Origin of the sequence: Delftia acidovorans NBRC 14950, from assembly GCF_001598795.1 — a bacterium.
GTDB lineage: Bacteria > Pseudomonadota > Gammaproteobacteria > Burkholderiales > Burkholderiaceae_C > Comamonas > Comamonas acidovorans.
The window spans coordinates 282,137-384,601 of sequence record NZ_BCZP01000003.1 but is presented as its reverse complement, the minus strand read 5'-3'; the positions used below and the strand labels follow the sequence as shown (position 1 = coordinate 384,601).

The 102,465-nt window shown below is 67.7% G+C and carries 92 protein-coding genes, 1 tRNA gene and 1 pseudogene (1 of these 94 running past the window's edge); 43 read left to right on the top strand and 51 right to left on the bottom strand.

Features of this window, described 5'->3' with window-relative positions; translation table 11 throughout:
• Window positions 1-899, bottom strand: a pseudogene (locus DA1_RS06130) (hypothetical protein); the annotation flags it as partial.
• A 478-nt stretch (window positions 900-1,377) separates the two neighbouring features.
• On the opposite strand from DA1_RS06130, the gene DA1_RS06125 reads away from it, so the two are divergent.
• A complete protein-coding gene (locus DA1_RS06125) occupies window positions 1,378-2,697 on the top strand; it encodes a L,D-transpeptidase Cds6 family protein (RefSeq protein ID WP_230590728.1) in 1,320 nt (439 codons plus the stop codon).
• Window positions 2,697-4,211, top strand: a complete 1,515-nt coding sequence (locus tag DA1_RS06120) for a L,D-transpeptidase family protein (protein ID WP_034391066.1) — start codon at window positions 2,697-2,699, stop codon at window positions 4,209-4,211. The genes DA1_RS06125 and DA1_RS06120 overlap by 1 nt, the downstream gene beginning before the upstream one ends.
• A 71-nt stretch (window positions 4,212-4,282) precedes the next feature.
• On the opposite strand, the gene DA1_RS06115 is transcribed toward DA1_RS06120, so the two are convergent.
• The 12 genes from DA1_RS06115 to DA1_RS06060 form a co-directional block, all read right to left on the bottom strand.
• The gene (locus DA1_RS06115) at window positions 4,283-4,672 is read right to left on the bottom strand and encodes a hypothetical protein (protein ID WP_013803741.1); all 390 of its coding nucleotides are present in this window, start codon (window positions 4,670-4,672) and stop codon (window positions 4,283-4,285) included.
• A gap of 128 nt (window positions 4,673-4,800) precedes the next feature.
• Entirely contained in the window at window positions 4,801-5,877 is a 1,077-nt protein-coding gene (locus DA1_RS06110; RefSeq protein ID WP_034391068.1) for a GntR family transcriptional regulator, read from the bottom strand.
• Window positions 5,878-5,947: 70 nt separating this feature from the next.
• Window positions 5,948-7,138 carry an ABC transporter substrate-binding protein gene (locus DA1_RS06105; RefSeq protein ID WP_034398271.1) on the bottom strand — a complete coding sequence of 397 codons (1,191 nt, stop codon included), beginning with the start codon at window positions 7,136-7,138 and terminating at the stop codon, window positions 5,948-5,950.
• Window positions 7,139-7,161: 23 nt separating this feature from the next.
• Window positions 7,162-8,262, bottom strand: a complete 1,101-nt coding sequence (locus DA1_RS06100; RefSeq protein ID WP_034391071.1) for a CobW family GTP-binding protein — start codon at window positions 8,260-8,262, stop codon at window positions 7,162-7,164.
• Window positions 8,259-8,603, bottom strand: coding sequence for a hypothetical protein (locus tag DA1_RS06095; protein WP_230590729.1), 345 nt, complete (start codon window positions 8,601-8,603; stop codon window positions 8,259-8,261). The genes DA1_RS06100 and DA1_RS06095 overlap by 4 nt, the downstream gene beginning before the upstream one ends.
• Window positions 8,604-8,794: 191 nt before the next feature.
• Entirely contained in the window at window positions 8,795-9,553 is a 759-nt protein-coding gene (locus DA1_RS06090) for an SDR family NAD(P)-dependent oxidoreductase (protein ID WP_034391076.1), read from the bottom strand.
• Window positions 9,554-9,564: 11 nt separating this feature from the next.
• Window positions 9,565-10,341 (bottom strand): SDR family NAD(P)-dependent oxidoreductase, encoded by a 777-nt coding sequence (locus DA1_RS06085; protein ID WP_034391078.1) that lies wholly within the window; start codon window positions 10,339-10,341, stop codon window positions 9,565-9,567.
• A 7-nt stretch (window positions 10,342-10,348) separates the two neighbouring features.
• Window positions 10,349-11,794, bottom strand: a complete 1,446-nt coding sequence (locus DA1_RS06080) for an MFS transporter (RefSeq protein WP_034391080.1) — start codon at window positions 11,792-11,794, stop codon at window positions 10,349-10,351.
• A gap of 28 nt (window positions 11,795-11,822) precedes the next feature.
• The gene (locus tag DA1_RS06075; RefSeq protein WP_013803733.1) at window positions 11,823-12,698 is read right to left on the bottom strand and encodes a polysaccharide deacetylase family protein; all 876 of its coding nucleotides are present in this window, start codon (window positions 12,696-12,698) and stop codon (window positions 11,823-11,825) included.
• 1 nt (window position 12,699) lies between these two features.
• The gene (locus DA1_RS06070; RefSeq protein ID WP_034391083.1) at window positions 12,700-14,133 is read right to left on the bottom strand and encodes an amidase; all 1,434 of its coding nucleotides are present in this window, start codon (window positions 14,131-14,133) and stop codon (window positions 12,700-12,702) included.
• A 132-nt stretch (window positions 14,134-14,265) separates the two neighbouring features.
• Window positions 14,266-15,048 carry a siderophore-interacting protein gene (locus tag DA1_RS06065; protein WP_034391085.1) on the bottom strand — a complete coding sequence of 261 codons (783 nt, stop codon included), beginning with the start codon at window positions 15,046-15,048 and terminating at the stop codon, window positions 14,266-14,268.
• The gene (locus DA1_RS06060) at window positions 15,041-16,249 is read right to left on the bottom strand and encodes an arabinose transporter (protein ID WP_034398272.1); all 1,209 of its coding nucleotides are present in this window, start codon (window positions 16,247-16,249) and stop codon (window positions 15,041-15,043) included. The genes DA1_RS06065 and DA1_RS06060 overlap by 8 nt, the downstream gene beginning before the upstream one ends.
• A 60-nt stretch (window positions 16,250-16,309) precedes the next feature.
• Between DA1_RS06060 and DA1_RS06055 the strand changes: the two genes are divergently transcribed.
• Window positions 16,310-16,969 carry a TetR/AcrR family transcriptional regulator gene (locus DA1_RS06055; RefSeq protein WP_016449798.1) on the top strand — a complete coding sequence of 220 codons (660 nt, stop codon included), beginning with the start codon at window positions 16,310-16,312 and terminating at the stop codon, window positions 16,967-16,969.
• 197 nt (window positions 16,970-17,166) lie between these two features.
• Window positions 17,167-17,685 (top strand): hypothetical protein, encoded by a 519-nt coding sequence (locus DA1_RS06050; RefSeq protein ID WP_034391087.1) that lies wholly within the window; start codon window positions 17,167-17,169, stop codon window positions 17,683-17,685.
• A gap of 24 nt (window positions 17,686-17,709) precedes the next feature.
• Here the strand turns inward: DA1_RS06050 and DA1_RS06045 are convergent, their stop codons facing one another.
• The 9 genes from DA1_RS06045 to DA1_RS06005 all read right to left on the bottom strand — a co-directional run bounded on the left by DA1_RS06045 (window position 17,710) and on the right by DA1_RS06005 (window position 29,831).
• The gene (locus DA1_RS06045) at window positions 17,710-19,242 is read right to left on the bottom strand and encodes a glycosyltransferase family 39 protein (RefSeq protein WP_332840455.1); all 1,533 of its coding nucleotides are present in this window, start codon (window positions 19,240-19,242) and stop codon (window positions 17,710-17,712) included.
• 306 nt (window positions 19,243-19,548) lie between these two features.
• A tRNA-Ser gene (locus DA1_RS06040) sits at window positions 19,549-19,636 on the bottom strand.
• A gap of 101 nt (window positions 19,637-19,737) precedes the next feature.
• Entirely contained in the window at window positions 19,738-22,035 is a 2,298-nt protein-coding gene (locus DA1_RS06035) for an NADP-dependent malic enzyme (protein ID WP_034391088.1), read from the bottom strand.
• Between the two features lie 185 nt (window positions 22,036-22,220).
• Window positions 22,221-23,708 carry a nucleobase:cation symporter-2 family protein gene (locus DA1_RS06030; RefSeq protein WP_013803717.1) on the bottom strand — a complete coding sequence of 496 codons (1,488 nt, stop codon included), beginning with the start codon at window positions 23,706-23,708 and terminating at the stop codon, window positions 22,221-22,223.
• Window positions 23,709-24,119: 411 nt separating this feature from the next.
• Window positions 24,120-25,412 carry a M20 family metallopeptidase gene (locus tag DA1_RS06025; protein WP_034391090.1) on the bottom strand — a complete coding sequence of 431 codons (1,293 nt, stop codon included), beginning with the start codon at window positions 25,410-25,412 and terminating at the stop codon, window positions 24,120-24,122.
• A complete protein-coding gene (uraD, locus tag DA1_RS06020; protein WP_034391094.1) occupies window positions 25,409-27,184 on the bottom strand; it encodes a 2-oxo-4-hydroxy-4-carboxy-5-ureidoimidazoline decarboxylase in 1,776 nt (591 codons plus the stop codon). The genes DA1_RS06025 and uraD overlap by 4 nt, the downstream gene beginning before the upstream one ends.
• Before the next feature lie 6 nt (window positions 27,185-27,190).
• Window positions 27,191-28,147: an allantoinase PuuE gene (puuE, locus tag DA1_RS06015; protein WP_034391096.1), complete on the bottom strand. Its 957-nt coding sequence runs from the start codon at window positions 28,145-28,147 to the stop codon at window positions 27,191-27,193.
• Complete coding sequence (locus tag DA1_RS06010) at window positions 28,144-28,821, bottom strand: GntR family transcriptional regulator (protein WP_012204034.1); 678 nt, start codon at window positions 28,819-28,821, stop codon at window positions 28,144-28,146. Before DA1_RS06010 ends, puuE begins: the two co-directional genes overlap by 4 nt.
• An 86-nt stretch (window positions 28,822-28,907) precedes the next feature.
• Window positions 28,908-29,831, bottom strand: a complete 924-nt coding sequence (locus DA1_RS06005) for a LysR family transcriptional regulator (protein ID WP_034391097.1) — start codon at window positions 29,829-29,831, stop codon at window positions 28,908-28,910.
• 124 nt (window positions 29,832-29,955) lie between these two features.
• On the opposite strand from DA1_RS06005, the gene DA1_RS06000 reads away from it, so the two are divergent.
• The 3 genes from DA1_RS06000 to DA1_RS05990 all read left to right on the top strand — a co-directional run bounded on the left by DA1_RS06000 (window position 29,956) and on the right by DA1_RS05990 (window position 33,522).
• Entirely contained in the window at window positions 29,956-31,062 is a 1,107-nt protein-coding gene (locus tag DA1_RS06000; RefSeq protein ID WP_034391100.1) for a tartrate dehydrogenase, read from the top strand.
• Between the two features lie 52 nt (window positions 31,063-31,114).
• The gene (locus tag DA1_RS05995; protein WP_034391103.1) at window positions 31,115-32,095 is read left to right on the top strand and encodes a tripartite tricarboxylate transporter substrate binding protein; all 981 of its coding nucleotides are present in this window, start codon (window positions 31,115-31,117) and stop codon (window positions 32,093-32,095) included.
• Between the two features lie 104 nt (window positions 32,096-32,199).
• A complete protein-coding gene (locus DA1_RS05990; protein WP_034391105.1) occupies window positions 32,200-33,522 on the top strand; it encodes a glycerate kinase type-2 family protein in 1,323 nt (440 codons plus the stop codon).
• 83 nt (window positions 33,523-33,605) lie between these two features.
• Here the strand turns inward: DA1_RS05990 and DA1_RS05985 are convergent, their stop codons facing one another.
• Window positions 33,606-34,523, bottom strand: a complete 918-nt coding sequence (locus DA1_RS05985; RefSeq protein ID WP_012204039.1) for a LysR family transcriptional regulator — start codon at window positions 34,521-34,523, stop codon at window positions 33,606-33,608.
• 121 nt (window positions 34,524-34,644) lie between these two features.
• Here DA1_RS05985 and gcl point away from each other — a divergent pair, with 121 nt between their 5' ends.
• From gcl to glxR, 3 genes are all read left to right on the top strand, one after another.
• Window positions 34,645-36,435 (top strand): glyoxylate carboligase, encoded by a 1,791-nt coding sequence (gene gcl / locus DA1_RS05980; RefSeq protein ID WP_034391107.1) that lies wholly within the window; start codon window positions 34,645-34,647, stop codon window positions 36,433-36,435.
• A 115-nt stretch (window positions 36,436-36,550) separates the two neighbouring features.
• Entirely contained in the window at window positions 36,551-37,351 is an 801-nt protein-coding gene (gene hyi / locus DA1_RS05975; RefSeq protein ID WP_012204041.1) for a hydroxypyruvate isomerase, read from the top strand.
• Between the two features lie 50 nt (window positions 37,352-37,401).
• Complete coding sequence (gene glxR, locus DA1_RS05970) at window positions 37,402-38,316, top strand: 2-hydroxy-3-oxopropionate reductase (protein ID WP_034391108.1); 915 nt, start codon at window positions 37,402-37,404, stop codon at window positions 38,314-38,316.
• 96 nt (window positions 38,317-38,412) lie between these two features.
• On the opposite strand, the gene ggt is transcribed toward glxR, so the two are convergent.
• Complete coding sequence (gene ggt, locus DA1_RS05965; protein ID WP_034391111.1) at window positions 38,413-40,233, bottom strand: gamma-glutamyltransferase; 1,821 nt, start codon at window positions 40,231-40,233, stop codon at window positions 38,413-38,415.
• A gap of 339 nt (window positions 40,234-40,572) precedes the next feature.
• Between ggt and uraH the strand changes: the two genes are divergently transcribed.
• A complete protein-coding gene (uraH, locus tag DA1_RS05960; protein WP_012204044.1) occupies window positions 40,573-40,923 on the top strand; it encodes a hydroxyisourate hydrolase in 351 nt (116 codons plus the stop codon).
• Window positions 40,924-41,041: 118 nt separating this feature from the next.
• On the opposite strand, the gene DA1_RS05955 is transcribed toward uraH, so the two are convergent.
• The gene (locus DA1_RS05955) at window positions 41,042-41,431 is read right to left on the bottom strand and encodes a DoxX family protein (RefSeq protein ID WP_034391114.1); all 390 of its coding nucleotides are present in this window, start codon (window positions 41,429-41,431) and stop codon (window positions 41,042-41,044) included.
• Between the two features lie 318 nt (window positions 41,432-41,749).
• Between DA1_RS05955 and DA1_RS05950 the strand changes: the two genes are divergently transcribed.
• Window positions 41,750-42,334, top strand: coding sequence for a BPSL1445 family SYLF domain-containing lipoprotein (locus tag DA1_RS05950; RefSeq protein ID WP_012204046.1), 585 nt, complete (start codon window positions 41,750-41,752; stop codon window positions 42,332-42,334).
• A 65-nt stretch (window positions 42,335-42,399) separates the two neighbouring features.
• Here DA1_RS05950 and DA1_RS05945 read toward each other — a convergent pair whose 3' ends face one another.
• Entirely contained in the window at window positions 42,400-42,729 is a 330-nt protein-coding gene (locus DA1_RS05945) for an Arc family DNA-binding protein (RefSeq protein WP_012204047.1), read from the bottom strand.
• Window positions 42,730-42,822: 93 nt separating this feature from the next.
• Here DA1_RS05945 and DA1_RS05940 point away from each other — a divergent pair, with 93 nt between their 5' ends.
• Window positions 42,823-43,212, top strand: coding sequence for a hypothetical protein (locus DA1_RS05940; protein WP_034391116.1), 390 nt, complete (start codon window positions 42,823-42,825; stop codon window positions 43,210-43,212).
• 13 nt (window positions 43,213-43,225) lie between these two features.
• On the opposite strand, the gene DA1_RS05935 is transcribed toward DA1_RS05940, so the two are convergent.
• Complete coding sequence (locus DA1_RS05935) at window positions 43,226-43,714, bottom strand: hypothetical protein (protein WP_034391118.1); 489 nt, start codon at window positions 43,712-43,714, stop codon at window positions 43,226-43,228.
• A 130-nt stretch (window positions 43,715-43,844) separates the two neighbouring features.
• Between DA1_RS05935 and xdhC the strand changes: the two genes are divergently transcribed.
• Together xdhC and DA1_RS05925 are read left to right on the top strand one after the other, a co-directional pair.
• A complete protein-coding gene (gene xdhC, locus DA1_RS05930; protein ID WP_034391120.1) occupies window positions 43,845-44,729 on the top strand; it encodes a xanthine dehydrogenase accessory protein XdhC in 885 nt (294 codons plus the stop codon).
• 186 nt (window positions 44,730-44,915) lie between these two features.
• Entirely contained in the window at window positions 44,916-46,247 is a 1,332-nt protein-coding gene (locus DA1_RS05925) for a urate hydroxylase PuuD (RefSeq protein WP_034391122.1), read from the top strand.
• Window positions 46,248-46,344: 97 nt separating this feature from the next.
• On the opposite strand, the gene DA1_RS05920 is transcribed toward DA1_RS05925, so the two are convergent.
• Window positions 46,345-48,228 (bottom strand): EAL domain-containing protein, encoded by a 1,884-nt coding sequence (locus tag DA1_RS05920; RefSeq protein WP_034391126.1) that lies wholly within the window; start codon window positions 48,226-48,228, stop codon window positions 46,345-46,347.
• 140 nt (window positions 48,229-48,368) lie between these two features.
• Here DA1_RS05920 and DA1_RS05915 point away from each other — a divergent pair, with 140 nt between their 5' ends.
• The gene (locus DA1_RS05915) at window positions 48,369-49,004 is read left to right on the top strand and encodes a Crp/Fnr family transcriptional regulator (RefSeq protein ID WP_062794108.1); all 636 of its coding nucleotides are present in this window, start codon (window positions 48,369-48,371) and stop codon (window positions 49,002-49,004) included.
• A gap of 120 nt (window positions 49,005-49,124) precedes the next feature.
• Window positions 49,125-51,407 carry a sensor domain-containing diguanylate cyclase gene (locus DA1_RS05910; protein ID WP_034391128.1) on the top strand — a complete coding sequence of 761 codons (2,283 nt, stop codon included), beginning with the start codon at window positions 49,125-49,127 and terminating at the stop codon, window positions 51,405-51,407.
• A 16-nt stretch (window positions 51,408-51,423) separates the two neighbouring features.
• On the opposite strand, the gene DA1_RS05905 is transcribed toward DA1_RS05910, so the two are convergent.
• Both DA1_RS05905 and DA1_RS05900 read right to left on the bottom strand, forming a co-directional pair.
• A complete protein-coding gene (locus DA1_RS05905; RefSeq protein ID WP_034391130.1) occupies window positions 51,424-52,116 on the bottom strand; it encodes a Crp/Fnr family transcriptional regulator in 693 nt (230 codons plus the stop codon).
• A 114-nt stretch (window positions 52,117-52,230) separates the two neighbouring features.
• The gene (locus DA1_RS05900) at window positions 52,231-54,555 is read right to left on the bottom strand and encodes a DUF6351 family protein (RefSeq protein WP_034391132.1); all 2,325 of its coding nucleotides are present in this window, start codon (window positions 54,553-54,555) and stop codon (window positions 52,231-52,233) included.
• Between the two features lie 276 nt (window positions 54,556-54,831).
• Between DA1_RS05900 and DA1_RS05895 the strand changes: the two genes are divergently transcribed.
• The 8 genes from DA1_RS05895 to DA1_RS05860 all read left to right on the top strand — a co-directional run bounded on the left by DA1_RS05895 (window position 54,832) and on the right by DA1_RS05860 (window position 64,351).
• On the top strand, window positions 54,832-55,764 hold the full coding sequence (locus DA1_RS05895; protein WP_012204057.1) for a LysR family transcriptional regulator: 933 nt from the start codon (window positions 54,832-54,834) through the stop codon (window positions 55,762-55,764).
• 120 nt (window positions 55,765-55,884) lie between these two features.
• On the top strand, window positions 55,885-57,474 hold the full coding sequence (locus DA1_RS05890) for an ABC transporter ATP-binding protein (protein ID WP_034391134.1): 1,590 nt from the start codon (window positions 55,885-55,887) through the stop codon (window positions 57,472-57,474).
• A complete protein-coding gene (locus DA1_RS05885) occupies window positions 57,461-58,567 on the top strand; it encodes an ABC transporter permease (protein WP_034398274.1) in 1,107 nt (368 codons plus the stop codon). The genes DA1_RS05890 and DA1_RS05885 overlap by 14 nt, the downstream gene beginning before the upstream one ends.
• Window positions 58,567-59,487, top strand: a complete 921-nt coding sequence (locus DA1_RS05880; protein WP_016452615.1) for an ABC transporter permease — start codon at window positions 58,567-58,569, stop codon at window positions 59,485-59,487. The genes DA1_RS05885 and DA1_RS05880 overlap by 1 nt, the downstream gene beginning before the upstream one ends.
• Before the next feature lie 48 nt (window positions 59,488-59,535).
• Window positions 59,536-60,708, top strand: coding sequence for a BMP family ABC transporter substrate-binding protein (locus DA1_RS05875; RefSeq protein ID WP_012204061.1), 1,173 nt, complete (start codon window positions 59,536-59,538; stop codon window positions 60,706-60,708).
• A gap of 250 nt (window positions 60,709-60,958) precedes the next feature.
• Window positions 60,959-62,116 (top strand): BMP family ABC transporter substrate-binding protein, encoded by a 1,158-nt coding sequence (locus DA1_RS05870; protein WP_012204065.1) that lies wholly within the window; start codon window positions 60,959-60,961, stop codon window positions 62,114-62,116.
• Window positions 62,117-62,303: 187 nt separating this feature from the next.
• Window positions 62,304-63,302 (top strand): aromatic ring-hydroxylating dioxygenase subunit alpha, encoded by a 999-nt coding sequence (locus tag DA1_RS05865; protein ID WP_034391137.1) that lies wholly within the window; start codon window positions 62,304-62,306, stop codon window positions 63,300-63,302.
• Window positions 63,302-64,351: an adenosine deaminase gene (locus DA1_RS05860; RefSeq protein WP_034391139.1), complete on the top strand. Its 1,050-nt coding sequence runs from the start codon at window positions 63,302-63,304 to the stop codon at window positions 64,349-64,351. The genes DA1_RS05865 and DA1_RS05860 overlap by 1 nt, the downstream gene beginning before the upstream one ends.
• A 6-nt stretch (window positions 64,352-64,357) precedes the next feature.
• Here DA1_RS05860 and DA1_RS05855 read toward each other — a convergent pair whose 3' ends face one another.
• Entirely contained in the window at window positions 64,358-64,798 is a 441-nt protein-coding gene (locus tag DA1_RS05855; RefSeq protein WP_034391141.1) for an HIT family protein, read from the bottom strand.
• A 194-nt stretch (window positions 64,799-64,992) separates the two neighbouring features.
• On the opposite strand from DA1_RS05855, the gene DA1_RS05850 reads away from it, so the two are divergent.
• The 3 genes from DA1_RS05850 to dcd all read left to right on the top strand — a co-directional run bounded on the left by DA1_RS05850 (window position 64,993) and on the right by dcd (window position 68,145).
• A complete protein-coding gene (locus tag DA1_RS05850; protein ID WP_034391143.1) occupies window positions 64,993-66,099 on the top strand; it encodes a BMP family ABC transporter substrate-binding protein in 1,107 nt (368 codons plus the stop codon).
• A 112-nt stretch (window positions 66,100-66,211) separates the two neighbouring features.
• Window positions 66,212-67,504, top strand: a complete 1,293-nt coding sequence (gene guaD / locus DA1_RS05845; RefSeq protein WP_013803687.1) for a guanine deaminase — start codon at window positions 66,212-66,214, stop codon at window positions 67,502-67,504.
• Between the two features lie 68 nt (window positions 67,505-67,572).
• The gene (gene dcd / locus DA1_RS05840) at window positions 67,573-68,145 is read left to right on the top strand and encodes a dCTP deaminase (RefSeq protein ID WP_013803686.1); all 573 of its coding nucleotides are present in this window, start codon (window positions 67,573-67,575) and stop codon (window positions 68,143-68,145) included.
• 134 nt (window positions 68,146-68,279) lie between these two features.
• Here the strand turns inward: dcd and nadB are convergent, their stop codons facing one another.
• The 4 genes from nadB to DA1_RS05820 all read right to left on the bottom strand — a co-directional run bounded on the left by nadB (window position 68,280) and on the right by DA1_RS05820 (window position 73,784).
• Window positions 68,280-69,782 (bottom strand): L-aspartate oxidase, encoded by a 1,503-nt coding sequence (gene nadB / locus DA1_RS05835; RefSeq protein ID WP_034391145.1) that lies wholly within the window; start codon window positions 69,780-69,782, stop codon window positions 68,280-68,282.
• A 10-nt stretch (window positions 69,783-69,792) separates the two neighbouring features.
• On the bottom strand, window positions 69,793-70,926 hold the full coding sequence (gene nadA / locus DA1_RS05830) for a quinolinate synthase NadA (protein ID WP_034391148.1): 1,134 nt from the start codon (window positions 70,924-70,926) through the stop codon (window positions 69,793-69,795).
• Window positions 70,927-71,069: 143 nt separating this feature from the next.
• A complete protein-coding gene (locus DA1_RS05825) occupies window positions 71,070-72,821 on the bottom strand; it encodes a sensor domain-containing diguanylate cyclase (protein ID WP_034391151.1) in 1,752 nt (583 codons plus the stop codon).
• Window positions 72,822-72,836: 15 nt separating this feature from the next.
• The gene (locus DA1_RS05820; protein WP_034391154.1) at window positions 72,837-73,784 is read right to left on the bottom strand and encodes a delta(1)-pyrroline-2-carboxylate reductase family protein; all 948 of its coding nucleotides are present in this window, start codon (window positions 73,782-73,784) and stop codon (window positions 72,837-72,839) included.
• A gap of 101 nt (window positions 73,785-73,885) precedes the next feature.
• Between DA1_RS05820 and DA1_RS05815 the strand changes: the two genes are divergently transcribed.
• The 3 genes from DA1_RS05815 to DA1_RS05805 all read left to right on the top strand — a co-directional run bounded on the left by DA1_RS05815 (window position 73,886) and on the right by DA1_RS05805 (window position 76,963).
• Window positions 73,886-74,242, top strand: coding sequence for a hypothetical protein (locus DA1_RS05815; protein ID WP_224986416.1), 357 nt, complete (start codon window positions 73,886-73,888; stop codon window positions 74,240-74,242).
• Between the two features lie 108 nt (window positions 74,243-74,350).
• Entirely contained in the window at window positions 74,351-75,229 is an 879-nt protein-coding gene (gene ypfJ / locus DA1_RS05810; RefSeq protein WP_012204077.1) for a KPN_02809 family neutral zinc metallopeptidase, read from the top strand.
• Window positions 75,230-75,448: 219 nt separating this feature from the next.
• Window positions 75,449-76,963, top strand: coding sequence for a DEAD/DEAH box helicase (locus DA1_RS05805; RefSeq protein ID WP_034391156.1), 1,515 nt, complete (start codon window positions 75,449-75,451; stop codon window positions 76,961-76,963).
• Window positions 76,964-77,048: 85 nt separating this feature from the next.
• Here the strand turns inward: DA1_RS05805 and DA1_RS05800 are convergent, their stop codons facing one another.
• Window positions 77,049-77,894 carry a symmetrical bis(5'-nucleosyl)-tetraphosphatase gene (locus tag DA1_RS05800; protein ID WP_034391159.1) on the bottom strand — a complete coding sequence of 282 codons (846 nt, stop codon included), beginning with the start codon at window positions 77,892-77,894 and terminating at the stop codon, window positions 77,049-77,051.
• A gap of 24 nt (window positions 77,895-77,918) precedes the next feature.
• On the opposite strand from DA1_RS05800, the gene DA1_RS05795 reads away from it, so the two are divergent.
• The 4 genes from DA1_RS05795 (at window position 77,919) to DA1_RS05785 (ending at window position 81,209) form a co-directional block, all read left to right on the top strand.
• Window positions 77,919-79,232, top strand: a complete 1,314-nt coding sequence (locus DA1_RS05795; protein ID WP_012204080.1) for a hemolysin family protein — start codon at window positions 77,919-77,921, stop codon at window positions 79,230-79,232.
• A gap of 100 nt (window positions 79,233-79,332) precedes the next feature.
• Window positions 79,333-79,623 (top strand): H-NS histone family protein, encoded by a 291-nt coding sequence (locus DA1_RS05790; protein ID WP_012204081.1) that lies wholly within the window; start codon window positions 79,333-79,335, stop codon window positions 79,621-79,623.
• A gap of 123 nt (window positions 79,624-79,746) precedes the next feature.
• On the top strand, window positions 79,747-79,926 hold the full coding sequence (locus DA1_RS30270; protein WP_143290083.1) for a hypothetical protein: 180 nt from the start codon (window positions 79,747-79,749) through the stop codon (window positions 79,924-79,926).
• A gap of 74 nt (window positions 79,927-80,000) precedes the next feature.
• Window positions 80,001-81,209 (top strand): FAD-dependent monooxygenase, encoded by a 1,209-nt coding sequence (locus tag DA1_RS05785; protein WP_013803678.1) that lies wholly within the window; start codon window positions 80,001-80,003, stop codon window positions 81,207-81,209.
• 18 nt (window positions 81,210-81,227) lie between these two features.
• Here the strand turns inward: DA1_RS05785 and DA1_RS05780 are convergent, their stop codons facing one another.
• Window positions 81,228-82,529 (bottom strand): MFS transporter, encoded by a 1,302-nt coding sequence (locus DA1_RS05780; RefSeq protein ID WP_034391162.1) that lies wholly within the window; start codon window positions 82,527-82,529, stop codon window positions 81,228-81,230.
• Between the two features lie 91 nt (window positions 82,530-82,620).
• Window positions 82,621-83,496, bottom strand: a complete 876-nt coding sequence (kynA, locus tag DA1_RS05775) for a tryptophan 2,3-dioxygenase (protein ID WP_034391164.1) — start codon at window positions 83,494-83,496, stop codon at window positions 82,621-82,623.
• A 163-nt stretch (window positions 83,497-83,659) separates the two neighbouring features.
• On the opposite strand from kynA (DA1_RS05775), the gene ada reads away from it, so the two are divergent.
• The gene (gene ada, locus DA1_RS05770; RefSeq protein WP_062794107.1) at window positions 83,660-84,568 is read left to right on the top strand and encodes a bifunctional DNA-binding transcriptional regulator/O6-methylguanine-DNA methyltransferase Ada; all 909 of its coding nucleotides are present in this window, start codon (window positions 83,660-83,662) and stop codon (window positions 84,566-84,568) included.
• Entirely contained in the window at window positions 84,565-85,569 is a 1,005-nt protein-coding gene (locus DA1_RS05765; RefSeq protein ID WP_034391166.1) for a DNA-3-methyladenine glycosylase family protein, read from the top strand. Before ada ends, DA1_RS05765 begins: the two co-directional genes overlap by 4 nt.
• A gap of 17 nt (window positions 85,570-85,586) precedes the next feature.
• Here DA1_RS05765 and kynU read toward each other — a convergent pair whose 3' ends face one another.
• The 9 genes from kynU to DA1_RS05720 all read right to left on the bottom strand — a co-directional run bounded on the left by kynU (window position 85,587) and on the right by DA1_RS05720 (window position 94,606).
• A complete protein-coding gene (kynU, locus tag DA1_RS05760) occupies window positions 85,587-86,891 on the bottom strand; it encodes a kynureninase (protein WP_034391168.1) in 1,305 nt (434 codons plus the stop codon).
• 67 nt (window positions 86,892-86,958) lie between these two features.
• Entirely contained in the window at window positions 86,959-87,588 is a 630-nt protein-coding gene (kynB, locus tag DA1_RS05755) for an arylformamidase (RefSeq protein WP_034391170.1), read from the bottom strand.
• 4 nt (window positions 87,589-87,592) lie between these two features.
• A complete protein-coding gene (locus tag DA1_RS05750) occupies window positions 87,593-88,981 on the bottom strand; it encodes an amino acid permease (RefSeq protein ID WP_013803671.1) in 1,389 nt (462 codons plus the stop codon).
• 111 nt (window positions 88,982-89,092) lie between these two features.
• Window positions 89,093-89,878, bottom strand: a complete 786-nt coding sequence (locus DA1_RS05745) for a helix-turn-helix domain-containing protein (RefSeq protein WP_034391173.1) — start codon at window positions 89,876-89,878, stop codon at window positions 89,093-89,095.
• Window positions 89,879-89,890: 12 nt separating this feature from the next.
• Complete coding sequence (locus tag DA1_RS05740; RefSeq protein WP_062794106.1) at window positions 89,891-90,511, bottom strand: LysE family translocator; 621 nt, start codon at window positions 90,509-90,511, stop codon at window positions 89,891-89,893.
• A gap of 105 nt (window positions 90,512-90,616) precedes the next feature.
• On the bottom strand, window positions 90,617-90,994 hold the full coding sequence (locus tag DA1_RS05735; RefSeq protein ID WP_013803668.1) for a RidA family protein: 378 nt from the start codon (window positions 90,992-90,994) through the stop codon (window positions 90,617-90,619).
• Window positions 90,995-91,034: 40 nt separating this feature from the next.
• Entirely contained in the window at window positions 91,035-91,895 is an 861-nt protein-coding gene (gene kynA, locus DA1_RS05730) for a tryptophan 2,3-dioxygenase (RefSeq protein WP_034391176.1), read from the bottom strand.
• Window positions 91,892-93,097: an amino acid aminotransferase gene (locus DA1_RS05725; RefSeq protein ID WP_174549369.1), complete on the bottom strand. Its 1,206-nt coding sequence runs from the start codon at window positions 93,095-93,097 to the stop codon at window positions 91,892-91,894. Before DA1_RS05725 ends, kynA (DA1_RS05730) begins: the two co-directional genes overlap by 4 nt.
• 75 nt (window positions 93,098-93,172) lie before the next feature.
• Window positions 93,173-94,606, bottom strand: coding sequence for an amino acid permease (locus tag DA1_RS05720; protein WP_034391182.1), 1,434 nt, complete (start codon window positions 94,604-94,606; stop codon window positions 93,173-93,175).
• A 138-nt stretch (window positions 94,607-94,744) separates the two neighbouring features.
• On the opposite strand from DA1_RS05720, the gene DA1_RS05715 reads away from it, so the two are divergent.
• Window positions 94,745-95,215 carry an Lrp/AsnC family transcriptional regulator gene (locus tag DA1_RS05715; protein WP_012204096.1) on the top strand — a complete coding sequence of 157 codons (471 nt, stop codon included), beginning with the start codon at window positions 94,745-94,747 and terminating at the stop codon, window positions 95,213-95,215.
• Window positions 95,216-95,252: 37 nt separating this feature from the next.
• Here the strand turns inward: DA1_RS05715 and DA1_RS05710 are convergent, their stop codons facing one another.
• Complete coding sequence (locus DA1_RS05710) at window positions 95,253-95,573, bottom strand: YkgJ family cysteine cluster protein (RefSeq protein ID WP_034391185.1); 321 nt, start codon at window positions 95,571-95,573, stop codon at window positions 95,253-95,255.
• Window positions 95,574-95,772: 199 nt separating this feature from the next.
• On the opposite strand from DA1_RS05710, the gene DA1_RS05705 reads away from it, so the two are divergent.
• Genes DA1_RS05705 through DA1_RS05695 form a run of 3 tightly spaced genes read left to right on the top strand, consistent with a single transcriptional unit; the run spans window position 95,773 to window position 98,263 of the window.
• Window positions 95,773-96,114 (top strand): FeoA family protein, encoded by a 342-nt coding sequence (locus DA1_RS05705; protein WP_012204098.1) that lies wholly within the window; start codon window positions 95,773-95,775, stop codon window positions 96,112-96,114.
• Complete coding sequence (gene feoB / locus DA1_RS05700; RefSeq protein ID WP_034391188.1) at window positions 96,111-98,054, top strand: ferrous iron transporter B; 1,944 nt, start codon at window positions 96,111-96,113, stop codon at window positions 98,052-98,054. Before DA1_RS05705 ends, feoB begins: the two co-directional genes overlap by 4 nt.
• Window positions 98,055-98,068: 14 nt before the next feature.
• Window positions 98,069-98,263, top strand: coding sequence for a hypothetical protein (locus DA1_RS05695; RefSeq protein WP_034391191.1), 195 nt, complete (start codon window positions 98,069-98,071; stop codon window positions 98,261-98,263).
• Between the two features lie 85 nt (window positions 98,264-98,348).
• Here the strand turns inward: DA1_RS05695 and argF are convergent, their stop codons facing one another.
• Together argF and DA1_RS05685 are read right to left on the bottom strand one after the other, a co-directional pair.
• A complete protein-coding gene (gene argF, locus DA1_RS05690; RefSeq protein WP_012204101.1) occupies window positions 98,349-99,281 on the bottom strand; it encodes an ornithine carbamoyltransferase in 933 nt (310 codons plus the stop codon).
• Window positions 99,282-99,291: 10 nt separating this feature from the next.
• Window positions 99,292-100,488 carry an aspartate aminotransferase family protein gene (locus DA1_RS05685; RefSeq protein WP_034391194.1) on the bottom strand — a complete coding sequence of 399 codons (1,197 nt, stop codon included), beginning with the start codon at window positions 100,486-100,488 and terminating at the stop codon, window positions 99,292-99,294.
• A gap of 350 nt (window positions 100,489-100,838) precedes the next feature.
• Here DA1_RS05685 and DA1_RS05680 point away from each other — a divergent pair, with 350 nt between their 5' ends.
• A complete protein-coding gene (locus DA1_RS05680; protein ID WP_034391197.1) occupies window positions 100,839-101,156 on the top strand; it encodes a DUF3579 domain-containing protein in 318 nt (105 codons plus the stop codon).
• Window positions 101,157-101,386: 230 nt separating this feature from the next.
• On the opposite strand, the gene rpsT is transcribed toward DA1_RS05680, so the two are convergent.
• Entirely contained in the window at window positions 101,387-101,680 is a 294-nt protein-coding gene (gene rpsT, locus DA1_RS05675) for a 30S ribosomal protein S20 (RefSeq protein ID WP_012204104.1), read from the bottom strand.
• A 180-nt stretch (window positions 101,681-101,860) separates the two neighbouring features.
• Between rpsT and murJ the strand changes: the two genes are divergently transcribed.
• Window positions 101,861-102,465, top strand: partial view of a murein biosynthesis integral membrane protein MurJ gene (murJ, locus tag DA1_RS05670; protein ID WP_034391199.1) — the beginning only. It continues 961 nt past the right edge of the window; 605 of the gene's 1,566 nt are visible here — the first part of the coding sequence; the start codon lies at window positions 101,861-101,863; the stop codon falls past the right edge of the window.

Sequence of the window (102,465 nt, the reverse complement as noted above, 5' to 3'; positions counted from 1 at the left end):
GGGTTGGTTGGGTTCGTGGGATCCGTGGGATTGGTCGGATTCGTAGGATTGGTCGGATTTGTCGGGTTCGTGGGATTGGTCGGATTCGTGGGATCCGTGGGGTTGGTCGGATTGGTCGGGTTCGTTGGGTTTGTTGGATTGGTGGGGTTGGTCGGGTTCGTAGGATCCGTGGGATTGGTCGGATTCGTAGGATTGGTCGGATTTGTCGGGTTCGTGGGATTGGTCGGATTCGTGGGGTCCGTCGGATTGGTGGGGTTTGTCGGATTCGTGGGATCCGTCGGATTCGTCGGGTTGGTGGGGTCGGTCGGGAGCGGGGGCGCCGGATCGTCGTCGCTGCTGTTGGCTGCTGCGATCAGGCCTACGCCGCCCGCGCCGATCAGGCCGGCCAGCAGGAAGTCGCTGAGCACGGAGCCACCGGCTGCGGCCGCGGCGCTTTCCTTGGTGACGATCAGGCCCAGGGCGTCGCCGTCATTGGCGGGTGCCACCTGGACGTTGCCAGAGGCCAGGTCCAGCACCATGGCCCCGGCGCCGTCGCCGTCGCGCTGGGTCAGCGTGGCCTGCGTGCCGCCCTCGAAGGTGCCGACCAGGGTCTGGCCGTCCTTGCCCTGGAACAGCGCCTTGGCGCTGCCGTCGGCGGGCACGATGATCTTGTCGCCCACCTGCAGCGCGCTGCCGGGCTGGGCCATCAGGGTTTCTCCGTTGCGCACGATCTGCACGCCCGGGCTGACCTGGGACATCGTGGCGGGGCCGGCGCCCCGGGGCATGAGCACCGCAGCCGCGCCGGGCTGCGTGTTCGATGTGCCCAGCTGTGCAAGCACAACGGTGGAGGGCTGCTGGTCAGCAAACTGCACGGGGCTGACGGTGGTGTTGCCAGTGGGCTGCATCGATTGGGCGGTCATTTGCTCTCTCCAGACAAGGGTTGAAACGACAAGGTCAGACGGTGGCTTGGAAGCCGTGAAATCTGTCGAGCCCTTTTGTGCAACATGCATGCCATGTGCCGGTGGCAGGTCTGGATGGCCTAGGAATCTTCCTAAGATATTGATTTGTATGGTTTTTGTTATTGATCACAATGTCTCAGCAACGGTCTGTTACGGCACACGTTACGTAACGCCGCCCGGTCCGCTCCGTTACCTCGGAGCAGGCTTTGCGCCGTGTTTCATGGCCCTTGTCTCAAGGACCCATGCAGCGGGGCAAGGTGGCTTTCGCCTATAAAATCGCTGGCTTTTGGCTGCAGGCGCATATCGGCGTGTGCAAGAAGCCCAAAAGCGAACAGGCCCGTCTTCCAACTTTCATTGCGTAGAGAGCGCCCATATGCTGATTTCGTCCAGAGTTCCGTCGCGAGTGCCGGGTCGTACCTATTTGCGGATAGCCCGACCTGTGGCCATTGCCGCCTTCAGCCTGGGGGCCGCTTTGTGCGGGGCGTTTGCCCATGCGTCGCAGGAGGCGGTGGACGAGGTCTCCCGGCTGCTGGAGCAGGGCAAGGCGCCCCAGGCCGCCAAGCAGGCCGAGGCCTACCTCAAGCAGAACCCGGCCGATGTGCAGATGCGCTTTCTGCAGGGCGTGATCGCGGCGGAGCAGCGCCAGAACGCCCAGGCCATCAAGATCTTCACGGCGCTGACCCGTGATTACCCCAGCCTGCCCGAGCCCTACAACAACCTGGCCGTGCTGTACGCTGCCGAGGGCCAGGAGCGCAAGGCCTCGGAAGTGCTGGAGCAGGCCATTCGCACCAACCCCAGCTACGCCACGGCGCATGAGAACCTGGGCGACCTGTATGCGCGCATGGCCAGCGATGCCTATGCCAAGGCCTTGCAGCTGGACGGATCGCGCCAGGCCATCCAGCCCAAGCTGGCCCTGATCACGCAGATCTTCCCCAAGCAGGGCGGCGCCCAGGTCAAGACGGCCCAGGCCACGGCCACAGCGACGGCCGCCTCGACCAAGGTGGCCGATGCCAAGGCAGCCCAGGCCCGCGAAGCCGACGCCAAGCTGGCCGAGACCCGCGCCGCCGAAGCCAAGGCCGCAGAGGCCAAGGCTGCCGAATTCAAGGCCGCTGAAGTGAAGGCCGCCGATGCCAAGGCCGCCCAGGCCAAGGCGGCGGAAGCCAAGGCTGCCGAGGCCAAGGCTGCAGAAGCCAAGCTGGCCCAGGCCAAGGCGGCGGAAGCCAAGGCGGCAGAGGCCAAGCTGGCGCAGGAAAAGGCAGCTCAGTCCGCACAGGACAAGGCCCGCGCGGCCGAGGAAGCCCGGCAGGCAGCGGCCAAGGCCGCTGCTCCGGCCACCGCAGCCGCCGCCACCGCCGTGGCCGCCGCCGAGCCTGCCAAGGCAGCGCCTGCCGTCGATGAGAAGAAGGCCGCACAATCGGCTGCCGCGCAGGAAGTGGAAGCCGCCGTCAAGGCCTGGTCCACCGCATGGGCCGGCCAGGACATGGACCGCTACCTGGACGCCTACAGCGACCACTTCTCCCCGGCCGATGGCAGCAGCCTGGCCAAGTGGAAGGAACAGCGCCGCCAGCGCATCGTTGGCCGCACCGCCATCGTCGTCAATGTGCGCGACCTGAAGGTGACCGTGGATGGCGACAAGGCCACGGCCCAGTTCCGCCAGTACTACGCATCGGGCGCGCTCAAGACCACTACCCGCAAGACCCTGCGCATGCAGCGCGAAAAGGGACAATGGCGCATCACCCATGAAGGAACCGGCTCCTGATGCCTGAAAAAGCGCGTCCCCTGGCACTGCCACCCACCGGCCTGCTGCGCCTGCATGCGCGGGCCGCCGGGGTGGCCGTGCTGCTGGTCGCGCTGTCCGCGGTGTCCTTCAGCCCGGCAGCCCATGCCAGGCAGGCCAAGGCCAAGGCATCCAAAACGGCAGCTGCCAAGCCTGTCTCCTCCAAGCCTGCCTCCGGCAAGGCGGGCGCAGCCAGGCTGCGCGCGGCATCGGGCAAGCCCGCCCTGGCCGCCGCTGCGGTGGCCACGGCGGGCGGTGCCGCTGCCGTGGCAGCCACCCATGCCAAGGCCGCCGCCCCCGTACAGCAAAGCCAGGCGGAGGCGCGCCTGCTGGCCATCATCCGCCAGGTGGAGCAGCGGGATCTGGACGGCGCGCTGAAGGCCGCCGGCGATCTCACCGCCGAGGTTCCCAATTTCCGCGCAGCCCAGCTGGTGTATGCCGACCTGCTGCGCTTCAAGACCGGCCGTGCCGGCGAGGTGCTGGCGGGCACGCCCGTCGCCGCCTCCTCCGCTCCCGGCCATCCGGGCCAGGGCGTGCTGGTGCGGCACAACCTGTCCGTGGGCAGTGTCGCGCGGCTGGAAGGCCCGGCCAGTCCCACGCAGGCCCAGCTGCAGGATCTGCAAAACGAACTCAAGCGCCGCCTGCAGGCCGACAGCGGCGCGCCGCCCGCGGGCTCCGTTCCCGGCGAGTTCCTGATGCTGGGCGCGTCGGTGCGGCATGCGATTGCCATCGACGCCAGCAAGTCACGGCTGTACCTGTTCGCCCATGAGGCGGGCGGGCTGCGGCTGGTGGGGGATTTCTATGTCTCCGTGGGCAAGCTGGGCACGGACAAATGGCAGGAAGGCGACCAGCGCACGCCGCTGGGCATCTACTTCGTGGGCCGCCACATCCCCGGACCCCGGCTGCCGGAGTTCTATGGCAAGGGTGCGCTCACGGTCAACTTTCCCAACGACTGGGACAAGGCCGTGGGCCGCTCGGGCAGCGGCATCTGGCTGCATGGCTCGCCGCCCGACCAGTTCTCGCGCGCGCCCGAGGCCAGCGATGGCTGCCTGGTGCTGGCCAACCCCGACCTCACCTTGCTCATGCAGACCGTGGACCGGCAGACGCCGGTGCTGATCCGCGAGAAGCTGCAGTGGGTGGCCCCCAAGGCCCAGGCCCAGCAGAAGGCGGCAGATGCCTTTGTGCGTGTCGTCGAGGAATGGAAGAGTGCCTGGGACGGGGCCGACCCGCGCAAGCTGGCCGCGCTCTACGCGCCGGACCTGCTGCAGTCGCCCGCCTCGCGCGCATCGCAGGAACGGCTGGCCGCCTACCTGAACCGCCCCGGCGTGACGCTGCAGGACATGTCCATCTATTCCTGGAAAGATGCCAAGGGGGAGATCCGCGTGGTCAACCTGCGCGCCAGCAGCAAGGCCTTCGCCGAAGGCCTGCCGCTGCGCCAGTACTGGCGCAAGACGGGCGGGCGCTGGCAGCTCTTTTCCGAAGACGTGATGGGCTGAACCGGGCCGAGTCCGGTTGCTCCCGATAGCGTCCGATAGCGCCCGATAGCGTCAGGCGGGGCCCGGCCGGCTCAGGTGGTCTCGTTCTTGCGGTTGCTGTCGAACCGGCGCTCCGCATCGAACAGATGCTGTATCAGCACATGCGAGGTCATGTTCACGCCGATCCCGCCAATCATGGCCGGCAGCAGGTACAGCGCCGTGGACAGCTCCGAGACGAAGATGGCGTTGTCCGACAGCGACGGCGTCTGCCGGGCCGCCGATGCCAGGCTTTGCAGCAGGTAGACATCCACCCCCGCCATGGCCACCAGGGCCAGCCCGAACAGCAGTACCGTGGTGCGCGAGATGCTGCGCTTGGCCAGCAGGGCCGCGTAGATGGCGCAGGGAAGAACGACCGAGAAAACCACCAGGCTCCAGAATCTGGCTTCGGTGAAGACGGTGGTGCTGATGCGCAAGGCGTTCATCGGTGCGGTCCTTTGGGCGCCCAATATGCCGTGCTTGCGTAAACGCCCGGTGAACGGCAGGCAAACCAGCGGTTCCACATGCAACCAGCCGCGCCGGCCTGCGGCAGCCGACTGCAGCAATCACAAGATCAGGTCTGCCGCACCAGGTAGGCGGGCAGCTGCGTCTCAGGCAGCACGGCCAGCACCTTGAGCTGAAGCTGGGCGCGCTTGCGCGCCTGGGCCAGATAGTCCTGCAGCGCCTGTGCGGCCCGCTCGTACTCCCCCTCCCACAAGGCATCGACGATCTGCCGGCAGTTCTCGGTCAGCGGCGGGTTGGGCGATTGCGGAAACATGCGGCAGAAGGTGCTGTGGATCAGCCAGGGCATCTGGCACTGCTGCAGCATGCCCACCAGCTTGTCGTTGGGATGCCGGGCCAGGAAGTCGCCATGCAGGTGCTGCTCCACGCGCTGTTCCAGGCGCTGTTCCGGGCGCAATGTTTCCTGCGTGTCCGGAACACCCGGCGCCGTCGCGCCTTGCAGGCCGTGGCGCAGGCTGGCGAGCATGTCTCTGTCCAGGCGCGGCCCGCTTTCGCGCAGCGCTGCGGGCGCCAGCAAGGCGAGCAGCTCGAAGTCCTGATTCACCGCGCGTGCCGTCAGCGCGGCCACCCGCCAGGCGGCGTAGGTGCTTTTCTCCACCAGCCCTCTATCTACCAGCCGGCTCAGCACCTCGCGCAGGGCCACGCGGTTGACGTTGAAGTGGTCCATGGCGGCGCTCTCATCGATCTGAAAGCGCCCGAAGATCATGGCGATGGAGATGGACTGCTCCAGCTCGTCGTGGATGCGCTCGCTCTCCGATGGAATGTGGATCGTGGCCTGGCCCGCCTCCAGGCCCAGGGCCTGCGCGTCCAGTGTCAGGCGCTGGGGCTGCACGGCCTGCCCGGGCCGGGCGACCAGGTAGCCGCGTCCGTCGAAGGTGCTCAGCAGCCCTTCGGCATGCAGCAGCTCGAAGGCCTTGCGCACGGGAATGCGGCTGGTGCCGAAGACCTTGGCCACGGGCCCCTCCAGCAGCACCAGGCCGGGCGCCACCCGCTGCTCGACGATGGCCTGGCGCAGGCGCTGGCGTATCAGTTCATAGCGCAGCCGGCGCTCGGAATCGCCAGATTCGCCGCTCTCGCCGGTCTCTTCGTCCCGCGCAGTCTGCGTGGATGCTTGTATGGCTCTTCTCATTCCTGCTTCATCTGCGTGTGCGTGTGCGTGTGCGTGTGCCGCCGCCAGCGGGGGCCGTCATCGGGCAGGACTATACGGCGCGCGCACGGCGCAGCAGCGTGGCCCACTGGCGCACCAGGTAGTTGTGCTCGTCCATGACGGTGTTCCAGACGGCGATGCGGCCCAGGCGCTGCTCGTAGGAGCCGCCGTCGCGCACGCTGCCGCGCGGGACCACGAGCTGGCCGTCGGTGCCCTGCAGGTCTTCGGCGGCGGGCAGGCCGGCGTACCAGTAGTCCCATTCGCTGGCGCTCAGGTGCTCGCGCGTGCGCAGCGGGTTGGAGATGTAGTAGCCCTGCCGCGCCATCGCGGCACCGGGCCAGCCGGATTGCCACCAGTTCAGGTAGCGGTAGGCGGCGTCCAGCGTGTCGCCCCTGGCCTGGCTGGAGATGCCCAGACCGCCGTACCAGGCGCGGTAGCCTTCGCGCGGACAGGCCAGGCGGTAGTCCAGTCCCGCCGCGCGGTAGTGGCCCATGGCCGGCGACCAGTGGCTCTGGATGGCAACGCCTGCATCGATCATCAGCCGTGCCGCATCGGCGTAGTTGCCCCAGAAGCCCCTGAACTGCTCGGACTCCTGCCGCTGCAGCAGCACGGCCATCATCCGGTCGATTTCCTCCAGCCCCAGGTTGCTGATGTCGCCGAAACGCATGTCGCCGCTGGCCTGCAGGGCAAGGGCCGCGTCCAGCGCGCCGATGGCGGCATCGGCCTGCAGCGCAGCACGCCCTCGGCAGGCGGGGGAGACCAGCCAGGACCAGCTTTCCTCGGCCTGGTCGAACAGCGCGGGCAGGGCGGCGGGCAGGTAGACAAAGCTGTCGACGTTGTGCGTGAGCGGCAGCATGGAGATATGCGCGCTGGGCACATCGCTGACGCTGCCATCGGCCTGCACATACAGGCGCGTGACAGGATTGCAGCCCGCGCCAAAGGCCGCCTGTGGCGTGATGCGGCCGGTGCGGGGCAGGGCGTTGACCTCGTCCCAACAGGTCAGGCGCGCCGTGTCGATGGGCTGCAGGGTGCCGGTGGGCCACAGGAAATCCACGCTGTGGAACCACTGGTCGTACAGGTCGAAGCTGTCCTGGCGCATCACGGCCTGGCGCTGGGCGTCGAAGCCGTCCAGCACCTCGAAATGGATGCGTATGCCCAGGTCCTGCTGCGCACGCTGGCGCAGGGCTTCGGTCAGCGTCACCGAGGTGCCGAGGACACGCAGTTCGGGATCGTTCTTGCGCATGTTGCGGTCCTTGCCGTGGAGGTTCACGCAGTGTGGGGTGAGGGGCTTGCCGGGGTCTGGCTGCCATTGTCCTGCGAGTGGAGGCGGTAGAACGATTGGAACGATTGCCAGGAGGCCCTGACCTGCTGCTCATCGAGCCCGGCCGTGATGAAGACCAGGCGAGAGCGCCTGTCCTCGCCCGGCCACTCGGGCAAGTGCTCGGGGGCGTGCATGAGATGGCCCATGCCGTGCAGCGCCGTGGGCTGCCCCTGCGGCCAGCCATCCGCGGCCACGGCCACCAGTCCCTTCAGACGCAGCAGCCGGTCGCCATGGCGGTGCAGCAGCATGGTCAGCCACAGGGTGAGCACGCACCAGTCCACCGGGCTGTCAAGTTCCAGGCAGAACGCCTGGGCGCCTGCGTGCAGACCCTGGCCCTGGCCCTGGCGCTGGCCCGTGCGGCCGCGCGGCGTGCCGGCAATGGCGCGTGCCAGCCAATCGGTTTGCAGGGCATGGGATTCCTGCATTTGCCAGGCAGGCGGTACCGCTGCGCCAGGGCCGCAGGTGACGATGCTGGCCAGGGGATTGATCTGCGCCAGTTGCGCGCGCTGTGCCTGGGCCTGCTGTGGCGTGGCCAGGTCGGTCTTGCTCAGGTACAGCCGGTCGGCCGCCGCGACCTGGGCCAGCCATTCGGGGCGCCGGGACTGTTGCCACGGGGCATGCAGTGCATCGACCACGGTGGAGATGAAGGCCGGCCTGAAGATCTGGCGCAGCTGCGCATCGCCGATCAGGGTGGCGATCACGGGGCCGGGCGCGGCCAGCCCCGTGGTCTCCATCAGCACCCTTTGAAAAGGCGGCAGCTCGCCGCGCAGGCGGCGCTGGTGCAGGCGCCACAAAGCGTCCTTGAGTTCGCCGCGTATGGCGCAGCAGACGCAGCCGTTGTCCAGCAGCACCGTGTCGGCGTCTACGCGGCCCACCAGCAGATGGTCCAGCCCCACGGCCCCGAATTCGTTGATGAGCACCGCAGTCTCGCCCGCGGGCGAGTCCTGCAGCCACTGCCTGAGCAGCGTGGTCTTGCCGCTGCCCAGAAAGCCCGTGAGCACGCCTACGGGCAGCCGCTCGCCGTGGTGGTCCGTCAGGCCGCTCATGGCACCTGCTCCCTGTGTTCCTGCGCTGGTGCCCGCCCTTGTGCCCGATCTTGTGCCTGCCCTTGTGCCTGCGCCGGCTGCCACGGCATGGCCAGCGGATCCAGGGCTCGGCCCAGCATCTGTTCGGCGGCGGGCCACAGCGCGCCGAAATCGGCAATCAGCACGCTGGCCCCCGTGGGGCCGGCCAGCACATAGGACTGGCCATGGAAGTCGCTGAGCCGCAGCCGCCACAGCGCCAGCAGCCGGTTGGCGCGCGCAATCTGAATCAGCCGCTGGCGGCGCCCGGCCGATCCGGCCGGCGCCTGGCTCCAGTGGCCGGAGGCCTGCAGCAAACCGCACATTCCACACATGACAGAAACCCTTTCGGTTGCGAATGGAGCCGCCTGCGAAACTGGCGCAGCCAAAGAGCAGAGACACCGAGGAAGGGCCTATGCCGGCCGCGCCGCCCCGCACCGAGGGTGTCGCCGGCTGCCCGTACGCCCCCCTCCGAAGAGAGGGGGAAGGCGCGAAGCGACTCAGGGGGTGCTTCTTTTCACGGCATGACATCGCCGGAGTTGGGCCCCAGCGTCTGCCCCACATACAGATTGCCACCGGGATCGGAGGCCAGCAGCACCGCCGTGGGCGCCACCTCGTCGGCGCGGCCGAAGCGGCCCAGCGGCAGGCTGGCCTCCTTGGCGCGCTTCCAGTCCGCGCTGATGCCATCGACCAGCGGCGTGGCGATGGGGCCGGGGGCAATGGCGTTGACCAGGACATTGTCGGGTGCCACTTCCAGCGCCAGCGACTTGGTGAAGCCGATCACGCCGGCCTTGGCCGCCGCATAGTGGCTCAGTTCCACGCCGCCCTTGATGCCCAGCTGCGAGGCGATGTTGATGATGCGGCCCCAGCGCTGCGACTGCATGTGCGGCACCGCGCGCCGCGCGCACAGGAAGACGCTGCGCAGGTCCACGCGCAGCATCTCGTCCCACATCGCGGTGGACATGTCGGCGCAGCGCGACTGGGTGAGCATGCCGGCGTTGTTCACCAGGATGTCGATGCCGCCAAAGGCCTGCACGCAGCGGTCGACGATGCGGTGGGCCGTGGACTCGTCGCCCACGTCGCCGATGACGGTCTCGGCCTGCGCGCCCAGAGCGCGGCAGCGCCGGGCCACGCTGTCGGCGCGGGCGGCATCGATGTCGGCCAGCAACAGCTGCGCGCCGGCCTGCGCATAGGCCAGGGCGATGGCCTCGCCGATGCCGCTGCCGGCGCCTGTCACGACGGCGCGGCGGCCGTCCAGGGGCTTGGAGGTGTTCATGTCGGATGTCCTCAACTGGGCCAGCGCACGGTCAGGCCGCCGTCGGCAATGATGGATTGGCCGGTGATGTAGGAAGCCTCGTCGCTGGTCAGGAAGCGGATCAGGGCGGCGATTTCGCGGGCCTGCCCCACGCGTCCCAGCGGGATGCCCCTGGCCGCCAGCGCCAGGCCATCCGGCCCCAGCGAGTTGACCGGGTCCAGCGATTGCGGCGTCTCGATCAGGCCGGGGATCACGGCATTGCAGCGTATGCCGCGCGGTGCCAGCTCCATGGCCACGGAACGACACAGCCCGGGCACGCCTGCCTTGGCGGCCGCATAGTGGGCATGCTGCTCCCAGCCGTAGACGCCGCCTGCAATGGAGGAGACAGCCACCATGGCCCCGCCTGCAGCCATGTGGCGCGCACTGGCCCGGAAGGTGCGCATCACGCCGCCCAGGTCGATGTTGATGACCTCCAGCCACTGCGCATCGCTCATCTCGACCAGGGCCGCCTGGCGCAGCAAACCCGCATTGGCGACGGCGAAGTCCAGCCGGCCGAAGCGGTCCACGGCGACCCGGGCCAGGTGCTCGACCTGTTCGGCATCGCCCACATCGACCGCCTCCATGACGCACCGCCCGCCCGCGCGTTCGACGAGTTCCAGGGTCTGGCCGGGATCGTGCGGATCCCGGGGGTAGTAGCTGCCGGCCACGGCAATGCCTGCCTGCGCATAGGCCACGGCCAGCGCCTGGCCGATGCCGCTGGCGGCGCCCGTGACGAGGGCCACCTTGTTGCTGGGGGTGTCCGGGTTCATGTCGGCCTCACTTCACGGTCTCGGGATCGACATGGGGCGCCAGAAACATCAGCAGGCCCGAGGCCGCGCAGGGAATGGCGCCCCAGTACAGCGCCGCCTGCACCCAGTCCGCCCCCTGCGAAAGCGTCCAGGTCACGCCAAAGCCTGCCGCGATGGCGCCCACCTGGCCCATGGCGTTGACGAAGGAGCTGGCCGTGGCACGGATGTGGCTGGGAAAGCTCTCGCCGATCAGGAACAGGGCGGCTGCATAGGGGCCGATCAGGAAGAACAGCCCCAGCGAGTACAGCGGCACGATGCGCCAGAAGTCGCCCGAGGGCGCGTTCAGCATGAGCGCGAAGGCCAGGCCACCCAGCATCCAGCCGATGGCCACGGCGTTGCGCCGGCCTATGCGGTCACCGAGCCAGCCATGGAAGACATAGCCCAGAAAGCCCGCGAGATTGGAGATGATGAGCACCTGCAGCGCACTGGAGAAATCCACGCCCTTGCCCGGCGTGCCGCCGGCGCCGCCCAGCACCGAGGTGCCCAGCACCGCGAAGATCACGATGGCGAACCAGTTCAGGAAAAAGCCCAGGGCCAGCGACAGCGTGGGCCGCAGCGAGGCACCGCGGAACATGGCCGACAGGCCGGTGTGCTGCTCCTGCTGTGGGCTGGCGCCATGCTCCTGAGCCAGGCGCATGGCCTCTGCCTCGCGCCCGGCGCGGCGCAGATCGGCCACGCGCCGCGCGGTCAGGAACTGGGGCGTCTCTACCAGCCGGCGGCCCAGCACGGCGATCACCAGGGCCGGGAACATGGCGAACACGAAGGACAGCGCCCAGCCGCCGCCCTGGCCGAACCAGCGCTCGCCCAGCGGATACAGCAGGGCCACCAGCACGGCGGTGAGCACGGCGCCCACGGGCCAGCCGCCCTGCACCAGCGAGTAGATGAAGCCACGCCGCCGCAGCGAGGCCGGGTCGGTATAGACCAGGGAGAACAGCTCGCTCAGGTAGGTGGCGTTGATGCTTTGCTCGGCATAGCCCAGGCCCGCCAGCGAGCGCACCACGATCAGCAGCACGAAGCCCAGGCCCGCCGACAGGCCGATCACCCAGCCGGCCAGCGCTGTCAGTCCCGAGCACAGCGCGGCGCCCGCCACGGCGATGATGATGCCCTTGCGCCGGCCCAGCCGGTCGGCGATGGGGCCGATGCCGAAGGCCACGATCACCGTGCCCAGCGTCACCCAGGTGTTCAGGCGCGCCTGCTGCTCGGCGCTCCACTGGAAGTGCTCGCCCAGCTGCGGCAGCAGGGTGCCGAAGAGGATGAAGTCGTAGACGGCGAACACCCAGGCGAAAAAGCAGACCCAGGTGGCGTAGCTGACCTGTCTGCGCGTCACGGTGGGCGCGGTCCAGGGGGCATCGATCCCGGCCGGGGCCGGATGGCCGGCGCCTGGGGCGTCGGAGGCAATGGCGGAGGTATTCATGGTGTCCTCGCTGAGGTGGGATGCGGCATCAACGCGGCTGGCGGCGCAGGAAGTCGTCGGCGATCTGGTCGCACGTCATGAAGCGCACGCCCTCATGCGACTGGAAATGCTCGATCAGGCGTTCCAGCATCAGCAGCACCTGGGGGCGGCCGGAGACATCGGGGTGGATGGTGATGGGGAAGACCGCGTAGTCGTGCTCGCGGTAGACCCAGTCGAACTGGTCGCGCCACATCTGCTCTATGTCGCGCGGGTTGACGAAACCGTGGCTGTTGGGCGACTTCTTGATGAACATCATGGGCGGCAGGTCGTCCAGATACCAGTTGGCGGGGATCTCGACCAGCCGTGTCTCCTTGCCGCGCACAAGGGGTTTCATCCAGGTGTCTGGATGCTTGCTGTAGTCGATGCGCGTCCACTGGTCGCCCACGCGCACGTAGTACGGGTGGAAGTCGTTGTGCATCAGGCTGTGGTCGTACTTGATGCCTTTCTTGAGCAGCAGCTCGTTGGTGACCGGGCTGAATTCCCACCACGGAGCGACGTAGCCCGTGGGCGCGCGGCCGGCCAGCCGCGTGATGACTTCGATGCTGCGGTCCAGCACGGCCTCTTCCTGCTCGGGCGTCATGGCAATCGGGTTCTCATGGCTGTAGCCGTGGATGCCGATTTCGTGGCCCGCGTCCACCACGGCCTTCATCTGCTCGGGAAAGGTTTCGGCGGAGTGGCCCGGAATGAACCAGGTGGTCTTCAGGCCGTATTTGTGGAACAGCTTGAGCAGCCGCAGCGAGCCGACCTCGCCCGCGAACATTCCGCGCGAGATGTCGTCGGGCGAGTCCTCCCCGCCATACGAACCGAGCCAGCCGCCGACGGCATCGACGTCCACGCCAAACGTGATCTGGATTTCCTTGCTCATGTCATGCACTCCTATCAATGGGAACGGTGGAGGGGGAAAGAACCTGTTCGACGCTCAGCGCAATGCGCAGCAGCCGGTCGTCATCGCCCCGGGGGCGCATGAGCTGCAGGCCCGTGGGCAGAAACGCAGGCCTGCCGTCCAGGCCGGGAATGCGCTGCACGCCGCTGGGCAGGGCCACGGCCGGCGTGTCCAGGTAGCTGCCGGGCATGGTCAGCCGCAGCGTGGCGAGGTTGGTTTCGGCAAACAGCCTGTCGTCGTCCAGCAGCGGCAGCAGCAGGGGTGCGGTGTGGCCCGTGGTGGGCAGCACCAGGGTGGCATCGCCCAGCTCCTGCGCGAACAAGGCCATCAGTGGTGCGCGCTGGGCGATCAATGTCCGGTAGCTGTCAGGACTCAGATTCCTGGCCGCCTCCAGGCGCTGGCGCACGCGCGGGTCCATGCGTGCGGCCTGATCGGCATCGTCCAGGCGTGCGCGGTGGGTGGCAAAGGCTTCATGGGCACCCAGCCAGCCATGGCGCCGGGTCAGCGTCCGTACGGCGCGCAGGCTGCGCAGCGTGCGGCGCTCCACGCGGGCACCCCGGGTCTCCAGCAAGGCCAGGGAGGACAGGAGGTTGTTGCGCACGGGAGCTTGCACGCGGTCGTCATCCAGCAGGCTGAGGTCCGTGCAGAACACCTGATTGCGCAGGTCCGCGGCAGGGGATGCGTTGGCATGGCCGTCGTCGGTCAGCCCGCGCAGCACGCGGTCCAGCGCCATGCAGTCGGCCACGCTCAGGGCCAGCGGCCCCAGGGTGTCCAGGGACGGCGCCAGCGCAAACACGCCCTGCAGGCAATAGCGCCCCCTGCTGGCGCGATAGCCCGCCAGCCCGTTGAAGGCGGCGGGAATGCGCACGGACCCCGCCGTGTCCGTGCCCATGGCCAGCGGCCCGCACCCCAGGGCCACGGCCAGCGCAGCGCCGCTGGACGAGCCTCCGGGCGCCCGGTCGTGGCCTCCCTCATGTGCAAACACCGGCGTGCCGAAGCAGGGATTGAGCCCCAGGCCCGAGTAGGCGAACTCACTGAGATTGGTCTTGCCCAGGCAGACCATGCCGGCCGCTGCGGCACGCGCTACCACGGTGGCGTCGGCCCGGGCTGGCGCGGCCGACTGCAGCAGGGCCGAGGCCGCCGTGGTCGGCGTGCCGCGCACGTCGAACAAGTCCTTCCAGCTGATGGGGATGCCGTCCAGCGGCCCCAGCGGCCGGCCCGCGCGCCAGCGCTCCGTGGACTGCCGGGCCTCTTCGAGCGCGCGGTCCGCCGTGATGCGCGTGAACACGGACTGGCTTGCGCAGGCCACCCGCAGGCAGTGCTCCGTGGCTTGCATGGGCGTCAGCGTGCCGGCTGCATACGCCGCATGCAGTTCGGAGGCCGAGGGAGGCGCCGTCTGGCAGCCATTGGTTTTCATTGAATTTGAATGTTGATGTCAAAGTTCATTTTTTGATTCTAGTGAGCGCCTGCATCCCGCGTCCGGGTGGTTACCCGGGGGATGTGGCGCTGTTGATGGGGGGAGAAAGCTGCGTGCGCAGCCCTAGCGGCTCTAGCGATCCTTGTGGTCCGCCTCGCCGGATTTCCAGTAGCCCTTGGTGCTCAGCTGGGTGCGGGCGATGCCACGGTCCAGGAAGTGCATCTTCAACGTGCGCATGGCGCCGGACTCGCCGGCCATCCACAGATAGCCGATGCCCAGCGGCAGCGGCCGGTACATGAGCCGCTGGCACAGCCTCTGGCCGGGCTGGCCGGGCTGGCCTGGCGCAGCGGTGATCCACTCGGTGCGCCAGTTGGCGGCGCTGTCCATGGGTTGGCATTCGCCGTCGTCGACGATTTCCACATAGGCCTTGACCCGGGCGGAGGCCGGCAGTCTCGCGGCGATGGACTGCATGGCCGGAAGGGCCGATGCATCGCCTGCCAGCATCATCCAATCGGTGTCGGCCGGTGGAGCGAAGCCGCCACTGCGCGGGCCGGCAATGGCCACCTGCTCGCCCACGCGGGCCTGGGCGGCCCAGCGGGAGGCAGGGCCGTCGCCGCCAGCGGAGGTGTTGTTCTCATGCTTGGCATTGAATGCATCGCCATGCAGCACCAGGTCAATGTCCAGCGTGCCGGCCTGGCGGTCCACGCTGCGCAGCGTATAGGCCCGGCCTTCGCCGGACGGCAGGAACAGCTTGACCCAGGCAGCGGGCGCATCCGCTGCGGGCGCTCGCGAGAAGGCGGCAATCTGCTCGCCGCCCAGCGTGATGCGGCGCATGCGCGGGGTGATGGACTGCACGTTCACCACGGTGCCCAGGGCGCGCTGCGTGCCGGCGGGGGTGTGAAGCGGCTCAGCCATGGGAGGCTCCCCGGGCTGCGTTCACGCGCAGCAGCAGGGCCACGGCAATGGACAGGGCCACGCTCACGGCGGCGGCGAAATACACGTCTCCGACGCCCGTGACACTGGCCAGCAGCCCGGCGGCGGGGGCCGTCAATCCCATGGACAGGTCGAAGAAGGCCACATAGGCGCCCATGGCCGCACCGCGCGCCTGGGGTGGCGCACGGCGGACGGCCTCCACGCCGAAGGCCGGGAAGGCCAGCGAATAGCCGAAGCCGGTGAGTGCGGCTCCCGCATAGGCCCAGGCCGCATCGCCGCCGCCCCAAATCAGCAGCAGGCCCGCCGCCTCCAGCGGAATGCTGGCCAGCGCCACCCGCACGCCACCCAGCTTGTCAGGCAGATGGCCGAAGAACAAACGCGCCCCGATGAAGGCCAGGCCGAAGGCCGTGAAGGCCAGCGAGGCCGCGCCCCACCCGCGCGACGCGAACAGCAGCGCCGCAAAAGTGGTGATCACGCCAAAGCCCGCGCTGGACAGGGCCAGCCCCAGGCCGGGCAGCCACACCGTGCCCAGCACCTTGTAGAACGGTGTGCGGCGCTGGGCCGCAGCCGGCGTGGCGCGCAGGCCCCAGACCATGACCAGGGCGGCCAGCGGCAGCACGATGGTGGCCACGGCAATGCCCGAGAAGCCCCAGGCCGCCTGCACTGCCACGCCGGCCGGCGCGCCCGCCGCATAGGCGCCGTACATGGCAATGCCCACCCAGGCCATCACCTTGCCGGCATGTTGCGGGCCGATCATTCCCATGCCCCAGCTCAGGGCGCCGGTGATGATCAGGCTCTCGGCGCAGCCCAGCATCACGCGGCCGGCGGCCAGCACCCAGACTGCGGCCTGTCCGCCCTCGAAGGCGCGGGACATCAGGTAGGCCACGCCCGAAGCGGCGGCCAGCAACATACCCAGCACCACGGCACGCCTGGCGCCGCGCGTGTCGGCCAGAGAGCCGGCCCAGGCCCGCGACAGCAGGGCCGCCGCGAACTGGCAGCCCATCACCGTGCCCACGCCCAGCGTGCCCAGTCCCAGGGTCTGGCTCAGGTGCAGGGGCAGCACGGGCATGGGCATGCCCAGGCAGAGAAAGCTGACGAAGACCGCCAGCGTCAGCGGCAGCAGCCGCGCGAATGCGTTCACCGGCGGCGACGCGGCCGCGGATGGCGAAATTCCGGAAGACATGTGCATTCCCTTTCAAATACGAGTAAAAACTCAGATCACATGTCCAGGAGAATATGAGCCATGGCTCGCATTGAAAACTCGCATTCGCAGGCGGCGCAGCGGCAGCCGCCCCAGCCCCGCAAGCAGCCACGGCAGGCGCGTTCCCTTGCCACGGTCGAGGCCATTCTGGAGGCCGCGGCTCGCGTTCTTGCAGAACGCGGCTACGCCGCCACCAACACCAATCTGGTGGCCGAGCGCGCAGGTGTGAGCGTGGGTTCGCTCTACCAGTACTTTCCCAACAAGGACTCGCTGATCACGGCCTTGCACGAGCGTCACGCCGCGCAGATGTACGCGGCCATTGCCGCCGTGCTTGCGGCAGAGCGGCCGCAGGGCCTGCAAGGCCATGTGCAGGCCATGGTCCGCGCGCTGCTGGCGGCGCACCGGGTCGAGCCCGATCTGCACCGGGTGCTGGAAAAGGAGTTCCCCTTCTTCGACGCGCCGCGCGAGCAAAGCGCGGCCGACGGCGGCATCTTCCGCCAGGTGCGCCAGCTCCTGGAGCTGCACCGCAGTCAGCTCGCCCACCGCGATCTGGACCTGGCCACCTGGATGCTGCTGCAGACCATGGAGTCCCTGGTGCATGCCGCCGTCATCGATCCGCCGGTCATGTTCACCCCCCAGGCCCTGGAGGATGGCATCGTGCAGGTGCTGATGGGGTATCTGCGAGCGCCTGCCCTGGGTTGAGGATGCAAGGAGCGATTTGGCCGCCAGGTCCTCAGGGCGCGAAAGCCTCTTCAGCCCCGAAGGCAGGCTGCCCGCAAATATGACCCGGATTCTGCTGTCTTCCTCCGGCGCAAGAAAAAGCACGGAGCCAATGAGCCAGATATCGCCATCTGCTCAGAAAATCCCCAAGCCCTGATCTGAAAACACACTGCACGCCCATGCCCAAAAAGTCCTACAGCGAGTACCTGCTCGAACAGCATCCCGAGCTGCACGGGCTGTTCCCTTATTACGAATCGCTTGGTATGACCGAGCCCGTGCTATGGGCTCTGAGCGAAAGCCGCGGAGAGCCCGCCGTGGCTATGGCGGCACTGGTTCACGGGTTGTGCAGCGAGGTGGCGGCCGCCGGCGACAGCCGCTGGCTGGAGCAACTGCACCAAGGAGATCTGAACGTCAACGAAGGCCCGTTGCTCAGCGATGCGCAGCAGGCGCTGGGCCGCCTGCGCGCGTTGGGCATTGCCGACGAACTGCTGATGCCTCTGGTGCGCGCGGCGCAGGTGCAGGCGGTCAACAACATCGCAGCCATGATCGACATGGGGCCGCAGATCTCCTGTCTGCCTTTGCCGCAAGGCAGGCAAGCGCACTGGCAGTTGTTCGATGTGGACGTCGAAGACGGCGAAACCCCGGGCAAGGGTTTGAGCGGCTTTGCCATCGATGTGCGGCACGTGCTGGTTCGCTAGTGCCCGGCCCAGCCATCACCCTGTTCAGCTTGGGATGCAGCTGCCCGCATCTTCCTCCGGCGGGGTAACACGCCAGAAGAGGGATGGAAATCCTTCTCCCACCGGCTGATGGCCGGGCGGCTGAGATGCCGCCAGCTGCAGGTGCAGCATCCCGCAGGCATCCACCATGTGCTGGGAAATCCAGGGGCTGATGTCCATGCGCCCATCGATCAGCACCAGGGGCTTTTCGCGCAGCTTCAGGGCCAGGGCCTTGGCCTCGGCCGTGGGGCCTGCGATCACGCGGATATCGCCGCCCAGCGCTTCGCGCGCGGGTTCGGCAAGCGCCTGGCTCAAGGCCCTTGAATCGAAGTTTCTCCAGTGCCGGCTGTTAAGCCGCAGTTCACTGCGCGCCGAGGTCATCTGGGCCACGAGCAGCAAGGCCAGTTGAAGCGCCACGAAGCACTTGATGGCGGTGGTGATCGATATGCGCGACGGGTGCAGCCTGGCACCGGCCAGCTCCATGGCGACGGGAACGGCCAGCAGCAGAAAGGGCGTGCCCCAGTGCAGCTGCAGCGACGAGCCCGCAAAGATGCCGATGGCGCAGGTCAGCACGATGGGCGTGAGGCCAAAGCACAGGATCAGCGCGCGCGATGCATCGGCTGTCCCGGGACGCTGCGGTGTGTCCTGCGGCGCAAGGCGGCTGCGGCGGTGCAGGGCCATCACCAGTCCCAGCAGCACCCAGGCGAGCAATGCACGGTTGAGCAGCTGGTCGGCCAGCCAGTGCACCGTATTGAGCAGTCTTGCGCCACCGCCCAGGCTGGCGCCCAGCGAGGATTCGGTGGCATAGCGGATGGGGCCGAAGTCGTTCAGGAAAAGCCAGTACAGGTGCGGCGAGATGATGGCCAGCGAGATGGCCGCCGCCAGCACCAGGCCTATCATGTGGACCCGCTCGCGCCAGGCGCCTGACGCCAGCCAGAACAGGAATACCGCCACGGCGGCCAGGATCATCTGGTACTTGGCCAGTGCGCCCAGCCCCAGGCAGCAGCCCAGGGCGGCCCACCAGCGCAGCTGCCTGCTGCCCACCGCACGCCACACCAGCAGGGCGCTGGCCGCGAAGAAGGGCATCAGCACCACTTCATGGTTGAAGAAGTGCATCCGCTCGTTGTAGTAGGTGATGCACATGGCCGCCAACAGGGCCAGCGTGGCGTAGCCGCTGCCGCGCAAGTCATTCAGCAGCTTCCAGAAAAGGAACAGGCCCGCCAGCGTGAAAAGCGCGCCGGTGGCGTAGCTGGTGCGCGCAGACAGCCCGAACAGATGAACCGGCACCGAAAGCAGCCAGGTCGGCAGGGGCGGGTGCTTGTAGTAGCCCCATTCCAGACTGTGCACCCAGGTCAGCTGTTCGAGATTGTCCTTGGGTGCCGTGAGGCTGGAGCTGTCGATCTGCAGCAACCAGGCCACGGCAAAGACCAGCAGGCCGATAGCGATCTTGAGGGCGAGTGAAAGCGACGGAGCGGCCAGGGTGAGCGGAGCGCTTCGCGTGATCGTGCTCGCTGCTTGAGAGGAAACAGGAGAGGTCATGACAGAGGCCGGCAGCGGAGAGAAGCGCGCTGGCACAAGGGAAATTCCCAGGGAGACGGTCGAACGGTGCTTCAGCGTTGGCTACGGACTCTTGGCTTACGCGAGCGCTAGAAGCCCGGCAGCTTATGTCTGCTTGGTTAATCCAATGTAAAGACTGTGTGAAGAATGTGTGGAGGCCGTTGCCTGCAGGCTCACGGCGGGCTGCGTGGCTGCAGCCGGGGGCAGGGCGCTGGTTGAACCTGCCTGGCGCGCGATGGACAAGAAAAAAGCGCCTGGGCAGGCGCTTTGTTTCTGATCATCTGAATCTGGCGGAGACTGTGAGATTCGAACTCACGGACGGTTGCCCGTCGGCAGTTTTCAAGACTGCTGGTTTAAACCGCTCACCCAAGTCTCCGAAGCTGCGTATTCTAGCCGGGGTTGCGCCGCTCCTGCCGGGGCCGGGGGCGTAAAAAAGGCGCCCCTGTGAAGGGGCGCCTTTTTTGGGTGCGGCGCGGATCAGCCGCGGGCAGCGATGGCCTGGGCTGCGGCCAGGGCCGTCATGTTGACCACGCGGCGCACGGTGGCGGAGGGCGTCAGCACGTGTGCTGCCGCGGCGCCGCCCAGCAGGATGGGGCCGATGGTCGTGCCGTGGCCGCCCGTGGTCTTGAGCACGTTGAACAGGATGTTCGCGGCGTCGAGGTTGGGGCAGATGAGCACGTTGGCCTCGCCGTGCAGCGAGGACTCGAGCAGGGCGCGGTCGCGGATGGCTTCGGACAGGGCGGAGTCGCCGTGCATTTCGCCATCGCATTCCACGTCGGGGTTGGCAGCGGCGAACAGGTCGCGCGCGGCGCGCATCTTCAGCGCCGAGGGGCGGCTGGACGAGCCGTAGTTGCTGTGCGACAGGAAGGCCACCTTGGGCGGCAGGCCGAAGCGGGCCACTTCCTCGGCCGCCAGGCGGGCGATGTCGGCCAGCTCGGTGGCGTTGGGCGCCTCGTTGATGTAAGTGTCGGCGATGAACAGCGTGCCGCTGTCCAGCATCACGGCGTTGACGGTGGCGAACTCGCCGGCGCCTTGCTTGAGGCCGAGCACGTCGCGCACATGGGCCAGGTGGCTGTCGAACTTGCCGACCAGGCCGCAGAGCATGGCGTCGGCATCGCCCAGGTGGACCATGAGCGCGGCGATCAGCGTGTTGGAGCGGCGCACGGCGGCCTTGGCGGTCTCGGGCGTGACGCCGTTGCGGCCCATCAGGCGGTGGTAGGTTTCCCAGTACTGGCGGAAGCGCGGATCGTCCTCGGGGTTGCAGATCTCCACGTCCTTGCCCAGCACCAGGCGCAGGCCGGCCTTGGCGATGCGGGCCTCGATCACGGCGGGGCGGCCGATCAGGATGGGCTTGGCCAGGCCGTCATCGACGGCGACCTGGGCGGCGCGCAGCACGCGCTCGTCTTCGCCTTCGGCATAGGCCACGCGCTGCTGGTTGGCCTTGGCAGCGGCGAACACCGGACGCATGAACATGCTGGTCTGGTAGACGAAGCGGGTCAGGCTCTCGCGGTAGGCGTCGTAGTCGGCGATGGGGCGGGTGGCGACGCCGGACTCTTCGGCAGCCTTGGCCACGGCCGGCGCGATGCGCAGGATCAGGCGGGTGTCGAAGGGCGTGGGGATCAGGTAGTCGGGGCCGAACTTCAGCTCCTTGCCCTGGTAGGCGGCGGCGACTTCATCGCTGACGTCCTGCTTGGCCAGTGCGGCGATTTCGCGCACGCAGGCCAGCTTCATGGCTTCGGTGATCTTGGTGGCGCCGCAGTCCAGCGCGCCACGGAAGATGTAGGGGAAGCACAGGACGTTGTTGACCTGGTTGGGGTAGTCCGAGCGGCCCGTGGCCATGATGCAGTCCGGGCGCACGGCCTTGGCCAGCTCGGGGCGGATCTCGGGTTCGGGGTTGGCCAGGGCCAGGATGATGGGCTTGTCGGCCATGGTCTTGACCATGTCGGCAGTGAGCACGCCGGGAGCCGAGCAGCCCAGGAAGACGTCGGCGTCCTTGACGGCGTCGGCCAGGGTGCGGGCGTCCGTCTTTTGCGCGTACTGGGCCTTGGAGGCGTCCAGGCCACCGGGGCGGCCTTCGTAGATCACGCCCTTGGAGTCGCACATGAAGACGTTTTCGCGCTTGACGCCCAGGCCCACCATCACGTTCACGCAGGCGATGGCAGCGGCGCCGGCGCCGGAGACGGCGATCTTGACGCTGCCGATCTGCTTGTCCACCAGCTCCAGCCCGTTGAGCAGGGCGGCGCTGGAGATGATGGCCGTGCCGTGCTGGTCGTCATGGAACACGGGGATGTTCATGCGCTTGGACAGCTCCTGCTCGATGTAGAAGCACTCGGGCGCCTTGATGTCCTCGAGGTTGATGCCGCCCAGCGTGGGTTCGAGCGAGGCAATGATGTCGATCAGCTTGTCCGGATCGCGCTCGGCCAGTTCGATGTCGAACACGTCGACGCCGGCGAACTTCTTGAACAGGCAGCCCTTGCCTTCCATCACCGGCTTGCCGGCCAGCGGGCCGATGTCACCCAGGCCCAGCACGGCAGTGCCGTTGGTGATGACGCCGACCAGGTTGCCGCGCGCCGTGTATTCGGCGGCCAGCGAGGGGTCGGCCTGGATGTCCAGGCAGGGATAGGCCACGCCGGGCGAATAGGCCAGCGACAGGTCGCGCTGGTTGGACAAGGGCTTGGTGGGCGTGACGGAGATCTTGCCCTTGTTGGGGCTGCGATGGTATTCGCGGGCTGCGTCGCGCAGGGCTTGTTCGGCGTTGGACAGGTTTTGGGTCATACAGGAATTCTCTGCAAATGCTCTCGGAGCTTACCGGATAGCTACAGCCTATGAGGGTCAGGACAGTTTTGCCTCAGGGATTTCGACAACAAGCCCCCTGGCGCCTATGGACGGCAGGGGGCGCACAGCCCGGCGGGTAGGCCGGGCGATTGTTGGGCGTGCCCGCCAGGGCGGGCACTGTTTCATCAGTGGGCGTCTGCCTGGCGTGCGGCCCGGACGGCAGCAGAGGTATCGCTGCTGGCTCCGTTGAAGAAAATGTTCAATGCCACCGCGGTAATCGAGGCCAGCAGGATACCGGATTCGATCAACGGATGAATGCCGTGGGGCATCCATTGGCGGAAATTCGGCGCCACCAGCGGAATCATGCCCACGCCGATGGACACGGCGACGATCATGGCGTTGTTGCGATTGGTCTGGAAATCCACGTTGCTCAGGATGCGGATGCCGGTGGAGGCCACCATGCCGAACATCACCAGGCCCGCGCCGCCCAGCACCACGGTGGGCAGGGACTCGACCAGGGCGCCCATCTTGGGCAGCACGCCCAGCACGATCAGGATCACGCCGCCGGCCACGCAGACCCAGCGGCTCTTGACGCCGGTGACGGCGACCAGGCCCACGTTCTGCGAGAAGCTGGTGTAGGGGAAGGTGTTGAAGATGCCGCCGATCAGCGTGCCCAGGCCGTCGGTGCGCAGGCCGCGTGTCAGCTCGTCCTGGCTGATCTTGCGATCGGTCATGTCGCCCAGGGCCAGGAACATGCCGGTGGACTCGATCATCACCACCACCATCACCAGACTCATGGTGAGGATGAGGATGGGGTCGAACACCGGCGTGGCGATCTCGAAGGGCAGCACCATCGTGAACCATTCGGCCTTGGCGACCTTGCTGAAGTCCATCAGGCCCATGGCCACGGACAGCACGCCGCCGATCAGGATGCCCATGAGCACCGAGACGTTGGCCAGGAAGCCCTTGGCAAAGCGCGCGATCAGCAGGATGGACAGCAGCACGATGGCCGAGATGCCCACGCCGGTCAGGTCGCCGTACTTGGGGTTGGGAATGGTGGGCACGACCGCGAAACCCTTGGGCACGGGCGGCAGCGAGGAGCCCGGCGCGCCGGCCGTGGCCTGGGCGTCGGCCAGCCATTTCAGGTGCTCGGGGTTGGGCACGCTGGGAGCGGTGGGGCCGACGGGGTTGCCGAAGATCCAGTTCACGCCCACGCGCATCAGGCTGATGCCGATGACGGCAATGATGGTGCCGGTCACCACGGGCGGGAAAAAGCGCAGCATGCGGCTGATCAGCGGGGCGATGAGGATGGACACGATCCCCGCCCCGATCACCGAGCCGAAGATCAGCCCCGCCCCCGCCGAGCCGCCCGTGCTCTGCGCCATGGACACCATGGGCGCCACGCTGGCGAAGGTCACGCCCATCATCACGGGCAGCTTGATGCCGAACCACTGGGTGGCGCCCATGGCCTGGATCAGCGTGATCAGGCCGCAGCAAAACAGGTCGGCCGAGATCAGGTGGGCCACCTGCTCGGGCGGCAGGTTGAGTGCGCGGCCGACGATCAGGGGCACGGCCACGGCGCCCGCATACATCACGAGAACGTGCTGCAGGCCCAGCGCCGTGAGCTTGCCTGCGGGCAGCATCTCATCGACGGGATGAACGGAAGATTGCATGGGGATTTGTCTCCTCGGGATTTATGGGAACGGACGCCGGCGTGGCAGGGTTCGGCGCCAACATCCATACAAAAAGTGTATACAGATCATGGGAAGTTTCTGCTCCCGGTAAACCCTGTTGCGGCAGTCGCGCCAACCCGTTTTGGTGCGCAACGCCTGCCAGGGCGGGAGTGCCATGGTGCATTGCAAGATGGATGCCAGCCGCCTGGCAAGCACCAGGCACCGTGCTGGTGCCTGGCGGCCGCTACCGCGCGGCTTGGCGCGGCTTGGGCGCGGTTCGTGCGCGGCTCTGGAGCACGGCATGGGCTGCGGCGGTGCATGCACCCCGATGCGGTGCCCGGGCGCAAAAAAGCCCGGCGGCGCCGGGCTTGGGTGTCGTGCCTTGATGCGGGCCGTCAGGCGGTCAGGCGGTCAGGCCGTCAGGTCGCACAGCATGCGCGCGATGACCTTGGTGGCGCGGCGCAGGTCCTCCAGCACCAGGCGCTCGTCGGCGCGCTTGGCATGGGACTCCAGCACGGTGCGCGGGCCGGCGCCGTAGATCACGCCGGGAATGCCGCGCTCCACGTACAGGCGCACGTCGGTGTACAGCGGCGTGCCCACGGCCGGGGGCTTTTCGCCGAACACGGCTTCGCCATGGGCCTGGATGGCGTCCACCAGGGGCTTGTTGCCCGCCAGCGGCGTCATGGCATTGGCCAGCAGCAGGCGCTTGATGTCCACGCGCACGGCATCCTCGCCCGTGTAGCCGCCCTTGGCGTTGAAGTCGGCAATGGCCTGGGCGATGACGGCGCGGATGCTGGCCTCGACCTCGGCCGGGTTCTCCTCGGGGATCATGCGGCGGTCGATCTTGAGCACGACCTTGCCGGGCACCACGTTGGTGTTGGTGCCGCCTTCGATGCGGCCGATGTTCAGGTAGGGGTGCTTGATGCCCGGCACCTTGGAGGTCACCTGCTGGTACTTGGTGTTCTCGGCGTACAGCGCATTCATCAGCACCACGGCGGCCTGCAGCGCGTCCACGCCCGTGTGGGGCACGGCGGCGTGGGCCATCTTGCCCTGCACGGTCACTTCCATCTGCAGGCAGCCGTTGTGGGCGGTGACGACTTCGTAGCTGAAGCCGGCCGCGACCATCAGGTCGGGTTGGGTGAGGTTGTTGGCCAGCAGCCAGCCGGGGCCCAGGATGCCGCCGAATTCCTCGTCATAGGTGAAGTGCAGTTCCACCGCGCCCTTGGAGGGCCGGGCCACGGCTTCGAGCGCACGCACGGCGTAGGTGAAGGTGGCGAAGTCGCTCTTGCTCACGGCGGCGGCGCGGCCGTAGAGCTTGCCGTCCTCGATGGCGGCGCCATAGGGGTCCTGGGTCCAGCCTTCACCGGGCGGCACCACGTCGCCGTGGGCGTTCAGCGCAATGGTCAGGCCGCCGCCGGCGTCACCTGCGCTGCCATAGGGGCGGCGCACGATCAGGTTGGTGATGGATTCCATGCCGTAGGCCTTGACCTCGGCCTCGGGCACGGTGTGCTTCTCGGCCTCGTAGCCCAGGGTCTTGAGCAGCTCGGCCGTGCGCTCGGCGTGGGGGGCGTTGTTGCCGGGCGGGGTGTCGGTCGGAACCTGGACCAGGGCCTGCAGGAATTGCACCTCTTCATCGAAATGCTGGTCGATCCAGGCGTCCAGGGCGGCGTAGGTGGCTTGCTTGTCTTGGTTCATGTCGGTCATTGCTGCTCTTGGGCCAGCTGGTTCAGTACGTGGGAGAAGGCATCGACGGACAGTTGCATGTCGTCGGCGGTGGAGCTTTCCAGCGGGTTGTGGCTGATGCCGGCGTTCAGGCCGCGCACGAACAGCATGGCCTGGGGCATGATTTCGTGCAGCTTCATGGCGTCGTGGCCGGCGCCGCTGGGCATGCGGTACAGGGGCACGCCCAGGGCGTCCACGGCGGCTTCCCAGCGCTGCTGCCATTCGGGGGCGCTGGGAGCGGCGGCGGCCTTCATGGCCAGCTCGGTGCTGTAGCGCAGGCCACGGCGCTGGGCGATGGCCTCGATCTCGGCCAGGATGTCGGCCACCATGGCGTCGCGCTGCTCGTTGGTGGGCGCGCGCAGGTCCAGGCTGAACTGGCAGCGGCCGGGAACCACGTTGACCGAGCCGCTGGGCACATTGAGCTGGCCCATGGTGGCCACCGAGGTGCCGTCGCGCGCGGCGCGCTTTTCGATGTACAGCGCCAACTCGGCCACGCCGCAGGCGGCATCGCGGCGGCGGTCCATGGGCGTGGTGCCGGCGTGGCTGGCCATGCCGATCATCTCGCAGATGTAGCGCGCGCTGCCGTTGATGGAGGTGACGATGCCCAGCGGGATATCCAGCTCGTTGAGCACCGGGCCCTGTTCGATGTGCACTTCGATGAAGCCCAGGTAGCGGGCCGGATCGCGCTGCAGCTTCGGAATGTCGTCAATGCACAGGCCGGCGTGCTGCATGGCCTCGCGCAGGGTGATGCCGTCGGCATCCTTTTGCTCCAGCCATTCCTGCTTGAAGTCGCCGATCAGTGCGCCCGAGCCCAGGAAGGTGGCCTTGTAGCGCTGGCCCTCCTCTTCCGAGAAGCCCACGACCTCGATGTGAAACGGCAGGCGCTTGCCCTGGCGGTGCAGCTCGCGCACGCAGGCCATGGGCACGAAGATGCCCAGGCGGCCGTCGTACTTGCCGCCGTTGCGCACGGTGTCGTAGTGGCTGCCGGTCAGCAGAGTCCTGGCATCGTCGGTGGCCGCCTTGTAGCGGCCCACGACGTTGCCCACGGCGTCGATCTCGACCTCGTCGAAGCCGCAGTCGCGCATCCAGTGGCTGATGCGCTGGGCGCAGGCGCGGTGGGCATCGGTCAGGTAGGTGACGGTGAGCTGGCCCTTTTCGGCATAGCCGGGGTCGCTGTGCTGGGCCAGCTTTTCCTGCCAGTCCCAGACATCGTTGCCCAGCTCGGGCGTGTAGCCGAACTTGTCGTTCAGGCGGATCTCGGCAATGCGGTGGATGTTGCGCAGCGCCTCGCCCAGCTCGAAGTCGGGATGGTTGTGCAGGCGGCGCTCGAAGGTCTCGATGATCTCGGCCTTGGCCAGGCCCGCGCCGCGCGGACCGCGCACGGCCAGGATGAAGGGAAAGCCGAAGCGCTTGCCGTACTCGGCATTGAGCTTGCGGATGTGCTCCAGCTCCTCGGGCGTGCAGCGCGTCAGGCCGGCCTTGTTCTGCTCGTTGGTGGATTCGGCCGTGAGCGTATTGGTCTCCATGGCCTTGCCGGCCAGCTCCGGGTGGGCGCGGATCAGGTCGAGCTTGGCCTGCACCGGCGCCTTGTCCAGCACCTGGGCCATGGCGTACTTGATCTGGGCCAGCGAGCGGAAGGGGCGCTGGGCCAGCGCGGCCTCGGCAATCCAGGGCGAGTGTTCGTAGAGGCCGTCGAGCAGACTGGCGGCGGTGGCCAGGTCGGCGGCGTTGAGTTGTTCCAGCGTCAGAGCCATGCTGCGTTATTCCTTGTCGGGATGGTGGTGCGCCCAGTGGCGCGCGAGGTCGATGCGGCGGCAGACCCAGACCTTGTCGTGCCGCTGGATGTGGTCCAGAAAGCGCTGCAGTGCCGTGATGCGGCCGGGGCGGCCCAGCAGGCGGCAGTGCATGCCAATGCTCATCATCTTGGGGGCGTCATCGCCGGCCGGATCGCCCTCGGCGTAGAGGGCGTCGAACGTGTCCTTCAGGTATTGGAAGAACGGGTCGGCGTGCGAGTAGCCCTGGGGCAGGGCGAAGCGCATGTCGTTGCAGTCCAGCGTGTAGGGCACGATGAGCTGGCTGTGGGTGCTGCCGTCGCTCTTGCCGACCTTCATCCAGAAGGGCAGGTCGTCGCCGTAGTAGTCGCTGTCGTAGGCGAAGCGGCCGTCGTCGGCCACCATGCGGTGGGTGTTGGGGCTGTCGCGGCCCGTGTACCAGCCCAGGCCGTGGTCGCCATCGTGGCCGTACAGCTCGCCGAAGATCTCCATGCACTGCTGCATGTGCTCGCGTTCCACCTCGGCGGGCACGCCCTGGTAGTGGATCCACTTGAGGCCGTGGCAGGCCACTTCATGGCCCAGCTCATCGAAGGCCTGGGCCAGCTCGCGGTGCTTTTGCAGGGCCGTGGCCACGCCGAACACGGTCAGCGGCAGGCCGCGCTTCTCGAACTCGCGCAGGATGCGCCAGACGCCTGCGCGCGAGCCGTATTCATAGATGCCTTCCATGCTCATGTGGCGCTCGGGGTAGGCGGCCGGGTTGAACATTTCGGACAGGAACTGCTCGCTGGCGGCATCGCCGTGCAGCACGCAGTTCTCGCCGCCCTCTTCATAGTTGAGGACGAACTGCACGGCCACGCGGGCCTGGCCGGGCCAGCGGGCGTGGGGGGGCGTGCGACCGTAGCCGATCAGGTCGCGGGGATAGGGGGCAGTGGCGTCGTAGGTCATGCGGATACGGAGGAAAGGGCCATCGAAAGATCGCTGGTCGGCATGTCGCGGTCGAAGGTCAGGCCGGCTTCCACGTGGTCCAGGTGCTGCTGCATGAGCTGCACGGCGTGGTCGGCGTCGCCGCCGGCCAGGGCCGTGACGATTTCGGCATGCTCGTCATGGGAATGCTCGGCGGCCGTGCTGGACTGGTACATCAGCGTGATCAGCGCGCAGCGCGAGATCAGCTCGCCCAGCAGCTGGGCCAGCACCTCGTTGCCCATGAGTTCGGCCATGCGCACGTGGAAGTCGCCCAGCAGCTCGGTGCGCTGGCCGACGTCGTTGCCGTCCATGGCCTTTTTCTCGGCCGCCACATGCTGCCGCAGCGCGCGGATCTTGGCCGGCGTGCTCTGGGCGATGAAGGCGCGCACCATCTCGGCTTCGAGCATGCGGCGCACGGCGAAGACCTGGCGCGCCTCGTCCACCGAGGGCGTGGCCACGAAGGCCCCGCGCGCGGGTTCGAGCCGGATCAGGCGGTTTTGCGACAGCTGGAACAGCGCCTGGCGCACCAGGGTGCGCGAGACGCCGAAATGGTCTGCCAATTTCTGCTCGGCCAGCTTGGTGCCGGGCAGAAGACGGTGTTCGACGATGGCCCGGGTCAGGCTCTCGACAATGAAACTGGTGGTGGAAGTCTCCATTCAGCCATCATAGCGGCTGGTCACAAGAGTTGTATACAGTTTCTGTCTACTGCTTATTGGCGTTTCCCCGCATACGGCATCCCTTTTCAGAAACCGGGCGCGGCCGTATCGAAGTGCCGTGCCAGGTGCTCCACAAAGCGCTGCACGCGCTGGGTTGCCGCATGCCGCTGCGGATAGACCACATGGATGTCGGCCGGCGCCGTGGCATGGTCGGCCAGCACCTGCACCAGGCGGCCGCTGCGCAGGTAGCGGGCGACATCCCATTCGGCGCGCATGACGATGCCCAGGCCGGCCAGGGCCCAGCCCACGGCGATCTCGCCATCGTTGGTGCTCAGGCTGTCGCGCAGGCGGATGGCTTCGGTCTTGCGGCCGGGGCCGTTGTGGGTGAAGCGCCAGACGCCGTGGGCGTCGTCGCCCTGGCGGATGTCGATGCAGTCGTGCTGCATCAGCTCGCGCGGGGTGGCTGGCGTGCCGCGCCGTGCCAGGTAGGCGGCAGACGCGCACAGCAGCCGCCGGTTGGGCGCCAGGCGCCGCGCGATGATGCGCGCGTCCGGCGGTTCGCCAAAGCGTATGCACAGGTCGAAGCTGTCATCCACCAACGGCGGCGGCGAGGCCGACAGCTGCAGCTGCACCTGGATCTGCGGGTGCCTGCGCACGAAGCTGGCGATCAGCGGCGCGATATGGCTGCGCCCGAATCCCAGCGTGGCATTGATGCGCAGCAGGCCCTGCGGCTGCCCGGGCATGCCGGCCACGGCCTGATCCATGGCGGCAATGTCGTCCAGGATGCGCCGCGCATGGGCCAGGTAGGTCTGGCCCTCATCGGTCAGGCCCAGGCGCCGCGTCGTGCGGCTGACCAGTTGCACGCCCAGCCGCGCCTCCATCTGGGACAGGCGCTTGCTGGCCGCCGGCGTGGTGATGCCCAGCTCGCGGGCCGTGGCCGACAGGCTGGCGCTGCGGGCCAGCAGGCAGAAGAAGGCCATCTCCGATGGCGCTGAGACGGGTGTGCTCATTGTTGAATCAAAGTGAACGATGCCATCACTCTAGAGGCGCGCGCGGCGTTGTTCCATCGATAGATTCACGGACAAGGCCATGGAACCGCATGGCGCTTCATCCACCGCAATCCAAGGAGCCCTCATGACAAAGACATACCGCATCGCCTGCATTCCCGGCGATGGCATCGGCAAGGAAGTGGTGCCCGCAGGGCAGGAGGTGCTGCAGGCGCTGGCCGAAACCCAGCCCGGCCTGGGCTTTGCCTTCACCAGTTTCGGCTGGGGCGGCGACTGGTACCGCGCGCACGGCGAGATGATGCCGGCCGACGGGCTGGACGCGCTGCGCGGCCAGGACGCCATCCTGTTCGGCTCGGCCGGCGACCCGCACATTCCCGACCATGTCACGCTGTGGGGCCTGCGCCTGAAGATCTGCCAGGGGTTCGATCAGTACGCCAATGTGCGGCCCACGCGCATCCTGCCCGGCATCGATGCGCCGCTCAAGCGCTGCGCGCGAGAGGATCTGGACTGGGTCATCGTGCGCGAGAACTCCGAAGGCGAATACGCGGGCGTGGGCGGCCGCGCCCACCAGGGCCATCCCATCGAGGTGGCCACCGACGTGAGCATGATGACCCGCGCGGGCGTGGAGCGCATCATGCGCTTTGCCTTCCGCCTGGCGCAGTCGCGGCCGCGCAAGCTGCTGACGGTGATCACCAAGTCCAACGCCCAGCGCCATGCCATGGTGATGTGGGACGAGATCGCGGTGCAGGTGGCTGCCGAGTTTCCCGACGTGCGCTGGGACAAGGAGCTGGTGGACGCGGCCACGGCGCGCATGGTCAACCGCCCGGCCTCGCTGGACACCCTGGTCGCCACCAACCTGCATGCCGACATCCTCAGCGACCTGGCGGCCGCGCTGGCCGGCAGCCTGGGCATTGCGCCCACGGGCAACATCGATCCGGAGCGCCGCTACCCCAGCATGTTCGAGCCCATCCACGGATCGGCCTTCGACATCATGGGCCAGGGCCTGGCCAACCCCGTGGGCACGTTCTGGAGCTGCGTGATGCTGCTGGAACACCTGGGCGAGCACCGCGCCGCGCAGCGGCTGATGCAGGCCGTGGAGCAGGTGACGGCCGATGCCGCGCTGCACACGCGCGACCTGGGCGGCAAGGCCACCACGAGGCAGGTCACCGACGCGGTCTGCGCACGGCTGCGCGCGCAGACCGCCGAGGCCCAGGCCGAGCCCGTGCCTGCCTGAGCGCGCGCTGCATGGTCCGATAACCCACAAAAGAACAGACAGGAGACAAGCCATGAACCGCATCACCAGGGTTGCAGCCGCGTGCGCGCTGGCCGCCGCCACCATTCCAGCCGCCATGTCTTCGGCCTGGGCCCAGGCCTGGCCGGCGCGCCCCGTCAACCTCATCGTGCCGTTTCCCGCAGGCGGCACCACCGATGTGCTGGCACGTGCGCTGGGCCAGGAGCTGTCCAAAAGTCTGGGCCAGCCCGTGGTCGTGGAAAACCGCCCCGGCGCGGGCGCCACCCTGGGCGCCGACCATGTGGCCAAGGCGAAACCTGACGGCTACACCCTGCTCATGGGCGCCGTGCACCACACCATTGCCACCAGCGTCTACCGCAGGCTGGGCTATGACTTCCAGAAGGACCTGGCGCCCATCACCGTAGTGGCCGTGGTCCCCAATGTGCTGGTGGTCAATCCGCAGGTGCCCGCCAAAACCGTGCAGGAGCTGCTGGCCCAGGCCCGGGCCCACCCCGGCAAGCTGGCCTATGGCTCCAACGGCGCGGGCACGGGCCAGCACCTGATCGGCGCGCAGTTCGAGTCCATGGGCGGCGTGGAACTGCTGCACGTGCCCTACAAGGGCAGCGGGCCGCTGACCACGGATCTGCTGGGCGGGCAGATCGCCATGTCCTTCGATACCGTCACGCCTGTGCTGCCCCACATCAAGGCTGGCAAGCTGCGCGCGCTGGCCGTGACCACGGCCCGGCGCTCGGTGGCCCTGCCCGATGTGCCCACGCTGGACGAAGCCGGCCTCAAGGGCTTCGACATGGGCACCTGGTTCGGCGTGCTGGCACCGGCCGCCACGCCGCGCGAGGTACTGGCGCGGCTGGGCGCGGACATGAACCGCATCATCGAGTCGCCGCAGTTCCGCAGGAAGATGGAGGAGATAGGCGCCGAGCCCATCGGCGGATCGCCCGAGCAGATGGCGCGCCAGATCCGCGACGACACCGACCGCTTCGCCAGGCTGGTGAAGGATGCCAAGGTGGCCCTGGATTGAGTTGAGTTGGCACGAGGAACGAGGCCGGGCGAATCAGTTGTGACTTGACCGCATGCCACCGCCGGTGCAGGAAATTCCATAATGCCCGGCGGAGACAACACACCATGACCAGCACCACGGACCTGCACCTCACCGATCCCCAAGCCTTTCTGCTCGACCTCTACCGCGCTGCGGTCAAGGATGCGCAGCCCCTGTACAGCATGGCCCAATGCCTGCCAAAGCCTCCCAAGGGCCGCACCCTGGTGCTGGGCGCGGGCAAGGCCGGCGGCTCCATGGCCCAGGCGCTGGAGGCGCTGTGGCCAGCGGACGCGCCGCTGTCCGGCCTCGTGGTCACGCGCTACCACCACATCCCGCCGCGCCCCGAAGGCCTGGCGCAGCGCATCGAAGTGGTCGAGGCCGCCCACCCCGTGCCCGATGCGGCAGGCCTGGCCGCCGCCGAACGCATCCTCGCGCTGACCGAAGGGCTGACCGAGGACGACCTCGTGCTGTGCCTGATCTCGGGCGGCGGCTCGGCCCTGCTGACCCTGCCGGCCGAAGGCATCGACCTGGAGGAAAAGCAGCGCATCAACCGCGCCCTGCTGGAAAGCGGCGCCGCCATCGGCGAGATGAACTGCGTGCGCAAGCACCTGTCGCGCATCAAGGGCGGGCGCCTGGGCGCGGCCTGCGCGCCCGCGCGCGTGGTCACGCTGACCATCAGCGACGTGCCGGGCGACGATCCCTCCATCATCGCCAGCGGCCCCACCGTGCCCGATGCCAGCAGCTGCGCCGACGCGCTGGCCATCCTCGCGCGCTACCGCATCGACGTGCCTGAATCCGTGCGCCGCGCGCTGGAGGCGGGCGAGTTGGAAACACCCAAGCCCGGCGACGCGCGCTTTGACGGCCACGAGGTCCACATGATCGCCACGCCCCAGCACTCGCTGGAGGCGGCCGCACGCGTGGCCGAGGCCGCAGGCCTGCGCACCCATGTGCTGTCCGACGAGATCGAGGGCGAATCGCGCGAAGTCGCCAAGGTCCACGCCGCCCTGGCGCGCGCCGTGTCCCGCCACGGCCAGCCGTTTGCAAAGCCCTGCGTGATCCTGTCCGGCGGCGAGACTACGGTCACCATCCGGCAGCGCCCGGCCGGCACGCCCAAGGGACGCGGCGGCCGCGCGGGCGAGTTCTGCATGGGCCTGGCCCAGGCCCTGCAGGGGCAGGACAAGGTCTGGGCGCTGGCGGCCGATACCGATGGCATCGATGGCGTGGAGGACAACGCGGGGGCGCGGGTGTCACCGGATACGTTGGCGCGGGCACAGGACCAGGGCATGCGGATTGCCGAGTACCTGGATCGCAATGATGCGTATGGGTTCTTTGATGCGCTGGGGGATCTGGTGGTGACCGGGCCTACGCATACCAACGTGAATGACTTCCGGGCGATTCTGGTTCTCTAGGTTTTTGCTCCTGCCGGGTGCTTGTTTTTCGAGGCCGGGGCGTGCGCCCGGCCACTTGTTTCAGGCTCGCCTGTTTCAGGCACTCACGCCCCGCGCGGCAGCGTCTCCCACCATTCGGCATCGAACCGCCCCTGCAGGAAGGCGATGAAGGACTGCACCTTCTGTGGCACCAGGCGCGGCGAGGGGTAGACGGCGTGGATTTCCTGCTCGGGCAGGCGGCAGGTCTTGAGGACTTCGACCACGCGGCCGGCTTCCAGGGAGTCGTGGGCCACGTAGCGGGGCAGGGCGGCGATGCCCATGTGCGAGCGTGAGGCCGCCAGCAGGGCCGAGAGGTTGTTGGAGCGCAGCCGGCCCGTGACCGCCACCGAGACAGGTTCTCCGCTGGCGTTGCGCAGACGCCAGATGTCGTTGCCCTGCACGCTGCTGTAGATCAGCGTGGCATGTTCCTTGAGGTCGGAGGGGCGGCGCGGCGTGCCGCGCTTGCGCAGGTAGGTGGGCGAGGCCACCAGCACCCAGGGGTTCACGCCCAGCGTGCGTGCGCCCAGGCTGGAGTCGGCCAGCTTGCCCAGGCGCAGGGCCACGTCGATGCCGTTGGCCACCAGGTCGGTGTAGCGGTCCTCGAAGCTCAGGTCGACCTGCACCTGGGGGTTGTGCGCCATGAATTCCAGCGCCAGCGGTATCAGCACGCGCCGGCCAAAGGCCACCGAGCTGCCAATGCGCAGCTGGCCCTGCACCTGGGTCTGGCGCACCTGGACCACCTTGTCGGCCTCGGCCACGTCGTTGACGATGGTCTTGCACTTCTCGTAGTACAGCGCGCCCGCTTCGGTCAGGCTCACGCCGCGCGTGTTGCGGTTGAGCAGGCGCACCTTCAGGCGCGCTTCCATGGCTGCGATCTGCTTGGTGACCGTGGGCTGGGTGGTGGCGAATTCGTGCGCGACCTTGGTGAAGCTGCTGGTCTCCACCACGCGCACGAACATGTGCATGGCATCGAGTCTGTCCATGGCGCTGTCTCCTTTTTCATTGGTAGTTATTCCTGCACGGAATAAATTTTATGGTCTGCGCAGGCGTTCCGCCAATCGGCCTGTCTGCCTAGAGTTGACTCCAATTTGAAGGAGACCTCCCATGGCAAAAATGAAAGCAATCGAAGCCGCAGTCCGCGTGCTGGAAAAAGAAGGCGTGACCGTCGCATTCGGCGTTCCCGGTGCCGCCATCAACCCGCTGTACGCAGCGCTCAAGGACCATGGCGGCATCGGCCATATCCTGGCGCGCCACGTCGAAGGCGCAAGCCACATGGCCGAGGGCTACACCCGCGCCGTGGCCGGCAACATCGGCGTGTGCATCGGCACCAGCGGCCCGGCCGGCACGGACATGATCACGGGCCTGTACTCGGCCAGCGCGGATTCGATTCCGATTCTCTGCATCACCGGCCAGGCGCCGCGCTCGCGTCTGCACAAGGAAGATTTCCAGGCCGTGGACATTGCCTCCATCGCCAAGACCGTGACCAAGTGGGCCACCACGGTGCTGGAGCCGGCCCAGGTGCCGCGCGCCTTCCAGCAGGCCTTCCACCTGATGCGCTCGGGCCGTCCCGGCCCCGTGCTGATCGACCTGCCCATCGACGTGCAGCTGGCCGAGATCGAGTTCGACATCGATACCTACGAGCCCCTGCCTGTCTACAAGCCGGCTGCCACGCGCAAGCAGGTGGAAAAAGCCATCGCCATGCTCAACGAGTCCGAGCGTCCGCTGCTGGTCTCGGGCGGCGGCGTGATAAATGCCGATGCCTCCGAGCTGCTGGTGGAGTTTGCCGAGCTGCTGGACGTGCCCGTGATTCCCACCCTGATGGGCTGGGGCACCATCCCTGACGACCACCGCCTGATGGCCGGCATGTGCGGCCTGCAGACCAGCCACCGCTACGGCAATGCCACCATGCTGGCCTCCGACTTCGTGCTGGGCATTGGCAACCGCTGGGCCAACCGCCACACGGGCTCGGTCGAGGTCTACACCAAGGGCCGCAAGTTCGTGCACGTGGACATCGAGCCCACGCAGATCGGCCGCGTGTTCGCGCCCGACTACGGCATCGTCTCGGATGCCGGCGCGGCGCTGCAGCTTTTCGTGGAGGTGGCGCGCGAGTGGAAGGCGGCTGGCCGCCTGAAGGACCGCAGCGGCTGGGTGGCCGAATGCCAGGCCCGCAAGAACAGTGTGGAGTACCTGCGCAAGACCAATTTCGACAACGTGCCCATGAAGCCGCAGCGTGTCTACCAGTGCATGAACCGCAGCCTGGACAAGGACACCTGCTACGTCTCCACCATCGGCCTGTCGCAGATTGCCGGCGCGCAGTTCCTGCATGTCTACAAGCCGCGCAACTGGATCAACTGCGGCCAGGCCGGCCCGCTGGGCTGGACCGTGCCGGCCGCCCTGGGCGTGCGCGTGGCCGACCCGGCCCGCAAGATCGTGGCGCTGTCGGGCGACTATGACTTCCAGTTCATGATCGAGGAACTGGCCGTGGGTGCGCAGTTCAAGCTGCCCTACATCCATGTGCTGGTCAACAACAGCTACCTGGGCCTGATCCGCCAGGCGCAGCGCGCCTTCTCCATCGACTACTGCGTGCAACTGGCCTTCGACAACATCAATGTCGACGACAAGGAAGAGTCCAAGGGCTACGGCGTGGACCACGTCAAGGTGGTCGAGGGCCTGGGCTGCAAGGCGATCCGCGTGCACCGTCCCGAGGACTTCGCGCCCGCCATGCAGCAGGCCGAGGCCTGGATGGCAGAGCACCGCACGCCGGTCGTCGTCGAGGTCATCCTGGAGCGCGTGACCAACATCTCCATGGGCGCCGAGATCGACAACGTGATCGAGTTCGAGGACCTGGCCGCAGCGCCTGCCGACGTGCCCAGCGCGCTTGCACTGCTGGATTGACCGGCCCGCCACGGCACATCGCACGGCATTGCACTGCACTGCTTTTTCTATCGGCGGGGCACCCTGCGTGCCCTGCCGCTCCCAACCCACCAAACGACTACCGGAGACTTCTGACATGCCCCGTTTTGCTGCCAACCTCAGCATGCTGTTCACCGAGGTGCCCTTCCTCGACCGCTTCGAGCGCGCGGCGCGCGCCGGCTTCGAGGCCGTGGAATTCCTGTTTCCCTACGCCCATACGGTCGAAGAGATCAAGGAGCGCGTGGACGCCCACGGCCTGCAGATCGTGCTGCACAACCTGCCTGCCGGCGACTGGGATGCGGGCGAGCGCGGCATTGCCTGCCACCCCGACCGCGTGGACGAGTTCCGCGCCGGCGTGGCCAAGGCCGTGACCTATGGCCATGCGCTGGGCGTGCCCCAGCTCAACTGCCTGGCCGGCAAGGCGCCTGCCGGTGCCGATGCCGCGCTGCTGCGCCGCACCTTCGTGGACAACCTGCGCTTTGCCGCATCGGCGCTGAGCGCGGCCAATCTGCGCCTGCTGATCGAGCCCATCAACCCCTTCGACATTCCCGGCTTCTACCTGAACCGCACGGACGAGGCCCTGTCCATCCTCGACGAGGTGGGCGCGCCCAACGCCTTCGTGCAGTACGACATCTACCACGCGCAGCGCACCGAGGGCGAGCTGGCGGCCACGCTGCAAAAGCACCTGGCGCGCATCGGCCATGTGCAGCTGGCCGACAACCCGGGCCGCAACGAGCCGGGCACGGGCGAGATCAACTACCCCTTCCTGTTCGCGCACCTGGACCGCATCGGCTACCAGGGCTGGGTGGGCTGCGAGTACAAGCCCGCGCGCGATACCGAATCTGGCCTGGGCTGGCTGGACGCCCACACCAGCGTGCGCGCGGCAGTCGCCGCCTGAGCGCCGCCAAAGTTTTTTCAGCTTTTCAAAAACGACAAGGAGTACACAGCATGAATGCATCCTCTCTCAAGCTTGGTTTCGTGGGCCTGGGCATCATGGGCGCGCCCATGGCGGGCCACCTGCTCACGGCCGGCCACCAGCTGTTCGTGAACACCCTGGGCAAGATCCCCGCGCAGATCGCCGAGAGCAGCGCCACCCAGTGCACCACGGCGCGCGGCGTGGCCGAGCGGGCCGACATCATCTTCCTGATGCTGCCCGACACGCCCGATGTCGAGAAGGTGCTGTTCGGCGAGGACGGCGTGGCCGCCGGCCTCAAGGGCAGCAGCGGCAAGGTGGTGGTGGACATGAGCTCCATCTCGCCCGTGGCCACCAAGGACTTCGCTCGCCGCATCGAGGCCATCGGCGCCCAGTACCTGGATGCGCCGGTCTCCGGCGGCGAGGTGGGTGCCAAGAACGCCACCCTGTCCATCATGGTCGGCGGCCCCGAGGACGTGTTCGCGCGCGTCAAGCCGCTGTTCGAGCGCCTGGGCAAGAACATCACCCTGGTGGGCGGCAACGGCGACGGCCAGACCGCCAAGGTGGCCAACCAGATCATCGTGGCGCTGAACATCGAGGCCGTGGCCGAGGCCCTGCTGTTCGCGTCGCGCGCCGGTGCCGACCCGGCCCGCGTGCGCGAGGCGCTGCTGGGCGGCTTTGCCTCGTCCAAGATCCTGGAAGTACATGCCGAGCGCATGATCAAGCGCACGTTCGACCCGGGCTTCCGCATCTCGCTGCACCAGAAGGACCTGAACCTGGCCCTGAGCAGCGCGCGCCAGCTCGGCGTGTCCCTGCCCAACACCGCCCAGGCCCAGGAGCTGTTCAACAGCTGCGTGGCCCACGGCGGCGCGAACTGGGACCACTCGGGCATGGTGCGTGCGCTGGAGATCCAGGCCAACTTCGAAGTGGGTCAGAAGGTCCAGGACTGATGGCCGGCCTTTGAGACAACGATTGGTGGGAGGGCGGCCTTGCGCCGCCCTGTTGTGAAAAGCCGCGCTCGGCAACGGGCGCGGCTTTTTCTTGCTTCAATAGCCCAGTGTCTGCCCGTCGGGGTTGCGCGGGTCGGAGGCGCCGTAGAGCATGCCATCGCGCAGCTCGATGGTCTGGGTGCGGCCCATCGACGCCTTCACGGCAACGTTGTGGCCGCGCGACTTGAGCAGGGCCACGGTGTCGGGGCTGATGCCCTTTTCCACGCGCAGCTCATCGGGCGTCCACTGGTGGTGAAAGCGCGGCGTGGCGGCGGCCTCGGCCGGGTTCATGCCGAAGTCGATGGTGTTGACCACGGTCTGCAGCACGGTGGTGATGATGCGTGCGCCGCCGGGGCTGCCGGTGACCAGCACGGGCTTGCCGCCCTTGAGCACCATGGTCGGCGTCATCGACGACAGCGGGCGCTTGCCTGCGGCCACCGCGTTGGCATCGCCGCCGACCAGTCCATACGCGTTGGCCACTCCGGGCTTGGCCGAGAAATCGTCCATCTCGTTGTTGAGCAGGATGCCCGTGCCCTTGGCCACGATGCCGCTGCCGAAGTTGGTGTTCAGCGTATAGGTCACGGCCACGGCGTTGCCCGCCTTGTCCACCACCGAGTAGTGCGTGGTCTGGTCGCTCTCGTAGGGCTGGGGCTTGCCGGGCCGGATGTCCTTGCCGGCGCGCGCCTGGTAGGGGTCGATGCCGGCGGCCAGTGCCTCGGCATAGCGCTTGGAGGTCAGGCCCTTGAGCGGCACGGTCACGAAGTCGGGATCACCCAGGTATTCGGCACGGTCGGCATAGGCCAGCTTCATGCTTTCCGCCATGTAGTGGATGCTCTGCGCGCTGTTGACGCCCCACTGGTTCATGGGCCAGCGTTCCATCATGTTGAGGATCTGGATCAGGTGGGCGCCGCCGGAGGACGGAGGCGGCATGGTCACGATCTCGTAGCCGCGGTAGGTGCCGCGCAGTGGCTCGCGCTCGGCGACCTTGTAGCTCTTGAGGTCCTGCAGCGAGAGGGCGCCTGCATGCGGCGCCATCTCGGCCGCGATCTTGCGGGCGATGGAGCCTTCGTAGAACACCTTGGAGCCCTGCTGGCCGATCAGGCGCAGCGACTGCGCCAGGTCCTTTTGCACCAGGCGGTCGCCACGCTTGAGGGGCTCGCCGTTGCGCCAGAAGATGGCCTGGGTGGCGGGCCACTGGCCCATGTTCTTCTTTTCCTGTTCCAGGATCTGGGCCAGGGTCTCGCTGACGGGGAAGCCCTTGTCGGCCAGCTTTGCGGCCGGCGCAATCACCGTGGACAAAGGCAGCGATCCCCATTTCTTCAGCGCATGCTCCATGCCGGCCACGGTGCCGGGCACGCCCACGGCGTAGTGGGTGTAGAGCGATTTGCCATCGATGACCTTGCCATCCGCACCCACGTACATGTCGCGCGTGGCCTTGGAGGGCGCGACCTCGCGGAAGTCCAGCGCAATGTTCTTGCCGCTCTTGGCGTCATGCACCACCATGAAGCCGCCGCCGCCGATGTTGCCTGCGTTGGGCAGGGCCACGGCCAGCGCAAAGCCCATGGCCACGGCGGCGTCCACCGCATTGCCGCCGGACTTCAGGATCTGCAGGCCGATGCGCGAGGCCAGCTCCTGCTCGCTGGCCACCATGCCGCTCCTGCCCACGACGGGATGGAACACATCCATGTCGAAGTCATAGGCGGCGCTGGCGGCCTGGGCCGCGTTGCTCTGCGTGATGGGCGCCGCTGCCGGGGCAGGCGCTGCGGCCACGGGGGCTGGCGCCGCCGAAGCCGCGGGCGGCTGCGTGCTGCTGCAGGCGGCCAGGCTGGCAATGGCCAGCGCCAGGCTGGTTGCAAGCAAGGGGGAGCGAAGTTGCATCGGTATCTCCTTGGCAGATGAAACAGTGGAACAGTGGAAAAAGAGCGCGAGTCCTGTGCCGCCCTGTGCGCGCTGGCCGGAGGGTCCTGCGGCCAGGGCGGCGGCGGACCACAGTGTAGAAGCATGGCGTCGGCAGCCTCCCCGCGCGCCGGCCCGGGCGCCGAAAGTGCGGGTATCTGCCTAGGCGTCGGCCGTGCAACGCCCTTCAAGGGCGTACAAAAACTGTATACACTTTGCGAATGCAGGGCAGGGCCGCGAGTGCTGTCGCGCGCCGCGCTCCGTGCATTGACCAACCAATGACAACCGGGCGGGCCAGCTCCCGCCGCACAGGAGATTTCCATGGGCCTGAGCACCCACGTCCTCGACACCATGAATGGCTGCCCCGCAGCCGGCATGGCTGTCGCGCTGTATTCCACCGATGGCGACCAGGCCACGCTGATCAAGAGCCTGGTGCTCAACCACGACGGCCGTACCGATGCGCCGCTGTTCGACAACAACAGCCTCAGGACCGGCACCTACCGCCTGACCTTCGACGTGGCGGCCTACTTCAAGGCCCGTGGCGTGCAACTGCCCGAGCCCAACTTCCTCAACAAGGTGAGCCTGGACTTCGGCGTGGCCCATGCCGACCAGCACTACCACGTGCCCCTGCTGGTCAGCCCCTGGAGTTATTCCACGTACCGGGGCTCCTGAGCCCTGTTGCAGGCAGGCTGTCGGGGGATGGCCTGGAGTGAGCCCTGAAACGAAGAACGGCCCGCATTGCGGGCCGTTCCTGCTCTTGTTTCTGTTCCTGTCTCTGCAAGAAGGCAGGCTACTTGCCCTTGGCGTGCCCCATGGCCACGACCAGGGCCGTGATGAAGAAGAAGGCCTGCAGCTCCAGCGCCCAGCCTCCCGAGCTGTGCAGCTGCATCACCTGGCCCGTGTGCACCAGCGCAAAGGCCACGACCATGTTGATCGCAATCACCAGCGCCGCAGGCACCACCCACAGGCCCACCAGCAGCAGCAGCGGCGCCACCACCTCACCCAGATAGACCGCATAGGCCAGCCAGCCCGGTGCGCCCGTGGACTCCACCATGCGCTCGATGCTGCCTATGCCGTAGCGCAGCTTGGCCCAGCCGTGAAAAAGCAACAGGACCGCGAGCGTGACGCGCAGCAGCACCATGGCTGCCTGGGGATGGTGAAAGTGGCTCCAGAACTTCATGAACTCCCTCGGTGTGGATAGGCCCGGTGGGCCGGGTGTTGCTGTGGGTGCATTCTGGCATCAGCGCGCTTTAGGTGTCGGCTGTGGCGGCCCGGCACGGGATTTTCAGACATTTCCTGCGGGCCTGTAGTCCTATGGCGCAACTTGTGACATGTCTCATCACAAGTACCGCAAAGCGGCCTAGCATCATCCCCAGCCTGTCTCAGAAACGGTTTGCGAGCACTGGAAGGGGTGCCCGGGACCGGGAGGCAAGGTGATCAATCCAATGAACCGATGGGGTCTCCCCAAAACGTCCAATCAAGAAAGGCAGGTTTTCCCATGCGTCAGTTTTCTTTGCGTACCGTCGTGATGGCCACTGCACTGGCGGCCGGCAGCATTGCCATGGTCGGCTGCACCACCACCAAGCCGGAAACCCAGTCCGCGCCGCGCGCTGATGCCACCACCGTCAATGCGCGCGCCAACGCCGCGCTGGAGCGGCTGTACCAGACGGCGCCAGGCTCCAAGGAAATGGTGGCCCGCTCCAAGGGCGTGCTGATCTTCCCCTCGGTGATCGGCGGCAGCTTCGTCATCGGTGTCGAGCATGGCCGCGGCGTGCTGCGCGTCGGCGGCCAGAACAAGGGCTACTACAGCACGACCGGCGCCTCGGTGGGCTGGCAGGCCGGTGGCCAGTCCAAGGCTGTGATCTATGTGTTCAACACCCAGGAAGCGCTGGACAAGTTCCTGGCCAGCGACGGCTGGTCCGTGGGCGCCGATGCCACGGTGGCTGCAGGCAAGGTGGGCGCCAATGGCAGCGTGGACACCACGACCGCCCAGGGCCCCGTGACCAGCTATGTGCTGACCAATGCAGGCCTGGAAGCCGGCGTGTCGCTGCAGGGCTCGAAGATCACCAAAGTGGTCGAGTGATCCAGGCCCTGAGGGGCCTTTGAACGAAACCGGCCTGCGGGCCGGTTTTTCTTTGTGCGGTCGTCTCAGTCGGCGCCAGCGGCGCCGTCTTCATTGGCGCTGCCCGGCGCAGCGGGCGGGAGCACGGCCTGCTCTATGCGTTCGAGGCGCTTTTCGATGCGCTCCACGGCTTCGGCGCTCATCTTGATGTCGTAGATGCTCACGGGCTCCTCGCATTCCAGCGCAGGGTCCGTCGCGGCCGACAGGCGGCCGAGCAGAGGGGCCTCGAACGTGGTCTGCAGCCGGGCCACGACTTCGGCGTTCATGGAACGGCCGGTGCGCTTGGCTGCCTCCTCGACGAGGTCCTTGAGTTCCTGCGGCAGGCGCAGCTTGTACTGAGGATCGGTCTGTTTCATCGCCGGCAATCATGGACCGGAAAGGTATTGACTGCAAGGGACCTGAAAGGTATTGTTGCTTCGGGACCAGCACGGTCCCGCGCAAGGGGAGCCATGAAGACAGTCAACCCATCGGGCCGCAGTCACCGAAGATACTCACCACAGCACCAGGAGGTACTGGCGGTCGATGCGCTGTGCCACATGGGCGCAGCCCTGGGCGTGCTGGAGCTGCATGCCGAACGCGCCGGCTCGGCCATGGTGTTTGCCGCGCGTGATTTGCTGCGTGGCTACCACGCCAGCGCTGACCAGGCCGTGGCCGGCCTGCAGGCCGGCGACCGCTCGGCAGGCGTGCTGCCGCAGATGTCGCAGGACCTGGGCTATGCCATCGAGGTCATCAACCGCGTGAACGACGATGCCCCGGACGACCTGGTGCTGTATGCCGTGACCTGCCTGCTCAGAAGCGCCAGGAGCTTTGCCGACGGCCAGCCGCGTGAATCTGCCTGAACCGTGCTGAGGCTCAGAGCTGGCCTTCGGTCAGCGTGTCGAGCTGGAAGCGGCCGGACTTGTCCCAGAGCCAGGTATCGGTATAGGTGATGCGGGCGGCGCCGGCCGGGGCGGGGAAGGGCGCGGCGGCGCGCACCAGGCGCTCGATCTCGCTCACCACTTCGGGGGCATGGCTGGGCGCGCGCATCCAGTGCAGGCGCTGGACCTGGCCGTTGCGGTCGATCTGCACCTGCAGCACGCCGATCGCGTAGAGCATGGGCGGCAATTGGCCCTTGTAGATGCGCTCGGCATTGCGCGCGTACAGATGGTTGGCTGCCACCTTGCGGTACTGCAGCTGTGCGCTGGAGGTGGCCTCGTCGGGGCGCGGGCCGGGGCCGGGTGGCGACTTGCAGGCCGTGACCAGGGAGGCAATGGCGGCCATCAGTCCCGCCCACAGCCAGGGACGGCCGGAAAGTGGCTTTTGCACGGAACTGTGCTGAGAGGAATCGGGGGAATCGGGCATGATTGCGAGCGTATCCTGAAACGCTGCGGCACCGGCAGTCGGAGCGCAAAACTCAAGTGCCGCAGCGGAAAATCCCGCAACAAATTCCAACGAAGCCCGCAGGCGCCACGACGGGCTGTCAGGTGCGCCCATGTGGAGTGACACGTTCAAGAAAGTCGAGCAGGGCCTTGCGCAGGGGCCGCTGTGCTGGGTCGAGGTAATGGAGTCGCGCGGCTCGGTGCCGCGCGAGCGCGGCGCCTGGATGGCCGTGTTTGCCGACCGCGTGGCCGGCACCATTGGCGGCGGGCACCTGGAGTTCGACGCCATCGACCGCGCGCGCAGCCTGCTGCGCGACGCTGCCCTTCAGGCCGGATTGCCCGGACAGCCTGGGCAGGCCGGTCCCGCCCTCGCCGAGCACCAGCACCGCTATCCGCTGGGCCCCAGCCTGGGCCAGTGCTGCGGCGGCGTGGTGATGCTGAGGTTCGTGCTGGTGCCCCAGGGCCGCATGGACATGCTGCGCGAGCGGCTGCAACCGCCACGCGACTGCGTGGCGCTGTTCGGCGCAGGCCACGTCGGCCATGCGCTGGTGCGCCTGCTGTGCAATCTTCCCTACCGCGTGATGTGGGTGGACAGCCGCGATTCGGTCTTCCCCGAGGAGGAGCACGAGCTCGTGCAGTGTGAATACTCCGATCCCGTGCAGTCCGCCGTGGCCGACCTGCCCACCGGCTCCCAGGTGCTGATCATGAGCTTCAGCCATGCCGAGGACCTGGAGGTGGTCGCCCAATGCCTGAGCCGCCAGCGCCAGCACGGCGACCTGCCCTATGTGGGCCTGATCGGCAGCGCCACCAAATGGGCCACCTTCCGGCGCAGGCTGCGCGAGCGTGGTTTCAGCGATGCGGAGCTGGACCATGTGACATGCCCCATCGGCGTGCCCGGCATCAAGGGCAAGGAGCCTGAGGTGATTGCGGTGGCCGTGGCGGCGCAGCTGCTGCAGCGGCGCAGCGCCGCGCCCGCGCAGAATCAGGGAAATCTCTAGTGAATTGATGTCGCGCAAGCCGGCTGGCTATCGAAAAATTGCATACACTTTGTGTCTACGAAATGGTCGCAGCGGTGCACCGGCGGTATATCTACCGGGTGCGCGGCCTTTTTCTTCTGCTCAGAGCGCCCGCAGTGGTGAGCAGGTTGAACACCGGCGGCCCCCACGCTGCCAAGGTTGAGAGCTATGGAAAGCTACATTCTCGACTGGGCCAACCTGCTGTTGCGGTGGCTCCACGTCATTACGGCCATCGCTTGGGTCGGTTCCTCCTTCTATTTCGTCTTCCTCGACAGCAGCCTGACGCCGCCTGTCGATGACGACCTCAAAAAGCAGGGCGTCAGCGGCGAACTCTGGGCCGTGCACGGCGGTGGGTTCTACCACCCCGTCAAGTTCAATGTCTCCCCGCCCAAGCTGCCGGACCACCTGCACTGGTTCTACTGGGAAAGCTACACCACCTGGCTCAGCGGCTTTGCGCTGCTGACGGTGTCGTATCTGTGGAACGCCAAGATCTACCTCGTCAATCCGGCCGATCCCAACGCCATGGGCTCGGCTGCGGCCATTGCCTCGGCCCTGGCCTTCCTGGTCGTGTTCTGGCTGCTGTACGACGGCATCTGCCGCGTCTTCGGCCAGAAGAAGAACGGCGACGCCACGGTGGGCGCCATGGTGCTGGTGCTGGTGTGCATCGCGGCCTTCCTGGCCTGCCACATCTTCCCGGGCCAGGCCGCCTTCCTGCTGATGGGCGCCATGCTGGCGACCTCGATGAGCGCCAACGTGTTCTTCTGGATCATCCCCGGCCAGCGCACGGTGGTGAAGGCCCTGAAGGAAGGCCAGCCCGTGGACCCCATCCACGGCAAGCGCGGCAAGCAGCGCAGCGTGCACAACACGTACTTCACGCTGCCGGTGCTGTTCGCCATGCTGTCCAACCACTACGGCTGGCTCTACAGCCATGAGCTGAACTGGCTGGTGCTGATCCTGATGATGTTCGCGGGCGCTGCCATCCGCCAGTTCTTCGTGATGCGCCACGGCTTCAAGCTGGGCCGCAATGCCCATCCCTGGCCCTACGCCCTGGTCGGCGTGCTGGTGCTGATCGGCACGGCCGTCTGGCTCAAGCCTGCACCGGCGCCTGCCGCCGCCCCTGTGTCTGCGCCTGCCGCAGCCCCCGCACCGGCTCCCGCTGCCGTGCAGGCGCCTGCTGGTGCCGAGCCCGCTGCGACGGCGGTGCCCGGTGCCGAAGCTGCTGCACCCGTTGCGGCCGCTGCTCCCGCCGCCGACGGCGCCGTGGGCTACGCCCAGATGGCGCCCTTCTTGCAGCAGCATTGCGTGGTCTGCCACGGTGCCGCCCTGCAGCAAAAGAATGTGCGCCTGGACTCGCCCGAGCAGGTCAAGGCACACGCCCAGCAGATCTACCAGCAGGTGGTGCAACTGCGCAAGATGCCCTTTGGCAATCCGGGTGCCCTGAACGATGACGAGCGCAGCATGGTCAAGCGCTGGTACGAGTCTGGTGCATCGGTGAATTGATCGCTGGGCCGCGCCCAGACGCTGTCGGCGTTTGCTGTCAGCGTTCGGCGGCCAGCCACCAGCCCGCAGCCTCGCAAGAGCCTGCGGGCTTTCTGTTTCAGGCAGGCCAGGCCGCTGCGGTGCCGTGCAGGGCCTGGCGCCGCGCTTCATCGCGCGGCGTGTGCAGCGCGATGGCGCCGCGCCCCGGCAGGCTTTGCGCCTTGGCCTGCTGCTTGGCCAGGGCCGCCAGGTTGGCAATGTCCTCGGGCGCCAGCACGCTGCCCGGCGTGACGCGCACCACGCCGATGGACAGCGTGGTGCAGGCAAAGAATCGCCGGATGCCGTGGCGGTCCTCGGCCCAGATGCCTCCGGCCTCGCGCGCCTGGTCGTCGAACAGCTGGCGCGCCTCGCCTGCGAAGGCGCCGACGATGTCCTCGCAGCGCCGCTGCCAGTCTTCGCTTTGCAGCAGCAGCATGAAGTCGTCCCCGCCCACGTGGCCCACGAAGTCGCGCCGCGCATCGCAGTGCGCCACGGCCAGCCGCGCCACCAGGCGGATCATCTGGTCGCCGCGCCAGTAGCCGTAGTGGTCGTTGAAGGGCTTGAAGTGGTTGAGGTCGGCGTAGCAGGCCACGAAGCCGGCGCCGCTGTCCAGCAGTCGCTGCATGTGCAGGCTGATGGGGATGTTGCCGGGCAGGAAGGTCAGCGGGTTGGCGTGGCGCGCGGCCTCGATGCGGGCCTCGGTCACGCGGCGCACCAGCTGCTCGCCCGTGCCCAGGCCCACATAGCGGCCGTTGTCGGTGACGATGAAGCCGTCGCTCAGGTAGCGCTGGTCCTGCGAGGTCAGGATGCCCACAAGCTGGTCCACATCGCAATCGAGCTCCACGATGCGCGGCTGCACGTTGGCAAAGGCCAGGCAGGGCTTGCGCCCGTGCACCTCGCGGAAGTACAGCGTGGCGTAGTGGTTCATGAACTGCTGGCGGTTGATGAGCGCCAGCGGCCGGCCGGCCTCCACGACGGCAATGGCATGCAGCTGCTGCCCGGCCTGGAACAGCTCGGCCACCTCGTCGTTGCTGGCCGCAGGCATCACGCAGGGCGCCTGCATCACCATCAGGTTGCGCAGCACGCCCGGGCGGGCGCTGTGGCCCTGGTGGGGCAGCACGGCCACGCGCGGGTCCTGCGCCACGCTGCGCGCCTGCGTGCTGATCTGGGGCTGGGCGGTTTCGGCAGGGCGGCCCAGCAGCCAGCCCTGGCCATACGGAATGCCCAGGTCGCGCAGGGTGCGCAGCTCATCCTCGGTCTCTATGCCTTCGGCGATCAGCGTGGTGCCGAAGACCTCGGCAATGCCCTTGATGGCCTGCAGCAGCTGCAGCGTGGCCGGGCGCTGCTCGATCTGGTGGATGAAGTATTTGTCGATCTTGACGAAGTCGGGCTTGGCCTCGGACCACAGGCGCAGGCTGGAGCGGCCGTCGCCAAAGTCATCCAGCGCCAGGCGCGCGCCCGTGGCATGCACGGCCTTCACGGCGGCGCAGACGGCGGGCATGTCGGTCACATGGTCGTGTTCGGTGATCTCCACCACCATGGAGCGGGCCTGCACGCCGAAGCTGCGCACCGTGTCCCCGACCATGCCGGGGCCGCAGACCCCCACGGCCTGCACCAGCGCCTGGGCGCTGAGGTTGACGAACAGCCGGCCCGGCGCACTCTGCCGGCCCCAGTCCTGCAGCGCCACGCAGACCGCCAGCAGCTCGAATTCCCGAAGAATGCCCTCGGCCGCTGCGCCCTTGAGCAGGGCGTCGGGCGTGTGCAACGACATGCCCCGGGGGCCGCGGATCAGCGCCTCATGCGCATAGATGCTGCCGCTGCGCAAGTCGGCCAGCGGCTGGAAGACGCAGTACAGGCCGCCCGCGCGCATGAGCTGCGCCACGGGGCCTGCGCCTGACCGCACGGCGGCGGAGAGCACGGCCGCGGCAGCGGGCAGGCTGGCGAGCATCTGGGGATCGATCATGGGCTCAACTTTTCAGTTGGATACATTACGTTTCACTGGTGACATTCTTGTGACAAGTATGCCGCCTGCGGACCGGTGTGCTGGCGGTGGATTGACATGGCTCAAAACGCGGCGGGAGCAAAGCCGGCAAAGTTGCATGCATGTTCGCCCTGTCTTCCTTGCAAGCTTTCGCCTTCGCGCCGGGTTCCGCCCAGGTGTTGGCCGCGGGTACCTGGCTCAGGCTGCGTCGGCAGTCGCCGGATACGGTGATGTATCTGGAGCGCGGTCGCGTGCTCCTGGGCATAGGCCAGGGTGGGCAGATGCGCCACCAGCTCGGTGTCGTGGAGGGGCCTGCCTGGCTGGACGCGGCCTTTGTGCTGCAGCGGCGCGGCAGCAGCCTGGACATGCTGGCCGACAGCGATGTCCGCGTGCAGCAACTGCCCCAGGCCGACTTCCTGAAGGCCGTCTCGCAGCTGCCTTCGCCCGCCCAGCAACTGCTGCAGGACATGGCCCAGGCCTACTGCGCGCAGACCGAGCTGGCGGTGAGCCGCCTGTCCAAGGACGCCGAGGCGCGCTGCGCCCAGTGGCTGCTGCGCCATGCCATGCCGCACGAGGCTGGTGGCCTGCGCGTGACGCTGCACCTGCGCAAGCGGCTCATCGCCGCCCAGCTCGGCATTGCGCCCGAGACCTTCTCGCGCGTGCTGTGCCAGTTGCGTGAGCACGGGCTCATCGCGGGCCGGGGCAATGTCATCGATCTGCCCAAGCCGGCGGCCCTCGAAGTGCTCGCAGTAGGCTGATTCCCACGCCGCTGACGGGTGCCGGCCTGCAAGCGCCGGGCCTTGCGGGGCGGGGTATCCACTGGTTCGCGGGTTCCACCCAGTGGGACGGATTTCGGGCCTGCATATATTGATGGCGTCATGTCACTGGACGCCCGCCGATCTCCCTTTTTCCAGGCACTGCTGGCATCCCAGGATGCTCCGCAGCTGCCGGATTCACCCTCGCGGCCGCGCGCGGCCACAGGCTGGGGCGCCATGCGCTGCACGGTGCTGGCGCTGGCCGCTGCGGCCGTGCTGCTGGCGGGCCTTGGCAGTGCCTGGTGGGTCTCGCACAACATGCGCCAGCAGACGCTGGAGCGCGCCATGGCCCGGCAGGCCGACGAGGTCGATACCATGGCGCGCATGCTGGCCGCTCGGCTGGAGCAGCAGCAGCGCCTGCTGTGGGTGCTGGCCCAGGGCATTGCAGACCAGGGCAGCGACCCGAGCCGGCTGATGGGCGAGATGCTGCGCGGAGACGCATCCGTGCGGCTGTTCGACACCCTGCAACTGGCCGACGCGCGTGGCCAGTTGCAGCTCAGCCTGCGGGGCGGCCGTTCCGAGCCCCTGGTCGATCTGGACGAAGGCGTGCGCGACGTGATGCGGCGCAGCCTGGCCGATGGCCGGCCCGTAGTCTCCACCATGGTGCGCAAGGGGGCTGATCCCGGAATGATGGAGTTGCTGTACGCCGTGCCGCTGCGCACCGGCAACGGCACGGTCAGCGGCGTGCTGTCGGCCGGCGTGCGCATGTCCGCCCAGGCCCTGCTGCCGCCCAGCATCGATCCCTCGCGCTCCGGCGGGCGCCTGCTGGTCATGCAGCGCGACGGGCAGATCCTGGCCCATTCCGACCCCTCGCGCTGGTCGGCGCGTGCCGAGGCCGAGCCCGGCCTGGGCGCGGACTGGCTGCAGGACCCCGCGGCCGGCGCAGTGCAGGTGGGCCCCGACACCCAGCGGCGCGCGGGCTACCTGGTGACGACGGCAGGCATGCCGCTGCCGCAGTGGCTGGTGGTCAGGATCACCCCCGAGGAAGCCATCGCGCCCAGCCTGGCGCCGCGCGTGCTGTGGTGGCTGCTGGCCGCCGTGGTCGGTGTCGCTGGCCTGCTGGTCCTGCTGCTGATCCTGGTCACCGAACCCATGGCGGCCCTGCACCGCACTGCACGCCAATGGCTGGCGAGCCAGGGAAGACTCATGGCCGAGGAGCCCGATCCCGCGCCCGAACCCGAGCCGGGCCATGCCGAGGAAGGCGGCTGGCGCATGCCCTGGACTCATGCCTGGGGCGAAGCCTCCACGCTGTGGCAGGCCCTGCATCGCCTGGGGCAGATGGGGCAGGAGCAGGCGCACGAGGTCGGCCGGCTGCAACTGCAGCTGCAGACGCTGATGGACTACGCGCCCGTGGGCCTGGTGGTCACGCGGTCGGCGCATCTGGAGCTGGTGGGCCTGCAGGCCGCGCGCATGCTCGGCTATCCGCCGCGCGAGCTGCAGGGGCAGGCGATACGCCAGCTGTGCGCCTCCGACGCGGCGCACATCCAATTGCTGGAGCGCGTGCGCAAGGACCTGGACATGTACGGCCAGTTCGACAGCGAGCAGTGCTTTGTCCGCAAGGACGGCCGCCCCATCTGGGTGCGCCTGCACGGCCAGAGCCTGCAGCGCCTGCAGCGCGGCCTGGAGCCGCGCGCCGTGGTGCCGGCAGACCCCACCCTGGTCTGGGTGGTCGAGGACGTGACCATGCAGCGACTGGTGCGCGAGCAGCCGGGCTGGAAGGCCATGCACGATCCGCTGACCCTGCTGCCCAACCGCGAGGCCTTTGCCATGCGCCTGCATGAATGGCTGCAGGAATGCAGTGCCGCCCAGCGCCTGCCGGCCGAGGCGCTGCAGCAGGGTGAATCCGCCTTGCAGCACAGCGACAACACCGCCGTCGCCACGATCGAGGAGGCGCAAGAGGCGGAGGAAGAGGCGGAGGAGGAGGCCGTCGGCCTGCCGCAGCATGGCGTGATCCTGTTCCTGGACCTGGACCACTTCGCCCACGTCAACCAGCAGGGCGGCCATGCGGCGGGCGACGAGGTGCTGTGCCACATGGCCCGGCTGATAGACAGCGTGGTCCGGCCGCTGGGCTGGGTGGCGCGCCTGGGCGGTGATGAATTCGCCGTGCTGCTGGCGGGCACCTCGGCGGAGCAGGGCATGCTGCTGGCGCAAAGCCTGTGCATGGCCGTGCAGGACTGGGAAGGCGCGCACGAGGGCCAGCGCTACCTGATGGGTGTCAGCGTCGGCATGGTGGTGCTCGATGCCCGCCAGCACACGGTCAGCAGCGCGCTGCGCTCGGCCGACATGGCCTGCTATGCGGCCAAGCGCAAGGGCCGCAACCGCGTCGAGGTGCTGGAGGCCGCCTGAGCGCCGGGGCCGTGCCTCACTCGAAGGATTCGCTGAAGCGCCGCAGTCCTTCGGGATCGATCAGTGTCAATGCCCCATAGGAGACGCGGACCGCTCCGATGTCCTCCAGCTCCCCCAGGGTGCGATTGACGATCTGGCGCGACACGCCGGCCAGGCTGGCCAACTCCTCCTGCGACATGCCCAGGTGCCGGTTGCCGGTGTCCGGATACAGCCTCGAATCGGTCAGCTCCGAGATGCAGTGCGCCACATGGCGGCTGGAATGGTGCAGCCGCGCATGCTCGCAGCGGCCGATGAACTGGCCCAGGCGCGCATTGAGCTGGTCCAGCAGGAAGCGGTTGAAGCCGAGGCTGCGCTCCAGCAGCCAGTGAAAGGTGCTGGCCGGCATCAGCGCCACCAGCGTATCCTCGATCGCCGTCGCGTCGAACGGCCAGCATTCGTGCTTGAGCAGTGTGCCCTCGCCGAACCAGCAACCCGGGGTAAAGGTGGCCAGCGTGGTGCTGCGCCCGGTAGGCGACAGCGCATGGATCTTGACCGCTCCCTGGACGACGCCGGCCCAGTGGCCGGCCCGGTGCGTCTTGTGGCAAAGCGGGGTGCCGGCCGGTATGTGCCGCAACAGCACCTCCCGCCGCAACCTGAGCAGGTGGGCCCTGCTCAGGTGGGGCGCAAAGGGCGCGGACTTGAGGACGGCGTTGATCGTGGGCGGGGGCATGGTGCTTGATGCGAATCTTCAATGAAAGTCTGCTGCTTCATTGCATGAATTGGCACGCTGCAAACCCTGATCACCGGCCCCCGGACCCCTGCGGGACTTCGCGCAGGGTGCAACTCAATCGTTGCGCGAGACCGGCGCAGGCCCGGCCTTGGTGCCCGCCGGGCCGGCACTGAAATCGGTCAGGAAGGCCGCCTCCTGGCTCTGGCCCCTTCCGGCCTGGCTCCAGTCGCACACTCCTGCCGCAAACACTGCGGCAAGGCGCTTTTGCTGGGCCGGGCTGAAGGTGATGCCGGCGTACTCCGGGCTGGTGAACGAAAGGGGCTTGAGCTGGCACTGGTAGATGTCCTCCGCGAGCGGACCTCCGGCCACCTGGCGTGGTGACAGGGTCGGCTTGAGGGGACAGGCTGGGTCGTCCAGGGCCAGGACTTTGTCCAGATCCGAAGGGACGGCTCCCGTTGCGGCGATGCATCCATCCCTGACATCCGAAGGCCTGTTGCGCACCACTTTCTGTGCCAGCGCAGCGCCGGTGGTGTCGCGCTCCACGGCGGTCAGCCAGCGGTCCATCATGACAAAGGCCTCGCGTCGCATGGCCGGGGCGATCAGCAGCGGGACCATACCCTTGCTGGCACGGATCACATGGTTGTCATGGTGGCCGTTGGCGGCATCCAGCCGCGCGCGTTGCTGCAGGCTGCGCCAGGTCATGTGGATGTCGCTGCCGCCCTCGGGCCGCAGGTCAATGATGGCCACCTGGGACAGGTTCCTGCCGTTGCTGGTGAGGCCACTGCTGTAGAGCCTGGGCGGCAGGCTGGCCACGGCCCGCTCGCGGGCTGCCGGCCGGGACGCAGTGCCGCCGGTCCAGTCCATGTCGTTGGTGTAGCTGCCGATGCCTTCGTTGAGCTGCACGAAAGCCTCCGCGTCGATGGCGCCCGACTGCAGTGCCTTGAGTCCGTACTGCAGGCCCGTGTTGTCATAAGGCAGCTGCGGCTTGGTGTGGCCGTCGGTGTCCTTGAACGTCCCGAACACCGGGACCAGCATGTCGTGGATCGAGCAGCGCACGCCCTGGCCGCGTGTGCGCGGGTCGTAGACGATGGAGGCGGGAAAGCCCACGCCGCAGTTGTCGGGCAGCCGGGGGTTCTGGGGGGCGATGAAGCTCCCTACCCATTTGTCGCAGTAGCTGGCCGGATGGCCATTGATGGCGGCCTTCGCGGTGTCGCTCAGTGCCTGTCCTGCGGCGGTCCTGTAGTAGCTGGACAGCAGGCCGCAGTCGCGTGTTTCCATCCAGGTGGACACCGCATCGGGATAGCTCAGCCCCGTCTGTATGCCCTGCAGCAGACCCGGCATGGCGGAGGCGATCACTGTCTGCATCATGGAGCCACCCGAGTCGCCGTCGCCCATGGTGTAGCGCACTTCGCCGTAGTTCTCGATCAGATGCTCCTTGATTCGCATCATGTTCTCGGCGGCCAGCAACTCATTGTTGTTGTGCAGGTGGTTGGTCAGCATGGCTTTCACGACCATGTGGCCTGCCGCGAGCGCGTTGGGGTCGAACGGCAGGCTGCCGCTGAACTGGTCGAGGAGGTTGACCGCCGGCTCCTGGAAGCGATTGCCGGAAGCGGCTGCGCCGAATCGCCACAGCACCTTGCCGTTCCATCCCTTTTGCGGCTCCCAGGGCGTCCAGGCCTGCGCGGGGTCATGGTAGGCCAGGATCTGGAAGGTGCCGCGGCCCATGACGCCAGTTTCCATGCGCAGCAGGTGCTTGACCGTATCTCCGCGGTCGTTGGTGAAGTCGGCGATCTCGCTGTCGGCCGGGCGCTGCGATGGGTCGTAGGCCACATGGCAGGGCGTGGCGCCTGCCGGACCCATCGTGCAGGCGCTGCCTTGCCTGGCCTTGGGCATGTAGTAGTAGGTGTACTGGGTCCTGGTATTGCACTGGACATCCACCGGATCGGTATCGAGACCGCTGACGCGCGTGGTCACGGTCGCCGACAGTGCCGTGCCGGGCACGGAAACGGTGGCTTGCGCGCCATTGCGCGTGGCGCAGATCCACGGCGCGGTCTGCGGCCCGGCGAAGATGGGATCGCCCCGGCCATGGTTGGTGATGTCCAGCCGTGCCCTCGCGCTGCCGGCCGCCGTGGCGGTGAGGGTGTTGGCGCCCACCTTCAATCCCTCGACCCGGCCCAGAATCCGGCCATTGGCGCGCTGGGCGAACCGGGCGGTGACATCCGTGCCATTGAGCGCCACCTTCAGCGCACCGGGCGGGCTGCCCTTGGGCAGCACAATTTCAATATAGGCATTGCCGTCGCTGATCATGTCGGCCCGGTTGGACAGGCTGCGTATCTCGATGACACCCAGGCCTGAGTCACCGCTGCCGCCGCAGGCGGTCAGCACACTGGCGAGCGTGGCTGCGGCCACCATGCCCGAAAAAGGGGTTGGCTGTTTCATCGTCTTGTCTCCTGCAATCCACTTCCTTTTGAAGCGATTTCATTGAATCACGCTAACAGTCTTCAAGTCTGTATAGGTTTGGACAATGATTTGCCGGCGACTGGCTCGCATATTGCATGTGCTGCGTGCACAAGTGTTTAACCGCCTCTGCCCAGGGCATTCTTGGTGCTTGTATCTAGCTGGCGGGGGTCATGGCTGGGTTACGCTGCGGGCTCCCCATGACCTGCGGCGCGTCCCCGGCGCGACCGCTCTTTTTTTCGCTGATTGCTTCGCTACATGCGCGACCAGGCCCTGTTCGACAAGATTGATCTGCACCTGATACGGGTGCTGCACACGGTGCTGACCGAGCGCAGCGTCTCGCGTGCCGCATTGCGCCTGGGCATGCACCAGCCGGCGGTGTCCGCCGCGCTCAAGCGCCTGCGCGACCTGGCCGGCGATTCGCTGCTGGTGCGCTCGGGCGCGCACATGCAGCCCACCGAGGCCGGGCTGCGCATGGTGCAGCCGGCCGCCGACATCCTGCGCGCGGCCGAGGGCCTGTTCAGCGATGCGCGCCATTTCGATCCCCGTACCTCCACGCGCACCTTCCGCATCGCCGCCAGCGACTACCTGGACCCGCTGTTCCTGCCGCGCCTGGTGGCCCATCTCAAGACCGAGGCGCCCGGCTGCCCCGTGGACATCCTGGCCCTCAACGGCGACGCGCACTACGAGGTGCAACTGGCCCAGGGCGATGTGGACGTGGTGATCGGCAACTGGCCCGAGCCGCCGCAGGGCCTGCACATGGCCAGCCTGTTCGAGGACGAGGTGGTTTGCCTGGTCAGCCCCCAGCACCCGGCCGTGCGCCGCGGCTGGGACGTGGCCCAGTGGCTGGAGGCCGAGCACATTGCGCCCACGCCCACCTATCCGGGCGCGCGCGGCGTGATCGACGACCAGCTGTCCCGCATGGGCCTGCAGCGCCAGGTGGCGGCGCGCTGCGCGCATTTCAGCCTGATCCCCGACATCGTGGCCACCAGCTTGCTGGTGCTGACCACGGGGCGGCTGTTCTGCGAGCGCTTCAGCCAGCGCCTGCCCCTGGTGATCCTGCCCTGCCCGGTGGAGTTCGCGCCGCTGGTGTACTACCAGCTGTGGCACGCCCGCACGCACATGGGCGCCTCCACGCGCTGGCTGCGCGACGCCGTGCGGCATGTGGCCCTGATGTCCCGTGCCCGCTAGGCGATGGCGGCAGGAACCGCCTTTTTGGTGAACAAAGTGGTGGTCGATATGAGGGCCGCCGAGGCGGTTTCAAGGACTTGTGTTCCAGTTTGTTGCAGAAATTGAAAGACAATCCCAGCCATGAATCCCCCCGATACAGTCCCCCTGCCAGCCGCCGCACCGCCCCGGCTGCAGCTGACAGGCATCACCAAGCGCTATCCGGCGGTGGTGGCCAACAACGGTATTTCGCTGACCGTGGGCGCCGGCGAAGTGCATGCCATCCTGGGTGAGAACGGTGCCGGCAAGTCCACGCTGATGAAGATCATCTACGGCGCCGTCAAGCCCGACGAAGGCCGCATCGAGGTCGATGGCAAGCCGGTCCACATCCGCAACCCGCAGGAGGCGCGCCAGCTGGGCATCGCCATGGTGTTCCAGCATTTCAGCCTGTTCGACACGCTGTCCGTGGCCGAGAACGTCTGGCTGGGCCTGGACAAGAGCCTGCCGCTGGCCGAGGTGGTGAAGCGCATCGAGTCCACGGCGCATGACTACGGGCTGGAGGTCGATCCCCACCGCCCCGTGCACACGCTGAGCGTGGGCGAGATGCAGCGCGTGGAAATCATCCGCGCCCTGCTCACGCACCCGCGCGTGCTCATTCTTGACGAGCCCACCTCGGTGCTCACGCCGCAGGCGGTGGAAAAGCTCTTCGTGGTACTGCGCCGCCTGGCGTCCGAGGGCTGCTCCATCCTCTACATCAGCCACAAGCTGCACGAGATCCGTTCGCTGTGCACGGCCTGTACCGTGCTGCGCGGCGGGCAGGTGACCGGCGTGTGCAACCCGGCCGTGGAGAGCAATGCCTCGCTGTCGCGGCTGATGATCGGCTCGGAGCCGCCCGAGCTCACGCACCGCGAATCCCAGGTCGGCGCCAGCGTGCTGCGCGTGCAGGGCCTGGCGCTGCCGCGCTCGGAGCCCTTCGGCGTGGACCTGCATGGCATCCAGCTCGATGTGCGCGCGGGCGAAGTCGTGGGCATCGCCGGTGTCTCGGGCAATGGCCAGAAGGAATTGCTGTACGCCCTGTCCGGCGAGGACACGCGCGCAGCGCCCGAAATGGTGCAGATTGCTGGCCGGGAGGCGGGGCGCCTGGGCCCCGGCCGGCGCCGTGCGCTGGGCCTGCACTTCGTGCCGGAGGAGCGTCTTGGCCGCGGTGCCGTGCCCAGCATGGGCCTGGCGCACAACCTGCTGCTGACGCGCAAGACCGCGCTGGGCGCGGGCGGCTGGATCCGCATGGGCCAGTTGCAGGAGCAGGCGCGCGCCATCATCGCGCGCTTCAACGTCAAGGCCGGTGGCCCCAACGCGGCTGCGCAGTCGCTGTCGGGCGGCAACCTGCAGAAATTCATCGTGGGCCGCGAGATCGATGCCAGGCCCAAGCTGCTCATCATCTCCCAGCCTACCTGGGGGGTGGACGTGGGGGCGGCCGCGCAGATCCGCGGCGCCATCCTGCAATTGCGTGACGAGGGCTGCGCCGTGCTGGTGCTCAGCGAGGAGTTGGACGAATTGTTCGAAATATGTGACCGCCTGCATGTGGTGGCCAAGGGCCGGCTGTCGCCCTCGGTGGCGCGGGCCGATGCCACCGTGCAGCAGATCGGCGAGTGGATGAGCGGCCTGTGGGACGGTGCTGCCGCCCCGAACGCCTCCCAGAATGCCGCCAGGGGAGGCGCCCATGTTCAAGCTTGAGCAACGCCCCCAGGCCTCCAGGCTGTGGACCTACGGTTCGCCCGTGCTGGCGCTGGCCATTACGGTGCTGATCGGCGTGTGCCTGTTCGTGATGCTGGGCAAGGACCCGGTGCGCGGCCTGCAGGCCTTCTTCTGGGACCCCGTCAAGTCCACCTATGCGCTGGGCGAGCTAGCCGTCAAGGCCACGCCGCTGCTGCTGATCGCGCTGGGACTGGCCGTGTGCTTTCGCTCCAATGTGTGGAACATCGGTGCCGAAGGCCAGTTCGTGATCGGCGCCGTGGCCGCAGGCGGCGTGGCGCTGCTGGCGGACAAGACCACGGGGCCGTGGATCGTGCCCGCCATCCTGGTGGCCGGTATGCTGGGCGGCATGGTCTGGGCAGGCATCGTGGCCCTGCTGCGCGACCGCTTCAATGCCAATGAAATCCTGGTCAGCCTGATGCTGGTCTACGTGGCCACCCTGGTGCTGGGTTTTCTGGTCTACGGGCCGTGGAAGGACCCTATGGGCTACAACTTCCCGCAGACCAAGACCTTCGAGCGCGTCACGCAGATCCCCAAGCTCATGCAGGGCATGCGCACCAACATCGGGCTGCTGCTGGCGCTGGCTGCGGCGGCCATGCTGTGGGTCTTCCTGTTCCGCACCCGCGCCGGCTTTGCGCTGCAGGTCGGTGGCCTGGCCCCGGCTGCTGCGCGCTACGCGGGCTTTTCCTCGCGCCGCGCGCTGTGGACGGCGCTGCTGATCTCGGGCGCCGCCGCCGGCCTGGCCGGTGCGCTGGAAGTGGCCGGCCCGCTGGGCCAGCTCACGCCTTATGTCCCGGCTGGCTACGGCTTTGCCGCCATCATCGTGGCCTTCGTCGGCCGCCTGCATCCCGTGGGCATGATCTTTTCCGCGATTCTCATGAGCATGTTCTATATCGGGGGCGAACTCGCCCAGTCGCGCCTGGGCCTGCCCAAGGCGCTGACCGGCGTGTTCCAGGGCCTGCTGCTGTTCACGCTGCTGGCCTGCGACACGCTGGTGGCCTACCGCGTGCGCTGGGTGTCCCGCACGCCCGTGGTCCCGCCCGCAGCGGCGCCTGCAGTCAAGGAGGCCCGCTGATGGAATCCTATGCACTGCTGCTGGGCTCCACGCTCAGCGCCGGCACCGTGCTGGCGCTGGCTGCGCTGGGCCTGCTGATCAATGAAAAGGCCGGCATCGTCAACCTGGGTGCCGAGGGGATGATGCTGTGCGCCGCCATTGCGGGCTTTGCCGCCGTGGTCCACACGGGCAGCACCACCGTGGGCTTTCTGGCCGGCATGGGCGCGGGCGCGCTGCTGGCCGCCATCTTCGGCGTGCTGGTAATCTGGCTGAACACCAACCAGTACGCGACGGGGCTCGCCCTGTCGCTGTTCGGCACGGGCTTCTCGGCCTTCCTGGGCCTGGGCTATGTGCAGGCGCGCCTGCCCGAACTGCCCAAGTTCGCCGTGCCCTGGCTGTCCGACCTGCCCGTGGTCGGCACGGCGCTGTTCCGCCTGCACCCGCTGGTCTATGGCGCGGTGGCCATTGCGGCGGCCCTGGTCTGGTTCCTCTACCGCACGCGGGCCGGCCTGGTGCTGCGCGCCGTGGGTGAGTCGCCCCAGTCGGCCCATGCGCTGGGCTACCCGGTGCGCCGCATCCGCCTGGCGGCCGTGGTCTTCGGCGGCGCCATGTGCGGGCTGGCCGGCGCCTACATCTCCACCGTCTACACGCCGCTGTGGGTGGAGGGCATGGTGTCGGGCCGGGGCTGGATCGCGCTGGCGCTGACCACCTTTGCCACCTGGCGCCCTGCGCGCGTGCTGCTGGGCGCCTACCTGTTCGGCGGCGTGACCATGCTGCAGTTCCACCTGCAGGCCACGGGCGTGCAGGTGGCCAGCCAGCTGCTGTCCATGCTGCCCTACCTGGCGACCATCGTCGTGCTGGTGCTGATCTCGCGCAATCCGGCCTGGATCCGTGCCAACATGCCGGCCTCGCTGGGCAAGCCCTTCTACCCGGGCTCCTGACGCTTTCATTTTTTCTCTCTCCCTCCAGAACCACAAAAGGACAAACGCATGCCCGCTTTGCGCGAACGCACCCTGAAACCTGGCCTGAAAAGCACGCTTGTGAAGATGATCGGCCTGTCGGCCATCTCGGTGGCGGCCCTGACCGCCTGCGGCAAGAAGGAAGAGGCCGCAGCGCCCGCTCCCGCTGCCGCGCCTGCCGCCCAGGCGCCGGCCGAGAAGCTCAAGATCGGCTTCATGTACGTCAGCCCCATCGGCGACGGCGGCTGGACCTTCCAGCACGAGCTGGGCCGCAAGGCCATCCAGGAGAAGTTCGGCGACAAGGTGGAAACCTCCTTTGTCGAAAGCGTGCCCGAGAGCGCCGATGCCGAGCGCGTGATGCGCGACATGGCCGGCCAGGGCAACAAGCTGATCTTCGCGACCAGCTTCGGCTACCAGGAGTTCGTGCAGAAGGTCGCGGCCGACCTCAAGGACGTGAAGTTCGAGCACGCCACCGGCTACAAGAACGCCGACAACGTGGCCACCTACGACACCAAGACCTTCGAGGGCGCGTACCTTGCCGGCATCGTGGCCGGCGGCATGACCAAGACCAAGACCGTCGGCGTCGTGGCCTCGGTGCCGATTCCTGAAGTGGTGCGCAACATCAACAGCTTCGTGCTGGGCGCGCAAAGCGTCGATCCCTCGATCAAGGCCAAGGTGGTCTGGGTGAACGAATGGTTCGCCCCGCCCAAGGAGTCCGAGGCCGCCACCTCGCTGATCAACGGCGGCGTGGACGTGCTCTACCAGAACACCAACTCCCCGGCCGTGCTCAAGACGGCCGAGGAACGCGGTGCGCGCGCCTTCGGCAAGGACGGCGACATGAGCGCCTTCGCGCCCAAGGCCCACCTGGGCTCGGCCGTGATCGACTGGACGCCTTACTACAGCAAGGTCACCCAGGACACGCTGGACGGCAAGTGGCAGGGCGGCTCGTTCTGGTGGGGCGTGAAGGAAGGCGCCATCGACCTCGTGAAGATCGCCGACGACGTGCCCCAGGACATCAAGGACAAGGTCGCCAAGGCACGCGACGGCTTGAAGGACGGCAGCTTCGCCGTCTGGACCGGCCCCATCAAGGACAACACCGGCAAGGAAGTGCTGACGGCAGGCCAGGTCGGCGACCTGGGCTTCATGACCAGCATCAACTTCTTCGTCAACGGCGTCGAAGGCAAGGTGCCGGGCGCCAAGTGATCCGGCGGCAGTCCATGCACCAAGGGCCCTTCGGGGCCCTTTTTTCTGCCGCGATCCGCCAGACGGGTCCGCCCTATGCACCACGATTGTGCAAAGCCCCCAAAATGTGGTTTTCCCGCATGCCTGGTGGCTCTGGCGCAGCCGGCTGGCGCCATTCTTGCTTTATTCTCGGGACCCATCGCGGCGGGTCTGCGCCCCTGCGGACACCGCCTTCTTCCTGCCTGCCGCAGGACCACTTGAGGAAACTTCGATGACTGATCTTCACAAACGCTCCCTGATCAAGGTGGCAGCGCTGTCGGCCGTGGCCGCCGCCGCGCTGGCCGGCTGTGGCAAGAAGGAGGAGGCCGCGCCTGCGCCCGCTCCCGTTGCCGAGGCCCCTGCTGCCGCTGCAACCGAGCCTTTGAAGATCGCCTTCGCCTACGTGGGCCCCGTCGGTGACGGCGGCTACACCTTTGCCCACGACCAGGGCCGCCTGGCGCTGGAGAAGGAATTCGGCGACAAGATCAAGACCTCCTATGTGGAGAGCGTGCCCGAGGGCGCCGACGCCGAGCGCGTGCTGCGCGACATGGCCGCCAACGGCAACAAGCTGGTCTTCGGCACCACCTTCGGCTACATGGAGCCCATCCAGAAGATCGCTCCCGACTTCCCCGATGTGAAGTTCGAGCACGCCACCGGCTACAAGACCGCCGCCAACGTCAGCACCTACGACAGCCGCACCTACGAAGGCGCCTACCTGGCCGGCATCATCGCGGGCTCCATGACCAAGTCCAACGTGCTGGGCGTGGTCGGCTCCGTGCCGATTCCCGAAGTGCTGCGCAACATCAACAGCTTCACGCTGGGCGCGCAGTCCATGAACCCCAAGATCAAGACCAAGGTGGTCTGGGTCAACGAGTGGTTCGCACCCCCGAAGGAAACCGAGGCTGCGACTTCGCTGATCAACGGCGGCGCCGACATCCTGTTCCAGAACACCGACTCCGCCGCCGTGCTTAAGACGGCCGAGGAAAAGGGCAAGCGCGCCTTTGGCTGGGACTCCGACATGACGGCCTACGGCCCCAAGGCCCACCTGGGCTCGGCCATCATCAACTGGACGCCCTACTACACCAAGACCGTGCGCGAGATGCTGGACGGCAAGTGGAGCAGCCAGCAGACCTGGTGGGGCGTGAAGGAAGGCGCGATCGACATCGTCTCGCTGGCCGATGACGTGCCCGCCGAAGCCAAGGCGAAGATCGAAGAGGTCAAGAAGGGCCTGAAGGACGGCACCTTCCACATCTGGAAGGGCCCGATCGCAGGCCAGGACGGCAAGGAACTGCTGGCCGCCGACGCCGTGGCCGAGGACAAGTTCCTCACGGGCATCAACTTCTACGTCAAGGGCGTGGAAGGCAAGGTGCCGGGCCAGGACAGCAAGTAAGACAGACGCCATGCCACCCGGCGCAGGCCGGGTTGCCTGCCGCCGCCAGGGCCGCCTTCGGGCGGCCTTGGCGTTCATGCGCAGCACAGGTGCCGTACCTGTGCTGCGCATCGAGTGGGTTTATGCTCGCTCCCAGCCGCGGCCTGCCCGCCGCCGCGGCACAGACAGACAGCAAGAGATTCCCCCCATGATCGAAAACTCCCTCTGGCATCCCGTGGCCCAGGCCCACGAAGTTGTCGATGCGCCGCTGGGCGTGCAACTGCTGGACCAGCCCCTGGTGCTGTGGCGCGATCCGCAAGGCCTGGTCCGCGTCTTCGTGGACCGCTGCCCGCACCGTGGCGCACGCCTGTCCATGGGCCGTGTCGAGAACGGCCACCTTGAATGCCCCTACCACGGCTGGCAGTTCGCCGACAGCGGCCAGTGCGTCAAGGTGCCGGCCCTGCCCAGCTTCACGCCCCCGCCCTCGCAATGCGTGAAGGCCTTCGAGGCACAGGAAGCCTACGGCCTGGTCTGGGTGCGGCTGGCCACGGGCGAGGAGCTCTCGGCTGCTCCGGCCCTAGCAGCACTTCCAGCCTTTGAAGCCGAGGCGGACGCGCACCTGCGCAAGCTCAACTGCGGCCCCTATGACGTGGCCGCCAGCGCGCCGCGCATCATCGAGAACTTCCTGGACATGTCGCACTTCGGCTTTGTCCACGAAGGCTGGCTGGGCAGCCGCGATGCCACGGCCATCGAAGCCTATGCCGTGGAGACCACGGCCACGGGCGTGCTGGCCACGGGCTGCAAGGCCGTGCAGCCGCAGTCCAACCTGCACTCCACCAGCGCGGCCGAGGTCGAGTACACCTACGAAGTCACGGCGCCCTATGCCGCCCTGCTGACCAAGCTGCCCGAGTCCGGCACCACCCGGGCCGGCTGGCGCGAGTCCATCGCCCTGTTCATCTGCCCCGTCACGCCCGAGACCAGCCGCGTCTGGTTCCGCCTTGCCGTGGCAGACTTCGATTCGCCCGACGCACAGCTGCAGGAATTCCAGCACACCATCTTCTGCCAGGACCAGCCCGTGCTGGAGTCGCAGCAGCCCAAGTGCCTGCCGCTGGACCCGCGCGCCGAAATGCACTCTGCGGCCGACCGCATGTCGTCCGCCTACCGCCGCTACCTCCGGGCCAGCGGCATCACCTTCGGAGTCTGCTGATGCACACCGTACCCGCCGTGGATGCCGCGCATCTGCCCCAATTGCTCCAGGCCATGCCCAAGGCCGAGCTGCACATGCACATCGAAGGCTCGCTGGAGCCCGAGCTGATCTTCGCCCTGGCCCAGCGCAACGGCGTGAAGCTGCCCTACGCCAGCGTGGAAGACCTGCGCCGCGCCTATGCCTTCACCGATCTGCAGAGCTTTCTGGACATCTACTACGCCGGCGCCAGCGTGCTGCTGTACGAGCAGGATTTCTACGACATGGGCCGCGCCTACCTGACGCGCGCCGCGCAAGACAACGTGGTCCATGCAGAGATCTTCTTCGACCCCCAGACCCACACCCAGCGCGGCGTGGGCATGGAGACCGTGATCAACGGCCTGTACCGCGCCTGCCGCGATGCGGAGATAGAGCAGGGCATCTCGTCGGCGCTTATCCTGAGCTTTCTGCGCCACCTCAGCGAAGAGGACGCCTTCGCCACGCTGGAGGCCGCGCTGCCGCTGCGCGACCGCTTCATCGGCGTGGGGCTGGACAGCAGCGAGGTCGGCAACCCGCCCGAGAAGTTCGCCCGCGTGTTCGCGCGCTGCCGCGAGCTGGGCCTGCACCTGGTCGCGCATGCGGGCGAGGAGGGACCTCCCGCCTATATCTGGGGCGCGCTGGACGTGCTGCATTCCGAGCGCATAGACCACGGCGTGCAGGCCGCGCGCGACGAGGCCCTGATGCAGCGCCTGGTGCGCGACGGCGTGCCGCTGACCGTGTGCCCGCTGTCCAACCTCAAGCTGTGCGTGGTGTCCGACCTGGCCCAGCACAACCTGCCCCAGCTCTTGGAGGCAGGGCTCAAGGTCACGGTCAACTCCGATGATCCGGCGTACTTCGGCGGCTACGTGAACGAGAACTACCTGCAGCTGTTCGCCGCCACGGGCATGAACTCGCAGCAGGCCTGGCAACTGGCGGTCAACAGCTTTGACGCCAGCTTCGTCACACCCCAGCAGCGCGCCCACTGGATGCGCCAGCTGGAGGCCGTGTTCGCCCGCTACGCCGCCCTGGCCTGAGTCCGTTCAGGCCAGGGCTTGCCTGAGGCGCTCGGCATAGTCCTGCAGTGCCTGCATGCCGGGCTCCTTGCGCGGCCAGCCCAGGCCCACGCCGTCGCCCTCGTGGCGCGGCAGCACATGCAGGTGGAAGTGGAAGACGGTCTGCCCGCCCGCCGCGCCATTGGCCTGGAACAGGCTGATGCCTTCGGGGTCGAACGCCGCCTGCACGGCCTGCGCCACGCGCTGGGCCGTCCGCATCACGGCGCCGGCCTCATCGGGCGTGAGGTCCAGCAGGGTCACGGCATGGCGCTTGCTGGCCACCAGCACATGGCCGGGATTGACCTGGCCGATGTCCATGAAGGCGATGGTCTGCTCGTCCTCGAACACCTTGGCGGACGGGATCTCGCCCGCCACGAGGCGGCAAAAAAGGCACTGCCCCGGGGGCGAGGTATCGACGAACATCGGCATGGTCTTGTGCTCCTTGGTGGTTGCTTGGGGTTGGAATTTGCCGACGATCTTAGTGGACGGTATCTGCCGTCCCTTATGGAGGCCATAAGCGCAGGCCCAGGCAGCCCTCAGGGGCGCTGCCTATAATCGCGCCCCGCACCGGCCGCTGCCCACGGCAGGTGGGTTTTCATTTCCGGGCCATGTAGAGGAACACCATGTACAAAAACCTCGCAGCCGCAGTCGCGGCCGCAAGTCTTGTATCCACGGCCTTGTCCCAAGGCCATCCCGCCCCTTCATCCCCCGCAGGTTCCGCGCCCCTCAAGGCTGCCTTCGTCTATCTGACGCCCGTGCTCGACGCCGGCTGGACGCGCCAGCACGACGAGGGCCGGCGCGCATTGCAGGCTGCGCTGGGTCCGCGCGTGCAGACCCGCGCCGTGGACAGCGTGCCCGAGGGCCCCGACGCCGAGCGCGTGCTGCGCGACCTGGCTGCCTCGGGCAACCAGCTGATCTTCACCACCAGCTTCGGCTACACCGAGTCCGTGATGCGCGTGGCGCGCGACTTCCCGCAGGTGAAGTTCGAGTCGGTCACGGGCTTCAAGCGCGCCGACAACGTGGCCACCTCGAATGCGCGCTACTACGAGGGCCGCTATCTGTCGGGCATTGCCGCAGGCCGTGCCAGCAAGACGGGCGTGGCCGGCTTCGTGGTCGGCTTTCCCATTCCCGAGGTGCTGCAGGGCATCAACGCCTTCACGCTGGGCATGCGCTCGGTCAATCCCAAGGCCACGGTCAAGGTGGTCTGGCTGGATACCTGGTTCGACCCGCCGCGCGAGCGCGATGCGGCCATGGCGCTGTTCAACGGCGGCGTGGACGTGGTGTCCTTCCAGGTCGCATCCACCGCCGTGATGCAGGCCGCCCAGGAGCGCGGCCGCATGGCGATTGCCTACCACTCCGACATGCGCAAGGACGGGCCCGACGCCCAGTTGCTGGCCGTCACCCACCAGTGGGGCGACTACTACACTGCGCGCGCCCGCGCCGTGCTGGACGGCAGCTGGAAGAGCCAGGACACCTGGGGCGGCGTGCGTGAGGGCATGATCCGCGTGGAGGGCTTCGGCCCCAAGCTGCCGCCCGCCGTGCGCGAGGAAGTGCTGAAGCGCCAAAAGGACATGGCCCAGGGCCGCCTGCAGCCCTTCAAGGCCGGCGACCAGCCGGTGCGCGACAACCAGGGCCAGGTGCGCATTCCTGCCGGCAAGCAGCTGGACGATGCACAGATCCTGCAGATGAACTGGCTGGTGGAAGGCGTGCAGGCCACCCTGCCCAAGTGATGCGGCCTGCGGGGCGTCCGGTCCTGGCGTAAACCCTAGGATGGCGCCTGCCGATGGCGCCTATAGCGCTGCGGATATGGCATCTGCCTGTCCGCCCGCTAAGCTTGGCGGCATGCAAATCTACCGTTCCTCATTGCTGCGTTTTGCCGACGATGGCCAGGCGCTCTACGACGAAGACGGCCTGCTGGCCGTCGCCCCGGATGACAGGGGGCAGCAGCGCGTCGTTGCCGCCGGCAGCTGGCAGGCGCTGCAGGCGCAGTTCACCGGACAGCCGGGCGCCGAAGTCACCCATCTGCCGGGCCGCATCCTCGCGCCGGGCTTCATCGACCTGCACATCCACTATCCGCAGACCGATGTGATCGGCGCGCCCGCCGCCGGCCTGCTGCCCTGGCTGGAGAAATACACCTTTCCGCACGAGTCGGCCTTTTGCGAACGCGCGCATGCCGACAGCGTGGCCGAATTCTTCCTGGACGAGCTGCAGCGCAACGGCGTGACCACGGCGCTGGCCTTTGCCACCTCGCACCCGGGTTCGGTCGATGCGCTCATGGGCGCGTCGCAGGCGCGCGGCATGCGCATGATCACGGGCAAGGTCCTGCAGGACCGCCACAGCCCCGACGGCGTGCGCGACCAGACCGAGCAAAGCCTGATCGACACCGAGACCCTGATCCAGCGCTGGCATGGCGTGGACCGCCTGGGCTACGCGATCACGCCGCGCTTTGCGCCCACCAGCACGCACGAGCAGCTGCGCGGCGCGGGCGAGCTGGCCGCACGCTACGCCGATGTCTGGATCCAGTCGCACGTGGCCGAGAACCTGGACGAAGTGCGCTGGGTGGCCGAGCTCTTTCCGAAGGCCCGCAGCTACCTGTCGGTCTACGACGACTTCGGCCTGATGCGCGAGCGCGCCGTCTACGCGCACTGCATTCACCTGGACGACGAAGACCGCGCACTGATGCGTGAACGCAGCACCGCTGCGGCCGTCAGCCCCACCAGCAACCTGTTCCTGGGCAGCGGCTTCTTCGACTTTGCGCGGGCCGATGCCGCGCAGTTCCTCTACGGCCTGGCCAGCGACGTGGGCGGCGGCATGAGCTTCAGCCCCTTCCGCACCATGCAGGCCGCCTATGTGGCGGGCCGCGAGGGCCAGACCAAGCAGGGCCTGAGCCTGTCGCCCGGCAACCTGTGGTGGCAGCACACGGCGGGCGCGGCGCGCGCCCTGGGCCTGGCGGGGCAGGTGGGCAACCTGCAGCCGGGCTGCGAGGCCGACTTCGTGGTCATCAACCCGGCCTGCACGCCGCTGCTCGAGCGCAAGACCCGCCAGGCCGAGAGCCTGGACGAGCTGCTGTTCGCCATGATCATCCTGGGCGATGACCGCCTGATCGAGCGCACCGTCGTTTCTCAAGCAAAATAGCGCCTTTGCGCCAGTGCCCGGCCGGGTGCTGGCGCCTGACAAGTGCAGCTAGGGAACGAGGAATTGCCATGAGCATCAAGAGCGACAAGTGGATCCGTCGCATGGCCGAGGATCACGGCATGATCGAGCCTTTCGAGCCGGCCCAGGTTCGCAACGTCGATGGCCGCAAGATCATCAGCTACGGCACCAGCAGCTATGGCTACGACATCCGCTGCGCACCCGAATTCAAGGTGTTCACCAACATCCACAGCACCGTGGTGGACCCCAAGAACTTCGATGAGAAAAGCTTCGTCGATTTCGAGGGTGACAGCTGCATCATCCCGCCCAACAGCTTCGCGCTGGCGCGCACGGTCGAGTACTTCCGCATCCCGCGCAACGTGCTGACCATCTGCCTGGGCAAGAGCACCTACGCGCGCTGCGGCATCATCGTCAACGTCACGCCCTTCGAGCCCGAATGGGAAGGCTATGTGACGCTGGAGTTCTCCAACACCACGCCGCTGCCCGCCCGCATCTATGCCGGCGAGGGCTGCGCCCAGGTGCTGTTCTTCGAGAGCGATCCCGACGATGTCTGCGAGGTCAGCTACCGCGACCGTGGCGGCAAGTACCAGGGCCAGGTGGGCGTGACGCTTCCCAAGGCCTGACGGCTTTGGCCCGGCAGACAAGGCCCGCAGTGAAAGCTGCGGGCCTTTTTCATCGCCGGGCCGCCCCAAGATGAAAAGCAGCCCCCTCGGGGGCAGCGGACCTTGCGCAGCAAGGGGAGCGTGGGGGGCATTTTTCATTCCACCAGCGCCAGGGCCGCGTCGATGCGCGAATGCGCACCGCAGCTCTCGCGCCGTGCGGCGGCAGCCGTGGCCATGAGCCAGCAGACATCGAGCTGATTGCGCAGCGCATGGCCTGCGGCAGGTGCCAGCCTTTCACGCCATGCCGCAATGCGCTGCACGGCCTGCGCCAGGCCCTGGTCGCTGCGCTGTATGCCCACGCAGTCCTGCATGAGCTGGCGCAACTCCTGCGCGACGGCTGCCGTGTCCTGCTCCTGTGCGCCGGCCTGCAGGGTTTCGGTCGGCCGGGCCGGCGCAGGGGCGGCAGCCGGTTGCTGCGCGATGGCCCGGGCGGCGGCGCGCCCCATCACCACGCATTCGAGCAGCGAATTGCTGGCCAGCCGGTTGGCGCCGTGCAGGCCGGTGCGCGCCACCTCGCCAATGGCGTGCAGGCCATCGACATCCGTGCGCCCGTCGATGCTGGCCAGCACGCCGCCGCAGGCGTAGTGGGCGCAAGGGGCGACGGGAATCGGCTGCGTGGCAATGTCGATGCCATGGCTGGCGCACAGGGCCATCACGCCCGGGAAATGCGCCTGCAACCAGGCACGTGGCCGGTGGGTGATGTCCAGGTGCACGAAGGCCAGGCCATGGCGGTCCATCTCGTGCCGGATGGCCCGGGCCACGATGTCGCGCGGCGCCAGTTCGGCCCGCTCGTCATGGGCAGGCATGAAGCGCGTGCCGTCCGGCAGGCGCAGCAGGGCGCCTTCTCCGCGCAATGCCTCGGAGACCAGGCCGGCCGCACGGCCGCCCACCTGCAGGGCCGTGGGATGGAACTGCATGAACTCCAGGTCGCCCACGCGGCAGCCTGCGCGCCAGGCCATGGCCACGCCGTCGCCCGTGGCGGTGGCCGGGTTGGTGGTGGCGGGATAGACCTGCCCCAGCCCGCCCGTGGCCAGCACGGTATGCGCGGCATGCCAGCGCTGCAGGCGGCCATCGGGCAGGCACACCAGCGCGCCTGTGCAGTGCGCAGGCTGTCCTTCGGTCAGCAGGTCCAGCGCGCTGGTGTGCTCATGCAAATCGATGTTCGCGCGCTCCCGGCAGGCGTGCAGCAGGGCGGCGTGCACGGCCTGGCCCGTGCAGTCGGCGGCATGCACGATGCGGCGGCGGCCGTGGCCGCCCTCGCGCGTGAGGTGCAGGCCACCGCTGTCGTCACGCGTGAAAGGCACGCCGTGGGCCACCAGCCAATCGATGGCGGCAGGCGCCTGCTCGAGGATGGCGCGCACGGCCCGTGCATCGCACTGGCCTGCGCCCGCGACCAGGGTGTCTGCCACGTGTTCATCGATGCTGTCTTGTGCATCCAGCACGGCGGCAATGCCGCCCTGGGCCCAGGCGCTGGCGCATTCCTCGGCCGCGCCCTTGCTGAGCAGGGCCACGCGCAGATGCGGCGGCAGTGACAGGGCGGCGGCCATGCCGGCCAGGCCGGCGCCGATGATGAGTACGTCCATGGAGGGCTGGGTCATGGCGTGCTCCTCAGGCGGGACCAAAATGCTGGAAGAGCGCCGCATCGCGCGCAAGGTCTCCGCTGGCGCGCACGGGCTGGCGGTGGCCGGCCGCGAAAGCCAGCATGCGTTCGATGGGGCGGCGCGCGGCCTGGGCAATGGCGGGGTCCACCTCGATGGCGCACAGGCCCTGCTCCAGCGCCAGTTCCACGCCCTGCAGGCTGTTCATCGCCATCCAGGGGCACATGGCGCAGCTCTTGCAGGTGGCGCCCTGGCCGGCCGTGGGCGCCGGCAGGAAGGTCTTGCCCGGGTAGCGCATGCGCATGTCGTGCAGGATGCCCTGGTCGGTGGCGACGATGAAGGTGTCGGTGGGCAGCCGGCCAGCCGCGTTGATGAGCTGAGTGGTGGAGCCCACCACATCGGCCTGGGCGGCCACGGCGGCCGGCGACTCGGGGTGCACGAGGATGGCGGCCTGCGGATACTCCAGTGCCATGGCGGCCAGTTCGTCGGCCTTGAATTCGTCATGGACCAGGCAGGAGCCATGCCACAGCAGCATGTCGGCGCCGGTCTGGCGCTGGATGTGGGCGCCCAGGTGGCGGTCGGGCGCCCAGAGGATTTTCTCGCCGCAGGCGTGCAGGTGGGCCACGATGTCCTGTCCCACCGACGAGGTGACCACCCAGTCGGCGCGCGCCTTCACCGCCGCACTGGTGTTGGCGTAGACCACGACCGTGCGGTCCGGGTGGGCGTCGCAAAAGGCGCTGAACTCGTCTGCCGGGCAGCCCAGGTCCAGCGAGCAGCTGGCGTCGTCGTCGGGCATGAGCACCCGCTTTTCCGGGCTGAGGATCTTGGCGGTCTCTCCCATGAAGCGCACGCCGGCCACGACCAGGGTGCTGGCCTGGTGCTGGGCGCCGAAGCGCGCCATCTCCAGCGAATCGCCCACGCAGCCGCCGGTCTCGCGCGCCAGGTCCTGCAGTTCGCCGTCCACGTAGTAATGGGCCACGAGCACGGCATCGCGCTCGTGCAGCAGGGCGCGTATGCGCTCGGCGGTCCGAAGGCGCTGGGCTCGGTCAAGTTCGGGAGGAATGCGGGCCCAGGCCTCGCCGATGCCGCACTGGCCGGCGAGGGAGAAATGGGGCTTGTCGTACTGCACGGATTTGAGCTGCATGGTGGCCGTCCGGGACTGTGGAAAAGGCAGGTGATGGCTGCGAATGATATGCTCAATTTGAGTATTAGTGTGGTGTTTTTTACCGCACAGGTGTTTTGCGGCATTCAGGAAATCGAGGGCGGGAAAAGCGGCGCGGGGCCGACTCAGCGCTGCAGCTGCACGTTGTTGCGGCCTGCGCCCTTGGCCTCGTACAGCGCTTCGTCGCCACGGCGCAGCATGGCGGTGGCCGTGTCCGTGGTGCCGCGCAGCGTGGCCACGCCCACGCTGGCGGTGACGGGCTCGCCGTGGGCCATGGGCGTGGCGGCCAGCAGTTCGCGCAGTTGCTCGGCAATGACCACGGCGGCATCGGCCGTGGTGTCGGGCAGCAGCGCCAGGAATTCCTCGCCCCCCATGCGGGCCAGCACGTCGGACTCGCGCAGCCGCATGCGGAAGGCGCGCGCCAGGGTGCGCAGCACGGCGTCGCCCATGTCATGGCCGTGCTGGTCGTTGATGCGCTTGAAGTAGTCCACGTCGATGACGAGCACGCTCAAGGGGCGGCCGCTGCGGCGCGCCAGCGCCATGGCGAAGTCCAGCTGGAAGTCGAAGCCCCGGCGGTTGAGCAGGCCCGTGAGCGGATCGCTGCGCGCCTGGTGCTCCAGTTCGGCATTGGCCTGCTGCAGCTGCAGCGTGCGCTCGCGCACCTGGCGCTCCATGGCCTCGTTGGCCGAGCGCAACTGGGCAATGCTGCCGCGCAGCGCCTGCGAAAGGCGGTGCACTTCGCGGCTGCTGTGCAGCTGCGGGATGTCGGAGGCCGCACCGCTGCCGTCGATGCCATTGGCGGCACGGGCTAGGCGCTTGAGATCCTGGCTCAGCCTGCGCGCCACCAGCCAGGCGATGACGGCGGCCACCAGCGCGGCTGCCAGGCCGCCGGCCAGCACCTGGTGCATGGCCTGGCGCGCGGGCGCATAGGCGCTGTCATGCGGCTGCCGGGCCACGATGTGCCAGCCCATGGCCGTTGCCCGGTTGTGGGCCTGCAGCGGCACGGTGGCCGTCAGAAAGCTCTGCGGGCTGTCCTGCCAGCGCGCCACCTGTACGGGCTGCAGCGTGGCATCGGCCGTATCGGCAGACACGGTATGGGCCACCGGCAGGCGCTGGTCCAGGGCCAGCAACGGCTCAAGGCTGTCGCCCGGCGCGTGGATGAGCCGTCCACGCCGGTCGAAGATGAACAGGCCGATCTGCCGGTCGGCGCTGTCGGCCTGCTGCAGGGTCTGCATGGTTTCGCGCACCCATTCCCAACTGCTGTGCATGCACAGCACGCCCTGGGTGAGATCGCCCACGCGAATGGGCGCCGCGAAGTCCATGAACCGGCGCGGCGCGCCGTCGGCCGCAGGCGGCAGCAAGGCGGACATCGCAGGCGAGGAGGCGCGCACATCGCCCACATGGACGCGCTGCAGGCCCGGCTCGAACCAGGGCCGGTCGCTGACATCGAGGCCCACCAGCACCTGGTCGGTCGCGCTGCGCACCGTGCCCTCGGCGTCGGCCACGCCGATCCAGAGGCTAGTGGGCGTCAGCGAACGGGCGCGGTTGAGCAGTGCGCCCACGCCCGGGGCCTCCAGCCCCTGGATCCAGAGCTCCGGCGAGGCGGCGAGCACTTCCACGGTATGGGCGCGGCTGAACAGGCCATCGGACAGCTGCCGGGCGGCGTTGGAGGCCAGGGCATGCAGCGAGGCGCTGACCTCGCGCTCCATGCGCCAGCGCAGCAGCTCGCCGAATGCCAGCGACATCAGCACCGTCACGCCCACCAGCAGCGAGCCGAAGACCAGTGCCAATTGCGTGCGCAGGCCCAGGCGCTGCCAGCGGCTGGGCGCGGTGCTGGAATCCGGGGCGGGGGAATCCGGGGGGAAAAGCTCGTTCAACGCAGAAATCCGCTTTCAACTGTTCTGGAGTGCGGCCCGGCGCATGGCCAGGCGGGTGGCTGCAAGATCCCAGCCACCCCAGCCGCAGCATTTGAACAGCACGGGCGAATCCGAGCGCGGCCATTGCTCGCGCACCACCTGCTCCAGCGTGGGCAGGGCGGCGACATCGATGCCGGCCTGCAGCAGGTCACCGGCCTCATGCAGCGCATCCCCGGTATCGACCACCACGCGGCCCGACTGCAGCAAGCCCTGGCACAGGCCGGGTGCCAGCTCCACCATCTGCGGCGTGAAGGCGCCCACGGCCGAGATGAAGGCATCGCTGCGCGGCGCCTCGCGCAGCACGACGGCCCGGGCGGGCGTGCAGGTCACGATCAGCGGGCAGTGGCGCGCCGCCGCCTCCACATCCTGCACGGCGGTGGCCTGCAGTCCCATGGCCCGGGCCTGGTCGACCAGCGCCTGGGCGCTCTGCGCGCTGCGCGATGCCACCTGAACCTCGCTCACGCCCAGGCCTGCGGCAAAGGCCTGCAAATGGGCCAGGCCCTGCACGCCGGCGCCCACGATCAGCAACGGACCCTGCGGATTCGGCGCCAGCCTTTGCGCGGCCAGCAGCGATACGGCGGCCGTGCGCCGCGCCGTGACCGTGGGGCCGTCCAGGATCAGGCGGCGCTCGCCTGTGGCCACGTCGAAGACCACCACATCCCCCTGGATGGTGGCGCGCGGCGTGCCGGCGTTGCCGGGCGTGAAGCTGATCAGCTTGGTCATGGCCACCTGGCCGTCGGTGGCGGGCATGCAAAACAGGCTGCCACCGGCCGGCAGGGGCATCACGATGCGCGCCGGCACCTGCGCTGCCTGGGGCTGCAGCAGCACGGCGGCGATCTCTTCAGCCAGTTCGTTCCAGGGCAACAGCCCGGCCGTGGCCTGGGCGTCAAGGGCGGTGGAGGAGGGCATGCTGGAATGGCTCATGGCCGCGACTGTACACAGTAGGCTTGGATCGACCAATTCGCGATGTGTCCAGTGCTGCGCACAGGCCCGTGAGGGCCTGCGCAGGCACTACGATGTCGCCTATGTCACAAAAGCCTTCTTATCCGCGCGAAGAGCCCCGCTGGGACGGTTCGGCGCGGCCCGAAGCTCCGCGCAAGGAATCGGCTCCGCGCTATGAGCAGCAGCGGCGCGGACCCGCGCCCGAGCCGTGGCAGCGCGAGCAGCCGCCCAGCGAGCAGGCTCCCGCGCCCCGCCGGCCCGGCGAGCCTGCACGCGAGCGGCGCAGGCGCGGCGGATGGGGGCTGGGCCTGGCGGTCGTCATCGGCCTGGGCATCGTCGCCGCGCTGCTGGCCGCCATGGTGCTGGTGGCCCGCGAGCAGGTCCTGCGCAGCCAGGCGCCACCCGCCACCGCCCCCATGGCGGTGCAGCCCGTGCGCTGATACACGCCGTATCATTGCCGCAGTTGCGGTCGCTGCAGTCCCGCAGGTTCCGACGTAATATCGCCGCCCGATGCTGCAGGCTGCAGCACAGATCCAGGAGTGAACACCATGAGATGGGATGGCAACCGCGAGTCGGACAATGTGGAAGACCGCCGTGACGAGGGTGGCGGTGGCGGCGGCCCCGTCTTCGGCGGACGCAGCATAGGCATCGGCACCATCGTCATCGCCCTGGTCGGCGGCTGGGTGCTGGGCATCAACCCGCTGACCATCCTGGGTGCGCTCAGCGGCGGCTCGCCGGTGCAGGTGCAGCAGCCTCAGGGCCCGGCCCACAAGCCGCCGGCCGATGACAAGCTCGCCCGCTTTGTCTCCACCGTGCTGGCCGATACCGAAGATGTCTGGCGCGATGTGTTCCGCCAGGGCGGCGCCCAATATACCGATCCCAAGCTCGTGCTGTTCCGTGGCGCAACGCCCACGGCCTGCGGCACGGGGCAGTCGGCCATGGGGCCCTTCTACTGCCCTGCCGACCAGAAGGTGTATATCGACCTGGGCTTCTACGAAACGCTCAAGAACCAGCTGGGCGCGCCCGGCGATTTCGCCCAGGCCTATGTGATTGCCCACGAGGTGGGCCACCACGTGCAGAACCTGCTGGGCATCAGCGCCCAGGTGGACCGCGCCCGTGGCCGCGTCAGCAAGGTGGAGTACAACCACCTGTCGGTCAAGCTGGAACTGCAGGCCGATTGCCTGGCCGGCGTCTGGGCGAACCGCGCGCAAAGCGCCCGCCAGATCCTGGAGCAGGGCGATGTGGAGTCGGCCATGAATGCGGCATCCAAGATCGGCGACGACGCCCTGCAGCGCGCAGGCGGCGGCGCCGTGGTGCCGGACAGCTTCACGCACGGCACCAGCGCCCAGCGCCAGCGCTGGTTCAGCACCGGCCTGCGTACCGGCAGCGTCAAGTCCTGCGACACTTTTTCGGCCGCTTCCCTCTGAGAAGTACCCCCACGCTCGCGTTGCTGCGCAAGCTTCGCCGGCCCCTGCGAGGGGGCGCTTTTTCATCTGGAGGCTGCCCGGCGATGAAAAAATGCCCGCATTGCGGGCCCTCATACCGGGTTTTTGCGGGTTGCGCTCACACAACGCCATGCTTGTCCAGGTGCCAATTGGCGTTATTGCAACGCACAAATCGCGCTAGGTGCGACAATAGCGCTCTCAATGACAAGCTCTTTCTCCAATCTCCAGCTGGCTGAGTCCCTGGCGCGCGCCGTAGCCGACATGGGCTACGAGTCCATGACGCCCATCCAGGCACAAGCCATTCCGGTCGTTCTGACCGGCAAGGATGTCATGGGCGCCGCCCAGACCGGCACAGGCAAGACGGCGGCGTTCTCGCTGCCGTTGCTGCAGCGGCTGATGCGCCACGAAAATACCTCCGCTTCGCCTGCACGCCACCCCGTGCGGGCGTTGGTGCTTTTGCCCACACGCGAACTGGCGGACCAGGTGGCCCAGCAGATCGCCCAGTATGCGAAGTACACCAAGCTGCGCAGCACCGTGGTGTTCGGCGGCATGGACATGAAGCCGCAGACGCTGGAGCTCAAGAAGGGCGTCGAGGTGCTGGTGGCCACGCCGGGCCGTCTGCTTGACCACATCGAAGCCAAGAACGCCGTGCTCAACCAGGTCGAGTACGTGGTGCTGGACGAGGCGGACCGCATGCTGGACATCGGCTTTTTGCCCGATCTGCAGCGCATCCTGTCCCACCTGCCCAAGACGCGCACCACCTTGCTGTTCAGCGCCACCTTCTCGCCCGAGATCAAGCGCCTGGCCGGCAGCTACCTGCAGGACCCCGTCACCATCGAAGTGGCCCGCCCCAACGAGACGGCGTCCACGGTGGAGCAGCGCTTCTACAGCGTCAGCGACGACGACAAGCGCTATGCGCTGCGCTCCCTGCTCAAGCAGCGCGACATCCGCCAGGCCTTCGTCTTCTCCAACAGCAAGCTGGGCTGTGCGCGCCTGACGCGTGCCCTGGAGCGTGATGGCCTGCGCGCAACGGCGCTGCACGGCGACAAGAGCCAGGACGAGCGCCTGAAGGCGCTTGAAGCCTTCAAGCGCGGCGAGGTGGATCTGCTGGTGTGTACCGATGTCGCGGCCCGTGGCCTGGACATCAAGGACGTGCCGGCCGTCTTCAACTACGACGTGCCCTTCAACGCCGAAGACTATGTGCACCGCATCGGCCGCACGGGCCGCGCAGGCGCCTCCGGCGTTGCTGTGACCCTGGTGACCAACCACGATGCGCGCCTGGTGGGCGAGATCGAGAAGCTCATCAAGAAGAAGATCAACGTCGAGGCCTGCCCCATGGAAGATTTCCGTGGCAGCGCACCGCGTGGTCACCGTTTTGACGAGCTGCCGCGCCAAAGCAGCGGCGGCTACGGTCGTGAACGGGAGCGCGGCGCCGAGCGTGGCGATCGCGGCGGTGATGCGTCGCGGGGCAGTGCAGGTTTTGGCCATCGCGGCTCGCGCATGGCCCAGCGCCCGGCGCACTCGGACCCGTTCTTCGACAAGCCCTACGAGGCGACCGCCAGCGTCGATGCGAGCTGGGACAGCCAGGGTGCTGCCGCGCCCAAGGCAGGCAGCGGCATCAAGCCCAAGCGCAAGCTGGCCGCGCTGTTCAAGGCGCCTGTTGCGCCCGTCGCGCCGGTCCCGCCTGTGGCACCCGTCGCCACTTCCGAGGTCTGAGCGCCGCGCAAGCCGCCTGCCTCACGAAAAACGCCTGCCTTGCAGGCGTTTTTTCATGGGTGCTCGCCCATCGGAGTCGTTCAGGTCAGCCCGGGGCCTGCGCCTGCGGGCAGTCCACCTGGATCAGTTCCCGGTCTGCGAGGTGATCGCCGAAACGCATCATGCTCAGGCAGCCGCCCCAGACGCAGCCGGTGTCCAGCGCCACCAGGTCGGGCCGGTTGATGTGGCCCAGCGTGGACCAGTGGCCAAACGCAATCGTTGCGCTCGCCGTGGCGCGGCCCGGCACATCGAACCAGGGCATGAGGCCGGGCGCCGCCTGCTCGGCCGACTCGGTGCTGTCGAAATCCATGACACCCTGGGCGCTGCAAAAGCGCAGCCGGGTCAAGGCGTTGACGATGACCCGCAGGCGCTCCCAGCCCTGCAGGTCGGGTGACCAGCGATCGGGCTGGTTGCCGTACATGGCCTGCAAAAAATCGGGCAACTGCTTGCTGCGCAGTACCGAATGCACCTCGCCCGCCAGCGCCATCACGTCCTGGCTGCTCCACTGCGGCAGCACGCCTGCATGGACCATCAGCAGTTCCTCGCCATGCGCCATGCGGTGGCTGCGCGCCAGCGGCTGGTGGCGCAGCCAGTCCAGCAGCTGATCGCGGTCGGGCGCATCCAGCACCCGGGCCAGCGTGTCGCGCCGGCTGCTGCGTCGCACGCCCTGGGCGGCGGCCAGCAGGTGCAGGTCATGGTTGCCCAGCAGGGCGCGCATGGAGTCGCCGGCGGCCATGCAGGTGCGCAGCACCTTGTCCGATTCCGGACCGCGGTTCACAAGGTCACCCAGGATGTACAAGGTATCGCGGCTGGCGGAGAAGTCCACGCGGTGCAGCAGGCGCTCAAAGGCGTCGTGGCATCCCTGGATATCGCCGATACAGTAAAGTGCCATGGTCTTCTTTCTGATATACGAACCATGGATTTTCTGCTGATCGCGTTGCTTACGCTGCTCAATGGGGTGTTTGCAATGTCCGAATTGGCACTGGCCTCCAGCCGCAAGGCTCGGTTGGTGGCACTGGCTGAAACAGGCGACAAGGGTGCGGTGGCAGCACTGGCCTTGCTCGAAAACCCCACGCAATTTCTTTCTTCGGTGCAGGTGGGCATCACCTCCATCGGCCTGCTCAACGGCATTTTGGGCGAGGCGGCCTTCAGTGACGGGCTGGCCGCATGGCTGCTGGGCCTGGGAATTCCGGAACGCGCGGCCAGCATTTCTGCCACGGCGCTCGTCGTGACCGTGATCACCTTCGTCACCATCGTCTTCGGCGAGCTGGTGCCAAAGCGCATAGGCCAGCTTTATCCCGAAACCGTGGCCACGGTGGTTTCCCGGCCCATGACCTGGGTGGCGTCGGCTGCAAAGCCCTTTGTGCGGCTGCTGGCCTTTTCCACGCGCGCCATGCTGACTCTGCTGCGCATCAATGAATCCGCAGCGCGCGCCGTGACCGAAGAGGAAATCGTGGCAAGCCTCGCCGAAGGGCGGGATGCCGGCGTGATCGAGGCCAACGAGCACCAGATGGTGCAAAACGTCTTTCACCTCGATGACCGCTCACTGACGTCGATCATGGTCCCGCGCGGCGACGTGCAATGGCTGGATGCCGACATGACCGTCACCGAGGCATTGCAGGCCTCGGCCGACGACCACTCGAAGGGCGGGCATTCCTGGTACCCGGTGTGCCGCAATTCGCTGGATGACGTGGTCGGCATCATCAGCGTGGCGCGCCTGCTGGCATTGGGCTCGGATGCCGCCGGCACCACGCTGTACGAACATGTGCTGCCGGCTTCTTTCCTGCCCGAGACGCTCAGCGCCATGGAGCTGCTGGAGCAATTGCGTGCCCGATCCGGGCGCATGGTGTTTGTGGTGGATGAATATGGCGTGGTGCAGGGCATCATGACGCCCCGGGATTTGCTCGAGGCGATTACCGGCGAGTTACAGCCTGTGACCGAGGCAGAAGCCTGGGCCATGCAGCGCGAGGATGGCTCCTGGCTATTGGACGGTCTGATGCCCATATCGGAGCTGAAGGCGCGCCTCGATATTCGTGATCTTCCCGATGAACACCGCGGCCGATACAACACCGTGGCGGGCCTTCTCATGGCAGAAAGCGGTCATTTGCCCATTCTGGGGGAACGGGTCAGCTGTGCGGGCTGGATCTTCGAGGTCATCGATCTCGATGGCAAACGCATTGACAAGGTGCTGGCCATATCGGATTTATCCGAGAACTACTCTTCGCAATAGGCAGCAGCGATATTGTGGGTTTTGCTTACATGCGTGTTGCGCCATGGGCTGATTATGTTTTTATAATGAAAGCTCTTAAACTACTTTCAAGGCGCATACCATGAGCTCTTACAAGGAACTGCTGAAGCAGCGACAGGAACTGGAGCAACAGATCCAGGAAGCACGCAAGCGCGAGCTTGCCGACGCCGTGGGACAGGTTCGCAACTTGATTGCCGAATATGGTCTGACTGCCGATGACGTGTTTCCTGCAGCTCGTGGTCGTACCGCTGGCACAACCGGCGCCAAAGTGGCTCCCAAGTACCGCGATCCCGCAACCGGCCAAACCTGGACCGGACGCGGCAAGCCGCCAAAGTGGATTCAGAATCAGGACCGTGAGAAGTTTGTCATCTGATTTTCCCGTCGCGCATGAAAGAGCCCGCCCAGTGCGGGCTTTTTTCATTGTCACGGCCATTTGTCAAAAGATTGTCTCAGTTGAGAATCTCTATCATCCGCGGCGTAAAGTGTGGATCCGTGTATGGACATTTCCAGAGCGGCGATGCAAAGGCCGATTTTTGGCCGCGCCGCACAGGTGATGGTGGGGCGATGTCCTTTATGGCAGTCTGGTGCGTGGCGGGATGCCCGCTTTTGGGATCTTGATGCGCCTCAATGCCTGGGGGATGCGCGCATGTTTCAGAAGATTCCGAGCATTCTTTGATTTTCTTCAGCGGTGTCCGACTTGAATAATCAGGCCCCGGTCGCCATGGGTGGCGGCAGGGGCACAATACGCACATGAACAAGCAGGTGTTGATTGCCGGCGGCGGCATTGGTGGCCTGGCCGCCGCCATCGGTGCGTCGCGGGCGGGTTGGGAAGTGCGTCTTTTCGAGCAGGCGCCCGCGCTCAGTGAAGTGGGCGCTGGAATCCAGATCGGTCCGAATGTCGTGCGGCGGCTTCAGGCCTGGGGCCTGCAAAAACCGCTGCAGCAGGTGGTGGCATTGCCGGGCAGCCTGCGCGTGCGCAGCGCAGTCACCGGGCAGGAATTGGCGCATATGCCCTTGGGCAGCGAGTCCGTGCAACGCTATGGCGCGGCCTACGCCACCATCCACCGGGCCGATCTGCAGCAATTGCTGCGGGAAGCCGCTCAGACTTATCCGGGCATGCACCTGAACCTGGGCCAGCCCATCGAGAGCTTTTCCGAGACCGACGGCGTGGTCACCGTGCGAACCCGGGCCGGCAAGCTGATCGAAGGAGATGCCCTGGTCGCCGCCGATGGCGTGCGCAGCGTTCTGCGCCAGCAGTTGCTGGGCGACGGCCCGCCGCGTGTCACCGGGCACCTGGCCTACCGCGCCCTGGTGCACCAGGCCCAGTTGCCCAAGCGCCTGCGGGCCACCGATGTCACGGCCTGGCTGGGCTCGCGCATGCATGCCATCCAGTACCCCGTGCGCCGGGGCGAGCTGCAGAACCTGGTGATCATCATCCAGGGCCCGGCGCCCGAGGATCTGGCGAACTGGGACCATGCTGGCAATCTCGACGATCTGGTGCGGGTGCTGCAGGGCAGTTGCCCCCAGCTGCTGGACCTGGTCCAGCACGTGCCTGCAGCCGGTGGCGACTGGCGGCTGTGGCCGGTGGGGGATCGCCCGCCCGTGCAATCGGCCGCGCAGATGGCGCGCGGCGTGGTGGCCTTGCTGGGCGATGCGGCCCATCCCATGCGCCCCTATCTGGCCCAGGGCGCCGGCATGGCGATTGAAGATGCAGCGGAGCTGCAGCGCGCCCTGTCCATGCACGACCTGGACGTCAACATGCGCCTGCGCCGCTACGCGCTCAACCGCTGGCAGCGCAATGCGCGCGTGCAGGCACGCTCGCAGCGCAATGGCCGCATCTTCCATGCCACGGGTCCCGTGCGCTGGGGGCGTGACCTGTCGCTGCGCCTGCTGGGCTCCAGGTTGATGGATCTGCCCTGGCTGTACCGTGGCGATGGCTCGGCCGCCAACGCCTTGTAGAGGCACAGACTCCGGCCGCTAGGCGGCCGGGGCCTGGCGCAGCAGCGGCGAGGAGGGCAGGAAACGGAACGCGGTTGACGCGCCCACCAGCGTGGCTGCAATCGAGATCATCACCGCCTTGTAGGGCTCCACGCCCCAGGCTTCGGCCCAGGCCGCCACCCAGCCCGTGAACCATTGCACCAGGGCCACGCCCAGGAACATGGCCATGGTGAACAGCGACAGCGCGCGGCCGGTCATCTCGGGGGGGTAGGAAGCGCGCACGTCGGCGTACTGCAGCACCGAATAGCCCGACAGCAGGCCCATGGCGAAGATCAGCGCCACATTGGTCCAGCCATGGTGCAAAAAGGCCATGAGCATGAACAGGCTGCCCATGAGCAGCGAGTAATTGGTGAGCCAGCGCCGGCGCCGTCCTGGGCCGGGATCCATGCGCCCGAAAATCGCGGGGCTGAACAGCGAGATCATCGATACGACCAGCGCTACATTGCCGCTTTCCACCAGCGAAAAGCCATAGCGATGGATGAGCAGCGGCCCCAGCCACAGGCCGCGCAGCGCCAGAAACGCTGCATAGCAGGCCATAGCCAGCAGGACGATACCCAGCGTGTGCGGCAGCGTGAACAGCTCGGCCATGCGGCGTGCCGCCATGCCCCAGCTTTCCCGTGCGGCGGTCTGTGCTCCACTGCGGGCGGGCTCGTGCACGCGCCACCAGATCAGCAGCCACGACAGGGCCGACATCACGGCCAGCAGCGCAAAGCCCGAGCGCCAGCCGAAATGCTGGACCAGCCAGGCCAGTGGCGTGCCTGTGAACAGCAGCCCCAGTCCACCGACACCCATGCCCACGCCCGACAGAAAGGCAAAGCGGTCCATGGGAAAGTGGCGCGAGATGAACATGGTGCAGGCCAGAAAGGCGGGCGAGCAGCCCACGCCGATCAGCAACTGGCCCACCATCAGCCAGCCGTAATTGGGTGCGGCGGCGGACAGTGCCGATCCCGCAATCGCCAGCGGAAACGACAGCAGCACCGTGCGCCGCAGGCCGTAGAGATCCATGCCGATGCCCATCAGCAGCTGGGCCACGCCGAAGGACAGGCCGAACAGGCCGGCGAAGGCGCCCAGCGACTGGGCCGTGAGCCCGAAATCCTGCTGAAGACCCGTGGCCATGACCGAGGTGGTGGTGCGAAAGGCCTGGCTCAGCGCAAAGGCCGAGAGCAGGGACAGCAGCATGGCCCACAGCAGCTGGCTGCGCGGCGGCGGTGCTGCGGGGGAGGTCTGCGAAGCCTCTGTGTGTGTGTTGTTGTGTGGGGGCTGTTGTGGCGCTGCGGACACGGTATTTCTCCTGGCGCCGCAGCTTACCCGTTTGCGCGCCTGCGCGCTGTCGCCACCGCAGCGGTCTGCCGTCGGTGGCGCCCGCCAGTTCTTACAGCTCGGTGCGCAGCGCCCAGATTTCGGGGAACAGCACCACGTCCAGCATCTTGCGCAGGTAGCTGACACCACCGGTGCCGCCTGTGCCGCGCTTGAAGCCGATGACGCGCTCCACCGTGGTCAGGTGGCGGAAGCGCCACAGGCGGAAGGCGTCCTCGATGTCGGCCAGCTTTTCGCCAAGCTGATACAGGTCCCAGTGCTTGTGGGGATCGCGGTAGACGGTGATCCAGGCCTGCTTGACGCCCTCGCTGGCCTCGTAGGGCTGGGTCCAGTCGCGCTCCAGCCGGTCGGCGGGCACGTCGATGCCCTCGCGCGCCAGCAGCTGCAGGGATACGTCGTAGAGCGAGGGCGAGCGCCATGCCGCCTCCACCTGGGCCAGCAGGTCGGGCCGGTGGGCATGGGGCTGGAGCATGGCGGCGTTCTTGTTGCCCAGGGAGAACTCGATGCAGCGGTACTGGTAGCTTTGGAAGCCGCTGGAGTTGGCCAGGTAGGGACGCATGGCCGTGTACTCGGGCGGGGTCATGGTGGACAGCACGGTCCAGGCGCTGACCAGTTGCTCCATGATGCGGCTCACGCGGGCCAGCATCTTGAAGGCATCGGCACGCGTGCCGCCTGCGATGGCGGCCGTGGCGGCTCGGACCTCATGCAGCATCAGCTTCATCCACAGCTCGCTGGTCTGGTGCTGGATGATGAACAGCATCTCGTCATGCGCGGGCGACAGCGGATGCTGTGCCGTGAGGATCTGGTCCAGGTGCAGGTAGTCGCCATAGCTCATGGACTGGCTGAAGTCCAACTGGGCGCGCTCCTCTTTGACGATGGATTCGGTGCGGCCGGGGCTGTTCATGGGGCAGCCGGAGTGTTCGGTGGTCATGTGGGAGTCTCGCAAGTCTCGACGCGGAAAATGCAGGGCGCAGCGTAACCGAATCCCGCGCTGAAATCCTGCGGGTTGCAAGAAGCGGGATGCGCGGGTGCTCCGGGCTGCGTAGAGTAGGGCATCCGATGACCCAGAAAGACATGCCGTGTCCAACCAAGCCATGAATCAAGCCAGCGATGCCACTGCCAACCCCACGGCCCTGGTGGCCCGATGCTGCCGCTGGCTGGAGACCGAGGAGCCCCCACCCGCCCTGGGCCAGCTGGCCGAACGCTCGGGCCTGAGCCCCTGGCAACTGCACCGATTGTTCAAGCAGGCCACGGGCCTCACGCCCAAGGCCTATGCCAAGGCCCATCGCGCGCATGCCTTGCGCGCGGCGCTGCAGCCGGGCCAGAGCGACTCGGTCACCGATGCGGCCTACTCCAGCGGCTATGCGGCCAGCAGCAGTTTCTACCGCGACGCAGGCGCCATGCTGGGCATGGCGCCCGGCGACTACCGGCGCGGCGGCATGCGCCAGACCATCCGCTTTGCCGTGGCCGAATGCACGCTGGGCAGCATCCTCGTGGCCAGCACCGAGCGCGGCGTGTGCTGCGTGCTGCTGGGCGACGACGCCGAGGCCCTGGTGCAGGACCTGCAGCAGCGCTTTCCGCTGGCCGAGCTGGTGGGCGGCGATGCGGGCTTCGAGCACACCGTGGCCCAGGTCGTGGCCCTGGTCGAGCAGCCGCGCCGCGGCCTGGCGCTGCCGCTGGACGTGCAGGGCACGGTCTTCCAGCAGCGCGTGTGGCAGGCGCTGTGCGCCATTCCGGCCGGCCAGACCCTGAGCTATTCGGAACTGGCCCTGCGCCTGGGCATGCCCACGGGCGCCCGCGCCGTGGCCAGCGCCGTCGCTGCCAACCCGATTGCCGTGGCCGTGCCCTGCCACCGTGTGGTGCGCAACGACGGCAGCATCTCCGGCTACCGTTGGGGCGTGGAGCGCAAGCGTGCCCTGCTGCTGCGCGAGGCGCGCCAGGCGCAGGAGGCCGCTGGCAAGGACGCTGGGCACGCACCGCTGCGCCAGGCAGGAAGCGCATGAGCGGGCAAGGACAAGGACAAGGGCGTGGCACCGGCCAGATCCATCAGGCGCAGCAGCAACTGACGCTGCCGGCCGGCTACCGCATGAACGAGTTCTGGGGCTTTCACCGGCGCGATGCCCAGCGCCTGTCCGAATGCGATCTGCAGGACGGCGACACCATCCGCATGCACAAGGGCCTGATGTGGAAAGGCCTTCCCACGCTGCTGACCCTGGAGCTGACGCAGCATTGCGAAGAGGCGGCCGTGGTGCAGGCCCGATGGCGCCTGCCCGCCGGTGCAGGCGCCATCACCGGCATGGACGATGTGCTGGCCGCCATGCTGCGGCGCATGTTCGGACTGTCCCAGGATGTGGGCGAATTCGAGCGCCGTTTTGGCCGCCATGCGCGGCTGGGGCCGCTGCTGGCGCGCCAGCGTGGCCTGCATGTGCCGGCGGCCTGCACGCCCTGGGAGGCGCTGAGCTGGGCCGTCACCGGGCAGCAGATCAGCGTGGCGGCAGCCGTGTCGCTGCGCCGCCGCCTGATCGCCGCAGCCGGCCAGCCGGTGGCGCTGCACGATGGCCATGCCGACGCGCCGCAGCAGCTGTGGTGCATGCCGGAGGCCGCCCAGCTGGCGCAGCTCGGTGAGGAGGATTTGCGCGCAGCCGGCTTTTCGCGGAGCAAGACGCACACGCTGCGCCTGCTGGCCCAGGCCGTGCAGTCGGGTGAATTGCCGCTGGATGACTGGGCGGCCCTGCCTGAATTGCCGGTGGCCGAGATCCGCGAGCGGCTGCTGGCCCTCAAGGGCATAGGCCCGTGGACCGTGAACTACATGCTGCTGCGCGGCTATGGACACCTGGACGGCCCGCTGCATGGCGATGTGGCCGTGCGCCGGGCCCTGGCCCTGCTGCTGAAGACGGACGCCATGGACGCGGTGCAGACCGAGTTGTGGCTGCGGGACTTCGCGCCCTGGCGCGCCCTGGTCGCGGCCCATCTCTGGGCCTCGCTGTCGTCCACGGCGTTCTGAGCGCCGGGCTTCAGGCTTCAGGTCACCGCATTGACGCGGTTGAACTCCGGCTTGCGCCATTCGCCCGATTCCAGCACCTGTCGCAGGTGCTCCACGGAATGCCAGACATCTTCGAATCCCACGTACAGCGGCGTGAAGCCGAAGCGCAGGATGTCCTTGTGCAGGCCCGTGCCGTCGCCCTTGCGGAAGTCGCCGATCACGCCGCGCGCGATCAGCGCCTGCACGATGGCATAGGCACCGCTGTCCTTGCCGTCCACGCCCAGCCCTTCCTCGCGAGTGAGGCAGACCTGGGAGCCGCGCCGGCCGTGCTCGCGCGGCGTGGCCAGGCCCAGGCCGTGGCCCTGGCAGCGTTCCTCGACCAGGGCGATGAACAGGTCGGTCAGCGCCAGCGACTTGTTGCGCAGCGCGTCCATGCCGCCCAGCGGCTCCACGGCCGTGAACACGTCCAGGCCGCACTGCAGCACGCTCAGGCTGACCATGGGCTGGGTGCCGCACAGGTAGCGCTGTATGCCCTGGGCCGGGTGGTAGTCCGGCACGAACTTGAAAGGCTCGGCATGGCCGAACCAGCCCGACAGCGGTTGCCAGAAGCGGTTGATCAGGCGCGGGTTGGCCCAGACAAAGGCCGGCGCGCCCGGGCCGCCGTTGAGGTACTTGTAGCTGCAGCCAATGGCGAAGTCTGCATTCGCGCCCTTGAGATCGACAGGCACGGCGCCTGCGCTGTGGCACAGGTCCCAGACGCAGAGAATGCCCTTGCCCTGCGCGGCAGCCGTCACGGCAGCCATGTCGTGCATGGCGCCCGTGCGGTAGTTGACATGGGTGAGCATGCAGATGGCCACCTCGTCGGTCAGCGCGCCGGCAATTTCCTCGGGTTCGAGCAGCACCAGCTCCAGGCCGTATTCCTGGCAGACCGACTGGGCGATATAGAGGTCGGTGGGGAAGTTGCTGCGCTCGCTGATCAGGCGCTTGCGCTGCGGCGCGTCCTCGCGCGCAATGCGGGCCGCCGCCGACAGTACCTTGTAGAGGTTGATGGAGGCCGTGTCGGTGAACACCAGCTCACCCGCGCCCACGCCCAGCCAGGGGGCGAACTGGTCGCCCAGGCGCTGGGGCAGGCTGATCCAGCCGGCGTCGTTCCACGAGCGGATCAGGCCCTGGGCCCATTCCTGCTGCACCACCTCGGCCACGCGCGCGGCGGCGGCGCGGGGGCTGGCGCCCAGCGAATTGCCGTCAAGGTAGATCACGCCTTCGGGCAGCGTGAATTGGTCGCGCAGGGCGCGCAGCGGGTCTTGCGCATCGAGGGTGAGGCAGTCTTGCAGGCTCGTCACGGGGTCTCCTTGGGTATCGAAAAGGCGAAAGGCGCGGGCAGGGCCGGCGCCGCAATGCGGGCAGGGATCAGGCCAGGGCGCGCAGCACGGCGCGCACGGGCGAGGCATCGGCCTCGACCAGCTTGAGCGGCAGGGCGATGAGCTCGTAGTCGCCCTCGGCCACCTCGTCCAGCACCAGGTTCTCCAGCACGCGCAGGCCGCGCCGGCGGATCACCTGGTGGCTGTCCAGGCTCTTGCTGCTGGCCGGATCGATGCTGGCGGTGTCAATGCCGATGAGCTTCACGCCCAGGTCGGCCAGCCGCTCCACCGTGGCCGGTGCATAGGCGGCCAGTTCCTGGTCCCAGGTGGTGGGGGCGCGCTCGTAGGTGCGCACCAGCACGCGTGCCGGAAGATGGTCCACGGCGTGGGCGATGTGCTCCCATTCGACCAGCGGTCCCTTGCCGATGGCATGGATCACGCGGCAGGGGCCGAGGAAGGCGTCGAGATCCACGTTGCCGATGGATGCCCCGTCGGCGTCATAGTGCAGCGGTGCATCGGCATGCGCTCCCACATGGGGCGACAGCGTGATGGCGCTGACATTGACCGGGCAGCCCGGCCCGATGGTGGCGCACCATTGCTGGCTGTAGGCCGTGTCGCCGGGAAAGACGGGGCTGGCGGCCTGCACGGCCGGGGAGATGTCCCAGAGTCTGCGGGTCATGGCTTCAGTCCTTCTTGCGCGCTTGTGCGCGGGGCCGGTACCACAGCGCATACACCAGGGCCAGCAGGCCCAGGAAGGGCAGGCCCGTGAGCAGCGTCATGTGGAAGACCTCGGTGAAATAGGTGGTGACGATCACGCCCAGCATCAGCGCGGCGCCGGCCAGCGTGAACAGCGGAAAGCCCCACATGCGGAACTGCAGGCGCTGGCCCGGATGCTCGCGCGACCAGCGCGCGCGGAAGAACAGATGGGTCACGAAGATCATGAACCAGGTGAACATGGCGCCGAACATGGACACGGACATCATCCACAGCAGCGAGCCTTCGGGCTTCCACAGGTTCACGGCCACGGCCACGGCAATGCCCAGGCAGGAGATGGCAATCGCCGCCACGGGCACGCCCCGGCTGTTCAACCGCCCGAACACCGAGGGCGCATAGCCGCCGCGCGACAGGCTGAACATCATGCGCGAGGTCACATACAGCTGGCTGTTCATGGCCGACAGCGCGGCCACCAGCACCACGAAGTTGATGATGCTGGCAGCGCCCGGGATGCCGATGATCTCCATCACCTTCACGAAGGGGCTCTTGTCCGTGCCGGCCTGCTGCCAGGGCACGATGGCCAGCATCAGCGCGATCGTGGCCAGGTAGAAGATCACCAGGCGCGCCATGGTGGTGCGAAAGGCCCGGGTGATGGCGCGCTTGGGGTCCTCGGCCTCGCCGGCCGCCACGGCCACGGCCTCCAGGCTCAGGTAGCTGAAGATGGCGATGATCACGGCCACCCAGGTGCCCCACAGGCCCTTGGGGAAGAAGCCGCCATCGGCCGTGTAGTTGAAAAAGCCGATGCCCTGGGGCTGCGAGCCGAACACCACCCAGGCGCCGATCAGGATGAAGGCCACGATGGCGATGATCTTGACCATGGAAAAGCCGTACTCCACCTGGCCGAAGGCCTTGACGCTGCTGGCGTTGACGGCCACCAGCGCGCCCGAGAACACCAGCACCCAGATCCAGCGCGGCACGTCCGGGAACCAGTAGCCCATGTAGATGCCTATGGCCGTCACCTCCATGCCCACGGCCAGCACCACGGCGGCCCAGTAGGCATAGCGGACCATGAAGCCGGCCAGGGGGCTGATGTAGTGCTCGGCATAGGCGCCGAACGAGCCCGAGGTCGGGTGGGCCACCGTCATCTCGGCCAGGCAGCCCATCAGCAGCAGCGAGATCAGCGCGCCGATGGCATAGCTGACCAGCACGCTGGGCCCGGCGAAGCCGATGGCGAAGGCGCTGCCCATGAACAGGCCGGTGCCGATGGCGCCGCCAATGGCGATCATCACCATCTGGGCGGCGGACAGCTGCTGGCGCAGGCCGGTTTCTCGTTGCTGAATGTCTTGGAAGGCGGCCATGGTGCGCGGCAGGTGGGGACTGAAAGCGGAAGGCGTAAGTATCTGCGCTTTCACCGCCGGCCCCGGGCTGGCCGCTGCAAAACCATGGGAGGGTCCGGCCCAGGTACCGGCCTAGGCGCCGCGTGCGTAGCAGCCCGGCGTCAGCGCATGGTGGGCCTTGAAGGCGCGCTGCAGGTGCGCCTGGTCGGCAAAGCCCATGGCATAGGCGGCCTCGGACAGCGCTGCGCCCGTGGCCAGCAGGCGGCGCGCGCCGTTGATGCGCAGGTTCAGGCGGTAGCTGCCAGGCGTCAAGCCCGTGGCCGCCTTGAAGCGGCGGATGAAGCGCGTGGCGCTCATGCCGCACTCCTGGGCCAGGGACTGCACGGTCAGGCCCGCATCGGGTCCTGCATGAAGGCGCTGCAGTGCGGGGGCCAGGGCCGCCGCATCGCCGGGCAGGGGCAAGGCTGCGGGCTGGGCACAGCGGTCCAGCAGGTGCTCCAGGCCCAGGGCCAGGCGGTCGGCGGCCGCCGTGCCATCGACGGGGCGGCACAGGCCATCCACCAGGCCGGCGATGTCCGCATCCGTGAGCGTGCGCCGGGGAAAGCGCAGCGCGGCCACGCCCAGCCGCGCGTGCAGCCAGTCGGCATCGACAAACAACATGCGGTAGGACCACGGCGCGCCAGGGTCGGGATTGCAGGCATGCCAGGCGCCGGGCTCGATCAGCACCACGCCGCCCGCCTCCACAGGCTGCGGGCCGTGGGCATGGTGGAACACGGTACGGCCCGCGTCCACGATGCCGATCGAATACTCGGCATGCATGTGCAGCCGAAAGCAATGCGGTGAGCGCGCACTGTCGCGCAGCTCGGCCCAGGGGGCGGCCGGATGGCGGTGGAATCGGTGGGGAGAGGTTGAAGTCATGGCGGCCAGCCATCATGCCAGCATGGCCGCCACGCTGGCGACCAGCAGCAGGGCCAGCAGGCGGTGGAACAGGCGCTGGCGGCGTTCGGTGCGCAGCCAGCCCGAAAGCAGCTGCCCCAGCAGCGCCCAGCTGCCGACCCCCACCAGGCAGGCCAGCAGCGAGATGGCGCAAAACTGCAGCAGCGCCCATGGGGCATTCGCGTGGGGCAGCACGAACAGGCCCACGCCGGCCAGCGCCACCAGCCAGGCCTTGGGGTTGAGCGTCTGCACGGCCGTGCCCTGCAACAGCGCTTGCAGCAGGGCCTGCAGCGGGCGCTGCGATCCGGCCTGCTGCTGCGCACCGGCCTGGCCCACAGGCGCGTTGGCCAGCCGCCAGGCCAGCCACAGCAGATAGGCGGCGCACAGCCACTGTGCGGCCGTGGACAGTTGCGGCAGCGTCTGCAGCAGCCACTGTGCGCCCTGGCCCATGACCCATACCACGGCCGCATAGCTGGCGCTGGCGCCCAGCACATAGGCGCCCGAGACCAGGCGCGACCGGGCCGCGCCATGGCGCAGGGCCAGCACATTGACGGGGCCGGGCGTGATGGCGCCGACGAGGGTGAAGACGCCCATGGCGAGCAGCGAGGAGGACATGAGATTTCGCGCGGACGCAGGACTGCACAAGGCCCGCAGTCTCGTCCCGCACGCCGCCCCTGTATTGAACGCAATTGCGGGGCGCCGGCATGTCCGTCACATCCTCTAGGGGAGCATGGCGTAGGCCACGATCTCCAGCTTCATGCCCGGCACCACCAGCGCCGAAATCCCCATGCTGGAGCGGTTGGGGTAGGGCGCCTCGAAGAACTCGCGGTACACGGCGTCGATGGCCGGCATGTCGGCCACGTCGGTCATGTAGATCAGCACCTGGGTCACATGCGCCAGCGTGCCGCCTGCGGCCTGCAGCGCATTGCGCAGGTTGGTGAAGGTCAGGCGCGCCTGCTGCTCGATGGGGCCGGTGTCGATGCTGCCGTCGGGCCGCACGGGGCCGTGGGCCGTGAACAGCATCTGGCCGCTGGCCTTGACGGCCCAGGAGAAGGGCTGCTTGAGCGGCGGCAGTCCCACGTCGATGATTTGCTTCATGGTGTCTTGGTTCTTGGTGGTTGTTGTCAGGCGGAAGGCCTTACAGCGCGGTTCTCACGGACCAGATTTCGGGGAACAGCACCACGTCCAGCATCTTGCGCAGGTAGCTGACACCACCGGTGCCGCCTGTGCCGCGCTTGAAGCCGATGACGCGCTCCACCGTGGTCAGGTGGCGGAAGCGCCACAGGCGGAAGGCGTCCTCGATGTCGGCGAGCTTTTCGCCGAGCTGGTACAGGTCCCAGTGCGACTGCGGGTCGCGGTAGACCTGAGCCCAGGCAGCCTCGACCTCGGGGCTGGCCGTGTAGGGCAGGGTCCAGTCGCGCTCCAGGTGCCCGGCAGGAATGGCCAGCCCCTGGCGTGCCAGCAGGCGCAGGGCCTCGTCGTACAGGGAAGGTGCGCGCCATGCGGCATCCACCCGGGCCAGCAGGTCGGGGCGGTGGGCATGGGGCTGGAGCATGGCGGCGTTCTTGTTGCCCAGCGCGAACTCGATGCAGCGGTACTGGTAGCTCTGGAAGCCGCTGGAGCTGGCGAGATACGGGCGCATGGCCGTGTACTCGGTAGGCGTCATGGTGGCCAGCACGGACCAGGCGCCCACCAACTGCTCCATGATGCGGCTCACGCGGGCCAGCATCTTGAAGGCATCTGCATGGCGGTCGGCCGCCACGGCGGCCGTGGCTGCGCCCAGCTCGTGCAGCATGAGCTTCATCCACAGTTCGCTGGTCTGGTGCTGGATGATGAACAGCAGCTCGTCATGCGTGGGCGACAGCAGTTGCTGTGCGCCGAGGATGGCGTCCAGCTGCAGATAGTCGCCATAGCTCATGGACTGGCTGAAATCCAGCTGCGCCCTTTCCTCGGCGACGATGCGCTCGGTCAGCCCGCCATGGACGGGGCAGCCGCTCATTGCGGTGCCTCCAGCACCGTGGCGATGGCGTCGGCCACGTACTGCACGTTGGCGCCGGACAGGCCCGACATGCACATGCGGCCCGAGCGGATCAGGTACACGCCGTGCTCGTCGCGCAGGCGGTGGACCTGGGGCTCGCTGATGCCTGTGTAGCTGAACATGCCGCGCTGGGTCAGCAGGAAGCCGAAGTCGCGCCGCCCGCCAAAGCGTTCATGCAGCGCGCCGTGCAGCTGGGCGCGCATGTCCTTGATGCGCCCGCGCATCTGCGCCAGCTCCTGCGCCCATTGGGCGCTCAGCTCGGGCGACGCCAGCACCTGCTGCACCAGGCGCGCGCCACGGGTGGGGGGCGAGGAATAGTTGCTGCGCACCGTGGCCTTGAGCTGGCCCAGCACATTGCCGGCCGTGGCCGCGTCGTTGCAGACCACGCTGAGGCCGCCCACGCGTTCGCCATACAGCGAGAAGTTCTTGGAAAACGAATTGGCCACGAAGGCCTGGGCGCCCGCATCGGCCAGGGCGCGCACGGACCAGGCGTCTTCATCGAGCCCATCGCCAAAGCCCTGATAGGCCATGTCCACGAAGGGGATCAGGCCGCGCTCCACGATCACCGGAATGAGTTGCTGCCACTGCTCGCGCGACAGATCCACGCCCGTGGGGTTGTGACAGCTGGCATGCAGCAGCACCACGCTGCCCGAGGGCAGTTCTCGCAGTGTCTGCAGCATGGCGTCGAAGCGCAGGCTGCCCGTGGCCGCGTCGTAGTAGGGGTAGCTGTGGGTGCGCAGTCCCGCGCCCTGGAAGATGGCCAGATGGTTGTCCCAGGTGGGATCGCTGAGCCAGACCTCGGCGTCGGGGAAATAGTGCTTGATGAAGTCCGCGCCCAGCTTGAGCGCGCCCGAGCCGCCCAGGGTCTGCACGGTGGCGATGCGCTGCGCGCGCACGGCCTCGTGCTCAGCGCCGAACACCAGGCTCTGCACCAGCTGGCGGTAGGGAGCAATGCCTTCGATGGGCAGGTAGCCGCTGGGGCTTTGCTCGCGGGCCAGGGCATCGCCAGCCTGGCGCACGGAGTCCAGCACGGGCAGGCGGCCGGCCTCGTCGAAATACAGGCCGATGCTCAGGCTGACCTTGTCGGTGCGCGGGTCCTGCTGAAAGGCTTCCATCAGCGACAGGATGGGATCTCCGGGGTAGGGCGGGACGTGGCTGAACATCGAGGCGCGGGCAGTATCGAGGGGGGCAAGAGTCGTCATATTTCTAAGGGAGGGAGAAAAACGGGAGGCCGGATGTCACCGGGCGGGAACCTGGGCTTGCGCTTGGGCTTGGGCTGAGGTTTGGGTCTGAGGGGCGGGCTGGCCGGCCGGCTTGCGGTACCAGATGGCGTAGATGGCGGCCAGCAGCAGCAGGAAGGGCAGGCCGGTGAGCACGGTCAGGCGGAACACGTCGGTGAACAGCGTGGACACCAGGGCGGCCAGCATCAGAGCCGCGCCCAGAAGCGTCAGCACCGGGAAGCCCCACATGCGAAAGGCCAGCGGCTTGTTGCCCTGGCGCACCCAGTGGATGCGGAAGAACAGGTGGGTCACGAAAATCATGAACCACGTGAACATGGCGCCGAACATGGCCACGGCCATCATCAGCATGAAGGACTGCTCGGGGTTGACGATGTTGAACAGCGTGGCCACGGCAATGCCCAGGCAGGACAGCAGCAGCGCCGGCAGAGGCACGCCGCGCGAGTTCACGCGGCCCAGCACGGCGGGCGCATGGCCGGCGCGCGAGAGGCTGAACATCATGCGGGTGGTGATGTACAGCTGGCTGTTCATGGCCGACAGGGCAGCCACCAGCACCACGAAATTGACCACGCTGGCCGCACCGGGCAGGCCGATGATCTCCATCACCTTGACGAAGGGGCTGCCGTCCTTGCCGGCGGCCGACCACGGCACGATGGCCAGCATCAGCGCAATCGTGGCCAGGTAGAACACCACCAGGCGCACCATGGTGGAGCGGAAGGCGCTGGTGACTGCGCGCTGCGGGTCCTTGGCCTCGCCAGCGGCCACGGCGATCATCTCGATGCTCAGGTAGCTGAAGATGGCGATGATCACGCCCACCCAGGTGCCCCACAGGCCGTTGGGGAAGAAGCCGCCGTTGTTGACGTAGTTGGCAAAGCCCACGCCGGCCGGCCGGGTGCCGAACACCACCCAGGCGCCCACCACGATGAAGGCCACGATGGCGATGATCTTGATCATGGAGAAGCTGTACTCCACGGCGCCGAAGGCCTTGACGCTCATCATGTTCACGCCGATCAGCGCGCCCGAGAAGATCACCACCCAGGCCCAGCGCGGCACCTCGGGGAACCAGTAGCCCATGTACAGGCCCACGGCCGTCACCTCGGTGCCCACGGCCAGCACCACGCAGGCCCAGTAGGCATAGCGCACCACGAAGCCGGCCCAGGGGGCGATGTAGTGCTCGGCATAGGCGCCGAACGAGCCCGAGGTCGGGTGGGCCACCGTCATCTCGGCCAGGCAGCCCATCAGCAGCAGCGAGATCACCGCGCCGATGGCATAGCTGATCAGCACGCTGGGCCCGGCGAAGCCGATGGCAAAGCCGCTGCCCAGGAACAGGCCGGTGCCGACGGCACCGCCGATGGCGATCATGGTCATCTGTCCGGCGGACAGCTGCTGTTGGAGTCCGGCTTCGCGCTGGACGATGTCTTCGAAGGCTGGCATGGGTTGTTGTCTCCGTTGCTGTGGGGGGCTTCGGAGGCGGATGCTAGTTACGGCCTTCGCAGGGCGTTTAGTAGTTATCCCTAAATGCGCTTGATCTTGGATAAGTTATTCTGTGAAACATGAATTCATAGGTGGTTTATGTCAATCGAGATCGACAGAACGGACCGGCTGCTGATCCGCGCCTTGCAGGACAACGCGCGGCTGACCTCGGGCGAATTGGCGCAACGCGTGCACTTGTCGCAATCGCCGTCGTGGCGGCGCATCAAGCGGCTGGAGGATGAGGGCGTGATCACCGGCTACCACGCCGCGCTGAGCCGGCGCGCCATCGGCTTTGGCGTGCTGGCCTTCGTGATGGTGGGCATAGACCATCAGAACGAGGAGTCATCGCGCCACTTCCAGGAAGCGGTCTGCGCCATTCCCGAGGTCGTGATGTTCCACGGCATCTCGGGGCCGGAGGACTTCCTGCTGGTCGTCGTGGCGCGCGATCTCGATGCCTATTCGGATCTGCTGCTCACCCGCCTGCACCGGCTGCCCGGCGTGCGCCAGGTGCACACGCATTTCTCGCTGCAGGAGTTCAAGGGGCAACTGGCGGGGCTGCCCGTGGAATAGCCGCTGGTGGTGGTGGCTGGCGGCGCCTGGCTGGTTGCTACAGCAGGCCGCTGTCCAGCGCCTGCATGCCATGGCGCACGCGCACGCGGTTGCAGGCATCGCTGCCGGCCGCAAATTCGCGGCAAGGCGAGGGCCGCCACTCGTAGATGCCGCAATGGGCCTTCTCGCCCACCTTGCCCACCAGCGCTGCGCAGCGCGGGCGCGACCAGTCCGTGCCGCGCATGCGGCAGGTGTAGTCGGTGACTTCCTCGATCAGCCCGGCCGGCACGCGGCCGCCATGCTCCTGCGACTCGTGCACGGAAAAGTCCACGCGAAACGATGCGCAGCAGGCGCCGCAGCTCAGGCAGGGATGGGTCATGGCGTGGGCAAGCAGGTGCAGGTGCGGATCGTGGGAGCGCGATTGTCGCGCGCACGCGTGCGGGGCGCCTGGAGCCCGCCAAAAACCATGACGGCCCTTTGGCAAGACCCTGCCTCTTACTCCGATACCATGCGCGGGCTTCCCACGGGGATTCGATCAAAATCAAAATGAGAATAAAAATCAGTTGATACAACACGCCATGCATTCGATGAACCCCGGGACGGACGCCACGGCTCCGTCCGCGCTGTCCGCGCCTCCCCATTCCCCCAGCCCGGCCACCGCTGCGGCCATCACCCTGGATGCGCTGCCGCGCCAGGTTCCGGCGCGCGTGGTCGAGCTCCATGCGGCGCGCGACACGGCCGAGCAGGAACTGCTGCTGCGTCTCATGGAGATCGGTTTCCTGCCGGGCGAGCCCGTTCGCATCCTGGCCGCAGGCTTTCCGGGCGACGACCCGCTGGCCGTGCGCGTGGGCCAGGCCACGTTCGCACTGCGCCGCCATGAGGCGGCCCTGGTGCGGGTGGCGCCGGAGGCGGTGGCATGAGCGCGTCGTCCTCTCCCAAACTCATCCAGCCGCTGCAGCCTGCCCAGGGTGGCGGCGGCGGTGGTGATTCCGCACTGCGCCTGGCCTTGCTGGGCAATCCCAACTGCGGCAAGACGGCTCTGTTCAACCTGCTGACTGGCGCGCGCCAGAAGGTGGCCAACTACGCGGGCGTGACCGTGGAGCGCAAGGAAGGCTGGCTGAGCACGGCCAGCGGCCGGCGTGTGCGCGTGCTGGACCTGCCGGGCACCTACAGCCTGCACGCCCACAGCGAGGACGAACGCATCACGCGCGACATCGTCTCGGGCCGCCACGCGCGCGAGGCGCCTCCCGAACTGCTGGTCTGCGTCACCGACGCCACCCATCTGCGCCTGAACCTGCGCCTGGTACTGGAAGCCCAGCGCCTGGGCCTGCCCATGCTGCTGGTGCTCAACATGAGCGACATGGCCAGGCGCCAGGGCATCGATATCGACCGCGAGGCGCTGTCACGCGCCCTGGGCATGCCCGTGCTGTCCACGGTGGGCGTGCGCCAGGACGGCGCGCGCGAACTGCTGCAATGGCTGGACGGCCCCGAGGCACGTGTCCTGGTCGCGCCGCAGCTGCAGGCCCCGGCCCGCCCGGGCGATGCGCGCGAGCAGGTGCTGGCCCTGCACCAGCAGGTGGCCCGCATCATGGCCGACTGCGTCAAGGAACCCGTGGTGGACACCCGGCGCGATGACCGCATCGACGCCGTGGTGCTGCACCCGCTGTGGGGCATGCTGCTGCTGGCGGCCACGCTGTTCCTGATGTTCCAGGCCGTGTTCAGCTGGGCGCAGCCGCTGATGGACGGCATCGAGGGCGGCGTCTCGGCCGTCTCGGCCCTGGTCAACGAGCACATGCCCGAAGGCGCGCTGCGCAGCCTGCTGGCCGATGGCGTGATCGCGGGCACGGGCGCCGTGCTGGTCTTCCTGCCGCAGATCCTGATCCTGTTCCTGTTCATCCTTGCGCTGGAGGACTCGGGTTACCTGCCGCGTGCCGCCTTCATGCTGGACCGCATCATGGGCAAGGTCGGCCTGTCGGGCCGCTCCTTCATTCCGCTGCTGTCCAGCTTCGCCTGCGCCGTGCCCGGCATCATGGCCACGCGCTCCATCACCAGCTGGCGCGACCGCCTGGTGACGATCATGATCGCGCCGCTGATGACCTGCTCGGCGCGCCTGCCGGTCTATGCGCTGCTGATCAGCGCCTTCATCCCCGAGCGTACGGTGGGCGGCATCTTCAACCAGCAGGGCCTGGTGCTGTTCGCGCTGTACGTGGCCGGCATCGTCAGCGCCATGGCCGTGGCCGGCGTGGCCAAGTTGGCCGGCCGCAGCGCCGGACCCACGCCGCTGCTGATGGAACTGCCCTCCTACCGCTGGCCCAGCCCGCGCAGCCTGGCCCTGGGCCTGTACGAGCGCGCCATGATCTTCCTGCGCCGCGTGGGCGGCATCATCCTGACCGTGAGCATCGTGCTGTGGTTCCTGGCCAGCTACCCGGCGCCGCCCGATGGCGTCACCGAGGCGGCCATCCGCTACAGCTTTGCAGGCCGCATCGGCGGCTGGCTGGAGGTGGTGCTGGCGCCGATCGGCTTCAACTGGCAGATCGCCATCGCCCTGGTGCCGGGCATGGCCGCGCGCGAGGTGGCCGTCAGCGCCATGGGCACGGTCTATGCCCTGTCCGCCGCCAGCGACGAGGCCATGGCCGAGCAACTGGGCCCGCTGATCGCCCACACCTGGTCTATGGCCACGGCGCTGTCGCTGCTGGCCTGGTTCGTGTTCGCGCCCCAGTGCATCTCCACGCTGGCCGCCGTGCGGCGCGAGACCAACGGCTGGCGCTATCCGCTGCTGATGACCGGCTATCTGTTCGCGCTGGCCTACCTTGCCAGCTTCATCACCTACCGCGTGGCCATCGCATTGGGCGCGGGCTGAAAGGAACAAGCACCATGTGGCAGAACATCATCGTAGGGCTGATCGTGGCCCTGGCCGGCATGTCTCTGGTCTGGCGCTATCTGCCCGCGCGCTGGCGCCAGAAGGCCGGGCAGATGCATCCGGCACTGGCGCCCAAGGATGGGGGCGGCTGTGGCGGCTGCAGTGCCTGCGGCGGGGACAGTTGCGCACCGGACAAGCGGGGACCGTAAGGCCACAGCCCGAACTTCCGCCGGGAAAAAAGAATGCCTGCAGGCGCAAAGCCTGCAGGCATTCTTTTTTGAGCGGACTGCGTTGTCAGTTCGGCTGGCGGCCCAGCAGCAGGTACTCCATCAGAGCTTTCTGCACATGCATCCGGTTCTCCGCCTCATCCCAGACCACGGACTGCGGCCCGTCGATGACCTCGGCCTCCACTTCCTCGCCGCGGTGGGCGGGCAGGCAGTGCATGAACAGGGCATCGCCACGTGCGGCGGCCATCATTTCGGCGTCCACGCACCAGTCGGCAAAGGCCTTCTTGCGGGCTTCGTTCTCGGCCTCGTAGCCCATGCTGGTCCACACGTCGGTGGTCACCAGGTCGGCGCCCTTGCAGGCGTCCAGCGGGTCCTTGAAGACCTTGTAGCAGCCCTCGCGCGGGGTCTTGCCGCCAAAGGCCAGCTTCTCGTCCACCTCGTAGCCGCCCGGCGTGCTGACGTGGACGGTGAAGCCCAGCAGGTCGGCCGCCTGCAGCCAGGTGTTGGCCATGTTGTTGCCGTCGCCGACCCAGGCGACGGTCTTGCCCTGGATCGAGCCGCGGTGCTCGATGAAGGTGAAGATGTCGGCCAGGATCTGGCAGGGGTGGAACTCGTTGGTCAGGCCGTTGATGACGGGAACGCGCGAGTATTCGGCAAAGCGCACGATCTTGTCCTGGCCATAGGTGCGGATCATCACCAGGTCGGTCATGCGGCTGATGACGCGTGCGCTGTCCTCGATGGGCTCGGCGCGGCCCAGCTGGCTGTCGCCCGTGGTCAGGTGGACCACCGAGCCGCCGAGCTGGTACATGCCCGCCTCGAAGCTCACGCGGGTGCGCGTGCTGGCCTTCTCGAAGATCATGGCCAGCGTGCGGTCGCTGAGCGTGTGGTGCTTTTCGTAGCCCTTGAACTTCTTCTTGATCAGGGCCGCGCGTTCGAGCACATAGGCGTACTCGTCGGCCGTGAAGTCGGAAAACTGCAGATAGTGCTTGATGGCAGTCATAGGCAGGTACTCATTCGGACAGGAATTGCACGATCAGGGGCTTGAGCTTGGCGACCACTTCGTCGGCTTCGGCCTCGGTCATGATCAGCGGCGGCACCAGGCGCACCACGGTGTCGGCGGTCACGCTGAACAGCAGGCCGGCTTCGGCGCCACGGCCCAGCAGGGCGCCGCAGGGCTTGTTCAGCTCGATGCCGATGATCAGGCCCTGGCCGCGCACATCGACCACGCCCTTGACGTCGGCCAGTTCCTTTTGCAGCGTGGCCTTCAGGTGGTCGCCCACCTTGGTGGTGTGGGCCAGCAGGCCGTCCTCTTCCATGATGCGGATGGTTTCGATGCCCGCACGCATGGCCAGCGGATTGCCGCCGAAGGTGGAGCCATGATTGCCCGGCTGCAGCACGGTGGCCGCCTTGCCATGGGCCACGACGGCGCCGATGGGCACGCCCGAGCCCAGGCCCTTGGCCAGGGTCATCACGTCGGGGATGATGCCGGCCCACTGGTGGGCGAACCACTTGCCCGTGCGGCCCATGCCGGCCTGGACTTCGTCGAACATCATCAGCCAGCCGTTGGCATCGCACAGTGCGCGCACCTGCTGCATGTACTCGATGCGCATGGGGTGCAGGCCGCCTTCGCCCTGGATGGGCTCCATCATCACGGCCACCACGTCGGGGTTGCCGGCCGTGGCCTTCTGGAGCGCCTCGTAGTCGTTCACCGGCACGCGCAGGAAGCCGTCGAGCAGGGGGCCGAAGCCGTCGCGCACCTTGGGGTTGCCCGTGGCCGTCATGGTGGCGATGGAGCGGCCGTGGAAGGCATGCTCGTAGACCACGATCACCGGCTTGGCGATGCCCTTGTCCACGCCGTACTTGCGCGCGATCTTGATGGCGGCCTCGTTGGCCTCCAGGCCCGTGCTGCAGAAGAAGACATTGGTCATCTTCGCGCGCTCGGTCAGCAGCTTGGCCAGCGTTTCCTGGCCGGGCACGTGGTAGTAGTTGGAGGTGTGGATGAGCTTGGCCACCTGGTCCTGCAGCGCAGGCACCAGCTTGGGGTGGTTGTGGCCCAGCGTGTTCACTGCAATGCCGCCCAGCGCATCGAGGTACTGCTTGCCGTTGACGTCCCACACGCGGCAGCCCTGGCCTCGCTCCAGAGCGATCGGTACGCGGCCATAGGTGTTCATCACGTGGGGCGAGGCAGCCTCAATGAAAGCGGTCATTGCAAAAATCTCCTGAGCTGGAAAGTAAACGGCATCCGGGCGTTGCCGCCGCAGATGCCTGAAAAACAGCGAAGCCCGATTCTAGGGGCCGCGCGATGGCCTACCGTTGCGGTTTGCGCATCACAGCCATGCAATGAGCCTACGCCACACTTGGGTAGTGCGCTGCAACAAGGCCTCAGCTCTTATATAAGAGATAAAATGCCGGCTTGGCCTGCTGGCAGCGATCCTGCCTGTGGGCTCTGACTTTTTTGAAGGACTTGCGCAAACAGGACGTGGCAGGGCGCCGTGCCCCTTGGCAGGTCGCCTGTGTTGTTCCTTGTTGCGCAAGTCGTATTTTGGCGTGCATCCTGATGGTCTCTCCCTCCAGCAAAGAACTGTTCATCCAGGGCATCACCCATGAAGGCAAGACTTTCCGGCCCAGCGACTGGGCTGAGCGGCTGGCAGGCGTCATGAGCCAGTTTCGCCCCGGTGGTGCCCAGCGCGGCAGCCACCTGAGCTACTCGCCCTGGTGTGTTCCCACAACGCTCAATGGCGTCAAGTGCGTGGTCGTGCACCGCGACCTGCGCGACTACGAGCCCATGGCCTGGGATTTCTGCCTGAACTTCGCCAAGGACAACAACCTGCAGGTTGCTGAGGCCTGCCTGATGCCGGACGAGCCGGCCCGCTGAGGCCGGCTTCTTTTTTTTGCGGGTCGTTCCCGTCCGATGTGAAGCGCGCCTGGGGTGCGTTTTTTTTCGCCTGTGCTCCGGAGGGTGGGGTTTTTTTGGTGGATCCTGTGGATGCAGGAGCATCGTTCAGGCACAAAAAAACCGCCCGAAGGCGGTTTTTTCGTTCGCTGACAGCGCACCCGTTACAAACGGCAGATGGCCGGAGCCATCCGTGCGGTTGCCTAATTGGATTAGGCGGCGGCCAGGGCCTTGACCTTGGCGGACAGGCGGCTCTTGTCGCGAGCGGCCTTGTTCTTGTGGAAGATGCCCTTGTCGGCGATCGTGTCCAGAACGGATTGGGCTGCGGCAAACAGTTCGGTTGCCTTGGCCTTGTCGCCAGTCAGAACGGCCTTTTCGACCTTCTTGACGGCGGTGCGGTACTTGGAACGCAGCGAGGTGTTGGCTGCGTTGAGCTTGGTGTCCTGGCGGACGCGCTTGCGGCCGGAGGCGAGACGGGGGTTCTTCTTTGCGGGCTTGGATGCCATGATATGTATTCCTAGTGTCTGAGGATGTTGTCGGCGAAGCGCGGGATTATAGCACGCAGCCCGGACACGGCCTTGAGGGCCCAGGCCGCACGGGCCGGCCTGTTGCAACGGAGTGCAAGAGCGGCCAGGCCCGCCTGGAGCGCCGGCCGGCGGGGCATGCCAGCGCATACACTCCCCACGGTGTCACTGTTCAAAGCCGCCTCCACCGTTTCCCTGCTGACGCTGGCCTCCCGTATCACCGGGCTGGTGCGCGATCTGCTCATGGCCTCCATGTTCGGAGCCAATGCGCTGACCGATGCGTTCAATGTCGCCTTCAGGATTCCCAATCTCTTTCGGCGGCTGTTCGCCGAGGGGGCCTTCAGCCAGGCCTTCGTGCCGGTGCTGGCCGCCAGCAAGGCCAAGGAGGGGGACGAGGCCACGCGCACGCTGATCTCGCACGTGGCCACGCTGCTGTTCTGGGTGCTGCTGGTGACCTGCGTGCTGGGCGTGGTCGGTGCGCCGCTGCTGGTCTGGCTGCTGGCCAGCGGCCTGCGCCAGTCGCCCGAGGGCTATGACGCCGCCGTGCTGATGACACGCTGGATGTTCCCCTACATCGGCTTCATGTCGCTGGTGGCGCTGTCGGCCGGTGTGCTCAATACCTGGCGGCGCTTTGCCGTCTCGGCCGCCACGCCGGTGCTGCTGAACCTGGCCATGATCGCCGCCGCCTTCTGGGGCGCGCCCTGGCTGCAGGCGCGCGGCATCGAGCCCATCTATGCCATGGCCGGTGGCGTGATGCTGGGCGGCGT

Coding starts and splice junctions, on each gene's coding strand:
- DA1_RS05890 (WP_034391134.1), top strand. CDS start 55,885: ATGAATCCCCCCGATACAGTCCCCCTGCCAGCCGCCGCACCGCCCCGG.
- DA1_RS06045 (WP_332840455.1), bottom strand. CDS start 19,242: ATGACCTCTCCTGTTTCCTCTCAAGCAGCGAGCACGATCACGCGAAGC.
- ada (WP_062794107.1), top strand. CDS start 83,660: ATGAATCAAGCCAGCGATGCCACTGCCAACCCCACGGCCCTGGTGGCC.
- DA1_RS05710 (WP_034391185.1), bottom strand. CDS start 95,573: ATGACCCATCCCTGCCTGAGCTGCGGCGCCTGCTGCGCATCGTTTCGC.
- DA1_RS05790 (WP_012204081.1), top strand. CDS start 79,333: ATGAGCTCTTACAAGGAACTGCTGAAGCAGCGACAGGAACTGGAGCAA.
- DA1_RS05820 (WP_034391154.1), bottom strand. CDS start 73,784: ATGAGCCATTCCAGCATGCCCTCCTCCACCGCCCTTGACGCCCAGGCC.
- DA1_RS05860 (WP_034391139.1), top strand. CDS start 63,302: ATGCACACCGTACCCGCCGTGGATGCCGCGCATCTGCCCCAATTGCTC.
- DA1_RS06100 (WP_034391071.1), bottom strand. CDS start 8,262: ATGAGCGGCCTGACGGACCACCACGGCGAGCGGCTGCCCGTAGGCGTG.
- DA1_RS06070 (WP_034391083.1), bottom strand. CDS start 14,133: ATGAAAACCAATGGCTGCCAGACGGCGCCTCCCTCGGCCTCCGAACTG.
- DA1_RS06115 (WP_013803741.1), bottom strand. CDS start 4,672: ATGAACGCCTTGCGCATCAGCACCACCGTCTTCACCGAAGCCAGATTC.
- DA1_RS05740 (WP_062794106.1), bottom strand. CDS start 90,511: ATGTCCTCCTCGCTGCTCGCCATGGGCGTCTTCACCCTCGTCGGCGCC.
- DA1_RS06050 (WP_034391087.1), top strand. CDS start 17,167: ATGCCCAAAAAGTCCTACAGCGAGTACCTGCTCGAACAGCATCCCGAG.
- DA1_RS06110 (WP_034391068.1), bottom strand. CDS start 5,877: ATGAGAAGAGCCATACAAGCATCCACGCAGACTGCGCGGGACGAAGAG.
- ggt (WP_034391111.1), bottom strand. CDS start 40,233: ATGCAACTTCGCTCCCCCTTGCTTGCAACCAGCCTGGCGCTGGCCATT.
- DA1_RS05680 (WP_034391197.1), top strand. CDS start 100,839: ATGGTCTCTCCCTCCAGCAAAGAACTGTTCATCCAGGGCATCACCCAT.
- DA1_RS05695 (WP_034391191.1), top strand. CDS start 98,069: ATGTGGCAGAACATCATCGTAGGGCTGATCGTGGCCCTGGCCGGCATG.
- DA1_RS06010 (WP_012204034.1), bottom strand. CDS start 28,821: ATGGAGACTTCCACCACCAGTTTCATTGTCGAGAGCCTGACCCGGGCC.
- DA1_RS05950 (WP_012204046.1), top strand. CDS start 41,750: ATGCGTCAGTTTTCTTTGCGTACCGTCGTGATGGCCACTGCACTGGCG.
- DA1_RS05915 (WP_062794108.1), top strand. CDS start 48,369: ATGTTCGCCCTGTCTTCCTTGCAAGCTTTCGCCTTCGCGCCGGGTTCC.
- DA1_RS06085 (WP_034391078.1), bottom strand. CDS start 10,341: ATGAACCCGGACACCCCCAGCAACAAGGTGGCCCTCGTCACGGGCGCC.
- DA1_RS05985 (WP_012204039.1), bottom strand. CDS start 34,523: ATGGACAGACTCGATGCCATGCACATGTTCGTGCGCGTGGTGGAGACC.
- gcl (WP_034391107.1), top strand. CDS start 34,645: ATGGCAAAAATGAAAGCAATCGAAGCCGCAGTCCGCGTGCTGGAAAAA.
- DA1_RS05745 (WP_034391173.1), bottom strand. CDS start 89,878: ATGACTTCAACCTCTCCCCACCGATTCCACCGCCATCCGGCCGCCCCC.
- DA1_RS05800 (WP_034391159.1), bottom strand. CDS start 77,894: ATGGCACTTTACTGTATCGGCGATATCCAGGGATGCCACGACGCCTTT.
- dcd (WP_013803686.1), top strand. CDS start 67,573: ATGAGCATCAAGAGCGACAAGTGGATCCGTCGCATGGCCGAGGATCAC.
- DA1_RS05910 (WP_034391128.1), top strand. CDS start 49,125: ATGTCACTGGACGCCCGCCGATCTCCCTTTTTCCAGGCACTGCTGGCA.
- DA1_RS05720 (WP_034391182.1), bottom strand. CDS start 94,606: ATGCCAGCCTTCGAAGACATCGTCCAGCGCGAAGCCGGACTCCAACAG.
- DA1_RS06005 (WP_034391097.1), bottom strand. CDS start 29,831: ATGAGCACACCCGTCTCAGCGCCATCGGAGATGGCCTTCTTCTGCCTG.
- DA1_RS05865 (WP_034391137.1), top strand. CDS start 62,304: ATGATCGAAAACTCCCTCTGGCATCCCGTGGCCCAGGCCCACGAAGTT.
- DA1_RS06060 (WP_034398272.1), bottom strand. CDS start 16,249: ATGTCTTCCGGAATTTCGCCATCCGCGGCCGCGTCGCCGCCGGTGAAC.
- DA1_RS05900 (WP_034391132.1), bottom strand. CDS start 54,555: ATGAAACAGCCAACCCCTTTTTCGGGCATGGTGGCCGCAGCCACGCTC.
- DA1_RS05805 (WP_034391156.1), top strand. CDS start 75,449: ATGACAAGCTCTTTCTCCAATCTCCAGCTGGCTGAGTCCCTGGCGCGC.
- DA1_RS05685 (WP_034391194.1), bottom strand. CDS start 100,488: ATGACCGCTTTCATTGAGGCTGCCTCGCCCCACGTGATGAACACCTAT.
- hyi (WP_012204041.1), top strand. CDS start 36,551: ATGCCCCGTTTTGCTGCCAACCTCAGCATGCTGTTCACCGAGGTGCCC.
- uraH (WP_012204044.1), top strand. CDS start 40,573: ATGGGCCTGAGCACCCACGTCCTCGACACCATGAATGGCTGCCCCGCA.
- DA1_RS05795 (WP_012204080.1), top strand. CDS start 77,919: ATGGATTTTCTGCTGATCGCGTTGCTTACGCTGCTCAATGGGGTGTTT.
- DA1_RS05990 (WP_034391105.1), top strand. CDS start 32,200: ATGACCAGCACCACGGACCTGCACCTCACCGATCCCCAAGCCTTTCTG.
- kynA (WP_034391164.1), bottom strand. CDS start 83,496: ATGACCACCGAACACTCCGGCTGCCCCATGAACAGCCCCGGCCGCACC.
- DA1_RS05880 (WP_016452615.1), top strand. CDS start 58,567: ATGGAATCCTATGCACTGCTGCTGGGCTCCACGCTCAGCGCCGGCACC.
- DA1_RS05870 (WP_012204065.1), top strand. CDS start 60,959: ATGACTGATCTTCACAAACGCTCCCTGATCAAGGTGGCAGCGCTGTCG.
- DA1_RS06025 (WP_034391090.1), bottom strand. CDS start 25,412: ATGACCGACATGAACCAAGACAAGCAAGCCACCTACGCCGCCCTGGAC.
- uraD (WP_034391094.1), bottom strand. CDS start 27,184: ATGGCTCTGACGCTGGAACAACTCAACGCCGCCGACCTGGCCACCGCC.
- DA1_RS06090 (WP_034391076.1), bottom strand. CDS start 9,553: ATGAACACCTCCAAGCCCCTGGACGGCCGCCGCGCCGTCGTGACAGGC.
- DA1_RS05735 (WP_013803668.1), bottom strand. CDS start 90,994: ATGAAGCAAATCATCGACGTGGGACTGCCGCCGCTCAAGCAGCCCTTC.
- DA1_RS06055 (WP_016449798.1), top strand. CDS start 16,310: ATGGCTCGCATTGAAAACTCGCATTCGCAGGCGGCGCAGCGGCAGCCG.
- DA1_RS06035 (WP_034391088.1), bottom strand. CDS start 22,035: ATGACCCAAAACCTGTCCAACGCCGAACAAGCCCTGCGCGACGCAGCC.
- puuE (WP_034391096.1), bottom strand. CDS start 28,147: ATGACCTACGACGCCACTGCCCCCTATCCCCGCGACCTGATCGGCTAC.
- DA1_RS05945 (WP_012204047.1), bottom strand. CDS start 42,729: ATGAAACAGACCGATCCTCAGTACAAGCTGCGCCTGCCGCAGGAACTC.
- DA1_RS06095 (WP_230590729.1), bottom strand. CDS start 8,603: ATGTGCGGTTTGCTGCAGGCCTCCGGCCACTGGAGCCAGGCGCCGGCC.
- feoB (WP_034391188.1), top strand. CDS start 96,111: ATGAGCGCGTCGTCCTCTCCCAAACTCATCCAGCCGCTGCAGCCTGCC.
- DA1_RS06075 (WP_013803733.1), bottom strand. CDS start 12,698: ATGAGCAAGGAAATCCAGATCACGTTTGGCGTGGACGTCGATGCCGTC.
- guaD (WP_013803687.1), top strand. CDS start 66,212: ATGCAAATCTACCGTTCCTCATTGCTGCGTTTTGCCGACGATGGCCAG.
- DA1_RS06030 (WP_013803717.1), bottom strand. CDS start 23,708: ATGCAATCTTCCGTTCATCCCGTCGATGAGATGCTGCCCGCAGGCAAG.
- DA1_RS30270 (WP_143290083.1), top strand. CDS start 79,747: ATGGACATTTCCAGAGCGGCGATGCAAAGGCCGATTTTTGGCCGCGCC.
- DA1_RS05875 (WP_012204061.1), top strand. CDS start 59,536: ATGCCCGCTTTGCGCGAACGCACCCTGAAACCTGGCCTGAAAAGCACG.
- DA1_RS06000 (WP_034391100.1), top strand. CDS start 29,956: ATGACAAAGACATACCGCATCGCCTGCATTCCCGGCGATGGCATCGGC.
- DA1_RS05935 (WP_034391118.1), bottom strand. CDS start 43,714: ATGCCCGATTCCCCCGATTCCTCTCAGCACAGTTCCGTGCAAAAGCCA.
- DA1_RS05785 (WP_013803678.1), top strand. CDS start 80,001: ATGAACAAGCAGGTGTTGATTGCCGGCGGCGGCATTGGTGGCCTGGCC.
- DA1_RS05705 (WP_012204098.1), top strand. CDS start 95,773: ATGCATTCGATGAACCCCGGGACGGACGCCACGGCTCCGTCCGCGCTG.
- DA1_RS05850 (WP_034391143.1), top strand. CDS start 64,993: ATGTACAAAAACCTCGCAGCCGCAGTCGCGGCCGCAAGTCTTGTATCC.
- DA1_RS05895 (WP_012204057.1), top strand. CDS start 54,832: ATGCGCGACCAGGCCCTGTTCGACAAGATTGATCTGCACCTGATACGG.
- kynB (WP_034391170.1), bottom strand. CDS start 87,588: ATGACCCGCAGACTCTGGGACATCTCCCCGGCCGTGCAGGCCGCCAGC.
- DA1_RS06065 (WP_034391085.1), bottom strand. CDS start 15,048: ATGGCTGAGCCGCTTCACACCCCCGCCGGCACGCAGCGCGCCCTGGGC.
- DA1_RS06080 (WP_034391080.1), bottom strand. CDS start 11,794: ATGAATACCTCCGCCATTGCCTCCGACGCCCCAGGCGCCGGCCATCCG.
- DA1_RS05765 (WP_034391166.1), top strand. CDS start 84,565: ATGAGCGGGCAAGGACAAGGACAAGGGCGTGGCACCGGCCAGATCCAT.
- DA1_RS05885 (WP_034398274.1), top strand. CDS start 57,461: ATGTTCAAGCTTGAGCAACGCCCCCAGGCCTCCAGGCTGTGGACCTAC.
- DA1_RS05815 (WP_224986416.1), top strand. CDS start 73,886: ATGTCACAAAAGCCTTCTTATCCGCGCGAAGAGCCCCGCTGGGACGGT.
- DA1_RS05750 (WP_013803671.1), bottom strand. CDS start 88,981: ATGGCCGCCTTCCAAGACATTCAGCAACGAGAAACCGGCCTGCGCCAG.
- DA1_RS05940 (WP_034391116.1), top strand. CDS start 42,823: ATGAAGACAGTCAACCCATCGGGCCGCAGTCACCGAAGATACTCACCA.
- rpsT (WP_012204104.1), bottom strand. CDS start 101,680: ATGGCATCCAAGCCCGCAAAGAAGAACCCCCGTCTCGCCTCCGGCCGC.
- xdhC (WP_034391120.1), top strand. CDS start 43,845: ATGTGGAGTGACACGTTCAAGAAAGTCGAGCAGGGCCTTGCGCAGGGG.
- DA1_RS05715 (WP_012204096.1), top strand. CDS start 94,745: ATGTCAATCGAGATCGACAGAACGGACCGGCTGCTGATCCGCGCCTTG.
- DA1_RS06105 (WP_034398271.1), bottom strand. CDS start 7,138: ATGCGCAAGAACGATCCCGAACTGCGTGTCCTCGGCACCTCGGTGACG.
- DA1_RS05920 (WP_034391126.1), bottom strand. CDS start 48,228: ATGATCGATCCCCAGATGCTCGCCAGCCTGCCCGCTGCCGCGGCCGTG.
- argF (WP_012204101.1), bottom strand. CDS start 99,281: ATGACTGCCATCAAGCACTATCTGCAGTTTTCCGACTTCACGGCCGAC.
- nadA (WP_034391148.1), bottom strand. CDS start 70,926: ATGCAGCTCAAATCCGTGCAGTACGACAAGCCCCATTTCTCCCTCGCC.
- DA1_RS06120 (WP_034391066.1), top strand. CDS start 2,697: ATGCCTGAAAAAGCGCGTCCCCTGGCACTGCCACCCACCGGCCTGCTG.
- ypfJ (WP_012204077.1), top strand. CDS start 74,351: ATGAGATGGGATGGCAACCGCGAGTCGGACAATGTGGAAGACCGCCGT.
- DA1_RS05855 (WP_034391141.1), bottom strand. CDS start 64,798: ATGCCGATGTTCGTCGATACCTCGCCCCCGGGGCAGTGCCTTTTTTGC.
- DA1_RS05955 (WP_034391114.1), bottom strand. CDS start 41,431: ATGAAGTTCTGGAGCCACTTTCACCATCCCCAGGCAGCCATGGTGCTG.
- DA1_RS05725 (WP_174549369.1), bottom strand. CDS start 93,097: ATGTTCAGCCACGTCCCGCCCTACCCCGGAGATCCCATCCTGTCGCTG.
- glxR (WP_034391108.1), top strand. CDS start 37,402: ATGAATGCATCCTCTCTCAAGCTTGGTTTCGTGGGCCTGGGCATCATG.
- nadB (WP_034391145.1), bottom strand. CDS start 69,782: ATGACCCAGCCCTCCATGGACGTACTCATCATCGGCGCCGGCCTGGCC.
- DA1_RS05995 (WP_034391103.1), top strand. CDS start 31,115: ATGAACCGCATCACCAGGGTTGCAGCCGCGTGCGCGCTGGCCGCCGCC.
- DA1_RS05925 (WP_034391122.1), top strand. CDS start 44,916: ATGGAAAGCTACATTCTCGACTGGGCCAACCTGCTGTTGCGGTGGCTC.
- kynA (WP_034391176.1), bottom strand. CDS start 91,895: ATGAGCGGCTGCCCCGTCCATGGCGGGCTGACCGAGCGCATCGTCGCC.
- DA1_RS05905 (WP_034391130.1), bottom strand. CDS start 52,116: ATGCCCCCGCCCACGATCAACGCCGTCCTCAAGTCCGCGCCCTTTGCG.